The following is a 115,343-nucleotide window of genomic DNA, read 5'->3' on the forward strand; positions in this document are numbered from 1 at the left end:
AAGTTACTTGGTTGCCCAATTTCTGTTTTTGGTTTATTGATTCGGCTTGAAACCACGCGGCTCATGTTATCCAAACGTTGTGTTTCTTCCAAGTTTGCCTGGTTAGGACGACTTGCTTGAGATTCAAGTTCCACGATTTTTTTCTTCAAAAACTCGTTTTCTTCTTGCAAGCGCAATACCTCTGCTTGAAAAGCTTCGTAATCTTGAATGACGTCATCGAGGAGCTCGTCAACTTCTTCTTTATCATAACCACGCATTTTTGTTCCAAAGTCAGCTTCATAGATATCTTTAGGTGTAAATTTAAATGTTGCCATATCGTCCTCTTTTATCATTTCATATCAAAGTTTTATCATCTTTTATCATAGCAGAATTTTTTTAATTTTTCAAGTCAACTATTGACTGGAAAATATCGGGAGAAATGGCTTGTTATACGTCTTTCAAAGCTAACTTAATCAAGGCTAAATCAAACAAATAATTTGCATCTACTCCTGAGCTTTTTATTTTATAATCAAGCTCGATGAGGGACAATGTAGCTTGCCCCAGAAAGCTTTCCTGCATGTTACGTACTTGCTGGTTTGCTAGTTTGACACGATAAGGGTGGATTTTAAGATGAGAAGTCTGTTTCTGCTCGCTCCAGCCTTTGTTTTGCATCAATTTCACCTGATAATAAAGTCGGAAGGAATTCGTCAAAATAACCAATATTTTGATTAATTCCTCACCTTGTAATGTCAAATCATGGACCAAATCACGTGCTTGCTCCACCTCATTCTTTAAAATTAAGTCGGTCAGTAAAAAGATATTATCTTGGAGAGACTTGGGAACAACTTTTTCGACATCCTCAAGAGTAGTCTCTCTTTCTCCCACATATGTTTTTAACAAGGACAGATTTTGTTTGATTACTGGAAAAGAAAAATTTGATTTTTCAAATACTCTTTGAAGAATATTGCCAGAAAGATCTGTATCTGCAAAAACTCGACTTAACTCTTGAGGTTTCAATTCCTGTGCTTCCAGCAAAGTCGCTTGGCTCTTCAGTTTTTTAGTGAGTTTAAGTCGACTGTCTAACTTTCCGTGCAAAATAAGAATCAACTGCGTCGTTTCAACTGGCTCATTCAAAAAATTTTCAAAACGCACTGTCTGTTTTTCATCAAAAACAGCTTTTTTTACTGTTGTAAGATTTGTGAGATTTTCTAAAATGACCAGCTTTTGCTCAACAAAGAAAGGCAAACTCTCTAGCTCTTCTAAGGCTAGGTTAGCATTGGCATTATTCAGGTCAAAATAGGCCTGTCCTAAGTCTGCATTGTCAAAATGAACATACTCTAGAATTCGACTTTTTAGTTCCTGTACAATGTCTTCTTCTTCACCATAAAGTACCAATATTTGAGGAAGACCTGCTTTTTTTATTTTTTCTAATTCATCAAAAGCGCTCATGCTTCATCAAACTCCTGTCCTTCTAAAAACTCTCCATCTTGGGTAACGAGAACTTTTCGTGGTGTTGTCCCCTTGGCTGGGCCTACGATACCTGCCGCCTCAAGTTCATTCATCAGATCGGAAGCGCGGTTGAAACCGACTTTAAGCGCACGTTGCAACTGGGCAGTCGAGGCTTTTTGAGCAGAAATAACCATATTACGCGCTTCTTCAAACAAGGGATCAGCTGAATTTGCTGGCCCTGCAGTTCCGCGGCTGCTATCTTCTTCAGCTTCACCAGGATCAAAGCTTTCATCATAGTCAGCTTGAGATTGATTTTTAATAAAATTCACGACCGACTCAACATCAGCATCTGATAAGAAGGCACCTTGCAAACGTACAGGATGATTTTCATCAATGGGTTTAAAGAGCATATCCCCACGTCCTAAAAGTTTCTCTGCACCGTTTGTATCAATAATTGTTCGAGAATCTGTCCCACTGGATACGGCGAAAGCGACACGCGAAGGCACGTTAGCCTTAATCAAGCCAGAGATGACATCAACTGATGGACGTTGTGTTGCTAAAATCATATGGATACCAGCTGCACGTGCTTTTTGACCAAGACGGATAATCGCGTCTTCAACTTCCTTGCTGGCTACCATCATCAAGTCAGAGAGCTCATCGACAATAACGACAATCAATGGCAAGGTTTGATATTTTTCATTCGATTGTGCATTGTATTTTTCTATTTTTTCGTTATAGCCTGCAATATTACGCACACCTGCTTGACTAAAGAGCTCGTAGCGGTTTTCCATTTCATCTACCACCTTTTGTAAAGCACGTGATGCTTTACGTGGGTTGGTTACTACAGGAATAAGGAGATGAGGAATATCATTATAAACAGAAAGTTCAACCATTTTAGGGTCGACCATCAGGAATTTGACCTCACTCGGCAGAGCTTTCATCAGGATAGAGGTGATGATACCATTCACAGCAACCGACTTCCCTGAACCTGTAGAACCAGCTACAAGTAAGTGAGGCATACGTGTCATATCAAAAGTACGAATCGTACCATCTAAAGCTTTCCCTAAAGGCAACTCAAGCAAACTGTTTGTTTTTGGTTGGGCATTTTCCCAAAGTTCTCGGAAACCGACAGTCGCAACCTCACTGTTAGGAATTTCGATACCGATAAGGGATTTCCCAGGTATTGGTGCTTCAATACGAACATCCTTTGCTGCCAGAGCTAAGGCTAGATCATCTGATAAGTTGACAACACGAGATACTTTGACACCCGTAGCTAATTTAATTTCGTACTTGGTCACGGATGGACCTACAACAGCAGATTCAACTGTTGCCGCGATTTTGAAAGATTCCAATGTTCGCTCTAAAATTTGAATATTTTTTCGAACATTTTCTCGTTCACCCGCTTGGTTTTTTGTTGGAATTTCTTCCAATAAATCAATCGTCGGAAGTTGATAAAATTCATTGTCAACAGAACGCTCAAAGCTAATCGGCTCTTGGTCATCCTCTACTTCCTCTTGCGGTTGTATAGTCCCCATTTCTTTTGTAGGTGATACTGGCGTATCAGGAATAGCTATAGGGATTTCGGAAAAGTCGGAAGCTGTATTTTCTTCAAACAGGGGTTCGCTTGGTAGTGGAACTTCTTCTTCTTCCATCGCACGTAAGTTTCTTTCAGCTTCTTCTTGAGCTTTGGCTTTTTCTTCTAAGAGTGCTGCTGCTCGTTTTGCTTCAGCACGATCTGCCATACGCGTACGTGTTTCACTTATATTTCTTTTAAGAAAAATACGTAGGCGTGCAATCAAAGCGGGGGCCATAAAATACAGTGCGATAAGCCACAGAATTCCCACGATAATATAAACACCAATTACGGAAAAGAGGGCTTTGGCTGGTCCAAAAAATAAATCTCCTAAAAAACCACCACCCAGAAAATGCGTCACTTGTCCTTTTCTCAAATCAGACATGGCTAAAACTAAAGCATTTTTATTGGGAGAAAGGACATCATATCTCGCATGAAAAACAAGAAGAAGTCCAAAGAAAAAGAGAGCTAAGCCTGGTAAAAAGCGTTTATTTTCACGGAAGAAATCTTTTTTGAAAACCGTCATAAACATGACGAATAAAACGATTAATAAGAAAGTGATTGCTAATGATCCTACAGCCAGACGAGTGACATTATATAAAAAGACACCAAATAAGCCCAAACGTGCTAAAGCAAATAAAATGACAATAAAGCTCCCAAAAAAAGCCGCCATTTTTTTATTAGCCGTCCAAAATTTAGTATTTGATTTTTTTGCTGGTGTTTTCTTTGCTGTTGAACGTTTCGCTTTTGGTTTTGATTTACTTTTTGTTGTTCTTTTTGCGGGCATGTTATTTCTCTGTTCTAAAACTTAATATTACTCTTTATTGTAACATTTTACAGGCTTATCTTTCAATACAGGCTTTTAAGACATTAAAAAGCCGAAAGCTTCTGCTTTCGACTTTTCTCTTACTTCATCATTTTACAACCATAACATTACATGGTGCATGGTTAACAACATAACTTGCAGTTGATCCCACAAGTACACGGTCAATAGCGCCTTTACCTGTTGAACCCATAACAATTAAGTCAATATCGTTTTCCTCAGCGAAATCAACAATCTCTTTTTTAGGAGAACCACTCACTTGGAAAGCTTTGTACTCAACTTTGTCACCAATAAGCTTTCCTGCTTCATCAAGGATTTCTGCTGATTGTTTTTCTGCTTCTTCCAGGACAGCTGGCATGATATAAGCGGTGCCATAAAGTTGTGCAACATCTTTAGCATGAACTACAAATAAAGATGCTTGATTTCTTTTAGAAATCTCAATTGCTTCTTGAATAGCCTGATTTGCTTGGTCAGATCCATCTACTGCGACTAAAATGTTTTTATAATTTTCTCTCATTGTAAACGCCTCCTTTTCTTTATTATAAGATAAATTCATATCAAAGTCCAATAAAAAGTTTAAAATTTTCCTTTTTTATAACTTTTTTCTCATTGAATTGGGTTATATCCATATTATTTAACTTAATAAATCAACCATACCTGAATAACCGAGCTGTTTAGCATAGTCTAAGGCCGTTAAGTTATTGTTGTCACGTAATTCAGTATTCGCTTTATATCGCAAGAGGGTCTTCACGATTTCTTGATAGTGTGCTGATCCATCTCTCAATGCCACCGCCTCAATCAACGCTGTATATCCATAATTATTTTGATGATCAATATCCACTTGACCGTCTTCCAGTAACATTTTCACATTTTCCAAATGTCCTTTTTCAGCTGCTGGAATCAAAGCATTTCCTCCAAAGCGGTTGTAGATTTTTTGATTAGGTTTACTGTGCGCCAAAATATACCGTAGGATTTCAGTTTTGCCTTGGGCTGCTGCATAAAGGTAAGGCGAATCTTGAATATGGTCTTGTAAGTTAACATCCGCGCCGTTATCTATCAAGAGTTGAGCTAAAGCAACATTATTTTCGTGTGTTGCGATAAGCAGAGGTGATTCTCCTTTTGCATTTCTTTCATTAATGTCTGATTGTCCTGCTTTAATGCTTTTCTCAACTTCAGCTATACTCTTCTTTGCTGTTACAGCTTCTAGAATTTTCATCGTTTTAACCTCCTCTTTTTTCGAAATTACTTTCTCGTTTGTCGATGATTTCTTTTGTGGAGTCGACATCGTACTGCTTTGTTTAGTTTCACCCTCAATTGAACTTTTATTTTCTTGTGTAGAACATCCTGTTAATAAAAGCAAAGTTATTCCAGAGAGAATCAGAGATTTTATCAAAACAACCACATCCCTTCGTTTCATTCTATGCTTGTAAGCTCATCTTAACATTTATCGTATATTATTTAAAAAATTCTGACTTATAACTTTAAAAGGATTTTTTAAATATTCAAGTCTAGAAGAAAATTATTTAGAAAAAACATACTATTGTGATACAATGAACTTATGGAAAATATAAACGCTTACAAGGCTTTAGCCTTTTTTGATCTTGACGGCACCTTACTTAATGGACAGAGCCAGCTAGATACTGATGTCATCGATGCTATCCATGAAATCCGTCGAAATGGTGTACTTCCCTTCATTGCCACAGGGCGCGGGCATTTTGAGCTCGACAATATCATGGAAGCAACGGGTATCACCGGTGCTGTTGCTATGAATGGGCAATATATCGTTTTAGATGACCAAACGATATATAAGGACCCTATTTCAGTTGAAAATATCGAAAAATTACACAGTTTAGCTATTGAACAAGACGAAGCCCTTGCCTTTTATGGAAAGGACGGCTATTGGGTAGACCGCCACACAAATTTTGTACATGAAGCATATTCCTATACACACATGCCACTTCCCAAGATTAATCCTGAAGGCTACAAGACCGAAGAAGTCAACATGCTTTTACTCCTAACGGATAAGCTGTCACAAGTGGATTATTACAAAGCTCACATGCCCGAACTTAATTTCTTTATGAATGCTCCTACTTCTATCGATATTACAAACATCTCGACCAATAAAGGTACTGGGATTACGCATGTGAAGGACGTCCTCAACTTTAAAGGAGAAACTTATGCATTCGGAGATGGACGAAATGACCTTCATCTTTTAGCCGCTGCAGACCACGGTACAGCCATGGGAAATGCGGTACCTGAACTCAAAGAAATCGCTGATTTTATCAGCAGTAAAAATACAGAAAACGGCATTGTGAATGCCTTTAATTGTGAATGCCTTTAAACATTGGAACTTTATTTAGACACCAAAAAAGCAGAGCGTCCTCTAGACACACTGCTTTTTTTATTTTCTTATTTTATCGGGTCAAATCAATCCGCTTGCTTAACTTATCCATAATAATTGCACCAATAAGCAAACTTGCAAATTCTCCCACAGCTAATGTAAACCAGGTCCAGAAGAAAGGCATTCCGAAAAGAAAATGCATTTCCAAAGCGATAGTTACCATACTGATTGAGAAAAATATTGCAAAGTAGAAAAAGGCTTTATTGAGCTGACCATTGAAAAAATACTGTTTCATATAGCGTTCAAAAAGTAGCACTCCTAGAGTCAAGAAGATAAGCGTTGACAGACCACCCACGATAACGTCCACCCAAGTAAAGCTGAGGAAGTTTGAAATCATGCATCCAATAGTTACAGCAGCAATATATTTTTTATTAAAGAAAGCTGTAAAATTGAGCATTTCTGAAATCCTAAATTGCATAGGACCATATGAAATAGCATTGAGTGGTGGAGTCATCGTAAGGACAACATAAAGCGCAGCAACTATGGCAATCGTTACCATGTCGTAAACAGTAGATTTTTTCAATTTTTTCTCCTTTAGTGGCTGAATACCACGTGTAATATGCTCAGGCAAAGGTTAAAAGTCCTGAGGGTTGCTGATAATTTGCAACTTTTATATTATATCAATTTTCTGGAAGAATGAAAAGACTTCTATGAGGATATAAAAAAAGCTCAATCCTAAAGAATAAGCTTTTATTTTATCGTCCATCCACCATCGATAGGCACAACTGCACCCGCTAAATAAGAACTTTCTGGACTGGCTAAGAAAAGAGTCAAATCTGCAACTTCTTGTGGCTTCGCCCAACGTTTTGCTGGGGTTTCTTCTGCTACCCACTTTGCCATTTCCCCATTATTTTCGGTAAAATCTTTGGCGTTCATGGGTGTATCAATGGCTCCGGGAGCTATTCCTGCCACTTGGATGCCATGTTGTGCTTCATCTAAAGCCAACTGCTTAGTCAAACCGACAATAGCATGCTTGCTTGCAGTATAGGCAATGCCTCCGCCACCAGCAACTAAACCAGCAACTGAAGCCATATTGATAATCACACCGGATTTTTTTTGTTTCATTTGTGGCAAAAAAGTCGAAGTCATGAGAAACATACTGTCAAGATTGGTTGCTAGGATTTTTTTCCAAAGTGAAAAGTCCGTGTCTTCCATTGTTCGATAGTCATCGAGCTGACCTGCTGTATTGAGCAAGATATCAATTTCACCTACCTGTGCGGCTAATTGTGCTACCTTTTCAGCAGAGGAAACATCACAGACGATAGTCCTAAAATCTGCCGTGAATTCTTGTAAGTCCACGCCAATAACTTCTGCACCTGCTTGCATAAAAGCCTGAGCTTGTGCTTGACCAATACCGCTGGCAGCACCCGTCACTAAAACCTTTTTCCCTTTAAACTTCTGATTAGTCATTCACTAAAATCCAGTCTGTCGCTAAGACATCACAAGGTGTTGGCGCCCACATACTAAAGCCTTCCCCTTCTCCTCTTACATTGATAAGAAAATAAGGTGTAACTTGCAACTTTTCTCCATTATCAAGTGTAATACTGTCATACAAGGCAATATAGTTTTCTGCGCCTCCCCAGCCAGTGCGAACAATTTTTTTACCAGCTTTTAGCTGTGGAAGAATTTCTTCAAATGTCATCTTTAATTCCTTTCTGAAACTGCATATTTCTTCTTATATTTGTAGTGCTTTAATTTTAACATTTTGTTCTTAATTTTGTCATTTTTTGTCTCGGCTTGACAAGAGTCCTTGCTTCAACTAGAATGAAGCTATGAAAAATACAGAAAATCACCAAAAAATCGTCATCATCACCGGTGCATCAAATGGCATGGGTTATGAAGCTGCTAAAACCTTTGCCCAACGTGGCTGGCAGGTTTACGCTGGCGCACGTCGTATTGAAAAAATTCCAACTGATCAGGGAATTACCCCACTGAAACTTGATGTTACGGACACCAAAAGCAATCAAGACTTTATCCAACACGTCATTGAGCAGACTGGCCGAATCGATGTGCTAATCAATAATGCCGGCTATGGCGAGTATGGCCCAGCTGAAGAAATTCCCATGGAAAATGTCCGCAAGCAATTTGAGACAAATTTCTTTGGTGCTGTAGAATTGACACAGTTGGTCCTTCCCATCATGCGCCAACAACGCTTTGGACGAATCGTGAATATTTCAAGTATCGGTGGTGACGTCTATATGCCTCTAGGTGCTTTTTATCATGCAACAAAAGCAGCGCTGCAACAATGGTCGGATGTACTAGATACAGAAGTTAAAGCTTTTGGCATTCGGTCTATCGTTGTACAACCAGGCGGTACTGCTTCCAACTGGAGTACCATCGCTATGGAAAATGCTGAAAAAAATCTTCAGCCAGATAGCCCCTACCAACCTTTAGTTCAAACTGTACGTGCAGCACTCAGTGGAAACTTTGGGAGTTCCGCTACTTCGGCGGATTTGGCTCAGGTTTTTTATAAAGCAGCAACGGATAATAAAGCAAAGTCCCGTTATTACAACTCTTTGCTGGACCGTGTGATGGTACATACGGCACGTGCGCATCCTAAACTTTATATCAAATTTTTTAATCTAGGTTTGAAGCAAATGGGCAAACGTAAAAAATAAAAAGAGAGAGCAAGGAATGCTCTCTCTTTTTTTATTAGCCAATTAATGATCCGGCAGGTACATCCGCAGGTGCTTCAAGCACACGCAACTTACCATCAAATTCAGCAGAGAGAATCATCCCTTGACTGACATATTTCTTCATCATTTTACGTGGTTTTAAGTTGGCCACGATTTGCAGTTTTTTACCGACGAATTCTTGTTCGTTAGGATAAAATTCGGCAATTCCTGACAAGATTTGGCGTGGTTCTTCATCACCTGCATCTAACTTGAAGCGAAGCAAACGATCTGAACCTTCCACACGGCTAACTTCCAAAACTTCAGCAACCTTCAACTCAATCTTTTCAAAGTCATCAAACTTAATTTCTGGGAGAGTTAGGTTGAGTTTTACATCCTCAGGTACCCATTCTTTTTCAGGAAGCTTTCCACCAGCCATCTGTAACTTGATGTAGTCTACTTCTTCTTCCTTATCCAAACGTGGGAAGACAGGTTTACCTTTTTCTACCACTTTATTCGTAAATTCATAACCGAAAGCTAAATCTTCTAAGGAGAACTCTTCCTCAGTTAAGCCGAGTTGAGCAAAAATTTTCTTACTTGTCGCACGCATGAAAGGTTGCAAGAGTGCCGCAACAACACGAAGATTTTCTGCTAAATGATAAAGCACATTATTCAGCTTGTCTTTGTCATCTTCTGATTTGGCAAGGACCCACGGCGCTGTTTCATCGATGTATTTATTTGTACGTGAGATAAGAACCCAAACTTCATTTAAAGCAACGTTGAATTCAAACTTATCCATGGCTGTATGGAATTTTTCCAAAGTTTCAGCAAGAACTGTTTCCAAGGCAGCATCGAATTCTGTTGTTGCATCATTCTTAACCAGAACGCCACCATTGTATTTGTTGACCATAGCGACTGTACGATTGAGCAAGTTTCCGAGGTCATTTGCCAAATCATAGTTGATACGGTCAATAAAGTCTTCTGGTGAGAAGACACCGTCAGAACCAAAAGGCAATGCGCGCATGAGATAATAGCGTACAGGGTCTAAACCATAGCGATTTACCAACATGTCCGGATAAACCACATTTCCTTTAGATTTCGACATTTTACCGTCTTTCATCACCAACCAACCGTGACCAAAGACTTGCTTAGGTGGTTGCATCCCCAAAGCGTGGAGCATGATTGGCCAGTAGATAGTGTGGAAACGCACGATTTCTTTGCCGACCATATTCACACCCGGCCAGAATTTATCCAGTTTGCTGGTATCCTCTGAACCATAGCCTAAAGCAGTCACATAGTTAAGCAAGGCATCAAGCCAAACATAAACCACGTGTTTCGGATTAGACTTCACAGGAATACCCCAAGTGAAGGTTGTACGGCTTACCGCCAAGTCTTCCAGGCCTGGTTTGATAAAATTATTTACCATTTCATTTTTACGAATCTCAGGTTGGATGAAATCTGGATGTGACTCGTAATAACTTAAGAGCCAGTCCGCATACTTACTCATACGGAAGAAATACGACTCTTCTTCGACCCATTCTACTTCGTGACCAGATGGTGCTTTACCACCAATAACTTTGCCGTCCGCATCATGGTAAACTTCTTCCAACTGTGTCTCCGTAAAGAACTCTTCATCAGAAACAGAATACCAACCCGCATATTTATCCAAGTAGATATCGTCTTGTGCTAGAAGTTGTTCAAACGCCTTTTGAACGGCTTCTTCATGATATTTATCTGTAGTACGGATAAATTTGTCATAAGAAATATCCAGCATTTTCCACAGTTCTTTAACATCTTCCGCCATTGGGTCCAAATATTCTTTAGGTGTCATTCCCAACTCTTCAGCCTTACGTTGAATTTTCATGCCGTGTTCATCAAGGCCTGTTAAATAAAACGTATCAAAGCCCATCAAACGTTTGTAACGTGCGAGAACATCACAAGCAATCGTTGTGTAGCTTGAACCGAGATGTAATTTCCCTGAGGGATAATAAATCGGCGTTGTGATATAAAAGTTTTTGTTTTCAGTCATTTTTTTCTCCTAATTCATGGCCTAATGAAAGCCACTTGATTAGTATTTTTCCAATTGTAGATTGAAAAAAGCCTTGTTTCTATTATAGCATATCCTTTTCAAGTAAATCTTATTCTAAATAAGTTTTACTGATTTTTCGCTAAAATAAATTTACTCTCAGTTTCCCGTGTTATTTGCCAACCGATAAGGTATGTTATAATTAACCTAATAAAGACAAAAGGATTTTATTATGACTTACAAATTTATCTCATGGAATATTGATTCGTTGAACGCAGCATTGACCGGTACGAGTGATCGTGCAGCTCTATCAATGGCTGTGGTTGACCAACTTGCCACATCTGAAGCCGATGTTATCGCTATTCAAGAAACAAAGCTCAATGGTGACCTCAAAAAAACAAACAAAGTATTTGATGTTTTAGCCAGCCATTTCCCAGAATATGAAATTGTTCACCGTATCAGTACACCACCTGCACGTAAAGGTTACTCGGGAACGATGTTTCTTTATAAGAAAAGTTTGCCTGAACCAATCATCACCATGCCTGAGATTGGAGCGCCAGAGCCCATGGATAGCGAAGGTCGTATCATCACCTTAGAATTCCCCGAGTTTTTCATCACAACAGTTTACACACCAAATGCGGGTGATGGTCTTAACCGTCTGGACTTACGTGGACAATGGGATGATCAATATCGCGCTTACTTACAAATGCTTGACCTCCAAAAACCTGTCTTAGCATGTGGTGATTTTAATGCTGCTTACACAGAAATCGACCTTGCCAATCCTAAAGGAAACCGTAATTCTGCCGGATTTACTGATCAAGAACGTGAAAAGTTTGGACTTTTATTAGCTGCTGGATTTACAGACAGCTTCCGTAAAATTCATGGCAATGTCGAAAGTTACTATGCGCCAGAACGTAGTATCTACACATGGTTTGCTCAACGCTCTCGTACAGCTAAAATCAATAATTCTGGCTGGAGAATCGATTATTGGCTGGTTTCTGACCGCATTGCCGAGCAGATTACACGCGCAGAACCTTTAGATTCAGGTGCTCGTCAAGATCATGTTCCCATCGTTTTAGAAATCAATATCTAAAAAGCACGACTTTTGTCGTACTTTTCTTTCTTATTGTGCAAGCTCTTGATACGCTTCTTCTTTAAAACCTATCAAAATAATTTTATCATCTTTAACAATCAGTGGGCGCTTAACCAACATCCCATTGGAAGCTAAGAGTTTCGCTGCTTCGTGCTCGCTCAAGTCTGCTAACTTGTCTTTTAAGCCCATCTCACGATAAACCAAGCCACTGGTATTGAAAAACTTTTTAACAGGAACCTCTGCAAACCATTTTTCAAATTGCTCAGCTGTTGGTGGGGTTAGCTTAATATCGATAGCAATATAATCAATATCTAGATTATCCAAAGTTGCCTTTGCCTTACGGCAAGTTGAACATTTAGGATATTCATAAAAGTCGTACATTTGTCATCCTCCCTTGTTCTCTATTTTAACAAAAACTAGGGCAAAGCTGCTCGTTTTTATTACTTTTACAGGGGGATGCAATTTTAAAGAAAATAAAGATTATGTTAAAATAAGATAAGAATATAAATTAAGGAGATTATTTTATGATTTGGTCACTTATAGTTGGTGCTCTCATTGGTATGGCTGCTGGAGCAATCACGTCAAAAGGCTCAAGTATGGGCTGTATTGCAAACATTGTTGCGGGACTTTTAGGGTCATTTGTCGGACAAAAACTCCTAGGAAATTGGGGACCGCAATTGGCTGGTATGTCTTTGATTCCTTCCATCGTTGGAGCAATCATTGTCGTACTTGTAGCTTCCGCATTATTCGGTAAAAAGGATAATTAAAACGTTCATAGAGCGTTTTTTTTTACAAAAAAACAAGCAATTGTCCCATGCTTGTATAATATTAATATTTTCTAAAACGTTGGTAGCGGCTTTCTTGAAGTTCTTCTTCTGAAAGCTGGGCTAAACTATTGAGTTCTTTTTCAATTATCGTTTTCAAGTTTTCCATAAGGTTTTCTTCTTGAACAACACCCTCAACGATACCCATTGCCAGTTGATCTTCAGCTTTTATTTTCATCAAATCAGCTGCTTCATCACGACGTGAACCATCTTTCCACAAGATTGTCGCAAAGCCTTCTGGTGAAAGTACTGAGTACATTGCATTTTCCAACATATAAACCTTATTTGCGACTGCTAAAGCTAAAGCTCCGCCAGATCCACCCTCCCCAGTGATGAAAGTTAAAACGGGGACTTTCAAGTCGGACATCTCAAAAAGGTTTCGCGCAATTGCTTCACCCTGCCCTCGTTCTTCAGCTTCAATCCCGGGATAAGCTCCCGCTGTATTCACAAAGGTAATGATTGGGCGCTTAAACTTTTCTGCTTGTTTCATTAGGCGTAAAGCTTTTCGATAACCATTAGGACTTGGTTGACCAAAGTTTGTGGCTAAATTTTCTTCAAGATTTTTCCCTTTTTGGATTCCAATGACGGTCACAGCCTTATCTTGAAAAGTCGCGATTCCTCCAACAATAGCTTCGTCGTCTGTAAACTGCCGATCCCCGTGAAGTTCAAAAAAGTCCGTAAAAATTTCTGAAATAATTTCCCGTACTGAGACGCGGTCGTTAGCACGTGCTTTGTTAATAATTTCTGCTATATCAGACATTTTTTACACCTCCGTGAAATTTCAAAAGTAAGGCTAATTTCTCACGCATCTCTTGACGCTTAACTATAGCATCGACAAAGCCATGTTTCAACAGAAATTCTGCTTTTTGGAAGTCATCAGGTAGCGTTTGACGCACTGTCTGTTCAATCACACGTCGGCCTGCAAAACCAATCAAAGATTGTGGCTCAGCCAAGATAATATCGCCAAGCATGGCAAAAGAAGCTGTGACTCCGCCTGTTGTTGGATCTGTTAACACTGTAATGTAGAGCAAACCTGCATTAGAATGTTTCTTGACAGCTGCTGAGATTTTCGCCATCTGCATCAAAGACATAATTCCTTCTTGCATACGTGCGCCACCCGAAGCCGTAAAAATAACCACTGGAAGTTGTTCAGCAGTCGCGATTTCAAAAAGTCGAGTGATTTTCTTACCAACAACAGTCCCCATAGAAGCCATAATAAAGGTTGAATCCATGATTGCTAAAGCAACTTTTTGCCCTTTAATCATCGCTGTACCAGTCATCACAGCTTCATCAAGCCCTGTCTTTTCCTTGGTCACCGCAAGCTTTTCAACGTAGTTTGGGAAGTCCAAAGGATTTTTGCTTTCAATTCCAGTGAACATTTCTGTAAATGAGTCTGAATCAACTAAAAGCTTCAAACGTTCTGGCGCAGTAATTCTGAAGTTATAGCTACAATGTGGACAGATTTTACTTGCCCCAAGGTCTTGACTATAAATACTGTGTTTACAAGCCGGACATTTAGCAAAAAGTTCGTCAGGTACTTCAGGTTTCGTCATTTCCCCCTGAACAGTTGAGCGATTAGGGTTAATTTTAATATATTTTTTCTTTTGAAAGAGAGCCAATTATTTCTCCTTTTTATCAAAATTTTTTACATCTTGATAGTGAACGTCTCTCAGTAGATTTCTGTCTACTTACGTCCTTTTTATTTTAATTGTCTAATTATATAATTATACACGCAAAAATTAAATTCGTCAAGAACTAGATAAGTGTCTAAAAACGACTAAATCATATAAAATCATATTCTTGCTAGACGAGAAAGTGCGCCATATCCTACTGTGAGTAAAGCAAACTATGTTATAATATTAAGAGTTTAGTTCTATTAAAATATAAAATTCATATATATTTCTCATCAAGAAAGAAAGGAACTTTTCATGAAAAATAAAACCTTATCAATTATTGTTCCGGCTTATAATGAGGAAGAAACTATTGAACTTTTTTTTGATGAAGTTAATACTCAAACCTTGGACTTACCGCTTGATAAAACCTTTTATTTCATTAATGATGGTTCTTCTGATCGAACTCTCGAGGTCATTAAAGCGCTGAGTCAAAACTATCCCAACGTTAAATACATTAGCTTTTCAAGAAATTTTGGTAAAGAGGCAGCACTTCTGGCTGGTCTCCGAGCTGCTTCAGGTGATTTTGTGACCGTCATGGATGCCGATCTTCAAGATCCTCCAAGCATGCTCAACGAGATGTATCGTAAAATTCAGGAAGGTTACGATATCGTGGGTACTCGAAGAATTTCACGGAAAGATGAACCCTTTATTCGTTCGCTTTTTGCTCGAGCATTTTATAAGATTATGAACAGAATTTCTAGCACTCAAATGGTGGATGGCGCACGTGACTATCGCTTGATGACACGTCAAGTGGTTGATAGTATTCTCGAGCTACCTGAGCACAATCGTTTTTCTAAAGGTCTCTTCTCGTGGGTAGGTTATGATGTTTTTTATTTAGAATATAATAATGTCGAGCGGGTAGCTGGCAAAACCTCTTGGAGCTTTTGGGGCTTATTGCACTACTCAATCGATGGCATCGTTAATTTTTCAGATGCGCCACTTAGCCTGGCTACTTTTATCGGTTTTATTAGCTTCCTTATCTCGCTTTGTATGAGCCTTTTTTATGCTTTGAAAACCATCATCTGGGGTGAAATTGTACAAGGTTTTCCTACTCTAATTATTCTTATTCTTATGCTGGGTGGTTTACAGCTCTTATCTCTTGGTATCATCGGCAAGTACCTTTCCAAGGTCTTCCTCGAAACCAAACAACGTCCAAATTACTTTGTAAAAGAAGATAATATTGATAAATAAAAAAACAGAAAGTTTCAACTTTCTGTTTTTTGTATTTTCACGATGAAAAATGGATTTAAGGTTTCTGATGAATGATGAGGGCGGGACGGATACCGCCAAAGATACTCCTGCTATTCTGAGAATGATATCCGTATTAAGGTGCCCCACGAGTCCCCTACGGTTTACTAACTAAGCGGTAGCTGTTTGTAGGACGTTTTAATATATGAGAAAAAGAACGAAGAATTACCGACTGCTGTACTGTAGGATTATAAGACACTAATTTCACCTCGTCGTCTAATAATAATGCGCTTTTACTTTCACATTTCTACTAGATTTTTGTTCATACTATAAGCCATTTATGGCATATTTTAGTTGTTTTTCGTGTGATATAATAATGAAAGTAGAAGTTTGTGGACGGTAGCCCAACTGGGAGGTGATGCTTATGAAAAATTGTAGGCGATAACCTCACAATGCAGAAAGACGACAATTTTTCTTGTCAACTTATGAAACCTTGACACTCATGATTGCATTTTCATTATTAGTGCTCAAAGTTTACGATAAAGACAATAAAAAATAACGTCCAACTTTAGCGAGAAGACGTTATTTAACCAATATTTCGCTACCGTTCTTAATACGACTACTTGGGACTTGTTAGCGCAAGTCCTTTTTATTTACTCTTATTATAACATCGCACCCTAGTAATAGCAAGAGCTTTAAAACTGCGAGATACGTTTTCCCTACATCGGATGATGTAGTCAACATAACCTTACATGGATAGAAAAACTTGATGATTTACTCATCAAGTTACTTCATGCTTTTATTTTTCCAAATACTCCGGTAAAAATGTATTGGCTAAAAAACTGGTATCATAATCCCCGGCAATAACATTATCATCTGAAATTAATTCCAGTTGGAAATCAATATTGGTTGTTAAGCCTTCCACATCGAATTCCAACAAAGCACGCTGCATTTTCATCAAGGCTTCAAAACGATTTTCGCCATGAACGATGACTTTCGCAATCATTGAATCATAATAAGGTGGAATAGTATATCCCGTATACATAGCCGAATCCACACGTAAGCCTACACCGCCACTTGGTAGAAAAAGGTTAGTGATTTTACCTGGGCTTGGTGCAAAGTTAAATTTTGGATTTTCTGCATTGATACGGCACTCAATAGCATGTCCTTTGAACTCAATATCTTCTTGTTTCACAGACAGTTCTTGACCATCCGCAATTCGAATTTGTTCCTTAACGATGTCCACACCTGAAACAAACTCGGTTACAGGATGTTCGACTTGTACACGTGTATTCATTTCCATGAAGAAGAAATCGCCTGAAGCTTCGTCCAAGAGAAACTCAATTGTTCCTGCGTTTTCATAGTTCACATGTGCTGCTGCTTTGACAGCTGCTTGGCAGATACGTTCTCGTAAAGTATGTCCAATCGCGACAGATGGGCTTTCTTCAAGAACTTTCTGGTTATTACGTTGGAGGGAACAATCACGTTCTCCTAAGTGAATAACATTACCATGTTGGTCTGCTAAGATTTGGACCTCAATATGACGTGCGGGGAAAATCATACGTTCGATAAACATTGCACCGTTGCCAAAAGCTGCTTTGGCTTCAGCAGTAGCTGCCTCGAAAGCGGGGACGAGTTCTTCAGCATTGCTGACTTTACGGATACCTTTTCCACCACCACCGGCTGATGCTTTCAGCATGACAGGGTAGCCGATTCTATTCGCTAAAGTCAGAGCTTCTTCACTCGTATACACTTCACCTTCAGAACCCGGAGTTACAGGGACACCTGCTTTGACCATTTCTGCACGTGCGTTAATTTTATCTCCCATCATATCCATGACCTGGGCTGAGGGACCGATAAATTTGATATTCATTTCTTCACAAAGACGTGCAAACTTTGAGTTTTCACTCAAAAAACCAAACCCTGGATGAATGGCTTGAGCTCCGGTAGCAACAGCTGCTTCTAGGATATTATTCATATTCAGATAAGACTCTGTTGCGCGAGCTGGGCCGATACAAATGGCTTCATCTGCCAACGCTACATGTAAAGCATCACGGTCAGCTTCTGAATATACGGCGACAGTAGCAACACCGAGTTCACGTGCCGCACGAATAATACGTACAGCAATCTCACCACGATTGGCGATTAAAATTTTATTAAACATAGATTGATAACTCCTACCAATTTCTCTTTTATCCTCTAGTATGAGCAGAGGGCTCTGGAATAAAAAGAGTGTCACCAAGATTTAAAGTTGGTGCATTATTTGGGATTTTGGTGGCTAAGGCCACAATCAGTAAACTTGAAACTTTGAAACTTCAAAGTACACTTATTTTTAAAAGTTGCCACAGACTAACTGTGGCATTAATTGTAATTTCTTATTTTCCTAATGCAAAAGTTAAAGTACCTTTCGCAGCTAATTTACCGTCAACTTTAGCTTCAGCTTCAACAACAGCAATTGGTCCACGACGTTTGATAAATTTAGCATGCAAGATCAGCTGATCACCAGGCACAACTTGCTTTTTATACTTTACATTATCCATTCCTGCATAAAAAACAAGTTTTCCTTTGTTTTCAGGTTTTGAAAGTTCCAAAACACCTGCAGCCTGAGCCAATGCTTCCATAATCAGAACACCTGGCATCACTGGATACTGTGGAAAATGTCCTTGGAAAAACTCCTCGTTAATTGTCACATTCTTAATGGCTGTAATTTCATCATCTGCGATATCAATAACACGATCCACTAAAAGGAAAGGATAACGGTAAGGCAATGCCTCCATAATTTTTGTGACGTCAATATTTACTTCTGCCATTTTTACCGCTCCTTTATTTAATGCGTACTAATTCTTGACCGAATTCAACTACATCTTCAGCATTTACCATGATTTCAGTGATAATACCATCTTGAGGCGCTGGAATTTCGTTCATAACTTTCATTGCTTCGATGATGAGTAAGGTTTGACCTTTTTTAACTGAATCTCCCACACTAACGAACTCAGGTTTACCTGGTGCTGGTTGCAAGTAAGCTACACCAACCAAAGGGCTTGTTACTACTTCACCTTCTGCTGTAGCAACTTCTTCCATAACCTCTGTTTCTACCGCAAGTTCTGTAGAGTTTTCGCTTACAGGCAGTGGTGCACTTACTTTTGTTTCTGGAAGTGCTGTTCCTGTTGGCGCTGCAAGAATTTTATTTTCGTTTTTTGAGAAAGACAGTTCTCCTTCTGCTGTGCGCCAAGAAAATTCACGCAAGCTCGAACCGTCAAACTGTGTCATCAAATCTTTTACTTCATTAATATTCATTTTTATATCCCGCTCGCTTTCTTTTCCACAACCTAAGTTAAAGTGCACTTAGACTCTGAGAAAGAAAGCAGAGTGCTTTTCTTTCTTTTAAACTAATCCGTGAATTTTTTAAAGGCCAATACGGCATTGTGTCCACCAAAACCAAAGTCTTGTGACAACGCATAATTAATCTCAGCATCTTGACCTTGACCAAGAACGACATTGATTGTCATTCCTTCATCCAATTCTTTTGTTCCAGCATTCACTGGTGCAAACTGATTTAAAATGGCTTGTACAGTTGCTACCGCTTCGATAGCTCCTGTCGCTCCGAGAGCATGTCCGTGTAAAGCTTTTGTTGATGAAACCAATGCTTTATCCCCAATAACATTATGGATTGCTTTTGCTTCTGTTTCTTCATTAGCATGTGTTGAGGTACCATGTGCATTGATGTAATCAACATCTGCTCCAGTAATTCCTGCTTCTTCTAAAGCAAGTTTCATCGCATTTTCGGCTCCAACACCTGATGGAGTTGTCATATGATAAGCATCATTTGTGTTACCATAACCAACAATTTCAGCTAAGATATTTGCACCACGTGCTTGAGCATGTTCCAAGCTTTCCAAAATCAAGACACCTGCACCTTCACCCATAACAAAGCCTGAACGGTCTTTATCAAATGGACGACAAGCAATTGAAGGATCAGCCTCTTTTGTCAATGCAGTCAAGTTCGCAAACCCAGCAATACCGAGCTCACAAATCGCAGCTTCAGCACCACCAGCGATAATAGCATCCGCATAACCATGTTTAATCTCACGGAAAGCTGAACCAATAGAGTTTGCCCCTGCTGCACATGCTGTAACTTCAGCACGTGATACACCACGAGCACCAGTACGCAAGGCAACATTACCTGTCGCCATGTTGGCAATTGCCAATGGCACATAAAGTGGTGTTACTTTACGGGGACCTTTAAGTAGTGCTTGTGAGTTCTTTTGTGTTTGCTCCAAGCCACCAATACCTGAGGCCATGATACAACCTAAGCGATCGTAATTTGTGTTCTCTGGAGTTATGCCAGACATTTCCATAGCTTCAAGAGCAGCATAGACAGCATAAAGTGAAAAAGTATCCATACGACGTGCATCTTTTTTCTCAAAATGCTTTTCAAATGGGAAATCTTTAACTTCAGCAGCTACGCTGATTCCTGTTGCTTCAGCATCAAAGCGCGTAATTGGACCGATACCTGTTTTACCAGATTTAAGGCCATTCCAAAATTCTTCTGGTGTGTTACCGATAGCACTGGTTACACCGTAACCTGTAATGACTACACGATTCATATTTTTTCTCCTTTGGAGTTTGTTACAAACTTCTTTTTAGACTTATCTGGTGTATAATATGGGCTACATTGCCATACCACCATCAATAGACAATACTTGACCTGTCATATATTCTTGCTCTGCAAGGAATTTCACGACTGTAGCAACTTCTTCTGGTTGACCAAAACGTTTCATTGGGATTTGGCCCTTCATTGTATCCTTGACTTTATCTGAAAGAACTTCAGTCATATCTGAATCAATAAAGCCTGGGGCTACAGCATTGACACGTACATTGCGTCCAGCAACTTCTCGTGCAATAGATTTTGTCAAACCGATCAATCCAGCTTTTGAAGCAGCATAGTTAGCTTGACCAGCATTACCAATTAAGCCCACTACAGAAGTAATATTAATAATTGCACCTTCTCTCGCACGTGTCATCGGTTTTAGGACTGCTTGAGTCATATTGAAAGCACCTGTAAGGTTTATTTTCAAAACAGCTTCGAAATCTTCTTCGCTCATTTTCAATGATAAACCATCACGAGTTATACCCGCATTATTAACCAAAACATCAACCGATCCTAAAGCATCAACCGCTTCAGCAACCATGCGTTTAGCATCTTCCGACTGAGAAATATCACCAGATACGCCAACAGCTTTAACACCAAAAGAAGTGAACTCTGACAAAAGCTTATCAGAAATGGCTGAACGTCCATTGATAACTACGTTTGCACCAGCTTGAGCGAACTGCAAGGCAATCGCTTTACCAATACCACGTGTTGAGCCCGTCACAAAGACATTTTTATTTTTAATTTCCATTATTTTTTCCTGTTCTTATGATTTTGATTGCTCTCAAACCAAGTTCTACAGCGACAACTATCACTCATTGTATAAGTTTAAGCTTCTTCTGCCAGTAAAGCCTTGAATGAAGCAAGATCTTCAACATTTGTAAAGCTGGCTTCTTTGTCGATTTTTTTAATAAAACCAGAAAGAACTTTACCAGGGCCAACTTCAATAAAGCGTTGTACACCGAGCTCTTTCATTGTTTCAATAGACTCGTAGAAACGTACCGGCTCCATCACTTGACGTGTGAGAAGTTCTTTGATTTCTGTATCCTTCATCACTTTCGCTGTCGTATTTGAAATCAATTCCAACTTAAAGCTATTGAAGTTAACTTGTTCAAGTTCTTTGGCTAACTTTTCGCTCGCAGGTTTTAAGATTGCTGTATGGAAAGGGCCAGAAACTTGAAGCTCAATCAGACGTTTCACACCAGCTTCTTTCAGAAGTTCCACCGCGTAATCAACGGCTTCAGCTTGTCCCCCAATAACAATCTGTGCAGGGGTGTTATAGTTCGCCGGGCTCACAATCCCACGTTCTGATGCTTGTTCACAAATTTCTTCGATCAAAGCAGCTTCTGTATTCATCACAGCAACCATTTTACCTGATCCTGTTGGTGCAGCTTCTGTCATATATTGACCACGTTTTGCTACTAAAGCAACAGCTTCCGCAAAACCTAGCGCACCACTGGCTACCAATGCAGAGTACTCGCCTAAAGAAAGTCCCGCCACAAGATCTGGCTTAATGCCTTGTTCTGAAAGCAAACGAAGGATCGCTACAGATGTTGTTAAAATAGCTGGTTGTGTATATTGTGTCTCGTTGAGTTTTGCTTCATCATTATCGATTAACCCACGAAGATCATAACCCAAGACTTGACTTGCCTGATCAAAAGTTTCTCTGACAATGTCAAATTCATCATAAAGGTCTTTAGCCATACCCAATTTTTGAGCGCCTTGACCAGAAAAAAGAAATGCTGTTTTCATATTTTTAAGATTTCACAAAATTTAGATTTTTGTGACACTTTCCTAATTTTCAAAATTTATTATAAGTGAAAAACGGGGCTTTCACCCCATTAATTCTCTTATTGTTGAGCTTCAACATATTTAACGAGATCAGAAACAGTTTTCATGTCCGCTTCTGTATCTACTTCAACATCGAATTCATCTTCGATATCGTTAATGATTTGGAAAAGGTCAAGTGAGTCAGCATCGAGTTCTTCAAATGAAGTTTCGAGTGTTACTTCTTCTTTTTCTTTGCCGAGTTCGTCAGCGATGATGTCTTGTACTTTTTCAAATACTGCCATGTTATTTCTCCTTTAATGTGTAGAAAGTATATATATTATAGCGTGATAAATCACTCATATAACCAAATTTAGATGTTATCAAACTTATCAAAGATTGATAATGAGCGTTCCCCATGTGAGGCCGCCCCCGAAACCTGTCTGGACAATTTTATAATTTTCGTCCAAAGAAAGTTTACCATTTTTTATTGATTCTGACAAGAGAATAGGTATCGAAGCGGCACTTGTATTGCCATATTCTTGCATATTCTGCAGGAATTTACTGCGATCAGTCCCTAATTTTTTAGCCATTTTATCAAGTATTCGAGAATTCGCTTGATGCAATAAAAAATAGTCAATATCTTCAGGTTTCAGACTTGCTTTTTCCAAGGTCTCTTGGATATTTTTGGGAACGTCACGTGTCGCAAAGTCAAAGACTGCACGCCCGTCCATTTTTATGAACTCTGTAACATGGTTAACTTGACCATTAAGTTCAGGATTAAGTGCTAAATAATTTGCGGTGAGAGAATCGCCTCGAGAGCCGTCTGTTCTTAGGTTTTCAGCAATAATTAAAGGCTGTGTCCCTGTATCTTCCAAAAGGACACCTCCTGCACCATCACCAAAAAGAACAGCGGTAGAACGATCCGACCAATCCAGAGATTTAGACAAAACTTCTGCACCAATAACCATCCCACGTTTGTAGCCACCGGCAATCAGCTTCTCAGCCGTTGCCAAGGCGAAGACAAAGCCTGAACAAGCAGCTGTTAAATCATAAGCAAAGGCACGATGTGCGCCAATTTTTGCTTGCACTAAAGCTGCCGTACTCGGCATACTGCTGTCTGGCGAGATCGTTGCCACGATAATAAAATCAATCTGGTCCGCTGACAAATCAGCTTGAGCTAAAAGTTGCTCACCAACTTTTGCAGCCAGATCACTGGTATTTTCGTCAACTGTAATGTGTCGCTGCTTAATACCCGTCCGTGAATAAATCCACTCGTCACTCGTGTCCATGATTTTTGCCAAATCATCATTTGACACAATATTTTCGGGCACATAATGTGCCACTTGGGTAATTTTAGCGAAAGGCATTATTTCATATTCTCCAATGACTTATGTAATTCTTCAAGCTCGCCTGCAAGTTTGTTTTCGGTAGTTCCGTAAACACTTAACATAAGTTTTTCTGAAATGCTACGGAAAAATTCGCTGTGCGATGCACAGAGTGCCATACCTTTTTCAGTCAATACGATATAAGCCACACGACGGTCACGATCTGAGCGTTCACGCTTGATATATCCCTTAGTTTCCAGGCGGTTGAGTGTAATGGTGATTGTTGAAAGGGCTAATTTTTGATTCCTTGCAATGTCTGTAGCGCGGCAAGTTCCCAAAGTATGGATAAGTGTCATTTGTTGAAGTTCTTTCACAGTTACATCTGGGTAATCAGAATCCTTCAAGAACTGTTCTTCTAAGTTCATGCAGTCGTGGAAAAGTTGAATCAACCATTCATTAATTTTGTCAAAATCTGTTTTCATTTGTACTTCCTGATATTTTGATGATACAAACCATTTACAATACAAAATTGTACCATAATAAAAATAATTTGCAAGTGCTAAGTAGATTTAAAAAATACCTCTGATGGCTTGGATTACCTCTTTGTTCTGCTTTATAAAGAAAAAATTCAAAATGTAGTCGACAGCAAAAAGATGAAATCATGGTATTTCATCTCTCTTGTTTATGAAAAATTTCCTTTTTTAAAAAGGATCGTAAAATCCTTTTTTAGTTTTTAAGGTTTGAGGTTTTAACAGATCTACTATAAGCTTAATTTCATTATAGCAAAATAAAAGTTTAAAATTTTCTGTTTTTCTTGATTTCCTATAGTTTTTGGTCAAAAATGAAGCTTTAGATAACACTATCCTCTTTTTTGTCTAAAAAACTCTTGGAAAATCTTCCAAGAGTTAAGGTGCCCAGTTTTTTTATTTTGTTTGTTTTAATAAGGCTTCTGTATAATCAGTCAGTTGTGCCATCGAAGCTGTAGGCCCACCAAAGAAATAAACCTTGTCATAGTCCATTGTGATGACATGCCCTTCTTTAACTGCCTTGAGATTTTTCCATACTGGATTTTTTTGAAGTGCTTCATATTGTGCTTTATCTGCATTTTTAAAATCGATAAAAATATAGTCAGCATCGAAATCTTTGAGGCTTTCAGCATTGACTTCGGCATACCCTGTTCCTTTGGATAATTCAGACATTTTTGGTGATTCTTGGAATCCAAGACCACGCGTAAGCGCTTGTCCACCACGTGCAAAGTTATCACCATAAGCATAAATCTTGTCGCCTTGGAGCTCTAACAGGGAAATACTTGATTGCGCTGTATCTATACCTTGAGCTTTAAGGTTTGTTTTTTGTTCTTCAGCTTTTTTGTCAAAAGTTTTGAGAAACTCTTTCTTTTCATCTTCACGGTTCAACAATTTGGCAAAGAAATCCAAAGATTTATCCATATCATTCAAATCTTGATAGTTAACAAGTACAGTAGGTGCTACTTTTTCATAATCAGAAACTTGTGTTTTATCCACTGTCACAATCAAATCAGGCTTTTGACCAATAAGTTTTTCAATATTAAAGCTTGGCGAACCAAGATCAACCATATTTTCCTTTTGTTTATCTGACAAATAAGGATTAGGAAAAGCCCAAGAATCCGTCCCAATTACATTTCCACCTAAGGTTGCAACATCATCCGGATAATTCTGTACTGCAATACGTTCCGGATGCGCAGGAACTTCTACTTCACCATTCAAGGCAGTGAAGGTTACTTTTTCCTCTTTTTGGGATTGTGATACATCTGAGTTTGAACATGCAGAAAGACCCAAAAGTCCAACTGCTGCTAAAGCTATAGAATATAATTTAAGGTGTTTCATGAGATCCTCTTTCAAATTTTTTGTATTAAGTATATATAGTAAGGCGCACCTATGAGAGCAACAACAAAGCCAAGCGGTAAACTTGACGGTGCGATAATCATTTGCGATAAGCTATCTGCTAAAAGTAAAATAATCATTGAAATCAAAGCTGACGCCCAAGCCCGCTTTTTACTTTCAAATCCGACCAGCTCGCGAGCTATATGTGGTGCAATCAAGCCAATAAAGGCAAGACCGCCAACTAATAAAACGCCAATTGATGCAAAAAGTAGTGCCAATATATAAAATTGCATTTTACTCTTTTTCACATTTAAGCCAAGGCTTGTTGCCATTTCTTGACCCAAACTTAGTAAGTCTAGTTCTTTGCGAATCAAACTAAAAATTAATAAGCCAATAATTAACAGGACAAAAGTCAAACCTATAAACGCTTTATCTGTTTGCCAAATATCTCCTGATAACCAAACTGCCACTTGTTGAAAATCAAAACGGTTGATAGAAAGTTGCGCTAAGGTGATTAAGGCTTGAAAAAGAGCGGTAAGCCCTAAGCCAATCAGAAGGACTTGGATATTGCTTACATTTTTCCTTAGAGCAAGATGATAGAGTAAGGCAAAGGAAAAGACTGCACCCAATAGAGCAAATAAAGGATACATAAAGATCCAAGTGCCCGAAAGTTTTAACCATTGACTAATGAAAAGGAATAGCACCGCACCTGCACTTGCTCCACTTGTAATTCCAAGTGTACCCGCATCTGCTAAGGGGTTATCTACTACGGTCTGGATGATAAATCCAGCCATAGCCAAAGCCGTCCCCGCAATGAGCACAACCAATGTCCGCGGCATTCTAAACTGGGGAATCAGTATGGATAACAGATTCCAATCTGTAGAAAAGTGTGTCAAATCAATAATAATAAATGCAATCAGGAGTAAGACTAAAAATAAAAATTTCTTTTTCATTTTCCCTCCTGACTCATCATATAAATGAAGAAAATTGCACCGAATAAAAGGGTTAAACTACCTGCCGGAAATTCATAAGGCTTGAACAAATTACGGGCCAACAAATCTGCCACAAGTAAGAGCAGCACGCCCAATAAATTGCTCATAAAAAATCTTTTTAAAAAATGCCCACCGACAATTCGTCTTGCCAAATGTGGCGCCATGAGTCCAACAAAACTGATCACACCAACACTCGAAACTGTTACACCGCTTGCCAAAGCCACCATGACCATAATAAATAACCTTAGACGGTTTACGGAAATTCCTAGACTAGTGGCCATTTCTTCACCAAAGGCTAAAACTTTAATCTGATTTGCAAACAGGAGAACCATCGATACAAACAGAACAGTCACAACCATTAAAATTTCTAGTTTTAGTGGAGTAATTCCGGAAAACGACCCTACAATCCATAAAAAATAGGACTGCATATTTTTACTATAAAATGTCAAAATACTTGCAAGACTTGTCGCAAAAAGACCTACAGAGGTACCTACCAGCACAACCTTTATCGGTTGAAATTTACTTTTCACAGTGAGAACAGCTACCGTAACGAGAGCAACAAAAGCTCCTAAACTTGCTACAACGCTGCCTAACCATCCTCCTGTGGAAAGATTAAAAACTAAGAGAAGAGCAAGTGAAAAACTCGCACCTCCAGATATCCCCAATGTCGATATCTCGGCAATGGGATTCCCTGTCATACTTTGGACCAGAAGCCCACTACTGGAGAGGAGAATACCAACAAATACTAGAGCCAATAAACGCGGTAAACGTAAATGCAAGACGACACTCTCGTGCCAAATCTGGCTCAAACTATAGTTTTGATCACCGAGCATCAGATAAAGGAAAGACAGAAAGACAATCAACAACAGAGCAATTGTAACCTGATAAGAAAACTTCCTAATCTTCATTTTTAACCCCTGTAATCATAAGAGTTTGGCAGAAAAGATCACGTCCTAATCGAACATGTAATCCAAAGCTCTCATGAATAATTTTCTCTGTAAATAATTCTTCCACCGGGCCTGAAGCAAAGATTTCACCCTCTTTTACAATCACTAAATTATCCGCAAAACGCGCAGCGTGGTTTAAATCGTGGATGACATAAACTACTGTTTTGTTCATCTTTTTAGCAAAAGTTTTTAACAGTTTTAAAATATCAAGTTGGTGCAAAAGATCAAGATACGTTGTCGGCTCATCCAAAAGAATAATTTCACTGTCTTGCGCTAAAATCATCGTGATAAAAGCACGCTGACGCTGACCGCCAGAAAGCTGGGCAACTTGTTGGCTACGTAAATCCCAGATTTCGGTTTCCTTCATGACTTGTTCCACAAAGAGCTTGTCTGCTTCAGATAAGCTCTGCTGGGTAAGCTTTTGATGTGGAAAGCGGCCAAGACTGACCAGTTCATACACAGTTATATCACTCGGGGCTTGCATAGCTTGTGGAAGCAAGGTCAATATTTTAGCTATTTCTAGATTTTTACGATTAGAAAGGCATTCATCTTTATAAATAACTTCCCCTTCATACTTGATTAAACGTCCCAGGGCTTTGAGTAATGTCGACTTCCCTGAGCCATTTATTCCGATAATTGCTGTCGTTTTGCCTTGCTCAATTTCCAAAGATACATCTCTTAGAACCTGCTTTTTACCGTAATATACATTTAAATTTTTTGCCCCAAAATACATGAGTTCTTCCTTTTTAGCTCTAGTCACTCGAAGATGCCAATAATGTCAAATACTTTTTACATATTTAATTAAAGCATACTTTATAAAAGTTAACAAGTACTTTCTAAATTATTTTAAGCCAGATATTTTCTCTATCTTGACATTTTATTGTTTTACTTATCATGTGAGATTACAAGAGTAAAACCCCCAAGCCCAATGACTTGAAGGTTGTCCTGTTTACTTACTTTAAGTGTGGATTAGCTGAATCCCGCCTTGTAAATTTATCTACACCTATGATTATAACAAACTTTTTATGATTCTTTCTTATTTTCTTGTGGAATCTCGTGATTTCTCCTGAGTGAAAATTTATCAGGTACCAAATCATAACCTGGTTTACAGAATGGATGACACCTTAGAAGCCGGGAGGTTCCCATTGCAATTCCTTTTGTAGCTCCGTGCTTTTCAATAGCCTGAATCATATAATTTGAACACGTTGGATAATAGCGACAAGCTGGCGGTAAAAGAGGAGAGATAAACCTCTGATAACCATGCACAGTTTTAACTAAAACTTTTTTCATTTTTTCCTTTTATTTGAGAGCTTCTAGAATATCTGCAATCATCAATTCTGACGTCAAATGATAACGATCATAAAGCTCATCTACAGCAACAGAGTCATTAAACTCTTTATCTGCACCATAATTAAATATTTTCACACCAAATTGCCCAAGATAACCAGCAACTTTTTGACCAAAACCGCCATCAAGAATACCATCCTCGATGGTCACAAAGACTTTATGGTCCCCAGTCAATTCTTTCAAGGTTTTCTTATCAAGTTCTGCAACAAACATTGGATTAACTAGTGTAGCATTGATCTGTAATTTCTCCAGTTCTTCTGCTACTTTTTGACCGTGACTAAAAAGACCGCCCAAGGCCAGAATGGCAACTTCTTCACCTTTATGCGCAATTTCATACTGTGGCTTGCTGAAATCAGTCAAAACGGTTGACCGATTTTCTACACCATGCTCAGGGATTTGTAGCACTACTGGATTATCTTTTTGTGTCAGTGCCCAATCCAACATCGCTACAAGTTCTTCCTCGCTCGTAGGTGCCAAGTAGACTAAATCAGGAATGTTAGAGAGCATACCAATTGCAAAGCTTCCTTGATGGGTTTTATCTGAACCAGAGATGGAAGCTGATTTTACAATAACTACTGCCGGTTCTTTATTAATGGCTAAGTCGTGTAAAAATTGATCGTAAGCACGTTGCATAAAGGTTGAGTTATGAAAAATCATTGCACGCGCACCGCCTGCAGCAACAGCTCCACCAAAAGTAGTCACATATTGTTCCGCAATCCCAGCATCAACATAATTTTCAGGATACTTTTCAGCAAATTCCTTAAGATTATTCACCATCGGAATCCCACCATTGACTGCTACTAAAGGCATTCCCTCAGAAACTTTTTCTTCCATATAATCAAGAATAATGCGGGTATAATTTTTAGTCGAATTTACATTTTTCAAAGATCCGTCTGCTAAGTTGAAAGGAGAGCGCCAGTGGAAGGCTTCCTTCATGTCAACAGCAGGTTTATAACCATGTCCTTTTTCAGTATTGATATGTAAAACAATCGGATGCTTAATATCTTTTACTTCTTCAAAAAGAGAAATGAGTGCTTCAAGATTATTACCATCTGCTAGATACTTGTAATCTAATCCAAAAGCTTTAAACAGATTATTTGGTGATTGACCTTCTGTTGCACGTAATTCAGCTAATCCCTTATAAATTCCACCGTGATTTTCCGCAATAGACATTTGGTTATCATTGAGAATGAGGATGAAGTTTTTATTATACGCACCGGCATTACTGATGGCCTCTAAAGCTAAACCTCCGGAAAGTGAGCCATCACCTAAAATAGCAATGATATTCCCATCTTGTCCTGTTAAATCACGTGCTTTAGCCAACCCCATCGCATTTGCAACAGAAGTTGAGGTGTGTCCAACAGTGAAGAAATCATGTTCTGATTCATGTTGACTTGTATAACCCGTGATGTCATGAAAATGCCCATCTTGAAAACCGTGTTTACGTCCTGTTAGAATTTTGTGTGGATAAGTTTGGTGACTAACATCCCAAATAAATTTATCCACAGGCGACTGAAAGACTTTATGCAAAGCAATTGTTAATTCCACAACACCCAGATTTGGTCCTGTATGTCCCCCAATCTGGCTGACTTTATTCAGCACAGCTCCTCGAACATCTTGAGCAAGTTCTGTTAATTCAGCAGCGCTTAGCTTTTTTAAATCTGCTGGCGCATTTACTTTATCTAAAATAGTCATCTTTGCCTCTTTCTACTCGTTCTTTACTTTTATTTATAGTGCATAGGTTTACAACCTATTCTATTACTTTTTGGTCACTTTTGCTGATTTGGGAGATGGACTAGTCCTTAAACGGACGGTAAATTTTGTACCGCGTGGTTGATTATCTTCAACTGTAATTCGACCATTATGTGCCTCAGCTATTTGCTGTGCAAGAGATAATCCAAGACCTAAGCCCCCTTTTTGTCTTGTTCTCGCCTTATCCACACGGTAAAATCGGTCAAAGATTTTTTTCTTATCTGCTGCTGTAATGCCTTCTCCATTGTCAGATACACTAAGCAGAAGCGTTGCCCCATTTTTTTGGACATCAACTTGAATTTCACCATCTTCGCCTGTATATTTCATAGCATTATCAAACAAAATCGTTAAAAGTTGTTTTACTAAGCTTCGATCTAAGCTTAAAGATCCTTCAAATTTCAAAGAAGTTTTCAAGGCCTTCTCAGAGCTTTCTGCCAAGAGCTGATAATTGCTAAAGATAGCTTCAAAGAATTCCTTATCTGTTGGCTCAGGATTGGTTTTAATATTATTATCCTGTCGTGCCATGTTCAATAGATTTGTCGTCAAAAGCCGCATATTACGCACTTCTGAAAGACTTTCTGAGATATTTTCAGATTCTTCAATTATTGTAGCATTAGGATTTTGGAAAAGTAATTCTAAACGGTTTTGTAAAATAGCAAGTGGAGTTCGTAGCTCGTGGCTCGCATTTTCCACAAAAGCTTTCTGTTTTTCATAGGCAACCATAACGGGGCGTAGTGTCCAGTTAGCAAGATACAGACTAATAATCACGGAAATGAACCAAAACATGACCATTGTTGTAATAATAATAAAATTGCTCCGGCTCAAGCTATCTTGGAGCTGGTCCACGTTACTAAAGACTTGAATATAAGCAATATTACTTGCACCATAGGTTGTATCCAGATTTGATTGGGGCATTGCCAAAGTAACATAACGATAATGCCAGTCGGGTCCATAAGGATTTCTAATTGAGATGGACTTGATTTGTCCGAGCGCATCCTTATCTAACTTAGCTGTCTGCTCAAGTTGGTAGCGTACGAGGTCAACACGTATGATTTGTTGTTGGCTACTGCTTCCCGGCTTCGTTGCCTCAACACTGCCTGTCGGACCTAAGACATTGCCCTTTTCATCGTACATCACGATACTATTTGTTGGGCTATAATTTCCTTGATTAATTTCAAAAGTCCCCTGATTAACTCCTGCCTGATCAAGTGCTAAAGCCCTCAAAATATCTGGATTAGCTGCCAAATCTCGTAGATTTTGGTCAGTTGATTTATAGACTCCACTTGTAAGGACTTGTAAAATAATCACTGTAAGTGCAAAGAAAATGATTGTGAAATCTAGAAAAAAATGAAGGAAGTTTTTCCCATCATTTTTCACAATTGGCATCGATTTTATTTTTTCAATTATCTTTTTCATAAAGTTTACCGTAAAATATAGCCGACATTACGTAATGTAGCTAGATTTTGGGCAAAGTCTGTATCTTTAAGTTTTTTACGGATTTTACTCATATAAACTTCAACTACGGTTACTGTTGTGTCACTGTCAAAGCCCCAAATGCGGTCAAAGATTTGTTCTTTAGGCAAGATGACATTTTGGTTTTGCATCAAATAAACTACAAGATCAAATTCTTTACCGATTAATTCCACAGGTGTATCGTTCACAAAGGCTGACTTGTTTGTCAAGTTTAAACGTACATTGCCGTAAGAAAGTCCATTAGCATCTTCAAGCTTTCCTGTACGTTTTAAGAGTGCTTGAATACGCGCTTTTAACTCATCAAGATAGAAAGGCTTCGTCAAATAATCATCGGCTCCAACATCGAAGCCGTGCATTTTATCGTCTAAAGATTCCTTAGCAGTCATGATTAAGACTGGTGTGTCGATATTTTGGTCACGTAATTCTTTGAGTACTTCGAAGCCGTTTTTTTCAGGCAACATTAAATCTAGGAGGATTAAATCATAAATCCCCATTTCTGCTTCATAAAGTCCTTCTTCTCCATCAAAAACTTGTTTTACCTCAGCAAAAGATTTCAAGAAATCGTAAACTGATTTTGACAAAGAGAGGTCATCTTCAACTAATAATATTTTAATCATTGCATCCATCTTTCTTACACTAACGGGAAAATTTAAACGAGAAATTTACCCATCCTTCCCTTTATTTTACACTATTATGACCTTTTTTTCTTATTTAAAGCTAAAAGGAAGACAGAGTCAATTGTTTTTTGAGGAAGCTCCCAAATATAAAAACAGTGAAAAATCTTTTCACTGTTTTTCTTTAGGTGCTGTCGTTTCTCTTAAGATAAGCTCAAAAGGAATAATTGTTTTATCATGAAAGGCTTCCTTATTTTGTGTCAGCCCAAGAAATTTCTCCACGGTTGCTGCTCCAAGACGTACGATATTTATATCAAAGGTTGTCAGATAGGGGTGAACAAGTGTTGAAAATGCTGAGTTATTGTACGTAATCACACTGACATCTTCTGGCACTTTTATACCTTGTTCTGACAATCGAGAAATCACTTTCAAAGCTAAGACTTCATCCATAACAACAAGTCCCGTCTCATCTTTCAAAGTCATATTTTCTTCAAAAACAAGCAAGTTTGGCTTACTTTGTTTTTTCAGCATCTCATCTTGGTAACCTTGATAGCGCTCTTCAAAGACTTCACCATCTTTCGTATCGGTTACAAAAGAAATCTCCGAATGTCCTAAAGTCATCAAATATCTTGTTGCTTCATGCCCCATCAAGACATTGTCATTATCCACATGGGTAATTTCATTTTGCTTTTCTGTTGGTGTGCCTAAGAGGACGAAGGGGATCTTGTTATCGAAAAGATAATTGCGAACACTATCTGCTTTACCAGCATAAAGGACAATAAAACCATCCACACGTTTCTCGGAATACATCAGCTCAACCTGCTGCTTAAGCTCACTCTCTTGGTATCCAGTCACAACAGCAATTGAAACATCGTATTTACGTGCGGTTTCATTAATTGATGTCAAGACTTTCATATAGAAAGGTTGGTTTGATTTATCTTCAACAGGAGGAAAGACAACCCCAATTGTATTGGATTTGCCTGAAGCCAGAATCTGAGCCGCCACATTGCGCGTGTAGCCAAGTTCTTGCATTGCTTTTCTTACCTTAACTTTCGTCTTCTCGCTGATTTCCGAACTGTCTTTGAGAACACGGCTAACTGTTGAAGCATTCACACCCGCTTTTTTTGCTACATCTTTTATAGTAACGGCCATATATTATCTCCTGAATCTACTGTCTTCTACTTATTTTCCCAAACTTTTGTTAATAATTCAAGAGAGAGACTGTTTGTATTTGAAACTAAAGCAATATCCGTTCCTAAATCTTCAGCAGCACCCACACCTATAGGTAATGCACCTGCTGCTTTTATCGCTGTAATACCAGCCTGTGCATCTTCAATTCCTATACACGAAGTAATAGGAACGCCAACACCAGCGGCAGCAGCCAAAAAGATATCTGGCGCTGGTTTTGAAGCTGCAACTTTTGCTGGATCAGCAATGGCATCAAAATACGAACTCAATCCCATCGCCTCAAGAAGAAACGGACCATTTTTTGAAGCAGAAGCCAAGGCAATCTTGATGTTTTTCGCACGCAAATCTTTCAACAAATCTAGTATCCCGGGATAAATATCATCTGGTCCTACCTTCTGAATCATTTGGACATAGTTGTCATTTTTTCGTTGAGCAAGCTGGGCAAAAGTTTCATCATCATATGCTTCAAGCTTTCCACCAAGCTCCAATATCTTTCTCAAAGAATCCTCACGAGACACACCTTTTAATTGTTCATTAAAAGTTCGATCGACTCCATCTATTCCCAACTCTTCAGCCAAGGCTTTCCAAGCTTGAAAATGATACTCCGCGGTATCAGTTATTACACCGTCAAGGTCAAATAATACGGCTTTAAACATGTTTCACCTCTGCTTCATACTTGTCTTTCAATTGGACGGATTTACCATAAACTTCTAAGTCAATCGCTGCACCTTTGAGCAGTTCTATTTGAAGTTTGTCCCCCACACTGACTTTTATCAAACGATTACGATAGTTAATACGGAAACTGTAACCAGTCCAAGCTTTGGGAATGAAAGGCGCGAAACTTAACTGACCATCCCACGTTTTCATTTGAGCAAATCCCTGCACAATAGCCAACCATGAGCCGGTCATTGAGGTGATATGTAATCCATCCTCTGTATCGTTATTGTAGTTGTCCAAATCCAAACGCGCAGTCCGTTCATACATTTCAACCGCTTTATCTTCCATCCCAAGTTCAGCAGCTAAAATCGCGTGAATAGATGGAGAAAGTGAACTTTCATGAACAGTTAATGGCTCATAAAAGTTAAAGTTACGACGTTTTTCTTCCAAGCTATAGTGGTTGCCAAAGAAATAAATCCCTTGCAAAACATCTGCCTGTTTAATATATGGCGAGCGCAAAATACGATCCCATGACCAGTTTTGATTCAAAGGCAAGTGCTTAGAGTCTAAGTCTGCTACTGGTGTTAAATCTTTATCCAAAAAACCATCATGCTGTACAAAAATCCCCAACTCTTCGTCTGTTGGATAGTACATATGAGCAGTGATATCGTTCCATTTGGCCAGCTCTTCTGTTGAAACTTGTAGATCTGGTCGAGGGTATTTTGTCAAGCTCTCCATTGTATAATTTAAAACCCAAGCTGCCAATGTGTTGGTATACCAGTTATTATTGATATTATTTTCATATTCGTTCGGTCCTGTAACCCCATGAATCATGTAAGCTTTTTGTCGCTCCGAATAGTGAACACGGTCTGCCCAGAAGCGTGAAATTTCTACAAGTACTTCAAGACCTTCTTGAGCCAAATAGGTTTCATCACCGGTATAATTACTGTAATTATAAATAGCATAAGCTATAGCACCGTTACGGTGTATTTCCTCAAAAGTAATTTCCCACTCATTATGGCACTCAATACCTGTAAAAGTGACCATTGGATAAAGTGCTCCATCCAAACCTTGCTGTCTTGCATTGTGTTGTGCTTGGGGCAATTGTTTATGACGGTAGCGTAATAAGTTTTGCGTCACTTGCTGATCTGCTAAAGAAAGATAAAGCGGAACTGCATAGGCTTCAGTATCCCAATAAGTTGCTCCGCCATATTTCTCCCCAGTAAAGCCCTTAGGGCCAATATTAAGTCGTTCGTCTTCACCATAATATGTTGCAAAAAGTTGGAAGAGATTAAAACGAATTCCCTGTTGTGCTTGATCAGAACCTTTAATTTCAACATCCGCAAGTTCCCAACGCTTTGCCCATTCTTCTGCATGCTCTTGTAAAAGTTGTGCATAAGATTTCGCCTGAATTACTGCACTTAGTCCTGCTAAAGCTTCATGCATAGCAGCTAAATCACTATAATCACGGCTCGTCAGAACAAGTACACGTTTTTCAAAATGTAGTGTTTCCTGTTCCACAGTTGCTTCATGGTAATTAATAACTTTTTCTTCTTGAGTTTCTTGTCCTTGGGCTTGAAAGTCTCCTCTGAAGTTTTGTCCTGCTAATACAGTAAATTGTTCTACACCAAAAGGATTAGCAATCGTTTGATTGGCAATATATGCCCCTTCTTCATCGCCACCTTTGTCTAAAACGGTCCAGAATTTTTCTTCGTAATTTGAATCTTCATTGTGCACGTCAGCATCAATAAACGAAGCAGTACGTACTTTGTGCGATTGACCATCCACACTAGAGAATTTGAAAGAGAAGACAGCTAATTCTGGATGCACGATCGACATAAAACGCTCAACAGTAACAGCCACGCCAGCTTTTTCATAAGAATAAGAGAGAACTGCTTTTTGCATATCCAAGGAAAGATTGAAATTATTAATGCTATCGGTGTAGAGATCAACTTCTTCGTCATCAATAAAAATCGATACCCCTGAGAAGTTCAAGGCATTGATTGCTTTACCAAAATATTCTGGATAACCATTTTTCCACCAGCCTACACGTGTTTTATCTGGAAACCACACGCCTGCAATATATGTTCCCTGATGATGATCACCTGAGTACTTCTCTGAAAAATTACCGCGCATCCCCATATATCCGTTTCCGATTGAAGTTAAAGATTCCTGTAGACGACGTTCTTTCTTTTCTAATTTATTTGATTGAATATGCCAAGGATCAATTTCCATGATTCTGCTGATTTTTTTCATCTTTTTTCCTATCTTTTTCTTTTCTTACTTTTTCTTAAACACTTGATATTCCCAAGGAAGGAAAGTCATCTTTTTTTCCAACTTTCTTGGACGGCTTCCTAAAATATGCCGGTAACCTTCTGTCTCTAGTTTATTAAAGTCCAAATGTGCTTTTTTGGTACCTAAATTTGTAATAATTAAAAACGAATCGCGTTCATAAACAAAGGCTGTCAAATGTTGCTCAAACCAAAATTTTATCGCCCCACGCGCAATATCCTCTTCCTCATGACGAAGACGGATTAACACTTTATACAACTCGATAAGCTCGTGTGATTTTTCAGTGTTTACTTCCTTATAATCTGGATGAATTGGCATCCAAGGTTTGCCACTGGTAAATCCTGCATTTTGACTTGCATCCCATTGCATCGGTGTGCGAGAATGATCCCTACTGTTCGCCATCACTTTATCCAAGGCTTCACGTTCAATCATTCCCTCTGCTATCAGAGCTTCATACGCCTGTTTGATTTCAGTTGCATCTGTCTGAGTGATATCTGTGAAAGGAAAATTACTCATACCAATTTCCTGCCCCTGATAGATAAACGGTGTGCCTCTGAGAAGCATATAAGATACGGCCAAAGCTTTAGCGGACGCAAGGCTACCATCACCAAAACAACTGATTGCTCGTGGTTGATCATGATTTTCCAAATAAAGAGCATTCCACCCTCGCGTAAGCATATCCTTTTGCCAACGTATAATTGTCTTTTTGTAACCAAACATCCAGCCCTGACCAGCATGATCCTTCTGACGTACGTTATGTTCCAATTCAAAAATCATCTTAAGATATCCTGAGGTTGCATCCGTCCAATCAGGAGCATCAGTTGAAGTCACGCCTGAAGCTTCACCTACTGTTAAAGCCCCATATTCGTCAAATATTTCTTTTAAGTCAGCCATATAATCTTCGATGCCCGAGACATTCATAAAAGGCTTCCAAGGATCGTTTCCTCTTGGTGACTTGATTTTAAAGGACCAGTCTTCTTTTTGAATATGAGAAATCGCATCTAAACGAAAACCATCTATGCCTAACTCCAACCACCATCTAATCATCGTGTAGATTTCTTCACGCACTTGGGGATTTTTCCAGTTCAAGTCAGGTTGTTCTTTCGCAAAAACATGAAAATACGCTTGTTGAGTCTGTTCATCATAAGTCCAAGTTGACCCGCCAAAGAAAGATTGCCACTCATTTGGCATTTTTTCCGGTGTCGCATCTGCCCAGTGATAATAATCTCGATAGGGATTATCCTTTGATTTTTGACTTTCAATAAACCACGGATGTTGATCTGAAGTATGATTAACAACCAAATCCATAATGACTTTTATACCGTTCTCATGTGCTTTTCTCAGAAGTTCTTTTAAATCTTCCAAGCTACCAAAGCGCGCATCTATATTATAAAAGTCTGAAATATCGTAGCCACCGTCTACTTGTGGACTTGTGTAAATGGGGTTAAGCCAAATAAAATCTACCCCCAAATCTTTCAAGTAAGGTAACTTTTCGATAATTCCTTGCAAGTCACCCATCCCGTCACCATTACTGTCTTTAAAAGACTTGGGATAAATCTGATAACCTGTCCAATTCGCAAAAGCATCTTTTTTCATTTTTTTCCTTTTAATTATATTTCTTGAAATTAAAGCAAGTTCTTCGAAAACGATGAATAGAGTCAGAAATACATTGATTTAAAATAATATTTGTTACCCCACCAACACTTGTTATATAGCTGCTCTATCGAGTCTGAGGTTCCTTTTTCTCTATTATGTCAAAATTTTCCCATATAAGAAGCAATATCTGGGCCATAGTCATCTTTTAGAAGAATGAGCTATTAATTCGTTACTATATCTTGTTTAAATTTCTATTATTTATAGATTACAAAGCCATTTTTCTGAACTTGATTGTTTTCACTCAAGTGCGCCAGCAATATTTTACTCGCTTCGAAATTAACCGGCTGTGACCCCTTGTTGAAGACTGCCTTAAGCTTACCCCGTACCAGTTTCACCACTCCTTGAGCATCATCAACACACTGCCAGTCTAAATCTGATTGGCTTAGTGTCTCTGCGTATTCTCTACGGAAAGCTACCAAGTCTTTGAAGAAAGCAAACATTTCTAAATCTTGATGTTCTTCGGTCCAAGGCATGCATTTGCGACAATCTGGATCAGCGCCCCCATCCAAACCATATTCGTCACCATAATAGATACAAGGGACACCTGGTTGGAGATACATGAAGGCCTGAACTTGTTTAACTAAGTCTTTACTTCCTTTAGCTTGTGTTAAAAGACGAGGTGTGTCATGGGAATCTAAGATGTTAAACATAACTTGATTCGTCTGTTTACGATAAAGCATAAGTTGAGCATTAATCGCCGAAACCATTTGTTCTAAGCTTAACTCTTCTTTCACAAAAGTATCAATAATCGCATTTGTATAAGCATAGTTCATTACTGCCGAAAATTCATCACCAACAAGCCAAGGTTGTGCTGAATGCCAGACTTCTCCTAATATGTAGAAATCATCCTTCACTGCATCACATGTGGTACGAAATTTTTTCCAGAAAGCATGATCGACTTCGTCTGCCACATCTAAACGCCATGCATCAATATCGCACTCCTTGATCCAGTATTCTGCAATATTAAGCAAATACTCTTGAACTTCTGGATTGGCAGTATTTAATTTTGGCATATGCGGTGTAAAGGCAAATGTATCGTAAGTCGCCGCTTCAGAAACCTCAAAATCCTCGGTTGGCGTGTAAGTTGCGGGCCATTCATTAACATGGAACCAATCCGCATATTTTGAATTTTCTTGATGTTTAAGGACATCTTGCCACTGCGGACTTGTATCCCCAATATGGTTAAAGACCGCATCAAGCATTACTTTGATACCTCGTTGGTCAGCTTCTTTAACTAATGTCTTGAAGACATCTAAATCGCCAAAATACTGGTCAATTTTCAAATAATCTTCCGTATCATATTTATGATTCGAATATGCTTGGAAGACAGGGGTAAAGTAAATGCCATTCACACCTAAGTTTGTCAGATGATCCAAATGATTGATTACTCCTTGAAGGTCGCCACCGTATAAGTCTTGACGCTCAGGAGATTCAGTTGGATCCCATTCTTTAACTCCTACTGGGTTAATCGCTGGATTCCCATTGGCAAAACGTTCGGGGAATATTTGATACCAGACTGTATTTTTGACCCAATCCGGGGCCTTAAATCGATCAACTTCATGGAAGAAAGGCATACGAAATGCAGCATACTTCTTTGTGAGTAGTTTGTCTTCATAAGGGAGAATACCAGAGTCAGTATAAACAACCTTTTCTCCATCTCGGCCCGTAATCACGAACACGTAGTCCATACGCTTATGGGGAACACTAACCTCGGTCATATAGAAGTCACTCTCTGCTGTAGCCAAACCGTACTTCATTTCTGCCTCTTGATAATCCCAGACCATCTCTGGTTCATCATCACGTTTTACAAACATATAAGGGTCACCATAGATCAATGCAACACTTTGAACATCGTTACGAGCAACACGTAAACGGATATGAATTGTTTCCTCTGTATAGAGATAAGCAAATTCTGATTCTGGACGGTGATAAATGGCTGCTTTATTCATGAATAAATACCTCTTTTTTTCTTGTTTTTTTCATTTTAGCACAAGCTCATCATTTGCGCAACCGTTTGCAGTATATTTTTTTGTTGAAAATGAAATCCCAAGGAAAACTTTCTATTATATACAGCTATAACGTGTATATACCACCACACACAGTAATCAAATTGTAATAAGTTTATACTTGACAAAACGGAAGCGTTTGCATAAAATAGAATTACAAATTAGAATAATTATTTTCATTAGGAGGAAATATTTTATGAACACATGGAAAAAAATCGCTCTGGGTAGCGCTTCTCTGATTGCTCTTGCTAGCCTCGCTGCTTGTGGGAATAGTAAGGATAGTGGAAGCACAACTTCTGCATCTTCAGATGCTAAAGACCATAAAGGTGCAGTTACACTCTGGGTCGATCCAGCAAACGTTGCTTCTTATAAAGATTTAATTAAAAACTTCAACAAAGAATACCCAAACATTAAAGTGACTGTCACACAATCTCCAAACGGTTCTGCAAACGCAAAACAAGATGTGAGTAAAGACCCTGGACAAGCTGCGGATGTCTTTAAAGTACCAAATGACCAGTTGGGAGCCATGGCTGAAGCAGGATATATCAATCCTCTTTCACCATCAGCAACAGACTGGGTAAAATCGAATGATATCTCTATCGCTGTTGATGCTGTCTCTTGGAAAGGTAAACTCTATGCTTATCCCCAAGATGAACAATCAAACATTGTTTACTATAATAAAGCGAAATTTAGTGAAGCTCCAAAAGATTGGGCAGACTTTACAGCAGAAAAACCAATCGGAACAGATTTCACTAACTCATATAACTGGTATCCTGTATTCTTAGCCAATGGAACACAGCTTTTCGGTAAAGATGGTGAAACTGTTGACGGTACGGATGCAAATACTAAAGCTGGCATCCAAGCTATGACTTGGTTTGCTCAACAAAAAGCAAATCCTGGTGTCAAACAATCTGGTACAGCACTTCTCGCTGACCTCAAATCTGGTAAAACACAAGCTATCCTAAATGGCCCATGGGACGGTAGCACAGTAAAAGAAATCCTTGGCGATAACTTTGGTGCAACTACCTTACCAACTGCTGACTTCGGTTCAGGCTCTAAACAAATGCAAGCATTCTCTGGTGTGGGTACTCTTGCTGTGAACTCACAATCTGAAGATCCTGTAGCTGCCTCTGCTTTAGCACAATATCTATCAAACACTGAATCACAATTGGCACTCTATAAAGCCAATAATGCAATCCCAGTTTCAAAAGAAGCCCAAAAAGATTCTGAAGTTGCAAAAGACCCTGTAGCTCTTGCAGTTATCAAACAAGTAGAAAACGATACATTGATGCCTAAGATGCCACAAATGGCAACATTCTGGAACTTGGCTGCCCCACTTATCGAAAATGCGTATACAGGTAAGACTCCAGCAACACAATACCAAGCACAACTTGATAATTTCGTAAAATCAATCTCATCAGCTACTGAATAATTTTTGATTAACTTAAGGGGATTGGGCTCATCCTAATCCTCTTATTTTTTATATACAAAAGGGTAAAATATATGTTTAAAAAGAAAATTAAACCATCTCCTGAAGCAACATACAAAGAGGTATGGCGCGAGGGTGATATTTTCACAAAACTCAGCTTCTTTATCATGGGTTTAGCACAACTAAAAAATAAACAATGGCTTAAAGGACTTAGCTTCCTCATCATCGAAATTGTCTTCCTTTTCTGGCTCATCTTCAATGGTATCAGCTCAATCAGTCTTCTGAGCAGCCTTGGACATATCAAGAATAAACAAGTCGTTTTTGATGAAGCACGACAAATTTATGTCACTCAACAACCTGACAACTCCATGCTTATCCTCCTGTTTGGTGTCATGTCATTAGTACTCATTGCGATGGTTGCGGTTATCTACGTTACAAGTCTTCGTTCAACACGTTACCTCTATGCCTTAAATCGTGATGGAGAGCATATTCCTACAACGATGGAGGATTTGGCTACACTCTTAGACAGCCGTCTCCATTACACACTGATGGCGATTCCTTTGCTTGGAATTTTAGTTTTCACAATTGCCCCTTTGCTTTTCATGATTACCATTGCCTTTACTAATTTCAACCAAGACCATCCTATCGGATTTTCTTGGACTGGGTTTGCTTCATTTGGTGAAATTTTGACAGGGAATATCGCAGGAACATTCTTTCCTGTCTTAGGTTGGACCCTCGTTTGGGCTGTGGCAGCTACAGCGACAACCTTCTTCTTTGGTGTCTTACTTGCGCTCTTGATTGAATCATCTGGAATTAAATTTAAGGCTTTCTGGCGTACACTCTTTGTTATCGTTATGGCCGTTCCTTCTTTTGTTTCCCTCTTAATGATGAATATGTTCTTGGACAACAACGGTCCACTTAACAGTTGGCTTCAAAGTATCGGTTTGATTGATCACCCTATTCCATTTTTAATGGATCCTTTGTTAGCGAAGTTTTCAGTTATCGGCGTTAATATGTGGATTGGTATTCCTGTATCGATGTTAATTTCAACTGCGATTATCCAAAACTTGCCAACTGATCAAATTGAAGCAGCAAAAATTGATGGCGCCAACAGTTTTGATATTTTCCGCTCTATTACTTTCCCACAAATTTTGTTTGTTATGACACCTGCTTTAATTCAACAATTTATCGGAAATATCAATAACTTCAACGTTATTTTCCTCTTGACTGGTGGTGGGCCACTGAACGCAGAGTATTTCCAAGCGGGTTCTACTGACTTATTGATCACTTGGCTTTACAGCTTAACTATGAAGTCTATTCCAAGTTATAATATCGCTTCAGCTATTGGTATCGTGATCTTTATCATCTCAGCTACAGCTTCATTGTTTGCTTACCGTCGTACAAACGCTTTTAAGGAGGGCTAAAATGAAATCATATAAACGCCAACGTCAAGCTTCATTAGTACTCAGATACTTGCTCTTGACCTTACTCGCAATCATCTGGATTTTCCCAATTATTTGGATTATCCTGACCAGCTTTTCTAAAAATAATACTGGATTTGTTTCGACATTCATTCCCCAGCAGTGGACTCTGGATAATTTTACTGGTATTTTCAATAACCCAGTTTATCCTTATGGTCATTGGCTCCTCAACACATTTATCATCGCAGTTATCTGTGCAGTTGTTAATACCTTGATTACTACTGTTATGTCGTATGTCTTGTCACGCTTACGCTTCAAATTACGTAAACCTTTCCTACAGTTGGCACTTATTATCGGAATGTTCCCTGGTATCATGGCGATGATTGCTCTTTATTACATCCTAAAATCATTCAATATGACAAACTTAGTTGGTCTGACTTTGATCTATATAGGCGGATCTGGTTTAGGCTTCTATATCTTTAAAGGTTTCCTCGACACAATCCCTGCTTCAATTGATGAAGCGGCTGTGATTGACGGCGCAACTAAATGGCAAATTTTCACCAAAATTACTTTGCCTTTGTCAAAACCAATGATTGTTTACACATCACTCACTGCCTTTATTGCACCTTGGCTTGACTTCCTCTTTGCGAGTGTTATCTTGGGCGGTGGCGATCCTAAGTCACGTACCATTGCCTATGGTTTGCAGAACATGATGACCAACTCCAGAGGATCCTCTGCAACAAACTTTACCCAATTTGTTGCGGGATGTGTGATTATCGCAATCCCTATCACTATTCTCTTCATTGTGATGCAAAAATTCTATGTTAAAGGAATCACTGCCGGTGCAGATAAAGGATAATAAACTAAAAAAGCACTCAACTTTGCGTTGAATGCTTTTTTTTATTGTCCCAAAAGTTCCTGTGCTTTTGCACCATACTTGTTCATATCAATGAGGATACCTGAACCTCCGTACATATCATAGGCAGATTGCCAATCATTGTCGGATGGGATCGTTGTATTTTCTACACCACCAAACATTGCCGGTAAAGCTTTTGTGATCAGGAATGTGTTGGAAAGATTTGTCATTGTAACAGCCCGAGCTGTACCCAAGGCACTTGCACCAGTAAAGAGTGTCAACGGATTTTTAACTTTTGATGTGAGCGTTTGCATCACTTGCTGTTGACGTTGGACACGTCCAAAGTCGCCTTGATCATCGTGACGGAAACGTGCATAGTTCAAAAGCGTGCGTCCATCCATTCGTTGTGGACCTTGCTTGATCATCATAAAGATTCCACCGCCATCAGGATAGCCCAAGGCCGCAGCTTCTTCTGCACTCAATTCCTTATCGTTTTTGGCCATACCTTCTGTTTCCGCTAAATCATCTGGTACGGGGACTTCATCAAATTTTTGACCGTTAATTGTAGCGAATTTGGCATCAATCTGTACTCCTCCAGGGAACATCGAATCAATCACTGTTGCAAAACTTGAGAAGTCCACTACAGCATAGTACTTGGCATTTATACCAAAATTTTGCTGCAAGGTTTGACGCACAAGTTCGACTCCTTGATTTTCATTTTGCTCACCAATCGTAAAGGCCGCATTAAGCTTCATGTTAGGGCCTTGACTTGCATCACCAACACCTGGGATGTTAACCAGAGTATCACGCATAAAACTCACTAATTGCATTTTACCATTCCTGCCAACATTCAAAACCATAATACTGTCAGAGTGAGCCACTCCTGAACTTTGCCCTGGACGCTGATCAGCACCTAGCAAAAGGATATTGACTGAGCCATCAGCATTGGCAGCACCATTGAACTGTTCGGCTTTAATTCCACCACCTTCTCGGCTGATTCCACGCTGATAGCCATAAATAAAGAAACCAATCATAATCAATATCAGTGCGATTAAAATAAAGAAGATCCGTTTGAGCCAACTTTTCTTTTTCTTTGGTTTTTTACTTCCTGTTTCCTCAGATGTTCCATCATCCAAGTTCTCTTCTGCACGACGACTTTCTTTCTTTTTCCCACGTTTGGATAAAAATGCTTCCGGTGCTGAATCGAAAGATCGGCTGGATCTTCTCCTTCTCTCAGAAGAAGAACTTTCAGACTGTGCGCGTTCTTCTTCCAAGTCAGCTGCGTATTCTTCTTCAAGAGCTTGCCAGCCTTCTATCTCTTCTACTAATTCATAATATTCTTGCTTTTCGCGTTCACTTAAGTAAGCTTTATTTGCTCTTAAGTATTCAAAACGTTTTTGTTTATTATCTTTCATTATCTGTCTATTATATCATGATTTTTTATTTTTGATAAAAGCCTTTCATAATTCTCAGCAGAATACAGATCCTTTTCTTAAGTTTTTTTACCAAAAAATTTATTTCTGAATCGTTTAACTTTCAGAAACTGTTCACGTGCTTTGTGCATCTGTTTATATCTCTTAGGGTTCTTTTTATAAAAATCTTGGTGATAATCTTCAGCTGGCCAAAAAGTTTGCGCATTTTCTATAGGGACTATAATTGGTTTATCCCAGAGCCCCGACTCCGACAAGGCCTGCTTACTTTTCTCAGCAGCTTGACGTTGTTTCTTATTTTGAACATAGATTACTGGTCTATAATTACTACCTCGATCATAAAATTGACCTGCTTCATCCGTTGGATCAATAAGATTCCAGTAAATTTCCAATAAGGTATCGTAAGAAATAACGGTATTTTCAAAAATTATCTCCACAGCTTCAGTGTGCCCCGTATATTTTCCGGAAACTTCATCATATGTCGGGTCATCCACATGACCACCAGTATAACCGCTGATGACAGACACTATGCCAGGACGTGTTTCAAAAGGTTCAACCATACACCAAAAACATCCTCCAGCAAAAATTGCAGTTTCTTTACTCATAGTTCTTCCTCCAAGCACATTATAGCACATTGAAAAGGCTTGCATGATATAATTTAACTATGAATAAATCATTAAATCAGGTTGAAATTTTGAATGAAATGTACAACTTAATTTTAAGCAAACATATCCGAGAGTGGGAACGTACGTTGATATTAGAAGCTAAAAATCGCATTGAAAGTCAAGAAAATCTTGAAGATACCTTAGTTCAATTAGAGTCCCAATTACGCCCACTAGCTCTTCGCTATAATTTAACACCTATGACAAGCGAATTTTATAATAAAATATCCAATTCGAGCTTGTTTGGGCGTGGTGTCGGCCACCGTTTATAAGTACCCATCTTTTTAATAAAAAACGTTAGCCTTGCTAACGTTTTTTATCTCATACTTCTTTTGCACTTAATTCCGTTTGACTCAAGCGTTCATACCACAACTTTCGTGTGCGTGAAAGTGTTGCAAAGAGAATATCGAGTATTGGCAACATAAGAAGAATTAGAAAAAGTACTACCATCAATAAATTTTGACTCAACTCCCTTTGTGGGATGTAAGCTGAACGCTGCAAGAAATAAGACAAGAAGGCCACAATCCCAAAATTAATGCAAGACAAGAGTTGGCGACTTAGAATCTTCCAGCGACTTCCTTCTATTTTTATTTTAAGAAGTTTTTGACCAAAAGTAACATTAAAAATGACAGGAATAGCCACGAAAGCAATAAGCATTGCTATATAAAAATGCGGTACAAAGTTCGATAGAAGATTCGCAAAAACGAGATCTACACCAAAGGCAATACTCCGTCGTATCATTCCAATCTGAGCAGGAACAGCTTGTTTAGCATCCAAATCAGGTAAAACCTTCACAAGTAAACACGCAATACCAAACCCTAACATACTTCCTAATGTATTAATCATTAAATCATCCACATCAAATAAACGATAAGGACGAGGATAAAGACCAAAAAGAGCTGAGCGTTGTAAAAGTTCAAACGATAAGGTGAGCATAAAACTCCATACTAAAGTTTGAGAAAAATTGCGCTTAAAGAGATAACGTAAATATATCCCAAATGGCAGTGTCAACAGAAGGTTAAAAAAAGGCTGAATAAAACTTGGCGCTTTTATAGCCATTAGCCATGTGGAAGAATCGTCGAGTACCAGCGGATTATAAGTTATAAACTGACGTACAAACTCAAAAGGAACAAGGTTTTGTTTAGGCCCTGTCATCTGTGCAACTTGTGCCACATCAGGCAAGGGAAAGATAGTCATCGCATAAGCACAAACTATGTAAAGAACAAAAGAAAAATTGACGATAAAACGCCAAGGGTTAACACGTCCATATTTACGATATTGAACGATCATATAAGGAATAAGGCTCAGTAAGAAAAAAACAAAGAAGAGCAATACACCAATTTGAATAGCATGGAGATAAGTAAGCATATAGATCCTTAAAAAAATTTTTTATCTTTATTATAACAAAATTAATCAACTAAAAATGTTGGATAAGTTTATAAAAATATTTTGAATGAAAGGTAAGTGTATATCATTAATACTTCTCGTACAGTGACTATGCCTCAAATGCTTGAGCATATTTGATACAACCTGAAACATTTCTTAGTGCCTCTGGCTGTAAAGGTCGAATCATAAAAGCTTCTGCTGGAACGTCAAATGGTGCTTTAACTTTATATTTTTCAGCAGGTACATAGCCAAAACGAGAATAATACTGGGGATGCCCCAGAATACTTATGTAAGAAAATTCTTTTTGGATGGCACGTTTTTCTAACTCTTTCAGAAGATGTTGCCCCACTTTTTTACCTTGCCAAGAAGGTAAAACAGCTAATGGTGCAAGCACTAGCCCTTTATAACTTGCCTTATCGTTTATAATATTTACTTCGCTAAGTAAACCATAACCAACAATTCTCACTCCTTCAGTTGCAACCACTTCTAACCCTTCAACATAGCTGCAATCTGTTCGAAGCTTTTCTACAAGTTCTGCTTCATTACCATAGCCATGTTCTGACCTACTAAAAGCTTGCCAGATTAACTGCCTGACTTCTTCATAGTCTTTTTGCTCGATACTTCTTATTTCCATTTTTTTCTCCTTCTTTATAATAGAAAAAACGGAATATTTTACTCCGTTTCTTCCTTTAAAATGTGATTGATTACAAAAGCTCTCGGGCTTTTTCTTCGATAAAACCTGCCACTTGATCAATCGTTTTTCCTGTACTGTCTAACAGTATAGCATCCTCAGCTTGTTTTAAAGGTGAAACTGCTCGTGTACTGTCCTTACGATCACGTTCGGCAATTTCTACTTTGAGGTCTTCCAAATCAGTAGGGATATTTTTTTGTAAATTTTCTTTATAACGTCGCTCTGCGCGTTCATCCACAGAAGCCACAAGGAAAATCTTCAAATCCGCATGAGGGAGGACAACCGTACCGATGTCACGTCCATCCATGATAATGCCACCTTCGTCAGCAATACGTTGTTGCTCGGCAACTAAAAATTCGCGTACTTGAGCTAAAGCAGATATTTTTGAAACATTCTGTGTTATTTCGTTTGTACGAATAATCTTAGTAATATCCTCCGTTCCTAAAAACACAAGCTGACCATCAGCAGTATTTTTAAAGAAGATTGGTTTTTTCTTAATCACATCAATGATTTTTTGAGGATCTTCTGTTTTGTTTTGGAGGGCAACCAGTGTTGCCGCACGATACATTGCGCCCGTATCTAAATAGATGATTCCCAGATTTTGTGCAACGATTTTAGCGACAGTTGATTTCCCGCTTGAGGCAGGACCATCAACAGCAATTTGTAACTTTATCATGTTTCTTTCCTATTATAAATGCTTTTTATTATTTTAATTTTAATACTTGGCCAGGTGATATTGGTAAACCATCGGCATTGTATCCTGTTGCTGAGATATTATTAAGGCTTGCGATTACAGACCATGCAACACCTGTCTTCGCTGATATCTTACTTGGATCATCTCCAGCTACAATAACATAAGTTGCTCCCTCTTCTGTCGAGGATTCTTCAGTGGTTGGTGGTGGAGCTACTGTGCTTTCTTCTGGTTTTACTTCCTCAGTTGTCTGCTCTGTTTGTTCCTCCGTAGTTTGCTCTACAGTCTTTTCTGGATTTTCTTGAGCAAATCCACCACTATGTTGCGTTTGATTATTCCAAAGAATAAAGGCAATCATAAAACCAACCAGTAAAAACATCGTCACGACAGTAAAGGTCAAAGCACGTGAAGTTAATGACTTGTTATTTTGTTTTTTTCTAGGTGTGCTACCCGAACGCCTCTTTTCGGAATCTGCTTTCATGGCCTTGTAGATTTCTTTATCCCACGGTTCTTTTTCTGCCACATCTTTTTCCTTTCCTTTTTTATTTTTTTATATTATCATCATTGTATGAAAGTAAACATAATACCAGAAAATTGTATTGCATGCGGCCTTTGTTATTTACATGCTCCAGACGTCTTCGATTACCATGACAATGGTATCGTTAAATTTAATAATTCCGATAAACTGGAAAAAGAATATATTTCTGATGATAAAATAATAAGTGCAGCCAAGGCATGCCCAACAGCTGCGATAAAGATTACCAAATCTTAAAACCTTAAACTCTGATATTTATTTTACCATAAAATTACTTCTTTATCTAACTATTTCGTGATTTTAATTGAGTATTCTCATTATATATACAGCTTGTTTTTAACCGACAAGTTGTTTTTATTTTGGCTATTTAAATTAAAAAATCAGATTTATGAAACCAGTTTCACAAATTTTTGCAAATGTTTTCAATTTGTAGTATACTAAGACAGTAATAATTATATTATATAAAAATTTATAAGGAGGTTACTCAATTGAGTATCGGAATTGTTATTGCGAGCCACGGTGAATTCGCTGCAGGCATCAAGCAATCTGGTTCAATGATCTTCGGTGAGCAAGAGAAAGTACAAGCTGTCACTTTCATGCCTAACGAAGGACCAGACGACTTACGCGCCAAAATCGAAGCCGCTATCGCAACATTTGATGCTGAAGATGAAGTCCTTGTCCTTGCTGACTTGTGGAGCGGTTCTCCATTTAACCAAGCAAGTGCTGTTATGGGTGCCAATCCAGAACGTAAGGTAGCTATCATCACAGGCCTCAACTTGCCAATGCTTATTCAAGCCTACACAGAACGTATGATGGATGCTTCTGCTGGTGTTGAACAAGTTGCTGCAAACATTATTAAGGAAGCGAAAGCTGGTATTAAAGCATTACCAGAAGAGCTTAATCCTGCTGAAGAAAGCGCTGCACCAGCTGAATCTGGCGTAAACGCTGCTGCTATCCCAGAAGGTACTGTTGTTGGTGACGGTAAGATTAAAATTAATCTTGCACGTATCGACTCACGTCTTCTCCACGGTCAAGTTGCCACTGCTTGGACACCAGATTCAAAAGCAAACCGTATCATCGTTGTTTCTGATGCTGTTGCCAAAGATGAGATGCGTAAAACACTTATCACACAAGCTGCACCTCCAGGTGTTAAAGCCAACGTTGTCCCTATCAAGAAAATGATTGAAGTTGCTAAAGATCCACGTTTTGGTGAAACTAAAGCCCTTCTCTTGTTTGAAACTCCTCAAGATGCACTTGCTGCTATTGAAGGTGGTGTTCCTGTAGAAACACTTAACGTGGGTTCTATGGCACACAGTACAGGTAAAACAATGCTTAACTCAGTATTGTCTGTAAACAAAGATGATGTTGCCGCTTTTGAAAAGTTACGTGATCTCGGCGTTAAATTTGACGTTCGTAAAGTCCCTAACGATTCTAAATCTGACTTGTTTGCTTTGATTAACAAAGCAGACGTTAAGTAAAATTAAATATTATTAGGAGAAATTTATAAAATGAGTATTATTTCAATCATTTTAGTTCTTATCTTCGCGTTCTTAGCTGGACTTGAAGGTATCTTGGACCAATGGCAATTTCACCAACCAATTATCGCCTGCTCATTGATCGGTATCGCTACTGGTCACATGGCTGCAGGGATCATCTTGGGTGGTTCATTGCAAATGATCGCCCTTGGTTGGGCTAACGTTGGTGCCGCTGTCGCACCTGACGCTGCACTTGCTTCTGTCGCTTCTGCTATCTTGATGGTTCAAGGTGGTAACTTTGACTTGACACACATCACTGGTGTTATCGTACCTGCCGCTATCTTGTTGGCAACTGCTGGTCTCGTACTTACTACATTGGTTCGTTTCCTTTCAGTTGGTATCGTTCACTTAGCTGATGCTGCTGCTGAAAAAGGTTCTTACTCAGGTGTTGCTGGTTGGCACATGTTCGCACTCCTTCTTCAAGGTTTGCGTATTGCTATCCCTGCTGCAATCATCCTTGCTATCCCTGCTGAAACAGTAACTGCTGCCTTGAACTCAATTCCTGATTGGGTTTCTAAAGGACTTGCTGTTGGTGGTGGTATGGTTGTTGTTGTTGGTTACGCAATGGTTATCAACCTCATGGCAACTAAAGAGCTATGGCCATTCTTCTTCCTCGGATTTGTACTCGCACCACTTTCTTCAATCACTTTGATTGGTATGGGTATCCTTGGTGTTGTTATCGCTCTTATCTACCTCAATCTTTCTAATACTGCTGGTAACGGTGGCACTGCTTCTTCAAGTGGTGACCCAATCGGCGATATTCTCAACGATTATTAATTAGGAAGGAGATTTTATAAAAATGGAAAATACAAATAAAAAGTTTAGCCTTTCTAAAAACACACGCTTGAGCGTTATGTTCCGTTCAATGTTCCTTCAAGGTTCTTGGAACTACGAACGTATGCAAAACCTTGGTTTCCTCTATTCAATCATCCCTGCATTGAAACAGTTCTACAAACCAGGTTCTGAAGAAGCTAAAGAAGCTTTGAAACGCCACATGGAATTCTTCAATACTTACCCATACGTAGCCGCACCTATCGTCGGTGTTACATTGGCCCTTGAAGAAGAAATCGCTAACGGTGTCGAAATCGACGAAGCAGCTATCCAAGGTGTGAAAGTCGGTATGATGGGACCTCTCGCTGGTATCGGTGACCCTGTCTTCTGGTTCACAGTACGTCCTATCGTTGGTGCCATCGCTGCCTCACTTGCAACTGGTGGTTCTATTATCGCTCCAATCTTCTTCTTCGTTGTTTGGAATGCAATCCGTATCGCTTTCTTGTGGTATACACAAGAGTTTGGTTACAAACAAGGTACTGCAATCACAAGCGACCTCGGTGGAGGAATGCTTCAACAAATTACTAAAGGTGCATCTATCCTTGGTATGTTCATCCTTGGTGTATTGATCCAACGTTGGGTTAACATCAGCTTCACTGGTCCTAATGCTATGCTCCCATCTAAACCTTTGGCAGATGGCGCTTACGTTGGTGAATGGATCGACAAAGCAGGTAAAGTCGTTGTTCAAGGTGCCCAAACAGGTACTACTGGCGATGGTGTTGCTAAGTTTGATTGGTTAGACCAAGCAGGTAACGTTGTTGGTAACGGTGTTGCTGGTCAAGACGGTTTCGCACATTACGTAACTGTTGATCAACTTAACACAGTTGACGGTTCTACATTGCACAACATCTTAGGTCAAGTATCATCTGGTCTTGGCTTGAGCCCAGAACAAACACAATCACTTCAAGACGTGTTCAATTCATTAATTCCTGGATTTATCGCATTGCTCTTGACTTTCCTTGTTCTTTGGATCTTGCGCAAATGGAAAAACAAAAACGCACCATTGTTCATCATCATTGGTATGTTCGTTCTTGGTATCGTACTTCACGTTGCAGGTCTTGCTTAATAAGATTTTAAAACAAGAACAAAATCGTCGTGTACTCGCGGCGATTTTTTATTAAGATTATTTTTGATATAATAAAGATACTATAATATCGTTAGGAGCACTAAATTGGCACAATCACTGAATACTAAAGTCGACTTTACCACTGCTGGTATTGCTTATCTTGGCTTTGCTGAATATGGTAAAATTATGATTGGAGACCGAGCTTTCGAGTTTTTCAATGATACAAATGTTGAAAAGAATATGCAATTTCCGTGGGCCTCTATTAAACGTGTGGAAGGTGATGTTTCTGTTTCAAAAAATGGAAAAGTAAAAATTGGTCGTCAGTTTATCATTGTCTTTCGCAATGAGCAGAAAGTTCGTTTTGCTTCCAAGGAGTCTGGTACTGTCTTAAAATACATCCGACAATATATTGGAAATGAAAAAGTTGTGCGTCAGAAAGGCTTCTTTGATAAATTCTTTAGCCTCTTCCGTCGTAAAAAGAAATAAAAAGTCTCAAATGAGGCTTTTTATTTTTTAACAAAAAAAGCATACTGCACATGCACCATGATTTTCTTAATTAAGTATCTGTTTCGTTTCATTCACGTCCAAAGAGATTAAAATATAGGCGATCTAAGATATTTTCACGGTAATCCTTTCGACCAATGAAACGTGTGACTTTACTAAAAATGTAGCATGACAATAGAGTAACAGCAAAGTTTGGAAAGGCCAGATAGGTCGCTAAGGATAACCCCATAACCACAATATCAATTCCAAACAAGACACGGTCAATCGTAAATTGCCAACGGTCTTCCATAATTCGACTCAAGAGGATTGAACCACCGAAAGTCCCGTTAGAAACTACAACCAGCCCTGCTCCTATTCCTGATAAAATACCATCAGAAATACCAGCGAAAATAATTTGGTTAAATTGAAACCCATTAATCCCCATCGCCTCATAGGCCAGCATCCATAAGCTCATCGCAGCTGCACCAGGAACACTCAGCAAAAGCTCCCTTCGGCTCAAAAGCTTCCAGCCAAAGAGAAATAAGGGAATATTCACTACAAAGAAAGTCAGTGCTGGATTAATCCCGAAAACAAAATCAACAAATACTGAAAAACCTGCAATTCCGTTACTTGCCAAGTAATTAGGAATAACAAAAAGTCTTACCGATAAAATATAGAAACCCACTCCTACAATAAGAACAATTAAATCTTTTATAAACTGTTTATCTATCTTTACTCCAATGATTGACATAGGTCCCCCTTTATTCTATAATACCATTTAGAATTTCAAAGGACTAATGATTTATGAGGCGCTTGCAAAGTTTTAAATTTTCTGATAGAATGACATTAGAAGTCAGTTTTAAGACTATCTTTTTGGAGAGAGCTTGTGGGTGGTGAAAACAAGTAAAGATTCTTTAAACATTCTGCTTCTTGCTTGATTTTATCCTATGAAAATAGGAACGTGTTTCTCGCGATAAGGGAACTAAAGTCCTATCCCTATGATAGGAAATTTAGGTGGAACCGTGCTTATAGCGCCCTAATTCTTCTTTAAGGAGAGTTAGGGCTTTTTATTTTATATTAAAAGGAGATTTTATGCTTGATATCAAAAAAATCCGTGCAGACTTTGACGGAGTAGCCGCAAAATTGGAAACACGTGGTGTTAAAAAAGAAACACTGCAAGAACTCCACGAACTCGATGTACGCCGTCGTGAACTGATCGTACAATCTGAGAACTTGAAAAAAGAACGTAATGCCGTATCTGATGAAATCGCGTTGATTAAACGTGAAAAAGGTGATGCCTCTGAAAAAATCACTGCCATGAAACAAGTTTCTGCTGATATTAAAGTCATTGATGCTGAACTTGCTGATATCGAAGAAAAGTTAACAACATACACAACAACGCTCCCTAACTTGCCACATGATGATGTACCTATAGGTGCTGATGAAGATGATAATGTGGAAATTCGTCGTCATGGTCAAACGCCTGAATTCAGTTTTGAACCTAAACCTCATTGGGACTTAGGAGAGTCTCTTGGTATCCTTGATTGGGAACGTGGTGGTAAAGTGACTGGCTCACGTTTCCTCTTCTATAAAGGCGCTGGTGCGCGTTTAGAGCGCGCCCTGTATAACTTTATGTTGGACGAACATGCTAAAGAAGGCTATACCGAAATGATTACGCCTTATATGGTCAATCAAGACTCTATGTTCGGTACAGGTCAATATCCAAAATTCAAAGAAGATACTTTTGAAGTAAATGATGATCGTGGTTTTGTGCTCATTCCTACTGCTGAAGTACCTTTAACCAACTATTACCGTGGTAAAATCTTGGATGATGCTGAACTCCCAATCTACTTCACAGCAATGTCTCCTTCATTCCGTTCTGAAGCGGGTTCAGCTGGCCGTGATACACGTGGCTTGATTCGTTTGCATCAATTCCATAAAGTTGAAATGGTCAAATTTGCTCGCCCTGAGGAATCTTATGATGAGCTAGAAAAAATGGTTGTCAACGCAGAAAACATTTTGCAAAAACTAGGTTTAGCTTATCGTGTAATTGCTCTTTCTACAGGCGATATGGGCTTCTCTGCCGCTAAAACTTATGACTTGGAAGTTTGGATCCCTGCCCAAAATACTTACCGTGAAATTTCAAGCTGTTCAAACTGTGAAGATTTCCAAGCGCGCCGTGCCCAAATCCGCTATCGTGATGAAGAAGGCAAAGTTAACTTGCTTCATACTTTAAATGGTTCTGGACTTGCTGTTGGTCGTACAGTTGCTGCAATCCTTGAAAACTATCAAAACGAAGACGGCTCAGTAACTGTCCCTGAAATTCTTCGTCCATACATGGGTGGTTTAGAAGTTATTAAATAAAACAAAAAAACTTGCAAATGCAAGTTTTTTATTTTACAACTCAACGATATTCCCAGATTTCAAGTAAACGATCCATTCACAAAGATTGACCGCATAGCCAGTGATACGTTCTAAGAAAACAAGAGTCATCAAGTAATCTTTACCTGTCGTGATTGTTTCTGTATTTTCTTTCATTGCTTCCAAGATTTTTTCTTCGATTTCACCGCTCATATTTTTAACCGTTTGGTATTGATCTGCGATTTCACGCGCACGTTTATCATTGCCTTGAATATAAGCATTCAATGAAGCATCAACGACTGATTTCACTTTTTCACCTAACAGGGAAATGTCTTCTTCGACTTCATGGATACGCTCTTCACCTTTAAGGTTAATTGCTGCTTTGGCAATTGAAGTCACGTGATCGCCCATACGTTCCAAGTCACTTGAGGCTTTAAGCACTGTGATAATCGTACGTAAATCCCCTGAAACTGGTTGTTGCAAGGCAATCATTTCCAATGATTTTGTTTCTAATTTTGTTTCCAATTGGTTAATCATCTCATCGCTTGTAATGACATCTTCTGCCAACTCACGATCATGACTCACAAAGGCACGAACTGCTTTATTCAATTGTGCAGAGACTTGTGTTCCCATTGAATAAAATTGGTTGTGAAGTTTATTGAGTTCTTCTTCGAATTGTGTACGTAACATTTTTTCTCCTCTTAACTAAGCTCAGAGCAATAAGTGCTCCTTACATCATACCATATTATCCAAACTTACCAGCAATATAATCTTCTGTTTCCTGTTTTTCAGGATTAAGGAAGATTTTTTTCGTATTATCCATTTCAACTAGGTCACCATTGAGCATGAAAGCAGTACGATCAGAGATACGTGAAGCCTGTTGCATACTGTGTGTAACAATAGCTAAAGTATAATCTTCTTTGAGTTCTAAAAGTGTTTCTTCCACGTGCCCTGCCGAAATCGGATCTAGAGCTGACGTTGGTTCATCAAGCAAGATGATTTTAGGATTGACTGCAAGTACACGTGCAATACATACACGTTGTTGTTGTCCACCAGATAAACCAAGTGCTGAAGTATGAAGAATGTCTTTTACCTCATCCCAAATATTTGCGGCCTTAAGTGAATTTTCAACGACTTCATCAAGCAAAGCTTTGTCTTTTACACCTTTGAGGCGCAAACCATAGACAACATTTTCATAAATCGAAAATGGGAAAGGATTAGGTTGTTGAAAAACCATACCGATTTCTTTACGAAGATCTACGGTATCCACTTTTGGACTGTAGATGTTATGTCCTTTGTACATAATTGCGCCCGTAATTGTTACTGTTGGAATTAAATCGTTCATGCGGTTAATCGAACGCAAAAGCGTTGATTTTCCACATCCAGAAGGGCCAATAAGTGCTGTAATCTCATTAGGATAGAATTCCATGTTGATTTGATTGAGCGCTTTTTTCTTACTGTAATACAGCGAAAGGTCGCTGACTGTTAAAATTGCTTCTTTTGTCATATTGTCCTCTCGATTATCCAAAGTGTCCTGAAACATAATCTTCTGTCGCTTTAAGATTTGGCTGCGTGAAGATTTTGCTTGTCTCATCGTATTCAATCAAGTCGCCTGAATAGAAGAATGCCGTATAGTCAGAAACACGACTGGCTTGTTGCATGTTGTGCGTAACGATAATAATCGTATAGTCTTTCTTAAGTTCGGTCATTGTTTCTTCAATTTGCATTGTAGAAATAGGATCCAAAGCTGAGGCTGGTTCATCCATCAAGATGATTTCTGGTTTAACTGACAGTGCACGTGCGATACATAAACGCTGTGCTTGACCACCGGAAAGTGCCAAAGCTGACTTGTTCAAATTATCCTTAACTTGCTCCCATAAAGCTGCTTGCTTGAGCGATGTTTCCACAATTTCATCTAATTTTTTCTTGTCTTTTATTCCTTCACGACGGTGGATAAAAGCGATATTTTCATAGATTGATTTTGGGAAAGGATTTGGTCTTTGGAAAACCATACCGATTTGTTTACGAACTTCGTAAACATTAACTTTAGGATCGCTAATATTGACACCTTCGTACATGATTTCACCTGTTACTCGTGCGCCATCAATCGTATCATTCATACGGTTAAGCGCGCGGAGATAAGTTGATTTACCAGAACCTGAAGGGCCGATTAAAGCTGTTACTTGATTTTTAGGAAATTGCATAGAGACACCATGAATTGCTTCTTTTGTGCCGTTATAGAAAACCCGCAAATCGTTTGTTGAAAGAGCGATATTTTTGTCGAAAGTCAAAATGTGACGTTCGTTCCAATCATAAGTTGCCATATTTTTCTATATTCCTTACTAATTTCCAGATGTGAGTTTCTTGTGGAGGCGATTTCCGAGGAAACGTGCCCCAAGATTGAACAGCAATACAAAGATAATCAGTACTGCAGAAGCTCCTGCAGAAATCTGAGTTGCCGTTGCGATCGTTCCTTCAGTATTCAAAGCCCAAATATGTACGGCCAATGTTTCAGCAGGACGGAAGAGTGACAATGGGCTTGTCAATGACATAGGATTCCAGTTAGCCCAGTTGATTGGCAAGTTGGTTTGACCCGCAGTATAGATCAAGGCCGCAGCTTCACCGAACACACGTCCTGAAGATAAGATAACCCCTGTTAAAATCCCCGGTACTGCTGCTGGTAAAATGACTTTAGTGGCTGTTTCCCATTTTGATAAACCAAGAGCTAAGCCACCTTCACGTTGCATTGTTGGAATGGCACGGAGTGATTCTTCAACATTACGTGTCATTAAAGGAAGATTGAAGACTGTAAGAGCAAGGGCACCTGATAAGACAGAGAAACCAAGCCCAAACTGAATAACGAAGAGCAACATACCGAAGAGACCCACAACGATTGAAGGGAGAGATGATAAAACCTCAATCGCTGAGCGAACTGCACCAGTCAACCAATGTTTTTGATTGGCATATTCTGAAAGGTAAATTCCTGCCCCCAATGAGAGTGGAATCGAAATAATTAAAGTCACAACTAACAAGTAAACTGAGTTAAAAAGTTGAATAGCAATACCACCACCAGTCAATGGATTTGACGGTGTTGTTAAGAATTCCCAAGATACAAAAGGTAAACCTTTAATTAAAATATAAATCAAGAGAAAAGCGAGTATCGCCACAATGATGCCTGAGAGTGCATAGAGCACGCCAGTAGCAATTTTATCTGTGCGTTTAGCATTCATTATTTAAGGCTCCCTTTCTTAGCGATAGCACGCATCGCGATGTTAAATACTAATGACATAAGGAGAAGGAGGAGTCCAAGTGACCAAAGCGCATTCAATTGAATACCTGGTGTAGCATTTGGAATACCTGATGTCAAAATTGACGTTAAAGTTGAAGCTGGTAAAACCAGATCCTTTGGCATTGTCACAGCATTACCAACAACCATTTGGATAGCTAATGCTTCACCGAAGGCACGCGCCATACCAAAGATTACCGCTGTCAAGATACCAGGTGCTGCCGCACGGAGTAAGACACGCCAAATAGTTTGCCAGCGTGTGGCTCCTAAACCAAGTGAAGCTTCACGATAATGCGGTGGAATTGCTTTAAGCGCATCGACAGTCATTGAAGTAACAGTTGGTAAAATCATAACAAAGAGTACAAACACACCGGCAAGCAAGCCAAGACCTGTTCCACCAAATGTATTACGTATAATAGGTACAACAACAGTCAAACCGATAAATCCATAAACAACTGAAGGGATACCTACCAAAAGTTCAATAACTGGTTGTAAAATTTTCGAACCGTATTTTGGTGAAATTTCTGTCATATAAATTCCAGCACCGATGGCAAAAGGTGTCGCAACTAAAGCTGAAAGCACAGTAACGATTAAAGACCCAGCAAACATTGGTAAAGCACCAACTGCAGGTTTTCCATCAGGTCCAATCGCGCCTGGTTCCCAATGTGTTCCAAAGAGGAAGCGGAACGGATTCACACCATCAACGAAGAAAGTGGAAAGACCTTTTTGAGCGACAAAGACCAGAATAAGTCCAACGACAAAAACGATAATTGCGATACACAAGAACGTCAATGTTCTACCAAATTTTTCCAAGCGTGAATCTTTTGAACTTGAAAGTAATTTTTCTTTAATTTTTGAGTTTTCCATAACTACCTTACTAATTATTTAATTGGTGTAACTTTACCTTTATAATCACGATCAATTTTCATCTCCGTTACAGGGATGTAGCCGAGTTTTCTCAGTGTTACTTTGTCATTTTTAACATAGTTGATAAAGCGATTTTCTACAAAGTTCTTATTTTTATTATTGGTATACATATGTTCGTAAGACCAAATTTTCCACTTATTAGTTGTTACATTTGTATCTGTAGGTTCAACCCCATCTAAGTTCAGTGGTTTAATCCCTGGCTTGTGGATATAAGGGAACGAAACATAAGAAATTGCACCTGGTGTTTGACCAACCAATTGTACAACCGAACCAGAGGCATCTTGAGTAGGGCCGTCAATTTCCCGTGCTCCATTCAAGGCAAGGTTATCAAAATTGACACGTGTTCCTGAACCTGCCGTCCGTCCGATAACCGTAATTTCTTGATCTGGACCGCCAACTTCTTTCCAGTTTTTTACTTTTCCGGTGAAAATATCAATAAGTTGATCTTGAGTGACATTTGATAAATCCAAATTTCGATTCACGATTGGTGCAAAACCGACAACTGCAACCTTATTTCCTGTGATTTTAGAAGCATCAATTCCTGATTTTTCTTCCGCAAAGATATCTGAGTTACCAATTTGGAAAGAACCTGCGACCACTTGTGCAAGTCCAACACCTGAGCCTCCACCTTGAACCATAATAATATCTTCTGGATATTTCTTCATATAATCCAAGGAAACTTGTTCAACCAGTGGTTTCATTGCCGTTGAGCCACCTACTGTGACTTGATTTGAGTTGGGCGCACATGCCGCTAAAGTCACAAGACTCATTGCTGCAAATAAAGCCATTAAAATTTTCTTTTTCATATCCTTATTTTAGCATAAATCAACCATAAATAAGCAAAAGCTTACCGCTTACAATGTAAACAGTTTGTAAATGGAACGGCAAAGAGAGCACCTGAGACATGGCCCAAGTACTCTTGCTCTTTGCATCATCATTAAGAACAAGGATTCTCTAAAAGAATAAGTTTTTGTAAAGTAAAACTAAGGGTATGAAAAGAAAATTTTAACGTTTTACTCTGCTCACTCTCAATTCTTATTTATTTGTGATTTTTCCTTGAGCGTCACGTTCTACTTTCATATCAGAAACTGGAATATAGCCGAGTTCCTTGATTGTTTTTGTATCTTCAGTAACGTATTTGATGAAATCTGTTTCGGCTGCTGTTTCTTTTTCTTTATTGGTATACATGTGTTCGTATGACCAAACTTTGTAGCTATTGTCTGCAACATTTTCATCTGTAGGTTTTACATTATCAATGCTGACTGCTTTAATATCTTTACTCTTATCAAGGTAAGAAAAAGCAACGTAAGAGATTGCACCTGGTGTTTGAGAGACCATAGTTACCGCCGTACCTGAGGCATCTTGCGTTGGCCCCTCTACTTCTTTTTCGCCACCGAGAGCTAAATTATCAAAGTTCACACGTGTACCTGAACCTGCTGCACGCCCAATTACTGTGATTTTTTCATCCGGACCTCCTACTTCCTTCCAGTTCTTCACTTTCCCCGTGAAGACATCTTTAAGTTGTTGTGTTGAGAGATTATCAATGTTAATATCTTTATTTACAATTGGAGCAAAACCGACGACAGCTACTTTATGGTCGTTCAATTTAGAAGCATCAATTCCTGATTTTTCTTCTGCAAAGATGTCAGAATTACCGATTTGGAAGGTTCCTGTTGAGACCTGAGTCAAACCTACACCGGATCCACCACCTTGTACAGTAATTTGAACTTCTGGTTTTTTAGCTGTATACTCAGTTGAAGCTTGTTGTGCCATAGGTTGCAAGGCTGTTGAACCTCCAGCGATGATTTTACCTGAAGCTGGCGTTGAGCTCTCTGAGCTGCTATTAGACGATGAATTGCCATTTCCGCAAGCTGCAAGCGTCAACAGAGCTGCACCAGCGATAATTCCAGAAAGTAACTTTTTATTCATGAGATTTTCTCCAATATTTTTCTATGTTCTCCGTAAGCTCTTTTGCTTACATAACTATCTTAACACTGTTAGCAACCTATAATTGTAAATACTTAGTAAATACTAGGTAAACGCTTAGTAAACGGTTTTACTTTTTATTATTGCTATAAGAGAAAAAGCAAGAGACAGCTGTCTCTTGCTTTTTAGCGATTGTAGGCTTTGATTTGACGAGCAATATCACGATTTTGTTCTTTACGTTTGAGTGTTTCACGCTTGTCGTATTGTTTTTTCCCTCGTGCAAGTCCCATTAAAACCTTAACAAAACCATTCTTCAGATAAACTTTCAAAGGAATAAAAGTAATTCCTGTTCCTGTTAATTCTTTTTCAATCTTCATGATTTCTTTTTTCTTAAGTAAAAGTTTGCGCGTGCGAAGTTCATCCACATTAAAGATGTTTCCTTGCTCGAAAGGTGCAATATGAACATTGGAAAGCCAAACCTCACCATCCCGTACCCGAGCAAATCCATCCTTAAGCTGAATTTTTGCTTGACGGACCGATTTGATTTCTGTTCCTGTTAGAACAATCCCTGCCTCAAATGTTTCAAAAATTTCATAATCATGCCGGGCCTTTTTATTCTGGGCCAAGGGCTTATCTACTGTATTTTTTACCATACATACATTATATCACATAACTTTTTCTTACAAACTTCCTCAGTTCTTTTTGATAATATTTTATAAAAAAATCTTTAGACAGAAAATCACCAATCCATCCAAAGACTTTTTATTTAAGATAAATTCTTAAGAAAGTTTTGAGCCAACATTTTCGATAAGCTCTGGGATTCCAGCAGCTTTAGATCCACCAGCCATAGCCATATCTGGTTTACCACCACCTCGGCCATCAATATATGGTGCGAGCTCTTTAATCAAGTTTCCAGCTTTAACATCAGCTGTTTTACTTGCTACAAGAAGACTCACTTTTTCACCAATCTTAGCAACAAGGACAAGGACATCTGACAACTCTTTTTGTTTCCAGATATCTGCAAGATTACGTAGACCATTTACATCAGGTACTGCAACTTCACTGGCAATATAACTTGTACCTGCTGCTTTGAGAACATTTTTAAAGACTTCATCAGATTGACTTGCAGCTAATTTACCTGCTAGTGCGTCATTTTCTTTTTGAGCAGCTTTTAGTTCTTCTTGCATTGCTGTCACTTTCATCACAACTTGAGCAGCTTGAGGTGCTTTTACAACTGCAGCGACTTCATTGAGCGTATTTTCAGCATCTTTAAATGCTTCATAGGCTTTTTGACCTGTTACGGCAACAATACGGCGAACGCCTGATCCGATACCTTCTTCTTTGATAATCTTGAAGAGACCAATTTCACTTGTTGTCGCTGTGTGCGTTCCGCCACAAAGTTCGACAGAGTAATCACCAATTTTAACGACACGTACATTTTTACCATATTTTTCGCCAAAGAGAGCCATTGCACCCATTTCTTTAGCTGTATCAATATCAGTTTCTACCGTTTCAACAGCCAATGATTGCCAAATTACTTCGTTAACTTGACGTTCAATATCAGCCAGCTCTTCCTTGCTTACAGGAGCAAAGTGTGTAAAGTCAAAGCGAAGGAATTCTACCTCATTAAGTGATCCTGCTTGAAGTGCATGCTCACCTACAATGTTGTGCAATGCGGCATGGAGCAAGTGAGTCGCCGTGTGGTTTTTAACGATACCATGACGGCGTTCGGCATCAATTTCAAGTGTGTAAGTTTCACCAACTACAAGAGTAGAGAGAATGTCAACCATATGAAGGTTTTGACCATTTGGTGCATGTTGGACATCCTTAACTTCTGCAACAACTTTGCCTGCAGCATTTTTGATCACACCGTGGTCAGAAACTTGTCCACCCATTTCTGCGTAGAATGGTGTTTTATCGAAAATAAGTTGCGCTTCACCGCTTACGGTATCCACTTTTTTATCATCTTTAACGGCCACAAGAAGTTTGCCATCGTATTTTTCAACATCGTAGAGGAATTCAGATTCTTCTTTGATGGATTGGAGTGTCTCATTTTGTGCGCCCATTGAGCCACCTTTAACGACAGCAGCACGTGCACGATCTTGTTGTTCTTTCATCGCTGCTTTGAAACCTTCATGGTCAATCTTGAAGCCTGCATCTTCAGCTAATTCCTCAGTTAACTCTACTGGGAAACCATAAGTATCATAAAGACGGAAGATATCTTGACCTTCAAGCATTGTCTTGCCTTCTTCTTTGAGTTTACCAAGCAGTTCATCCAAGAGTTTGCTACCACCATCAATTGTACGGCCAAAAGCTTCTTCTTCACGATCGATAATTTGCATGATAAAGTCTTGCTTTTCAAGGACTTCTGGGTAGTATGACTCCATAATTTTACCTACAACGGGAACAAATTGAGCCAAGAATTTACCTTCAATACCTAATTTTTTACCGTGCATTACTGCGCGACGAAGAAGACGGCGGAGAACATAGCCGCGTCCTTCATTTCCTGGCAAAGCACCGTCACCGATAGCAAAGCTCAATGCACGAATGTGGTCCGCAATCACTTTAAAGCTCATGTTATTGCCATCTGGATCGTAAGTTTTACCAGAAATACGTTCAATTTCACGAATGATAGGGAGGAAAAGGTCGGTATCAAAGTTTGTTTTACCACCTTGGATAATACAAACCATACGTTCAAGTCCCATTCCCGTATCAATATTTTTCTGTGGCAACTCTTTGTATTCGCTACGTGGAACAGCTGGGTCAGCATTAAATTGCGACAGAACAATATTGTATATTTCGATGTAACGGTCGTTCTCGATATCTTCAGCCAAGAGTTTCAACCCAATATTTTCAGGATCGTAAGCTTCACCACGATCGAAGAAAATTTCTGTATCCGGTCCTGAAGGCCCTGCACCAATTTCCCAGAAGTTGTCTTCGATCGGTACTAAATGACTTGCATCAACACCGAGCTCCACCCAACGGTTAAATGTATCTTTATCATCAGGGTAGTAAGTAATGTAAAGTTTTTCTGCTGGAAAATCAAAATATTCACTACTTGTAAGCATCTCCCAAGCATAAGCGAGCGCTTCTTCACGGAAATAATCACCAATTGAGAAATTTCCAAGCATTTCAAACATTGTATGGTGACGCGCTGTTTTACCAACATTTTCGATATCGTTTGTACGGATTGATTTTTGGGCATTTGTAATACGTGGATTTTCAGGCACAACTGAACCGTCAAAATATTGTTTCAATGTCGCAACACCAGAGTTGATCCAGAGTAAAGTTGGGTCGTTCACTGGTACTAAAGATTGTGAAGGTTCAATAGAGTGTCCTTTTGATTTAAAGAAATCAAGGAACATTTGACGTACTTCTGTTGAAGTCATTTTTTTCATAGCTATTCTCCTAATAAAATAATTTTCATTTACTTTTTTTGTGAATAATCACACAATATAAAAACAAAAAAATCATCGTAAACGAGGGGCGTCACTCACGCGGTACCACCCTCATTCACGATGAATTCATCGTCTCTCTTTTGCTTGATAAAGCAGATTCCCTGCTGTTAGAAAACCTTAAGGTCTTCAGCACGTTGACTTATCGACTTTCACCCCACGTCGACTCTCTGTAAAGTCATTTTTTTCATTTATTTAGATGATGAACTTGATGTAAATTGCGAGAAGACTGAAGAAAATGCTTCTTCTTTTACAGTGACATTATGTGCTTTTAGGTATTTACCAATTACTCCAGCAACATAAGTCGTATCTGCCAATTTTTCGGCTTTGATTACATCTTTAAGTTTATCTTTGTATTTGTTCATATCTGAACCTTTATCTGAAGTTTTAATCATTTTCACAACATAGTAACTTGTTGCTCCTGTTGAGGCATCTGCAGATTCAATAACATCAGAAACTTCACCATTTTTTAACTTAAAGGCTGCAGTTTGTACTTCTTTTGGAATAGTAGTACTTGTTGAATCAAATTTTTGCTTGTTGCTTGCATTATCTTTCTCGAATTTAGCTGCATCAGCTTTAGCAGATTTTACCGCTTTTGTCGCGGCATCTTTAGTTGTTTCTGGAACAACAATTGCTTCAACTTCGGGATGGAAGTCTGCCCAAGCTGCTTTTAAGTTAGCATCTGTAAATTGTGTATCTGAGATTTTTTTCTCAATAGCATAATTTTGCAAGAGACCACCACGCAGATAAGTCTTATAGCTTGCTTCAGTAAAACCCTGTTGTTGCAATGCCGATGCAAATTGTTTACCCATTTGTTTTTTTGTTTCATCAAACTTTGCTTGAACATCTTTATCTGTAACCTTATCACCAAAGTCTTTTTCAAACATTTTTGACATTGTCAAATTTTGCAAAAGAGATGTAGCAGGCATATTTGGAAAAGATTTAGCTTCGTTATAGAAGTCGCTCACATTGATTGTGTCACCCTTCATAGTGATGATATTAGCCCCAGTTGAGTTATTATTTCCACAAGCGGAAAGTGTGACAAGCCCTAAAGCTGCAACTGCTGTTGCGACTAAGATGTTCAATTTTTTAAATTTCAAAGTTTTCTCCTTGTTGGGTGTAATCCCTTGATACATTTGTTTCTTGTAACAATATTATAACACAAAAGATTAAATAAACCTAAACTGATTTATAATATCAAACTTTCTTAATCATTAATATGCCATCTCCTAAAGGTACCATACTGGCACGATATTTAGGATTATCTAAAACTTCGTCGAATAGACGACGCAGACCACGTTCAAGTGCACGCTGCGTTCGTTTAATTTCCATAATCGGAATGAGAATTTCTCCGCCTTGGAAAATGTCATCCATGATAATCACACCATTTTCCGAAAGCAGCTCCATTGCCCGGGGAAGAAATTCTACATATTTTGATTTTGCCGAATCCATAAAGATAAAATCGAATTCCCCTTGAAGATCCGCCAAAAGATCTGCAGCATCTCCTTCTAAGAGAGTGATTTGTTTTCTTACATCATAGGTAGCCAGATTGTCTTTAGCCAAGGCAATCATCTCTGGGTTACGATCAATAGTAATAATCTCCGCACCTGGTGCTGCTTCTGCCATCATGAGAGCAGAAAAACCAATTGCAGTCCCTATTTCTAAAATTCTTTGCGGTTTCATCAGGTCCAAAAGCATTTGGAAATATACTACCGTCTCATGAGGAATAATTGGGATATTATTTTCATGAGCAAACGTCTCAACATTCTTTAGCGGACCAGTAATTTGTGTTTGACGTTCGCGCATAAAGTCAACAATTTCTTCTTTGACTACTGGACGATTCATCATTGGATTACTTGTTCTCTTATATGTTAAAACCATTATAAATGGACTCCTTTTTCGACTAAATTTTCCAGCTCAATTAAACGTTTTTCAAAAACAGCAAAAGCCGATTCTAAATACGTTATTTCTTCCATATCTACACCTGCTTGAGCAATCACAGCCAGCGGATAATCACTTGATCCAGCTTTGAGATAAGTGAGGTATTTTTCACGCGCTTCTGATCCACCATTTACGATAGCCTCTGCAAGATAAGTTGCTGCCGCAAAGCCTGTTGCATATTGGAAAACATAATAATTATAATAAAAATGCGGAATGCGTGCCCACTCGTACTGAATTTCAGGATTTTCTAGAGCAGGCAAACCATAATACTTCTCATTAAGACCTGCGTAGAGCTGGTTCATGAATTCACTGGTCAGGACCTTTCCTTCTTGATCAGCTTTATGAATTTCATGTTCAAATTCAGCAAATTGGCTTTGACGAAAAACGGTTCCCCGGAAGCCATCAAGCCAGTGATTTAAAATGGCAAAACGCTCTTTTTCATCTGTCGTCTCCGCAAGTAAACTTTCCGTCAAGATATTTTCATTGGTTGTTGAGGCAATTTCTGCAAGAAAGATTGGATAATCCCCATAAACATAAGGTTGATTTTCTCGTGTAAATGTAGAATGCATACTGTGTCCCATTTCATGAACTAAGGTAAACAAATCATCCAAAGTTTCTTGCCAGTTTAAGAGCATAAAGGCATTTGTATCATAGCATCCTCCCGAGTATGCGCCAGAACGTTTGCCAATATTTTCTGCTACATCAATCCAACGCTCATCAAAAGCTTTTTTAACATGTGCTGCATACTCAGGGCCGAAAACTTGAAGAACTTCTTCTGCTTTCTCTACTGCTTCTGGATAGTTAAACTTATAATCCAAGTCAGATAAGGGGGTGTAGACATCATACATCTTCAAATCATCATCTAAACCTAAAATTTGCTCGCGTAATTTGATATAGCGATGTAAAAGAGGCAAATATTTATTAACCGACTCCAAAAGCCTATCGTAAACTTCTTCCGGAATAAAATTACTTGATAAAGCTGCTTGACGGGCTGAATCATACCCACGTGTCTTCGCCTTAAAATTATGGACTTTTACATTTGTTTGTAGCGTTTTAGCATAAGTGTGCTGATACTGTTCATAGTTGCTATAAAGGGCTTGATAAGCTGCCTTTCGCACATGACGGTCCTTACTTTCCATGAGCGAGATATAATTACCATGTGTCAGCTGTACTTCCTGCCCTTTTTCATCTTTAATCATCGGAAGCTCAATATCAGCATTGTCAAAAATTTCGAAAGTTTCGGCAGCTGCACCAAAAATCTCACTGGCACTGGCTAACAGTTTTTCCTCTTTTGGACTTAAGATATGCTCTTTTTTAGCAAAAAGGCGTTCAAACATATGAGAATACTGTTCCAACTTAGGCTCTTCTCTTCTAAAACTCTCATAACGTTCTGGCGTTAAAGCTAAAAATTCCGGCTCATAAAAGGCAAACATTTCACCAAACTTAGCATATAAATTTGTAGCCCTAGCTTCATATTCTTGGTAACGACTCACTTGTGTATCTTGATCATGCTTCATTGAAGCATAAACATAAACTTTTTCCACAGCGCGCGAAATCTCTAGCTCAACTTCCGTGATTTCTAATAAGCTTTGAGCACTCTCTAAAAGATGTCCTTCGTAGCGGTTTACCGTCTCTAACTTTTCCGAGACACTTTTAAGTTCAAGTTCCCAGGCGACATCATTTTCAAATACGGTTGACAAATCCCAAGTTAAGTTTTCAGCTATTTCATCACGTTTTTTTGCCATGCCATTCTCCGTTTTTCACTTTATTTTTATCTTTAATTATAGCATAGTAGCTTGGTGTATGCAGTCTTTCATGTTCTTGTGACTGAAAACTTTCGTAGAAGCCTTGATAATATTTTTCTAAGGAAGTGTCCACTTGAAAAAAACTTTCTCGACTTTCATTTACAAAGCCAAAGGTCAATAAGTTTAGTCCTGGAGGTCCCCAGTAACATTTCTTCCAGTTGAGGTCTAACAAATTTTTACCCTGTTCATAATATTTTTCTTGCACTTTAATCCATTTTGGCACTTGATAATACAGTTGTTTTTGAATAAAAAACTGTAACTCTTCTTGCTCTGGCACATCTATACTAAGATTTTCTCCTTTGAGAAAAGGCTGACGTAAGAGTTCTAAGAGACTCTCTTGGAAAAAATCAAACTCTTCCGTAAGACATATCAGTCGACCTTTTAAATCCTGATGAATCAATGATTTCAAACGTAGCTTCTTTCTGTCCCAATCTAACTCCCAAAAGTAAAAACCTCGCTCAACTGAATAATAGAGCAAATTTTTCTGTAGCGATGATAAGGTCTTCTTGAGCCACAAATCCCTTCCTTGAAGCCAAAGTACATAATATCCCTTTTCTTTGTAGCTTACCGTTCTCTCTTCTAAACGTTGTAAAGAGAGTGGCGAACACTGTATTTCGATGGCAAGTTTATCATTCACTAACAAATCAGCCGTTTGCTTAATCTCTGGCACATATTTTTCTAGCTCTACTTTCTCTTTTTCCTTAAGCCATTGGTATAAGCTAAGTTTTAAACCCAGATGTTGTGCAGATTCGCTTTCACTCCAAGAATCACAATTTTGTAAAGATATGTGCGCAAAGTGAGGTATTTTTATCTTTCCTCTTTTTAAACGCAGGGACGACTTGCAAGCTGGGCAATAAAAAGGGGGATTAATGGGTTTATTATCAAAGAGATTAATTGTATTTCCGTCTTTATCCAATGCATTCAACATATAAAATAGTACGAAGAGCAACTCTAAAAATCACAAGGCAAACAAAAAACTCGGAAAATCCGAGTCTTTATACCTTAACGATTAAGTACAAAGTGATCCATAAAAAGGATGAAGAGAGCAAATGCTATGAAAATACCTGTAATCAAGCCTACCCAAAAAATATGTTTACGTCGTTGGCTATTCATCACAGCGATAAATTCACGGATGAATGCTGGAAGACGGAAATACAGCGGTGTTTTCCCACCAATACCCCCTTGTGCATTTAGTCCTTGTTGAGCAGCAAAGAGAGCCGCTCGGAAAACGTGATAGTCCGAAGAGAAAAAGAGAAATTCTTCATCGGCTTTCTGTTCAATTTTTTCAATCAACTGAGATGAAAATTTTAAATTTTCAAAAGTTGTTTTTGATTGATCTTCAACCAAAGTTCGTTCTTTGGGAAAGCCCAGTTCTTCGACAGCGTATTTTTGCATCGCTAGTGCTTCCGCAAGTTGTTCATCACTACCTTGTCCCCCAGAGAAAACCATTATAGTTTTATCATTTGCAGCCTTTATTCCTGCACGGATACGGTTAGCTAAAAGGGGGCTAACGAACTGGCCATTAATCAGTCCAGAGCCTAGAACCACGTGATATTTTGAAGACTTTTTACGGAAGCGACGTCCATATGTCCAGCTGGCAAAAAAGAAAACGATAAATTGCCAGACGAGATAAAAGGCCAACACAGGATAAACATAGCTTAAGAGCTGTAACCAAAGCCAGCCTTCGGACAAACTCGAAACTCGAATATAAAGCCAGTCAACCAGAAAAAAGACAAACATAATAGCCGGCAAAATTAAATTCGCTAAGCTGTGTGATTCACGGCGCCACATTTTAATCGTTAAAACAACAATCCCCACAGGAACGACAAAACTGATCATAAAAGCAGGGATCAAAAAGAGAGCAGCTTCAATAATAAGTATGGCCAGAATGATGTTTGAATGCGAATTATAATTAGCCGAAAAAAGAATCCCCATAATACCGTTAAACAGTACAAAAAGGCTGGCTAAAAAACCAATAGTAAGTCGCCCTAAGCGTAAAGTTCTCATATCCTTCAAACGATGCGACTTGGTGTAAAAAATGACGGTCGGGATTAAGGCTAAAAAGCTAATCACCGAAAATGCAATAATAAGTGGTGTCTCCATGTCTTTATTTTAACATAAAAATCCGCTGATAAAAGCGGATTTCTCTCATGATAGTGTACAAATTATAGTGGTGTTTTTTAGAGAATAGCAAGTACGGCAAAGTTTAATGCAAATGCGATTGCCACAACCCAAATAATTGGTTTTACTTCTTTAACCTTACCTGTAAAGAGTTTTGAGAAGATATAAGTGATAAAGCCAGCAGCGATACCATATGAGATAGAGTAACCAAGTCCCATAAATACTGAAGCAAAGAAGGCTGGAATAGCTTCACTTAATTCAGACCAGTTGATTTCCTTGAATGATGACAACATCATCATACCCACAATAATCAAAATTGGAGCCGTTGCTTGCGTTGGAACAATGGCAAGTAATGGTAAGAAAAGACTTGAGATCGCAAACATCACAGCAACGACAATCGAAGTCAATCCTGTACGTCCACCTGCTCCAATACCAGCTGCTGATTCTACATAAACAGTTGTATTTGAAGTCCCGAAGATGGCACCTATTGGTGTAGCAATCATGTCAGCAAAGAGTGCTTTATCCATTTTAGATGAAAAACCTTTACTGTTCGCCATATCCACATAATCTTGATCTGTAAAGATACCTGTGCTACGACCTGTACCAATGAACGTACCAATCGGATCAAAGATTGAGGTTAACGAGAAGGCTAAAATTGTCATCAAAACTTCAATAATTCGAGATGAATCAGAAAACAAGCTACCAAAACCTTTAGGACCAAAAGCAGCACCAAAAGTTGTTCCCATCTCGTTGATTGCTGTCCCGAGATTGTTGTCTGCAAAAAGTGTAGACATATCAACTTTTGTAACACCTGTTAAAAGTGCAAGTACAGTCGTTACTGCGATTGACAAGAGAATCCCTGCTTTCCATTTACGGAGAACAAAGAACATTGTTACTAAAATACCTACTAAAGCAACAAGAACACCAGGATCATCAAATTTAACTAAACCAGGAACAATTGTTGAGTCTGCAGTAATTGTGCCGTGATTATCTGTATAAGTACCTGGTGATGCAATAAATTCAAGAATACCAGCATTTTTAATACCAATATAAGCGATGAAAATACCAATACCACCACCAATAGCATGTTGTAAGCTCTCAGGGATTCCTAAAACGATTGCTTTACGAATTGAAGTGAATGTAATAATAATATTGACAATACCACAGATGAAAACCATTGCTAAAGCTTCTTGCCAAGTGTAGCCTAATGAAAGAACAACAGTATAAGCAAAGAAGGCGTTAATTCCCATACCTGGTGCAAGGGCATAAGGAACATTGGCGATTAAACCAATAGCTACTGAACCAACAATCGAAGCCAAGATAGTAGCTAAGAAAACTGCCTGAACGGGCATCCCTGTTGATCCTAAAACATCAGGATTGACAAACAAGATGTAGCTCATAGCAAAGAAGGTAGTAATACCTGCCATAATTTCACGGCCCACAGTAGTGCCGTTTTCTTCAAGTTTAAAGAACTTGTTCACGAATAAATTCTCCTTTTAATAAAAAGTTGCATGTCACATTCGTTTTTTCGTGACACACGTCATAAAATGATACATGTTCAGTATAAATAAATTTTAAGTTTGAAACAAGGAATTTCGAGTCATTTGAAAAAACAAGTCCCTATATGTTCGTAAATACCGAACTTAAACCTTGCAAATATTTATAAAAGTTCGTCCATTTTAATATTCATTATTTTATAGAGAACATTTATTTTCGATAACATCTGATGGATGACTTCACAACGAGCACACACTCGTCATTTCTTAAAAATAACCTAGACCAAAAGCAGCTTTACTGCTTTTCTGGTATAATAAAAAATAAGAAATATTTTAAAGGATTAAGTATGGAAAACCAAGATAGAAAATTGATCGCCATTGATCTTGACGGCACAACGCTTCATAGCGACGGGCGTACAATCAGTCGCTATACAAAATATATTTTTAAACGTATTGAAGAGCAGGGCCATATCATCTGCATCTCCACGGGCCGTCCTTTCCGTATGGCTGTGGATATTTATCGCGAACTCGAACTTAAAAGTCCGATGATCAACTTCAATGGTGCTTTGATTTCCAAGCCAGATAATCGTAATTGGGAGTATACAAAAGGTCACTACATTGATCGTTCATTTGTTTTTGACTTTTTACGTCATCAGCAAAATTTCGATTTAGAGTTTTTTGCGGTTGAATATCGTCGAAAATTTTTCCTCAATAACTTCCGAAACGTTGAGCCTAAACTCTTTGGTGTTGAACAGTTTCATCCCTACAATCGTTTGCGGGCGGATCGGCTAGATGACAATCCTCATGCAGTCCTTCTTTCCACACGAGTAAAAGACAAATTCCGACTCGCCAAGCAAATTCAGGATCATTATAACGGGAAAGTTAGCGTGAGTGGCTGGGGTGGCCCCAATGGTGTTTTAGAAATTGTCCCCAAAGGTGTCAGCAAAGCTTCTGGACTCAAGCATCTTCTCCGTGTTCTCGAAATTCCAAAAGAAAACCTCATAGCATTTGGTGATGAGCATAACGACATCGAAATGTTTAAATATGCTGAAGAAGCCTATGCTATGAAAAATGCCTCCACTCGTCTCACACCTCATGCGAGTAAAATCCTTCCTTGGACAAATGACGAAGACGGAGTTGCCCGTAAATTGGAAGAGCTCTTTTTAAAGTAGTCACTTAATCCAAAAACAAAAAACTTCATCAAATGATGAAGTTTTTTTATTAATCACGACTACTTCCCATAAATCCGAAGATTCTTAAGAGTGAGAGGAAAAGGTTGACAAAATCAAGATAGAGAGATAGCGCCATGCTAATCGCCCAGCCATTATTTACATTTCCGTTATTTTGACGGTAAACTTGTTCAATTTTTTGATTATCCCAAGCAATCAGCCCACTGAAAACTAAAACACTAATGATTGATGAAACGAAGACAACCATTGGACTTCTTAAGAAGATATTAATGATACCTGCAATGATTAAGCCAATCAGCATTCCCATCATGGCACGTCCCATACCTGTCAAATCACGTTTGGTTGTACGTCCGTAAACTGAAAGCCCAAAGAACATTCCAGCAGTTGAGACAAAAGCCAAAGTTACATCAGAAGCCGTATAGGCTGCAATTGTAAAACTCATAATGAAACCCATTAAAACTGAGAAACCAACAAACATTGGCAATGCTGTGGGTTTATTTTTCATAGCTGCGTTTTGCATAGGGAAGACGAGAAGCAGTGGCAAGAATAAGAGGATAATCATTGCAAAACCTGCACGATTAACAAAATTCTGAGTTGCTTCCCAGAAGAAATTTATTGTTAAAAAAGATGTGAGTGCTGAAACAGCAACCCCAATCCCGACAATCCCATAAATGCGAGCAAAAAATTGGTTCAGCGATACTTGAGTTCTATTATTATTTATAAATGGATTTTCCATAGTATCTCCTTTTCTAATATACCTTTAAGACTATTTTACCAAAAAATTACAAAGCTGTCATCAGACTTGAGTCCTAGTTTGAGGTTCTTTCTTCATAATTTTCTTATTTTGACCAATCTATCCCTTTTTGTCCTGTCTTTTCCAAAAAGCTATTAGCTTTCGAAAAGGGCTGTGAGCCAAAGAACCCCCGCGAAGCAGAAAGAGGTGAGGGGTGTGCGGACTCAAGTACCAAATGCTTAGAAGAATCAATCAGCTTAGCTTTCTTCCGTGCATCACCGCCCCACAAGAGAAAGACTTTTGGGCGGTCATCATCCGAAGCAATTTTTATTATCTCATCAGTCAAGGCTTCCCATATTTTCCCCTTATGGGCATTGGACTTCATTTCGGGGACAGTAAGCACAGCATTGAGCAATAAGACCCCTTGCTCAGCCCAATGTGTTAAATCTGAATCCTCCTTATCAAAACCCTCGCTTTTAAGTTCTTTCTGAATATTGACAATAGAGTCTGGTCGATTTACCACGAAGGAAGCTGGGTAGGAAAAACTAAGTCCCTGAGCTTTGCCCGGCTGTGGATAGGGGTCCTGCCCCACCAGTATAACTTTGACATCAGCTAAGGCGGTCAATTCAATCGCTCGAAATATTTTATCCTCAGGTGGATAAACATTGCCTTGAGAATAAACGTCATTGATAAAATCAACAAGTTCTGAAAAGTATTCCTGAGGTAATCTTTCCCTTAAAGGTGCACTCCAATCCGTTTTTTTCATTGTTCTTCCTTCTCTTTCGTTTTAATTTGCACATATTGGCGCAATACGGTTTTTAACTTTTCTGGGGAGGTTTTACGAAAGTCGCTAAGATAAATCTCGCGATGATGGAAATCTTTGTGGATAAGTTCATAACCCTCTTCTGCAGCAAATTTCGCCATCAAGGAAAAAGTTTCAGCTTCATCGTCAAAACTCCCCTTGTGCATGGTTTGAATACAAAGACCGTCTTTAATCTTTTCATGTTTCACTTGAGAAAAATCTTGTTTTTTCTTTAATGCTGTCTCTTTTTTCGCCCACTCAACTACCTCCTCGGTTACAAATTCTGGCATCCGAATCATTATTTTCCAAATCAGTTCTTCTTTACGCAGTGGTTCATTGGCTTCTGGAACTGTCTTACTTGTCCACAAACCCTCCAAGGGGGGCACAACAAAACGGTAAAAATGAGGAATGACTATGTCTTCTCTTTTGTAGGACATCGAAATAGCATATGCTATAGGGTAAAGTGATGCTATCGCCTCTTGGAAAACTGCATCTGCTGGTGCACCCTGCCCAGAGACAGTCAGATAAGTCATCTCAGGTACAGTAATTACTTCAATTTTTTTAGGAAAATAAAACTCTTTTTCAGTCTTTTTAAAATCTACTTTTATAGAATCTGTCATTATTTGGTATCGGAAATAAGCAGGAAAATCATTTTTAACTTTTCTACTTTCCTCTCCTTTCTTAGTCGCTGCCGAATCCCTGTCACGCTACGTATAAATACAAGGTTGTTAATAATATTATTATAACATTTATCTTACTTGTTTAAGTTCTAACATAGGCTTTATCCAAACTTCTTTTATGTTTTTAGAGTAAAAAAAAATCCTATCAGCAGACAGGAATATTTTTTTGCAATTAAGAATTAGCCCAATTTAGCTGCCAAACGTGATTTGTCACGTGAAGCTTTGTTAGCGTGGATAAGACCTTTTGATGCAGCTTTGTCGATTGCAGAGCTTGCAGCTTTGAATGTGTCTTCGCTTGGTGCAGTTTCAAATTTTTTGATTGCAGTACGCATTGCAGATTTTTGTTGTGAGTTGCGTTCGTTAGCAACAACGTTCAATTCAGCGCGTTTGATTGCAGATTTGATATTAGCCATTATTTCCTCCAAATTTTTGTAATACCTATAAATTATACAGGATTTTTAGCTTTTTAGCAACTGTTTGTCAAAAGAAAATTGAAATATTTTTCTTTTTTCTTGTGTCAATTTGCATATTGCTATTTACATTTTATAGAATGGTGCTATAATATGAATATGAAATTAGATGAAAATCCATGGTTGACAGATGCCGAGTTTATGAGTTATGTTGGTCACTTTCTTGAAATGCCGGAATTGAAACAACTTGATGAAATCACACATCACTATACTTCGACACGTTTGATTCATTCGATTAAAGTAAGTTATGTGAGCTATTTAGTTTGTAAAAAGATGGGCTGGAATGCAAAATCTGCAGCCCGTGCGGGTCTTTTACATGACCTTTTCTACTACGATTGGCGCGACACTAAATTCAACAAAAGTCATGCCTATGTTCATCCTCGCATTGCTGCACGTAATGCGGCAAAAATTACTACTCTTTCAGATCTTGAATATGATTGTATTGTCAAACATATGTGGGGTGCCACAATTGCGCCACCACGCTATAAAGAAAGTTGGGTTGTTACCTTAGCAGACGATTATGTCGCAATGACTGAGGGCGTAGAAACTGCACGTTTCAAATGGAAAACGCGCAAATACTTTAAACGTCACCTTCCAATTTGAACTATTAACATAACAATAGTTCATGAGAAGCATATAACCACTGGTTATATGCTTCTTTTTATTTTTCGTACTTTTTATAGGGTTTAGCACTTTTTACTTCCCACACAAAAAAGCTCTCTGGGAAGAGGAGCTCTTTGGCCATGCATTGGCAAATATGTGAAACTATAAACCGAACTGGATACGATTTATAGTTTTATTTTATCACTGTAAACTAAATGAAGGAACTAATTATACTTCAAGTTTAGAATTCCAAAAATTCTACGAACTGAATAGGAAGCGACAATAACACTGATATGCATTAATTTCCTGATTGGTTAAAGATAAAAACCACACTGGCAAGGTGTGGTCTAATTCAAAGTATTAAAAAATTTGTGCTATGTATTGTGTTATTTTGCCTTATTTATTATATCATCAAGTCATGCTGTTATTTCCTCATGAAATATAAAGTTTAAAATATTAAAAAAGACACCTGCTCTTGTCTAGCAAGTGTCTCATCTTTGAAGAACTTCATTATAGCAAAATAATTTGTAGTTTGCCTCTCATAATAGCGATGTTTAAAATATTAAAATATTCATCTACATAATAAAAAATTTATCTTTCAACCAAAATCTTACAATACATTAAAATTCAAAGCAACTTTATCTTTTCTTAACTGTTCCCATGTTATAATATTGGTAAGCTTATCGTTCGTAATTATTTACTCAAATTTATGGAAAGGGGGCCTAATACTATGAGTCTTTCAAAAGAACAACGCGTGCATGATTTGGCCTTATGCATATTAAATAATGTCAATATGACTGAAGGTTTATTCTCTGCATTAGAAAAGGCAAACGAATTATCTGTAAGTGATGCTTATCCTAAAAAATATGCTGTTGCTTACACGGTATTAACTCAAAAACTCCAAAATGAACTCACTGATTTTGATGATATAACTTTCTAAGGCTAAAAGTGAAAATAAAAAAGACGGGTTTAAATCCGTCTTTTTTTATTTAAAAATCGCAAAATCTTCTTCTGTTAACCCAATCAACGGGTCAAAAGATCCAGAATTAACTAAATCTGTTGTTAAAAAAGGATTGTTCTCATATGAGGTTAATGCGAGATTTTCTTCAGGAAAAAGCGAAATTTCCTTCGCTTGGGGCTGATTGACTCGTCCAGATACCTTGCTCTTGGACTCTTCCAAAGTATTCTTCACTTTTTCGATAGACTCTGATTTACCAGAGAATCGCTCCTTCAAGTAAGTTTTCCGGTTGGCACTTTCCTTTTGCACAGCTTGTGCGAAAGCCTTTTGCTCCCCAATAAGAATCAAACTTTGTCTAGCTCGCGTAATCGCTGTATACAAAAGGTTGCGCTCAAGCATTCTGGAGTAAGATGAAACCATCGGAACCACAACTGTTGAGAATTCACTCCCTTGTGATTTATGAATAGACATTGCGTAAGCCAAAGTTATTTTATACCACTCTGCTCGAGGATAGCAGACTTCCTGGCCATCAAAATCCATTACAATTTCATCTTGCTTACTTTCTGTGTGTTTTGCTGGGATAAGTTCAACAATTTTCCCTAAGTCACCATTAAAAACATTATTTTCTGCATCATTGACCAGATGGAGAACTTTATCCTCCTCTCGAAAATGGATATCCTGATAATTAAACTCCTGACGCTGCTCAAGAGGATTGAACAATTCTTGCAACAAACCATTTAAGGTGTTTATACCAGCTACACCTTTATACATAGGGGCTAGAATCTGTAATTCGAAAGGATTATTTCCTCTTTTTTTCCACGCAGTTGCCACTTGTGTCACGAGATTAGCAACTTGTCCTGTTCCAGCTTCAAAATAGGAACGATCAGGATGACGACTTGTAAAGTCTTGAGGCAAATGTCCTTCCTTAATCTCATGAGCAAGATCAATAATCGTTGATTCTGCGCCTTGGCGGAAAATTTTATCTAATCTGACTGAAGGTACATCGGGAAGCTTAAGTAAATCTGCAAAGACTTGCCCAGGCCCAACTGATGGCAATTGGTCAGCATCCCCTACAAAGAGGACCTTCATCGACGGTGGAATAGCTTGTAAAAGTTTATTTGCCAGCCATGTGTCTACCATTGAAAATTCATCTACAATCAGGAGAGAACCTGCCAAATCATTGCTTTCCATATCTATCGCTTCATCCGTATTTAAGCCTAAATGGCGATGAAGTGTTGCTGCTGGTAAACCAGTGAGTTCATTCATACGGCGACTTGCTCTGCCTGTGGGTGCAGCAAGAAGAATGGGAAAGACATCATCATGATAATGCCCAGGATCTAAATCAATATCGTGAAGCTGTGCATAAGTTTCGATAAAACCATTGATAATCGTAGTTTTACCTGTTCCTGGTCCACCAGTTAAAATAAAGAACTGACTGTTTAAGGCCTGAAAAATAGCTTCTTTCTGCAACTTATCGTATTGAATACCTAGCTTAGTTTCAACTTGTTCAATATTTTTCAATATCTTCTCATCTGAAAAAGATTGCGCACTGCGTCCAATAAGTTTTTGGAGATATTCACTAATGCCTTGTTCCGCAAAATAAAGAGAATTTTCAAATATTTTAGTTTCTTCTTGTTGCATTTTACCATCTTCAAGAAGATGGTTGATTTCTTCAGCCACAATTTCTGGATTAACTTCTATCTGACGTGCTTCTTCCAAAAGTTGAATCGTTTGCTGCAAAAGGTCACGCGCTTCAATATAGGTATCACCCGTAACTAAAGGTTGTGTTTTCACTATATGCATCAATCCTGCTCTAAAACGGTCGCTACTATCGGCCGCAATACCCAATTCTTGAGCGATTTGATCCGCTGTTTTAAAGCCAATACCTTTGATATCTTCAACCAATTGGTAAGGGTTTTTAGCAATAATCTCTAAAGTTTGATCTTTATAAAGCTCATGAATTTGAAATTGAAGCTTGCTGGGAATACCATATTCTGCAAGCTTCGATAAAATCTTTTCCACGCCATGGTTGTCACGCAGTCTTTTAATAAAGGAATTTTTCTTTGCTAAGGGAAGAATGTCATCCAATTCTTCTGGCTTACTTAAGATACTATCAACTGTTTCGTCAGGAAAAAGAGCCACTATTCTTTCTGCAGTCTTTTTACCAATCCCAGGAAATTTATCAGAAGAAAAGTATTTGATTAGTCCCGCAGCACTGGTCGGCACAGCTTTTTCATAAGTTTCAACTTGAAGTTGTTCCCCATATTTAGGGTGTGTGGTGAGCTTGCCATAGAAAGTATAGCTATCGCCTTCTATTAACTCTCCAATTGTTCCGGTCACAACAATTTCGTAATCTTCATAATCACTATTGGTATCATCTACTTCTAGTAAAAGTACTTTATAAAAATTACTGGGATTACTAAAAAAAATAGCTTCAATTGTTCCGGTAAAATATATTTTTTCCGTCATAACACTTTATTCCAGTGCGTCATCTCAAAACTTTGGCCATTCGTTTCTAAAACCGTCACACTATTATTAGATAAGCCCCCAGCTGTACGTAGCTCTTGTACCGGAAAGCCAGCTAAGTGTCGCATCCCAGCTGTACCTGAGGCACCATGACCGACCAATAAAATATTTTCAGCCTCCTGATTTTTGAGGTCACTTGCTAAACTATCAAAACGTGCTAAAACATTAGCAACTGTTTCGGCTCCAAAATGGCGCCCATCAAAATTTTGCAATTCATTACGAGAAGCAAACATTTCATCTGGGTACTTCAAGAGTGCATCTGCAACCAGTTGTCCTTCCAACTGACCAAAGTTCCATTCAGAAAGACGAATATCTGTATTTACAGGCAAAGCAGTTAACAATTTTGCGGTCGTCACTGCTCGCGGTTGTGGACTAGAAATGACTTTATCAAATTGCACCATTTGTCCCAGTCTTTCATTTACCCGAGCTATTGCCTCATAGGATTCCGGCAAAAGAGGCGAGTCGCCTTTTTGCCCTTGGAGTCTTTTTTCAAGGTTCCATTGTGTTTTACCATGTCTTACAAAATAGATTTTCATTTTAATTCCTGAATTTCTTTAATTATTTCTTCTGGTTTTTTACCCTTAGTTTCAATGATAATATCCGCTACTTCCTCGTAGAATTTTTCGCGCTGTATAAACAATTGCTCTACGGCTTGCATTGGTTTCAAAGCCAATGGGCGCTTATTCTTTTGGTCGGAAAGAATACGTTCGTAGAGCGTTTCAAAATCCGCCTTGAGATAGACAACATTTTTCAGCTTTTTCAAACAATCACGATTTTCTGCAAGTTGAACAATTCCTCCCCCAGTAGCAACGTTAAATCCTGAAAGTACGGCTGCTTCAAGTGTTTCTCTTTCAATTTGTCGAAATTTAGCTTCACCATAATCCTGAAAAAATTGCAAAATGGGCATTCTAATCTCTTGTTCAATGGCTTGATCAAGGTCAATAAAATTTTCCTGATCAAGAGCCCTTACGATCGTCGATTTTCCTGCGCCCATAAACCCAATCAACACTACTGCCATTGTCCTTCCTCCTTGTTTGTTCCAAGTAAATCTTTCAGATCATCAAAGAAAGTTGGATAACTTGTTTTAATGGCTTGACTTCCTTCTAAAACAACTTCTCCTTCGTGTACAAGAAGCGCTGCAATTGCTGTCATCATACCGATACGATGGTCTCCGTGCGTATCAATGACCTTATGAGGCGCGTGAAGGTTTGTCTTTCCTCTAATCCTCATCCCATCCGCTGTGGGGGTAACTTCAGCTCCCATCGCTTTTAAGATATCCGATACTACTGAGATGCGGTCCGTTTCCTTGACACGGAGTTCTTCCGCATCTGCAATAACCGTTTCGCCCTCAGCTTGTGTAGCCAAAAGAGCAATAATCGGCAGTTCATCAATCAATCTTGGAATCAAATCCCCCGATATTCGGGTTGATTTTAATGTACTATAACGAATCTTGAGCGTAGCAGCTATTGCAGTTTGATTATAAATTTCAACTTTTCCACCCATAGCTGTCACAACATCAAGTATTCCTGTTCGTGTGACATTGATACCGACATTTTGCAGCTCAACATTGCTTCCCGGAATGATTAAAGCAGCAACAATCCAAAAAGCTGCTGAGGAGATATCTCCAGGCACTGTAACTTCTCGACCTTCTAACTTTTGTCCCCCTCTTATTCGGATACGCTTTCCCGATACTGTAAGTTTTCCACCAAACTGCTGAAGCATTTCTTCGGTATGGTTTCGTGTCAACTCTTTTTCCACAATTTCTGATACTTGATTGCTCTTTGTTTGGAGTGCGGCAAAAATCAAAGCTGACTTCACTTGTGCAGAGGCTACAGGCAGCTGATAGTTAATAGCCTGAAGATGTCCTCCTTGTATCTTTAAAGGCGGTAAGCAAGCTTCTCCTTGACCAGATATTTTTGCACCCATTAATTTTAATGGGTCCGCAACCCGATCCATCGGACGACGAGAAAGTGAAGCGTCACCAATCAATTTTGTTTCAAATTCTAAACCAGCGAGAATCCCCGACATTAAACGCATTGATGTCCCTGAATTTCCCATGTCTAAGGGCTTATTCGCAGGCTTTAAGCCCTCAAAACCTTGGCCCTGAATATAGATTACCCCATCCTTATCGTCAATTTTGACACCCAAGGATTGGAAAGCCTGTATCGTAGCTGTAACATCCTCAGCACGTAAAATACGGTTTACCTTCGTTTGACCATGTGAAATCGCCCCAAACATTATGGAGCGGTGAGAAATTGATTTATCCCCAGGAACAGTAAGTTTACCTGTGAGTGATTTTGCCTTTGTTTCGAGTTTCATTGTGATTCAAACTTTCTTCTCTACGATTTATCTTCTATTATAGCACAAGTCAAGCAGTACAATATTGTATTGTTTTTCTTAATCCGCTAACAAAAAAACCACTGCGCACAGGTGGTTTTTCAGTTTTTAGCTTTTAAATATTCCTCTTTCGTCAATGTCCAATAGTCACACAGGACTGAATGTTCCACTTTTGCCATGTATGTATAAACTTGGCCCATTTTTCGCATCCCTATCTTTTCCATTACACGTCCTGATTTTGGATTCTCTGCATCATGTTCTGCAATAATCACCTTTACATCAAGCACGTTAAAAGCTAGATCCCTGAGCGAAGCTGCAGCCTCTGGCATTAGCCCTCTTCCCCAAAAGTTACGGTTAAGTACCCAGCCAAATATAGCTTGATCTCCGTCTAGCCTTAAATCAATGGTACCAATCATTTTTTGGCTCCGCTTGTCCACTATCGCCCAGCAAAATAAACGCTGTGGAATAAAGTAGTCTACAATGCTTTCCTCTGTCATAGCTAAATCTTTGTGCACAGGAAATGAAACATAGCGTGCAACTTCTGGATCGCTCGCGTATTCGAAAAGGTCTTCTTTATCCGCAAGTTCCACTTTTCTAAAAATTAAACGTTCGGTTTCAAATTTTTGATGTTGTGCAAGCAGCACCAGTTTATTATTCATTTTTTTCCACCTCAACGGATGTTCCTACGCCTAACTCCGAGCTTATCTTAATACTAAAGTCAAGACGATCTAAAATAAGTTTTGTTAAGTACAGTCCTAGACCAGACGCTTTATAATGTCCGCGACCATTATAGCCTGTAAAACCATGCTCAAATATTCGTGGCAAATCTTCGGGTAAAATCCCTATTCCTGTATCGCTTAACACAATTTTATCTTCTTCGATACTAATTGTTAAACTGCCTTCATCTGTATATTTTATAGCATTATTGAGTAATTGCTCTATTGCCAAACTAAACCATTTGCGATCTGTGGTAATTTCCCAATCCCCTGAAATAGTGACGGATAAATTCTTCTGAATGAAGAAGCTACTGTATTTTTTAAGTAGTTCTCGCAAAAGCTGGGCAACAGAAAATTTTTCAAAATGAAAATCTGTTGAAATATTAGATATTCGTTGGTATTCCAATAACATCTTCAAATAATTATCCAAAGCGAAAGTTTGATTTTTTAATTCAATCGGATTTATCTCTGTTTGTGCCATTAAATCAATCGCTGCCAAAGGTATTTTCATTTGGTGAGACCAAACCTTGATAATATCTTCTGTTTCCTTAATGTGCTTTTCTTTTGCTCGTAGATTCTCTTCCAAATCCCAAAGCTCATGTTTCAAATCGCATAAGATTGCTTCTCTATTCGCCCATCTAAAATATGAAGAAACCAAGTAAATCACAAAGACAATCAAAGCAAGGATAGTTGCATTGATGAGAGATTCAATCGGAAGGTGCCAGAGTAAAAAGTTACTCACAAAGATAAAAAGCATCACCAGAAACACACCGATTTGGGCAATTTTTGTCTGTAAAAAGCGTTTTATTTTACTCCAAGGCATAGCCTACACCTCGCTTCGTTACCAAATGTGCAAATCCAATTTCTGCCAGTTTTTTACGTAAACGTGTCATTTTTACATTTAATGTATTACTATCGATAAACTCATCTGTTTGCCATAGCTCTTGGAGAATGGCTTCCTTGCTTACAACAGCTCCATTGGCCCTAAAAAGAACACTCAGAATCTTGTTTTCGGAAGGTGTGAGATCAATCTGACTTTCTCCTGATTTTACCATGTTGTCAGATAAAATGAAGCCAGCAAATTCTAATTTCTCAGGACCAGAAAAGTTATAAGAACGACGCAGCAATGCCTTAATTTTAGCCTGTAAGATATCCAAGGAAAAAGGTTTTGTTACAAAATCATCAGCCCCTTGATTCATAGCTGTTACTTGGTTCATATCATCACTCATAGACGAGATAAAAATAATCGGAATTTGTGAAACTTTGCGTAACTCTGTTGTCCAATAAAAACCGTTATAAAATGGTAAACCGATATCCATCAGTACTAAGTCCGGATCTGCTTCCAATATTTCCTGCTTAACTGCCCGAAAATTTAAAACAGAATAGACCTGAAATTCACTTTTTAAGACATTAGTCAACATTTTAACAATTGTTTTATCATCTTCCACAATAAAAATTTTGGGCATTTTTTCCTCCCGAACTTTCGAATCAGCTATTTTTTGTTCGTTTTTTACTATCAAATTTTCTTTCTCCTATTATAACATATAAAAAAACCAGATGATTCCATCTGATTTTTAGTAAAATGTTGTAAAGCCATAATAGCCTAAACCAACAATGATAAGAAGCGAGAGGATATGTAAACCTATGGCTAAGGACTGTAAAAGTCTGATGTTCTTGCACGACTTAATCTTTCTTTGAACAAATTGAATGATTCCCCAGACATACCAGGCACAGAAAGTAAGAACAGTAAGTGAGCCACCAAGGACTAGTAAGTAATAGGGTATTTTTTCCATTTATTTTTTCTCCACGATATTGTAGTACACGCGGCTTGTTCCTTTGTAGATTAACCAATAAACAAAGGCTAAAGCAGCAATGGTTCCTAAGCTGACCCATAGAATTAATTGGCTATCCATGATTCCGAATATTTCAATAAGCTTACTGATCATGATGTAAGCAAAGCTGAAATGTACGATTGTCATAGCAATTGGCAATAAGAAAATCATGCTTACTTGTGACTTGATTGTCTTAGAGACTTGTTCTTTTGACAAACCTACTTCTTGTAGGATCTTGAACGAACGTTTATCTTGTACACCTTCTGATAACTGTTTGTAATAGATAATTAGAGCAGCACCTAAGATAAAGCTAATACCAAGAACTAAGCCAATAAAGACAAAGGCACCAATACCAGTTTTAACTTCTTTTAGCTCATCCGAGCGGAAACTAATCGTATGATCGCCATCATTATTTTGGAAGATCTTTGTTAATTTTTCTTGATCTTTTTCGGCAATATCAAAGTTAACTGTCACAGATGGTGTCGCTTGATAAGATTGGTCTCCATCATTGTTAGCTTTATTATAAGCATTAAGAGCTTGATGTAGGGCTTCATCATTTGGGAAGATAAGAAGGAGCGGTGTTGCTATATTCATCATAATAGGATAATTTTTCAAATCCTGACTAGCCATGATGTCATTCACTTCATACTTAGTTCCAAACCAGTTAAATTCTTTTAGTTTTGGATAAGCGCCTAAGTAATCAACTATATTAATTTGATTATCAGAAAGCTCCGCAACGTTTTCATTCAAGTTTTTCAATGTTTGTAGCGTTGTCATTGAAAACTGAACGGCTGTTTTTTGGTCACCTGTTGGAGAAATATTTAAAGTATTTTCTCCTGCTTTTTGACCATCACCCATTAAAAATTCAACACTTAAAGCTGTTGAAATGTTTGATACATCTACGCCAGCTTGGTCCGCTTTTTCTTGTAAGTTTTGAGCCAGCTGATTGCCTGTTTGTGCTTGCGAATAAACTGTATATTGGCCCTCTTTTGGAAACGAACGTTCTACAGTTTGCGTTGTTCCAAAGAAAATACCAATTGTAACCACCAATGTCACTAAAGTCATTGACAAAAGAATGGTGATATTCGCTAAACCAACGGCATTTGCTTTCATACGGTAAAGCATTGAACTAATCGTGATAAAGTTTTGAGGCTTATAATAAGAATTACGTTTTTTACGCCATTTTAAATACCAAACAGTAAAGCTAATATAGAAAAAGTATGTTCCCAAAATTACAGAAAGGACTGCAAGGAAGAAAGTTGACAAAGCTTTAACTGGATTGTCAACATTTAGAGCTAGACCATAACCAACAACAAGTAAAACAATACCAATCAAGGCCATGAAAATATTTGACTTAGGTTCTTTCTCACCTTTAGATGCTTCTCTTAATAAGTCAAGACTTGATGACTTCCAAATGATAAATGTACCAATAACAAGAAGAACGGCAAAGAAGAGTAAGAAAATTGCTGCCACCGTTAAAATAGAAGCTGGGGTAATTGCCAAGTTAAAATTACTTTCACCAATCATATTGATAAAAATGAGGAAAAGAAACTTAGAGAAAGCAATTCCAACGATTGTACCAATAATAACGGTCGCAATATAGCTCATCACAAGTTCAAAGAAAGAAACAAGAGCAATTTTCTTCTTACCCAGCCCTAAAATATCGTAAAGGCCGAATTCACGTGACCGTTGCAACTGTAGGAAACGATAACTATAAATGAGAATTATCCCGCCAAAGATAGCCAAAATCCACATCGCAAAAGACATCATCTGCCCTACTGCTGCACCACCCTTCATTTTTTCCAAGGAAGGAGATTGCGCAATTGATGCAGTAACAAAGAGTAAAACAAACATCGTCACACTCGCCACAAGGAAAGGCGCAAATGATTTCAACCCTTTTTTCAGATTTTGGACTGCCAGTTTAAAACTAAGCATTATTCGCTACCTCCGTTTCACTTGGATCTGATGAAGCACCCAAGAATGAAGTCATGGACAAAGTAATTTCTTTTGCAAACTCTGTTGATGATTTATCACCACGGTAAAGCTGATGATAGAGCATTCCGTCTTTAATGAAAAGAACACGTTTTGCGTGACTTGCAGCTAAGCTTGAGTGAGTAACCATGATAATTGTTTGACCAGCATCATTGATATTTTCGAAAAGTTCGAGCAGACTCTCTGAGTTTTTATAGTCCAAAGCAGCTGTTGGCTCATCTGCCAAAACGAGATCTGGCTGAGAAATCAAAGCACGCGCCACAGCCACACGTTGTTTTTGTCCCCCAGATAATTCAAAAGGTTGTTTTTCTAAAAGGGTCTCGATATTTAACTTAGGCGCTAAGTTTTCCAGACGTGCTTTCATTTTTTTTACCGGTGCCTTAGAAAGTACCATCGGAAGATAAATATTATCCCTTACAGATAATGTATCCAAGAGGTTGAAATCTTGGAAGACAAAGCCAAGATGCTCACGACGGAAAGCTGAGATATCTTTGTCTTTAATGGCTGTAATGTCACGGCCTGAAAGTAAAACTTGACCTGCTGTTGGTTTTTCCAAGGTTGATAAGATATTCAAGAGCGTTGTTTTACCTGAACCTGATTCACCCATAATAGCAATGTATTCACCTTCTTCAACAGAAAAATCAATATCAGCAAGAGCAGTTGTTTCTTCCTTTGAAAAGCGTGTTTTGAAAACTTTTTTGATATGTTTAACTTCTAATAGCATTTTTTCTCCCTTATAACATTTGAATGATTAATTTAATTTAATTTATCTTTTGCTTTACTTGGCAAGTCATTTTTTTGAACTTCTTCCCAATTTGTTATGCCTTTTGTTTTATTGTCTGTCACTTTAAGATAAGCCTCTTTACGTAAGTTATGGGTTGCTGTGAATGAAACATCTTTAGCTTCACCATTTTTGTCATAAGAAGGGAGTTTGTATTCATAGGACACTGTACGATCACCTGAATCACTTTTCCCAACTTTTTTCGAGCCGTCTTGTGTGATTTTCACGTAACGTTCTGTTCCTCCGTAGCTTGATTTGTACCATCCATACCCCAGACCACCAATAACTACTGCAAGAGCAAGTAAGCCAAATAATACTTTTTTCATATTTTTACCTCTTTCCTACTAGGTTTTTTCTTAACCCTACACTTTTATTCTAACAAATTATATTTTCTGCAAACTTACACTTTTGTAATAAAAAAAACTAGTCCTTATTTTTAGGACTAGTTTTTATTTCATCAGTAGTTTTTTATGCGTTCCTTATAATTTTGAAAAGCCTCATGTAACTCTCGAAAACTATCGCTTGAAAATTTATCACAGATTTCTTGTGCTAATATTGTAGCAACAACATTTTCCATTACTACTCCTGCCGCTGGCAGAGCGGTCGGATCAGAACGTTCGACACTCGCTTTATAAGGTTCATGCGTTTGAGTGTTGACAGACATGAGAGGCTTATATAGGGTCGGTATCGGTTTCATGACACCACGAATAATAAGATCCTCACCATTCGTCATGCCCCCTTCAAAGCCACCAAGATTATTACTTTTTCGGCTATAGCCTGTTTGCTCTGACCAAAGGATTTCGTCCATGACCTTACTCCCTTGACGTCGACCTGCTTCAAAACCAAGACCAAATTCTACACCCTTAAAGGCATTAATAGAAACAACAGCAGCTGCAATTTTCGCATCTAATTTACGATCAAAATGTACATAAGAACCTAGACCTGCTGGTACATTTGTGGCACGCACCTCTACAATTCCGCCTATCGTATCACCAGCTCTCTTTATTTCATCAATATAAGAACGGATTTCCTCAGCTCTCGAAGTATCGACAATGGATAAATCATTTGCACCAGCTTTTGCTTTGATTTCGCTCACAGAGAGCTCTGGAAGTTGTGCGACGACATCTTTGCCTCCAAAGTTAACCACATGATAAGCCAAATCGATATCAAGCTGTTTCAATAATATTTTAGCAACAGCGCCTACAGCTACCCGCATCGTAGTTTCACGTGCAGACGAGCGTTCTAGCGTATTCCGTAAATCCTCAAATTCGTACTTCATACCTCCTACTAAGTCGGCATGACCCGGTCGAGGTTTTGTCAATTTTCTTTGTCTCTTCACTGAATCATCGACTTCTTCTGAAGCCATAATTTCTGTCCAATGTGAAAAGTCACGATTGGTTACATTGAGTGTAAGCGGACTGCCCAAAGTTTTTCCATGACGTAGCCCACTGGTGATTTCTACTTGATCAGACTCTATTTTCATGCGACCACCGCGTCCATATCCCCCTTGACGACGCTTCAACTCAATATTAATATCAGAAGCTTGAAGCGGAAGCCCCGCTGGCAAGCCTTCAATAATGGCAGTCAAACGTGGACCGTGTGATTCACCTGCTGTAAAAAAGCGCATCTTAAGCCTCCATTATTTTTTCATAGATTGGTAGTAAGTCATCGATGGTTTCAAGCATTTCTTGTAATATTACATCGTCTTGCTGCCCATCAAAACGTTCAGCTTGCCAAACTCTACCAATCTCTAACTCTGATTTTTTTACATTTTTCAAACGGGTAACGAATTCTCCAAAATGATTATTTTCATAAAATTCAGGCTTGGTGTGATCTTTAGATAGAACAAAATCCTTGGGTAAAGCAATCTTCGAACTCATTTTTTGAGCATAGATTGCTTGTCCTTTGGGTTGATCGATGATCGAAAGGTAGATAAAGACATAATCTTTCCAGATACCTAATTGGAAATGGGGCTCCATTTTATAACCACGTTTTTGTGTTCCAATAGCTGACCATGTATTCTCAGGAGCATTGCTTGTCCGACGACGATGCTGTGCAATGTGCAAGTAAAACTCCTGTTCTGGGAAAGATTGGTTCACTCTTTCTTTTAGCTGTTCTCCTATATCCATAAAAATAGGTTGAATTTCAGCACGCACGCCCTGCATACGCATTTCTAATCCTTCTATATCGAAGATTTCAAACGATTCTTTTCTAAACATATTTCCTCACAAAAATTTTATACAAATAATCCCTAACAACATTATAGCAACGCCAACAACTTGGATAAGACGTATCGGATACCGATCTGAGCGCCACCATCCAAATTGTTGCACCAACATTGAACCAATGATTTGTCCAAGAAGTGCCATCATTATATTGAGACCAGCACCTATTTTTGGCACTGCTAAAACTGCGCCAAGTACAAAAAAGGCCCCCCATATGCCACCCAATATGTTCCATTTTTTTATCTTTCCTAATTCAACTGTCGTAATTAAGCGACGTTCAATCACTAAAGTCACGCAGACAATAGCAATCAGACCAATGAAGAAAGACATAAACGAGGCCTGAAATGGTCGATGAAGTAATGTCCCCAAATGTCCATTAATAGCTTGTTGAACCGCAGTAAATGCGCCAGATATTATCGCCCAAAGACGCCACAGTATCAAATTTGGCTCGGCGTCAACTTGTCTCGTTTTTTCACGTAGGCTGGGTAAGACAACAGCAACAAAGAGTCCAAGTATAGTGACAATAATTCCCAATACACGAATAGGACTCATCGGTATTTGGACCGCATAAAACCAACCACAACTGTCAATTACAACTCCGGTCAAAATTTGTCCCAGAATGGGTAAGATAACAGTCTGCACAGCACCCAACCTTGGAAATAGAAAGACATTAGATGTGACATAGACAGGGCCCAGTAAACCACCAATCCATATCCAGGCCGGATGAGACTGGACAAATTCAGCAGATGGGAATAAATCCCCGCTTAAAAGTAAAGAGATCGTACCTAAGAAAACAACCCCAATAATTTGAGAAATTGTTGACGCCCAAAAAGGGGAATTAACATTTTTGCGAAGATCGGCATTAATCGGGTTTTGGTTTGCTAGTAAAAAACCCGCAAAAAGTGCTATTCCAAGATAGACAAACATTATAATTTTTTAATTATTCTCTCCATTGTATTAATATTACGACTTGTAAAAAGATCCTTATAGGCTTTTTTTCCTAAAATTCTACCAAAAGCTGTTGTTAGAGTCGCTTCCTTTGGTACCTTCCAATAAAAGCTATCCGCTCTAACGAGCCCCTCTTCTCCACCTGTTTTCACTGAATTAAACTCGCTTTGAGCAATTTGCGCAAAAGCTTTTTCTGCAACAAAGACATAAAGATGATAATTTTCATCTGGTTGAAAAGGATTATTTTTAATAATTTCTCTTACTTGTTGCTCAGTTTTTATAAAACTTTGCACAGGCAAAAAAGATAAATCAGGCAAGGTTTCGCTACTAAAAATGACATTTCCTGTTGCTAAAACAGTGACAACGTCTGTAAAACCAGCTGTTTCAAACTCTTTTTTTAAGTCTGCCATTTTGATTTTAATTCCACTCACATTTATTCCGCGAAGAAAGGCACAGTATCTCATTTCAAATACTCCTTCATTTCTTGAAGGCTTATCTCATGAATTTTGGCCTGTCCAATTTCGGGAACAAGCACGGTCTTAATCCTCTTGCCACGCGCTTTTTTATCATGGGTTAGAATTTCAAACAAGGCTGTCTCGTCCCATGGCTCATAAGTTTGTGGAAGTTGAAACTTTTGGAGTACTGCTTTGATTTGAGTGACTAGTCCTTTAGGCATCAAGCCTTTACTTTCAGCCACTTTACTTATTTGGACCATTCCAATTGCTACAGCCTCTCCATGCATGACCTGCCCATAGCCAGCATAAGCTTCGACAGCATGTCCAATTGTATGACCAAAATTCAAATAAAGGCGAGTCCCCTGATCAAACTGATCTTCCACAACAAGTTTACGTTTGACATCACAAGCCGCCCGAATAAAATACTCCGCTTCTTGTAGAAGTTCATCGGCGTCCTTGATTTCATTCAAACGGATCCAGAGCTGTTTATCGGCAATCAAGGCACACTTGACGATTTCACCAATGCCCTCACGGAAATCTCGTTTCTCTAGGGTTTTCAGTACCTCCGGATCGATTAGAACGCCATCTGGCTGGGCAAAAGTCCCAATCATATTTTTAGCATAATGACTGTTCACTCCAGTTTTTCCACCGATAGAACTGTCGACTTGCGCCGTTAAACTTGTTGGTATTTGAAGGAAGTGAATACCTCTCATGTATGTGCTGGCAGCAAAAGCTGCTAAGTCGCCAACAACGCCTCCACCTAGAGCAATAATCCCATCGGAGCGCGTCAAACCCTCTTGAGCACAAAAATCCCATAGTCTCTCTACGGTAGATAAGTTTTTACTTGCCTCTCCTGCTGGAAAAGTAAAAGTAGAAACTTCAAATCCTACATTTCTTAACTGGGAAGCTACCTCTCGCCCATAAAGAGAGTCAACGTTGTCATCGGTAACGAGCACAACTTTTTGTTGGTGCCAGAGTTGTGAAATCCATTGTCCCACTTGCGACAAGCTCCCCTTCTTGATAATGATATCATAAGGGTGCTCTGGAAGATTAACATTTAACCTCATCTTTTCCCTCCAATTCCTGACTTATCTGTTCAATAGGCATCTTCTTTCCTGTCCACAACTCAAAAGAAGCTGCGGCTTGATGTATAAGCATACCAACACCATTCATCGTTGTTATCCCCTGTTTTTTTGCCCATTTCATCAGCGGTGTCTCTCGCACTTTGTAAATCGTGTCTACCACCAGAATTCCTGAAGGTAAAAGAATCGAAGAAGGGAGGGGCATTGCTTCGCCAGACATTCCTACAGGTGTCGCATTAACCAGTAAGTCTGAGGCCGTGATTTCTTTTTGCAATCGTGAAATATCAGCTAAATCGTAAAGTTTTATTCTAGCTTTTGTTTGATGTGATAACTTCTCCAAACGTTGCTCTAAACGTGCATAAGAGGGTGATTGTCTAGCAAAAATCGTGATTTCGCTCATTTCAAGCAAAGCAGCCTGAACAATTATCGAAATCGCAGCGCCTCCGCCACCGATGAGCGTTATTTTTTTATGGTGTGGTTTAAAATTTAAGGCGTTGAAGAAGCCTTGACCATCCGTATTGTAACCTAATAACTTTCCGTTTTTATTGACAATCGTATTGATTGCTCCAATTAACTGTGCCTCCTCGGATAATTCATCAATAAATGCCACCGCTTTTTGCTTATAGGGCATTGAGATGTTGAGCCCAAACATGTTCAAGGTTCTGACATTGTTAATCGTTTGTCCGAGTTTGTTTTCATCCCCCAAATCCCAAGCTAGATAAACAGCATTTTCATTGGTCAGCTCAAAAGCCCTATTATGAATAAAAGGAGAAAGACTATGCTTAATGGGAGTTGCTAACACAGCAGCCATCCGAGTGTATCCATTTATTTCCATCGTTTACCTGTCTTCGTTTTTTTATATAAAAAAATAGTATTAGTTTTCTAATACTATTATAACTTATTTTAAGCTGCTTTGCGCCCTGCGAAATACCGCTTAGCAACGCCGATTACTGCTGGAAGTAGAGATACGGCAACGATTGCAAGCATAACTAGCTCAAAGTTTTTCTTGATGAAAGGCACTTGTCCAAAAAGGAAACCTGCACCTAAAGCTACGATGACCCAAGCAAAACCACCTAAGAAATTATAAAGAACAAATTTTTTATGTGGCATACGACTTGTCCCTGCTGTAAAAGGAACAACCGTACGAATGATTGGCATAAAACGTCCAAGGAAGATTGCCCAAGAGCCCCATTTAGCAAAGAATTGCTCTGCTTCTTCAATGTACTCTGGCTTTAAAAATTTAGACAGCGTTTTATGTTTTGGAATAACATCTCCAAATTTACGACCAATTTCATAATTGAGAAGATTGGCCAGAAAAGCTAAACTTCCCATAATCAAAATAAGAAGAGGCATTGATAATTTATCTGGATACATGGCGGCCATTGATCCTACAAAAAAGAGAATTGAATCCCCTGGTAAGAACGGAAAAATAACCAGCCCTGTTTCAATGAAGATGATGGCTCCTAAGAGGACATAGACCCAAACATGTGCGCCTGGCGCATTCAAGAAACCAGAAATCCAGTCATTGAAGAAGCCAAACATCGAAAGTGTTGTAAACATATTTTTATATTTTCCTTTTGCTATGCTAATACTGCATTTTTCATTTTACACTAAAAACTTGTCTTTATCAAATTCTCATTAGCCTATTTTTTTAGACAAAACTATTATTTTTATTTATTGGAGTCGTTTTCCATGTCACATTTTATAACACAATTTATTTTTTTCATCCCCGTTTTATGGTATACTGACAAGTATATAATTGTTTATATAATTAATGAAACTTAGGAGAAATAATGAAATGAAGAAATTATTCCTTACATTATCTTTAATATTCGCCACGATTACTGGAATGTCCTTTGCGACTGCTCATAATGTTAGCGCTCAGGAAACCGTACGTATCGCGAGTGATAATGCTTATGCCCCTTTTGAATTCCAAGATTCAGATAAAAATTGGGTAGGTATCGATGTCGATATCATGAAGGAAGTCGCTAAAATCAATGACTGGAAACTTGAAATGACTTTCCCTGGATTTGATGCTGCTCTTCAAAACTTAAAAGCTGGAAAAGCTGATGCAGTCATCGCGGGGATGACAATCACAGACGAACGTAAACAAGTTTTTGATGTTTCAGATCCTTATTATACTTCAGCTATCACTTTAGCTACAACCAAGTCTTCTACACTTAAGAGCTATGATGAACTTAAAGGTAAAGCTGTTGGTGCTAAAAAAGGGACAGCTTCTTATGACTGGTTGCAAAAAAACCAAGATAAATACGGCTACACAATCAAAACTTACTCTGACGGTGTACATATGTTTGCATCATTGGCAGCTGGAAACATTGTAGGTGCAATGGATGAAGCTCCTGTCATTTCTTATGCCATCAATCAGGGGCAAGACTTGGCAATCAACCTTCCTTCATTCTCACTTCCTGGAGGTTATGGTTTTGCTGTAATGAAAGGTGAGAACTCTAAACTCATCGATGGCTTCAACAAAGCTTTGACTCAAATGAAAGCCAATGGCGAATACGACAAAATCGTACAAAAATACACTGGTGGTAAGAAAGCAACTCCTAAAAAAGATGTTTACACTATTGCCTCAGATAATAGCTTCGCCCCATTTGAATTCCAAAACACAGATAAAAAATTCACAGGTATTGATGTAGACTTGCTTAATGCTATCGCTAAGCAACAAGGCTTCAAAATCAAATGGAACCACGTTGGTTTCCAACCTGCGGTAGATGCAGTTCAAGCAGGACATGCTGACGCTATGATGGCGGGTATGTCAATCACTGACGCACGTAAAAAAGTCTTTGACTTTGGTGATGCTTATTACGATTCCAATCTAACACTTGCTGTTTCTAAGTCAAATGACGACATCAAGAAATGGGAAGATTTAAAAGGTAAGCAAGTAGGTGCCAAAAATGGGACAGCTTCTTATGATTACTTAACAAAAAACGAAAGCAAATACGGTTACACTTTAAAAACCTTTACCGACGCTACTTCAATGTATTCTTCATTGAACAATGGTTCAATTCAAGCCTTTATGGACGATGAGCCTGTAGTAAAATATGCCATTAAACAAGGGCAAGAATTTAAGACACCTTTTGAAGGTATCCCAACTGGTCAATACGGGTTCGCAGTGAAAAAAGGAACTAATCCTGAGCTTATCGAAATGTTCAACAACGGCCTTTCTTCACTACGTGCCAGCGGTCAATATCAAGAAATTATTGATAAATATTTAGCTTCAAAAACTGAATCCTCAACGGAATCAGAGACAGAAAGCACAATGCTTGGTATCTTGAAAAACAACTGGAAACAATTAGGTAAAGGACTTTGGATCACTATCCAACTCGCTTTAGTTTCCTTTGTTTTAGCAATGATTGTTGGTGTCATCTTCGGTCTCTTCTCAGCTAGCCCATCGCCAGCTCTACGTACAATTTCACGTATTTACGTCGACCTTAACCGTTCAATTCCACTTTTGGTATTAACAATTTTCATTTTTTATGGTATCCCAAATATGTTGCAACTCCTCACAGGTCATCAAAGTCCTTTGAATGAGTTTACAGCCGGTGTTATTGCCTTAACTCTTAACGAATCAGCCTATATCGCTGAAATCGTTCGCGGTGGTATTGCTGCTGTTCCAACTGGCCAAATGGAGGCCAGCCGCTCTCTTGGTATCCCTTATGTGAAAACAATGCGGAAAGTAATCTTGCCACAAGCTGTTAAGATCACCATTCCTAGCTTGATTAACCAATTTATCATTACTCTTAAAGATACAACCTTGGTATCTGTTATCGGATTGGTTGAACTCTTACAAGCAGGTCAAATCATCGTTGCACGTAACTTCCAAGCCTTCCGTGTCTACGGTTTGATTGGTCTGATTTACATGGTTGTTTTGCTTCTCTTGATGTGGGCAGGACGTCGCATCGAACAAAAAATGAAATAAGGAGATTAAAGATATGTCTGTACAAATCGAAGTTACTGATCTTCACAAAACATATGGTAAAAATGAGGTCCTCAAAGGTATCTCTGCAAAATTCAACAAAGGAGATGTTGTTTGTATTATCGGCCCCTCAGGTTCTGGTAAATCAACATTCCTTCGTACATTAAACGGTTTAGAAGACGCAACAAGTGGTGATGTCATTATCAACGGGTACAACCTTACAGATAAAAACACTGATATCAATTTAGTTCGCCAACATGTCGGCATGGTTTTCCAGCACTTCAACCTTTTCCCTAATATGACTGTTTTAGAAAACATCATGTATGCTCCTGTTGAGCTTAAAAAGCTTACAAAAACAGAAGCAAAAGAAAAAGCATTGCGTCTGCTTGAAGCTGTGGGGCTAGAAGAGAAAAAAGATACAATGCCTGAGATGCTTTCAGGTGGACAAAAACAACGTGTAGCTATTGCCCGTGCCTTAGCTATGGATCCTGATGTTATGCTCTTCGATGAGCCAACTTCAGCACTTGACCCTGAGATGGTTGGGGATGTCCTTGACCTTATGCGCCGTATCGCGGATGATGGTATGACCATGCTTATTGTCACACACGAGATGGGCTTTGCACGTAAAGTTGCCAACCGTGTCATGTTTACAGATGCAGGTGTTATCCTTGAGGATGGCAAACCAGAAGACATCTTTGAAAACCCTCAACATCCACGTCTGCAAGACTTCTTGTCTAAAGTATTGAATGCGTAAAAAGAAAACGTTTGTCTCTTTGAAAGAAACAAACGTTTTTTTAGTAAGATAATATAACAAAACTGAAAGGCTATCCTTTCAGTTTTGTTATTGGGTTGCTGTAATTTCAGTTGTATTTTCTGAGGATTTTTTATTTCCTTCAGGATTTTTTAGATCAGCCAGATAATCTTCTTTTGGCTTTGCATAAATTCCTGCTTCCATATCAATCACTTGTGGCGCTTGAAGTTGCTTCGCAATGCTTGGATAGTAAGGAACCTTTTCTGTAATTTGACTGAGAGAAACCCGTACCTGATTTCCATCTGACATATCCAAAGCAATGAAGTCTTTGGTTACTTTAGTCGGCGTCTTTGTAACTGTCGTAATCAATCGACGTATCTCAGGCTTCAGTTTCATATAGGCTGTAATAAACTTCTCTACCTCTTCATCGGAAAAGTTTTTGAGCACCGGAAGGCTAGAAATTTTATCCTTAGCTACTTCTTGGTCTTTGAGGATATAACCACTTTCTAGTACTTGATAAGTTTTACCTTTTTGTTCCACATAAGCAACTTTTTCGAACTCTGTGACCTTTGCTTCGATATTGTTGGGGAAGCTTACGTGTAAATTAACGGCTTTGACACGAGGAAATTGCTGAACAATACTATTTTCAATAGCTCGTCTATTTCTAAGTACTCCATAAATCCTATCTGTTGGCTTCAAACGTGAAGCCTGTACGATAGATTCAAAAGACTCATTTTTGTTACCTGATACCGAAAATGTTCCAATTTTACTTATCGGAGATACCGCATAGATCGAAGTTAAAAACAATACGATTGCCAAGAGTAAGACGGGCCACATCTTCTTAAAAACTTCGAAACTCCCTTCAAAAAAAGAAGGCTCCGGTTCTTGCTCTTCACCAAAATCCTCCACAAAATCATTTGAGTATCCTTGCTCAAATTCTTCTGCTTCTATAAAAGATTCTTGATGCTCAATTTTTTCCTGAGCTTCGGTAGAATCATCTTCATTATCTTCTTTTTTCTTTAAAAACTTCCGTTTTTTGGGTTCTTCAGACTTTTCTTGATTTTCAGCTGCTTTACGGCGCTGGTATTCAAGATTTTTCTTTTGCCAAGGCGTAAGGTTTTCTTCACTCATTATTTTTTTATTTCTTTCACAAGTTGATAGAGTCGGTCACTAGCATCAGGTACACCTGCTTTTTTGCTGGCTATAGACATAGCTTGATAAAGCTCTTCGTCAGAAAAGATTTCAGAAATACTCGCAAGCATTGTATCTGCTGTAAGTTCCGCATCTTTAATCATCTTAGCAGCACCAATGTCCACAAGGGCTTGGGCATTCTTTGTTTGATGGTCTGCTGTAACGTTTGGACTAGGTACAAAAATCGTCGGCAAGCCAAGTGCAGTAATTTCAGCAATTGTCGTCGCACCTGCACGACACAATATTAAATCTGATGATGCAAGAACTTCGAGCATATTCGAAATATAAGGACGAATCGCAATATTTGTAGCATCGGCATATTTTGTAAACTCTTCATGGTCTTCATCAAAATAGATTTGTCCTGAAGCATAGACAATTTGATAATCTGCTCCCGCAAACTTTGGTAGAGCAGCTTTTACTGCCTCATTAATTGTTTGGGCACCGCGTGACCCACCAAAAATAACTACCGTTTTCTTATCTTTTTGGAGCTGATATTCTGTTTCCAAAATATCGGTAGCTTTTAAAGTTGCAACTTCCTGAGCGCGTGGGTTACCAGCAAAAACTGTTTTGGCTTCTGGGAAGAAAGGCTTGGCTGCTTCAAAAGCAACCGCAACTTTATCCACATATTTACTCAAGAACTTATTTGTTATCCCTGGAATTGAGTTTTGTTCATGAACAATAGTTGGAACATTGAGCTTAGCTGCTGCGTAAAGTACCGGTCCAGCCACATAGCCTCCTGTTCCAATAACCACATCAGGTTTAAAATCCTTAACAATTTTCTTCGCATCTGATGTAGATTTCAGGAACTTGTAGATTGTCTTAAAGTTATTTAAAGAAAGGCTACGACGAAAACCTTGTACATCTACGGTTTTAAAAGGCACACCTGCTGCAGGTACAATCTTGCTCTCCAAGCCACGTTCGGTACCTACATAAAGGATCTCTGAATTCGGCTCTATAGTCTTCAGATGATTTATAAAGGCTAGTGCAGGATAGATATGACCTCCCGTTCCGCCTCCTGTTACAATAATTCTCATACTATTTCCATTCACCTTTCAATTCTTCGAAAGCTTTGATAAACATGTCTCCTCGTTCTTCAAAGGTCTTATACTGATCCCAGCTGGCACAAGCAGGACTAAGTAAAATCGTATCTCCATCCGCTGTTTTTTCAAAAATTTCTTTCAGTGCAGTTGCAACATTTTCACTGTGGAGCGTTGGAATTTGTAATTGGTCAGCAAGCTCTTGCAGCTTCGGTGCAGTTTCCCCAAAGAGAACCATACCTTTAATTCCTGTTACAGAATCCGCGAGTTCTTCAAAGCCATTTCCGCGGTCTAATCCGCCAGCTAAGAGCCATAAGCGACTGTTTTCAAAACCTGACAATGCTTTTTCTGTAGCCAGTATATTCGTGGCTTTACTGTCATTGTAAACTTTACGTCCTGCAAGTTTACCGAGATACTGCAAACGGTGCTTCACACCTGAAAAACTGGTTAATACTTCAATAATTGCCTCATTTTTAGCACCTGAAAGCTTAGCAACTGCTATTGCAGCCAATGCATTTTCAAGATTATGCTCTCCAGGTAAAGCCAAGTCTACTGCTTCCATGATGAATTCATCACGGAAATAAAGTTTACCTTCCAGCGAATAAGCGCCATTAACTTTATTTTCCGTCGCAAATGGCACAACTTGAGCTGCTGTATGCTCTGCTAGAGTACGACATTTATCCTGATTAAAGTTGAGAATAAGGTATTGCTCAGAAGTTAAGTTTTCTTGAATCCGCCATTTTGCAGCTTCATAAGCTTCCTGTGATCCATGGTAATCTAAATGCGATGAAAAGATATTAGTAATGAGAGCGATTTGAGGCTTGAAGTCTACAATTCCCATCAGTTGAAAACTTGAGAGTTCCATCACCAAAGTATCTTGAGCAGTCGCATGGGCAGCTACTTCAGAGGCAGGAAAACCAATATTTCCTGCTAATTTTGCAGATTGCCCGTCTGCATTTAAAATATCTGCTATCAGCGTTGTTGTTGTTGTTTTACCATTGGTTCCAGTAATCCCAATAATTGGGGCTTCCGAAACAAGATAAGCAAGTTCTACTTCCGTAATAACTGGAATCTTTTTATCCAATGCTTTCTTTATCATTGGGTTATCATAACGAATACCTGGATTTTTTACCATAAAATCAAAATCTTCGTCTAAAAGTTCAAGGGGATGGCTACCACAGATAACTTCAATGCCTTCTTCCAAAAGGGCTTGTGCGGCAGGGTTTTCTTCAAAAGCCTTTCCGTCATTTACAGTTACGTGTGCACCTAGAGTATGAAGCAAGCGGGCTGCAGCTTCTCCTGATTTTGCTAATCCAAGGATGAGTACTTTTTTTTCTTCAAAAGTTTTGATTTTTTTCATTGTTCCTATTCTTTCTACTTCCCTCTATTTTACCGCTATTTACCTATTTTTTCAATATAGAGTTTGTATTTGAAAGTTTTACTATGAAAATAAGATATCTTTTGCAAAGAAAAAAGAGCAAGTTTATGCTCTCTTTATTTAAGCTTTCAAGAAGCGTGAAAGAAATGCACGCGTCCGTTCTTCTTTCGGAGCTCCGAAGATTTCTGCTGGTCGTCCTTCTTCAGCGATAACCCCTTTATCCATGAAAATTACACGATCACTTACATCACGCGCGAATTCCATTTCATGAGTGACGATAACCATTGTTAAGCCTGTTTCAGCCAGTCCTTTCATTGTCTGTAAGACTTCGCCTACCATTTCAGGATCAAGTGCTGAAGTCGGCTCGTCAAATAAAATCACGTCTGGATTCATGGAAATCGCACGAGCAATTGCCACACGTTGTTTTTGTCCGCCGGAGAGTTGTGCAGGTTTGGCATTAGCAAAGCTTGCCATCCCCACTTTTTCTAGATTGTCGAGTGCAACAGATCGAGCTTCTTCCTGGCTTTTTTTCAATACTGTAACTTGCCCAGCCATAACATTTTCGATAACATTCATATTGTTAAACAAGTTGAAACTTTGGAACACCATACCAAGATGCGTGCGATACTTTGGAATATCAAAGCCTTTTTCTAAAACATTTTCACCTTTATAAATTATTTCTCCACCAGAAGGTTTCTCCAATAAATTAATCGAACGAAGTAATGTTGATTTACCACTTCCAGATGAGCCAATAATCGAAATAACTTCGCCCTGATTTACCGTCAAGTGAATATCTTTCAACACTTCATTACTACCAAATGATTTTTTTAAATGATTGATTTCTAAGATTGCTGTCATTTAAGCGTCCCCCGGTTCTTGTACTTGCATTTGATTTTGGATTGGGACATATGCATCTGGTCCATCCATTTTTCTTTCTACGAAGCGTAGAATACGTGTCACTGTAAATGTTAAGACAAAGTAAATTGCACAGATTACAGCAAAGGTTTGGAAATACATAAAGTTTTGTTGCGCCACTGTTGTCCCTTGGAAAAAGAGCTCTGTTACTGAAATTACAGACAAGACTGATGTATCTTTAATATTAATGACAAATTCATTTCCTGTTGCGGGAAGAATATTTCGTAAGACTTGTGGCAGAACAACTTTACGCATAGTTTGTCCATGAGTCATACCAATAGCTTGTGCAGCTTCGAATTGCCCTTGATCAACAGAGAAAATTCCGCCCCGTACAATCTCAGACATATAAGCACCCGTATTGATGGACACAATAATGAGTGCAGCTAAAGTCCGATCTAAGCTCAATCCGAAAGCTAGAGCGGTTCCGTAGTAAAGCACCATTGCTTGAACAATCATTGGTGTTCCACGGAAAATTTCAATATAAGCTGAAATGAACCAGCCAAATACTTTATGTAAAAAGGCTAAAAATTTATTACTGATTTCTGGAATAGTACGATAAACACCAATAAGAAGACCTAATATCGTACCAATAATCGTACCAATCAGAGAGATGAATAAAGTCATCCCTGTACCATTAAGAAACTGTTTACCGTTATCTCTTACAATACTGATAATTTGATCATACCAAGCGCCTTGTGTTTTGGCTTCTGGCTGGGCAGCAATCATTTCATCCATCAGATCTTTTTGATCTTGAGGCGTAAAACTTGTCAAAAAGCTGTTAATCACAGGCAAGTTGGGGTCATTTTTACGTAAACCTACTGCGACTGTTGTATCATCAGAGTTTGTAACAAAACCTTTTCCTTCGCTAAATTCAATCATTTTGAAGTCTGGGTTTGCTTTTTCTGCTGTCACTCCTTCTGGACGTTCAGCCACATAACCATCGATAGCTCCACTCTGTAAAGCCACTCGCATGCTTGAAAAATCTTTCATTGCTGTTTGCTTATTAACACTTTCAATCTGGTCAATCATGTTATAGTGGAAAGTCCCCAGCTGGGCAGTAATTTTTGCACCAGAGAAGTCTGCTAAGCTCGATGCTTGAGCAAAGGGGCCGCCACTTTTGACCATCATTACAAGGTTAGATGTATAATACGGCTCTGAAAAGGCAATTTGTTCTCTGCGTTCAGCAGTTGGTGACATCCCTGCGATAATGCCATCAATCTTCCCAGATTTCAGTGCAGGAAGCAAACCATCCCAGCTTGATTTTACAATCACCAATTCTTTATTTAACTTGTCTGCAAGTTTTTTTGCTACTTGTACATCGTAACCATTTGCCCATTGACCATCCACACCATCAATAGGGACAGCACCGTTGCTATCATCATATTGTGTCCAGTTAAAAGGGGCATACGCAGCCTCCATTCCGACACGGAACTGATCTGCACTCACTTTTGAACTCCCGATAAATAATGCCGTAAACAACGTCGCGACAAGTAAGAATAAGTTTTTTCTTCTCATAATACTCTCTCTTTCATTTTTCCAAATAAAAAGCAACCTTTACACAGAGAGGTTGCTAAACGTTGTACGTGATTCATATTATCAGTAAGTAACGAATAGCACTCCGCAAAACTGCGACAGTTCAGCAAGTATCCCTTGCTGCCCCAACGAACTCACCTGGACGAGTGAATTCATTTCGGCAATGTCTCCTCCGTTTTACTTCAACGCTTGTCCAGCTCAGTAAAACTTCCTATTCATTGCGACCTCTATCATTTTATTTGTATATTGTAATTTAAATCTTAACCTTTTTTTAAATGAATGTCAACAATTTTCTCTAATTATCAAAAAACTCGAAAAATAAGAGCAAGATTAAAAGCCTAACAAGTACTTTTAGATACTCACTAGACTTTTTAAGTTTATTTAATCTTAGGAATTTTTAAAGTAAATTTTGAACCCTCTCCTACAACGGAAGTCACGCTAACATCTCCCTCATAGTTCTCCACTATACGTTGAATAATAGATAGCCCAAGCCCAGTTCCTCCTATATCTCGATTTCGTGCTTTATCCGCACGGAAGAAACGTTCAAATACATGTTTTAAATCTTCTTGGCTAATACCATAACCACGGTCCTCCACAGTTGTAATGATATATTCATCATCTTCTTCAAGATGTATCTGGACTTCTTGACGATCTTCAGGCGAGTATTTTATCGCATTATCAATCAATATTTTCAAACCTTGCTCATAATGGTTGGGATATATATGTGCTAATCTTCCTGATGGCAAGTCATTTTCAACAGTTAACTTTAAATCAGGATGGATGAGTAGAAAATTTTTCTTAAGAAAATTCGAAACTTCTGTTGGATCACAGATTAGGTCTTCATCTTGAAAATCAATGCTTTCAAGACGCGCCAATGCGAGCATCTCTTCCAACATCGTTCTCATCGTACTAACTTCTTCTATACTGGCCTGTAAAGACTCCTCAAGCACTTCAGGATCATTTTTCCCCCAACGATTCAAGAGATTCAAATGCCCATCCAAAACTGCAAGTGGCGTCCGTAACTCATGACTGACATCGGAAACAAAACGTTTCTGCTGATCAACGTAATCATTAAGCTTGATCATCATATCATTATAAACTGTTGCAAGTTCCTCAATTTCATCCCCCGTCTGAATAACGACAGGTTTGAAATCTGCCTTCAAATTATTGGCACGTGTAGTGATTGCATCGTGCAAATGTTCCAAAGGCTTGATATAGCGACTCGCCATAAAGTAACCAACAAACTGAGCTATAAAGAGAGCTATAATTTCTAAGATAATCAAGGCAACAAGTAGCTTTGTACGCACACTATAATAATAGCTCATATCATAAAAAGCCTGTACATAGCCGATCAGTTCACCCGTTTTTTTGGAGTGCACAGGTCGCTCCACCAAATAACCAGAATATTCGCCAAATGTACGTACAGCTTGCGATGAATTACCCACATCTTTCCTTAGAGGAAAACCATACGAATTGGTCGAGTAAATCAGGTTCTCACCTACATCGAAGACATAAAAGGACTTTCTTGAACCAATCATACTTCCTAGTGTTTCAAGTTCATTTTCTCTTCCCTGACTGGAGGCTGTGTAGTCTTTGGCATAAGCCAAATAATTCGCAAGATTTTCTTCTGACAGTTTGTTTACCGATTGGGACAGACTTTGTTCAACATTATTTAAAGCCCTCATCATATCCTCTTTTTCAGAATTGATGAAAGTAGTTATCGTTAGTTGATAAACCAATACTGTAAAAATAGTGAAAGTAATAAAACAAAAAATCGTATTTGCAAATGCCCAACGTAGCATGATGCTCCGCTTACGCTCGGGAAGACTTTCTGTTTTTTTCTTCTTAGAATCAAAAAATTTTACCATGTCGCACTTTTCTATTTCTTTTCAGCGCCATAAAAGGAATAAATCTAGTGGCAAAACCACTAGAAATCTTCTTATGTATTCTCTATGTTATTTGCGGTCACGCATGACATATCCCATGCCACGAACAGTTTGGATATAACTTTCACGGCCTTCGACATCAATCTTGTTACGTAGGTAACGGATATAAACGTCAACAACGTTTGTTTCTGTACCTTCTTCGTAACCCCATACTTCAGAAACCAAGTATTCGCGTGTTACGACGTCCCCCACATTTTGCATCAAAGTCAAGAGTAAGTCGTACTCACGACGTGTAAGGTCAATGACTTTTTTACCACGGTGTACTGTGCGGTTTGTTTTATCAATTACCAAGTCACGGAATGAAGTGTTGTCTGACTTTTCAACAGTATGGATATGATCTTCACGACGGAAGAGTGAACGCACACGTGCTAACAACTCTTCAATTGCGAATGGTTTTGTAATATAATCATCCGCTCCAATATCAAGACCAGCAACACGGTCCATTGTTGAATCACGTGCAGTCATCATGATAATGTGTGTATCTTTTTCACGGCGTAAGCGTCGTGCAACTTCAAAGCCATCCAGCTCTGGGAGCATCAAGTCAAGCAAAATCAAATCATAATCTTTTGACATCGCTTCTTCAAGACCTTTACGACCATTGTCTTGAACCGCAGTTTGATACCCTTCGTGTTCAAGCTCAAGTGAAACAAATCTCGCAATGTTTTTATCGTCCTCGATAATTAAAATACGTTTAGATGAATTCATAGTTTAGCCTCATTAATATCTTTTCTTTTAATTTTATTTTCTCTATAATGAAATTATAATATAATTGTAATTTTGTTGCAAGTGTTTTATGAGATTTTTATTAATTCTTTTCTTCAGAAAAGAGATCTGCCAACCCTGCAAAAGGGGATTTATTTTCTTTGTCTGCTTCTTCTTCTTTTTGCTTCTGATAGTCTGCTTCAGACAAGACAGCCCAGTTCTTACCAGAAGGCAAACTTGCTGCACCAACTTTCTCATCTTCTGCTAAAATCTGTAGCGGAATTTCTAAAAGAATATTATCAGCAACTGATTCTGACAGACTAATCCAATCTGCTTCCAATGTAAATATCATGTCACTATCCAGTAAATCTTCATTCTTTTTAAGAAATTCTTCAGTTGTGAAAGCTTCATTAACGGCGATTGACATGAGGTACTCTACGGGCTTTAAACTGCGTGATGAGGGCAAAGTCAAATCCACTTCCAGTGTATAATCCAAGTAATAGATACCGTCATCATAGGCGATTTGCCCTTGAACCTTTACAGGCTTTGCATCAAGAATCTCTTCTGAGCGTTGCTTAAGCTCTTGTGTTAAATCAAGTTCTTCCTCAAATTTAATTGTTTTCTTTTTTGATACTTCTAAAATAGACCATTTCATATTTCATTTTTCCTTTATCTTTATAGTAAGTTTAAAATAAGGCATATTCAAGCATGCCTTTAATTTTATATGTGTGTACTATCTGTTTCTATTATATGATATTTTTTTTAATTTTTATAGCCCAATGAACTAAAAGACATTTAGAATTTACTCCTTATTCTCCTTGATTGAATTTAGAAAATTAAAACGATAATAAAAAAGCGCCGAAGCACTTTTTTTATTTTCCATATTTCTTGTTGAAACGAGCGATACGTCCGTCTGCTGCTTGGAATTTTTGACGGCCAGTGTAGAATGGGTGTGAGTCAGAAGAGATTTCCACACGAATCAATGGATAAGTGTTTCCGTCTTCCCATTCAACAGTTTCTTTCGAACCTTTAGTTGAACCGCTCAAGAATTTAAAACCAGTTGTTGTATCTAAGAATACAACAGGTTGGTAATTAGGATGGATGTCTTTTTTCATTTTGCAAAATTTCCTTTCTGCCTTGGACTGTTTGCCAGACCAAAGTTTGTTAGACCTTAATATTCTAACAGATTTGTTGCTGAAATTCAAGCTTTTTTGTTATTTAAAATATTATTTTTCTTTTTTCAAATAACCAAACATCAAACCAGAAACAAGAGCACCAATCAAAACAAAGAGAAGGTATAAAAGTGGTCCATTTGTTAGAGCTAAAACGAAGATACCTCCATGTGGCGCCATCAATTTAAGACCTGCTGCACCAACCAGTCCACCTGCTAAGGCTGAACCAACAACAAATGAAGGAATAGCACGCGCTGGGTCAGCAGCACCGAAAGGAATTGATCCTTCTGTAATAAATGAAAGTCCCATAACAATATTTGTTAAACCTGATTGACGTTCTTCTTTTGTAAATTTATTTTTGAAGAAGAGAACGGCAACTGTCGTTGCAAGAGGTGGAACCATACCACCAGCCATAACTGCTGCCATTACAACTGAACCACCAGTGGCAACACTTGCGGCCAATGTTCCTGTACCGAAGATATAAGCAGCTTTATTGATTGGACCACCAAGGTCAACCGCCATCATACCACCAACGATAATACCAAGCACTAAAGCTGATGCTCCATTAAGGCTGTTCAAGAAGTTTGAAAGGCCTGTATTGATTGCTGCCATCGGAATATTGATGAAAAGCATGAGCAATCCTGTGATAAATGTTCCTAAAAGTGGGAAAATCAAGATGGCTTTAATCCCGTCTAACGACTTAGGCAAGACAGTCAAGAGCTTACGCAAGAGGAGGATAACACCACCAGCAATGAAACCACCAACTAATGCGCCAAGGAAACCTGAAGGAATCATTGCAGCTGGATCAAGTTTGCCAAAAGCAAGACCAGAGGCAGCCATTGAACCAGCGACGAAACCTGCAACTAAACCAGGCTTATCTGCAATCGAGTTGGCGATAAAACCAGCTAGGACTGGAAGCATGAAGGCAAAGGCTGCGCCCCCGATATTTTTAAAGTAAGCTGCGATTGGATGATAAGAGCCAAGGTTGGCCAATTGATCTTTTGGAACACCCATCGATTGGTCAATCAAGAAGGCAAGAGCAATCAAGATACCGCCACCAACGACGAATGGTAACATTGCGGATACCCCACCCATAAGGTGCTTGTAGAAGGCTTTACCAATACCGCCAGAGCTTTCTTCTTTTGCCTCATCAGCAGCATCAGCTTCAAATTTAGGTGCATTACCAGAAACTGCCTTATTAATGAGTTCTTCGGGTTGGCGAATAGCGGCAGCAACAGGAACTTGCACCATCGGTTTTCCTGCAAAACGGTTCATTTCCACTTTCTTATCCGCTGCAACGATGATACCGTCAGCTTTTTGGATATCTTCAGCAGTCAGCTTGTGGTCAATCCCACGCGCCCCGTTTGTTTCAACTTTGATGGCAATGCCCATCTCAGCAGCTTGTTTTTTAAGTGCTTCTTCAGCCATATAAGTATGTGCAATACCTGTCGTACATGCTGTCACGGCTAAAACATAATGCTCGCTATCAGTGACTTGCTCAATTTCTTCTGTCTCTTCAGAGAAAAGCTCTAACACTTGACGTGGATATTTTGCTTCTTTTACTTTGTCTGTAAATCCAGCTTGCAAGAGGAACTTAGAAAGTTGTGCTAAAGCTTCCAAGTGTGTGTCATTTGCACCTTCTGGTGCTGCAATCATGAAGAAAAGATTGACAGGTTTTCCGTCTAGGGCTGCATAATCAACACCTGCGTTTGATTTTGCAAACAGAACAACAGCTTCATTAACTGCTTTGTTCTTGCTGTGTGGCATAGCAATACCATCGCCCAAACCAGTTGAAGTTTGCGCTTCACGGGCCATGATTCCAGCTTTAAAGGTATCAAAATCACTAACGTAACCTTCTGCGACTAACTTGTTTACCATCTCATCAACAGCAGCTTCTTTTGTCGTTGCTTGAAGGTCCAAAATCATGACTTCTGTTTTGAGTAAATCTTTGATTTCCATAATCTTCCTCTTTTCTAATCTTCGCTTATTTTTCTATAGTTTTTCTATAATAACTTTTTCAAAGCATTCTTTTAAGAAGCTTTCACTCGGCATGTCTTCTGAGAAAACCTTAGCTGTACCACAGGCAACACCTTGTTTAAAGGCAGCTAAAGCATCCTGACTTCGACTCCACTCGGCAAGAAAACCTGCAACTGTTGAATCTCCTGCACCGATAGAGTTTTTCAACTCCCCTTTGATTGGAGCTGCAAAGTAGGTATCATCTCCTGTGAAGAGTAAGGCACCATCACCTGCCATAGAAATCATGACATTTTGTGCACCCTCTGCTAAAAGTTTTTGACCATAAGGGATAATATCTTCTTTAGTTTCAAACTTAACAGAATAAATTTCTTCCAATTCTTCACGGTTAGGTTTGATGACGAGTGGTTCATGTTTCAATGTTTTCAGTAACTTTTGACCGTCCACATCAATAGCAAACTGTGCGCCTCTAGCTTTCACTTTCTGGATCAAGACCTCGTAAAAGTCCTCACCTAAAGTTTTAGGAATTGTCCCCGCAAATACGACGATATCATCACTTTGCAGGTCGTCAAATTTACTTAGGAAGGCTTCAATTTCATCATCAGATAAGTCAGGTCCAGCGGCATCAAAGGACGTTTCCTCTTGCGCATTGACTTTGATTTTTGTGTTGATACGTGTCGTTCCTGCAATTGAAGTGAAATCAGACTGACTCCCGATATTTTCAAGATAATCTTGGATAAATTTCCCGGGGAAACCACCAAGAAAACCAAGGGCAGTATTTTCAACTTTTAAAAGGGACATCATACGACTTTCGACAATCCCTTTTCCCCCAGGAAGCATACGCGTTTCTGACGCTCGGTTGACTTGCCCAAGTTCAGCCTGATCAAAATCCATGAAATAATCTAAGGCTGGATTTAGTGTTACTGTGTATATCATAATTTCTCCGTTATAAGTTTTATTTGGTCACTTTCTGCAAACTTAACAAAGCTTGTTTGACCGATTTTACTACTGTCCAGGAGGAGATAGCTTGTTCGGCTTTGACGGATAGCTTGTGTCTTAATCGCTGCTTCTTCACTGTCAGGTGTCATCGCTCCCAGCTCCTCATCAAAAGCATTGGCTCCGATAAAGGCAAGATTAAAACGATAAGTGCTAAGTTGAGCGATGGCTGAACTGCCAATGATGGCATCTGTTTGACGCTTTACTCGACCACCAAGTAAATAAACGATGAGGTTTTCACTGGTTAATTTTGGTAAGTGGCTGATCGAGTTGGTCACGATAGTGACACGCTTGCCCGACTGATTAAGCAAATGACAGAGCGGCGCAACGGTTGTTCCTGCGTCCAAGTAGATAATATCGCCTTCTTTTATCTTTTCAAAGGCTAAAGCAGCAATTTTTTCTTTTTCTTGAACGTTTTTGGAAGATTTCTCAAAGATAGATAACTCTTCTGAAAGGTCTTGTTGGAGTTCTGCGCCTCCATGAACACGGCGCAAGAGATTTTCTTCTTCCAGATCATTAAGATCTCTTCTTAAAGTCGAAACAGAGGCATCTGTTATTGTCGAAAGTTCTTCTAACGTCGCTGTTCTTTGCTCTTTGAGCAAGCTCATTATTTTTTCTTTACGTTCTGTCGCGAGCATGTGTCCCTCCTCCTGAATTCGTTTACATTTATATTATACACCATTTTCGTTCAAAGTCAATCAAAAACTTTCAAAAACTACAAAAAAGAAATTCTAAATATATTTTCTTCTCGTTCTATTTTTTAAATAAAAAAAGAGCCAGGAGTTATTTTTCCTTTGCTCTTTTGAGAACCTAGCCTGTTTGCATTTCTTGTTTTTCCAAGTCAGTAATTTTTTTACTAGGCTTTTCTAAAAATCTTTTCATCTTGTCTTCATCAAAACCTATCTGGAGTTGTTTTTCATCCAGCATAAGTGGAACTTTCAACAGGGTAGCATTTTCTTCTAACAGCTCCATAAAGTCTTCTAGCTTCAAATCATTGAAGTTAAGGTTCAAACGGGTGTAAGCCCGTGTCTCTGTCGCGATAATCTCTTCAACTCCATGTTCAGTTAGAGAAACAATCCGGAGAATCTCCTCAGTCGAAACTCGCTCTTTGAGAACATCGACCTCGACAAACTTGACTTTATGAGCATAGAGCCAGTGCTCCGCTTCTTTCGTCTCCTGATTAGAGGAGATGGTATAAATCTTAAGCATGCCAGCCTCCTTTCTATCACGTCCAGGTTCTCTTTCCTATTTTCATTATCCTATTTTATAATATTGAAAACAAATAAAATGGTTTTCACAAAAACAAAAAAAGCCGAGAAACAAAGTCTCGAACTTTTTAATTTTATGAACTCACTTTTTATTTAACTTCTTCAAAGTCACCATCAACAGTATTGTCATCTTTAGGACCTTCTTCTGATCCAGCTTCTTGACCTTCTGCTGCTGCTTGTTCAGCACTTGCTTGTTCGTAAAGTTTTACTGCAAGGTTTTGAGCGATTTCGCTAAGTGCTTCTGATTTAGCTTTGATATCTGCGATATCTTCACCTTCAAGAGCTTTCTTCAACTCTTCTTTAGCATCTTCGGCTTTTTTCACTTCTGCTTCGTCAACTTTACCTTCAAGCTCTTTGATTGTTTTTTCAGTTTGGAAAACAAGAGCATCCGCTTCGTTACGTGTATCAACTTCTTCTTTACGTTTTGCGTCAGCATCAGCGTTTGCTTCTGCATCTTTCATCATTTTATCGATTTCTTCGTCAGAAAGACCTGAGTTAGATTTGATAACGATTGTTTGTTCTTTTTGTGTACCCAAATCTTTTGCTTTAACAGACACGATACCGTTTTTGTCGATGTCGAATGTTACTTCGATTTGTGGCACACCACGTGGTGCTGCAGGAATATCTGTCAATTGGAAGCGACCCAATGATTTGTTATCTGCTGCCATTGGACGTTTACCTTGAAGGACATGGATATCTACTGCTGGTTGGTTATCTGCTGCAGTTGAGAAGACTTGTGATTTAGATGTTGGAATTGTTGTATTACGTTCGATAAGTTTTGTAAAGACAGAACCCATTGTTTCAATACCAAGTGAAAGTGGAGTTACGTCGAGAAGGACAACGTCTTTAACGTCACCAGTGATGACACCACCTTGGATTGCGGCACCCATAGCAACAACTTCGTCTGGGTTAACAGATTTATTTGGAGTTTTACCTGTTTCTTTTTGAACAAGATCAACAACTGCTGGGATACGAGTTGAACCACCAACAAGAAGAACTTCGTCAATATCAGAAGTTGAAAGGCCAGCATCAGAAAGTGCTTGACGTACAGGTTCGCGTGTTGCTTCAACTAATGAAGCAGTCAATTCGTCAAATTTTGCACGTGTAAGTGTCATTTCCAAGTGAAGTGGACCTGCAGCTCCTGCTGTGATGAAAGGCAATGAGATTTGTGTAGAAGTTACACCTGAAAGGTCTTTTTTCGCTTTTTCAGCTGCATCTTTCAAACGTTGAAGGGCCATTTTATCTTGGGCTAGATCAATACCGTTTTCTTTCTTGAATTCTGCAACCATGTAATCAATGATAGCTTGGTCAAAGTCATCACCACCAAGTTTGTTGTTACCAGCTGTTGATAATACATCAAAGACACCATCACCTAATTCAAGGATTGATACGTCAAATGTACCACCACCAAGGTCAAAGACAAGGATTTTTTCATCTTTATCTTGTTTGTCCATACCGTAAGCAAGAGCTGCTGCTGTTGGTTCGTTAACGATACGTTCTACTTCAAGACCAGCGATTTTACCAGCATCTTTTGTGGCTTGTCGTTGTGCGTCGTTGAAGTAAGCTGGAACAGTGATAACTGCTTTGTCAACTTTTTCACCCAAGTATGCTTCTGCTGTTGCTTTCAAGTTTTGAAGAATCATTGCTGAAATTTCTTGAGGTGTGTATTCTTTCCCACCGGCAGAAACTTTTTCACTTGTACCCATTTTAGATTTGATAGAGATGATTGTATCTGGGTTTGTTACTGCTTGACGTTTTGCGGCATCACCGACTTGAATTTCACCATTTTTAAAAGCGACAACAGATGGTGTTGTACGGTTTCCTTCTGGATTTGGAATAATTTTTGCTTCAGTTCCTTCAAGGACTGCTACTGCTGAGTTTGTTGTACCAAGGTCAATACCAATAATTTTAGACATATGCTTTACCTCTTTTTTTATTTTATTGTTTTTATCTATTCTTATAGTTTAAGGACATTTCGGTCACTTCTTGTTTCTTATTGTGCAACAACGACCATTGCTGGACGAAGGATACGATCATGGATCTGGTAGCCTTTTTGGAAGACTTGAACGACATGATCTGCGGGATGTTCATCATCAGCTGGAACTGTTTGTACAGCCATATGGAAGTTTGGATCAAAGGCACCGTCTGCTTTGACTTCTGTAACGCCTTCTTCTTTAAGTGCGTTAATCAAGCTCTCGCGTGTCATCTCCAAACCTTTTTTAACATCTTCTGTCAACCCTTCAACTGCAAGAGCACGCTCCAAGTTATCCAAGCTTGGCAAAATCTTTTTCGCCAAATCTTGTGAACGGTATTTCAGGATGCTTGTACGTTCTTCGTTGGCACGGCGTTGAATATTTTGGATTTCTGCACTAATGCGGAGAAATTTATTTTCCCATTCTTCAGCCTTTGCTACAGCTGCATCAAGCTCAGAAACTTCTTCTTCGACGATATCTTCAAGTGCTTCTTCAGTAAGCTCTTCGACAACTTCTTCTTCCTGATCTTTTTTCTTCAATTCTTCTTTATTTTCTTCAGCCATATTGTTTCCTTTTCTTTTAAATAATTTCATATATTAACTTATCTCGTAATGGTTACCATCAAGGTAACGGTAGTAGTCCATGAGTTTCATACTTAGGACTTTTGCAAGTAAGTCTAGTGTACTCAAGGTTTTTTGATAATCTTGTTCTACAGGACCAATGACTGTCAGCGTTCCTAAACCACGATATGGAATAACAAACTTTTGACTTATCAACGTCAGGTTGGCAAAATAAGACATATTATCAATGACAACCGAACGCATCTCATCTGTACTTGTTAATTCTCGTATTTCTTGAGCCATACGTGTGTCGTCGCTTAAAATTTTATAAAGCTCAGAAAGATTGTCTGTTGCAAAGTCAAAGACATACTCACGTCCGCTACTTGTCAAATGCTCTGTGAATAAGTCTGCAAAGACGGATTCAAAGAGTTCCAAGACATCGCCTGTTGTTTTAAAGTAACGCTGTACTATCTGCGGGATGTCCGTTCTCAATGCATAATGTACATCGAGAACTTTCTTACCTACTAGGCGTTCTTTAATCAACTTTGTAAAGACTTGCAGGTCATGTTCACTCATGCTTTTTGGAAGTACAAACTGATTTGTCCTAAGTTTACCTGTCGCTAAGGTCATCACTGTCAACATCGAATGATTATCTAAAGTGACAAGTTCAAAGGACTGCAAGACTTGCTCTTTCTGGGGAACATTAAGCACGAAGGAAGTTAAGCCCGTCAATCTTGAGAGAACCTCGCTTGCTCTTTCAAATAAATCAGATAAACGATAAAACTCACCGTCAAAAGATTTCATAATCTGAAAAAGATCATTTTGTGTAAATTCTTCCAGGCGTAATACATTTTCTACAAAGTATTTGTAACCTGAAATACTAGGAACACGTCCACTTGATGTATGTTCTTTTTGAATGAGTCCAAGATTTTCCAATGCTTTCATATCATTTCTGATTGTCGCACTCGAAGCTTTAATCTGTTCTAATAAAGCTTTAGAACCTACAGGTGTATGCTCTTTCGCGTAAAGTGAGACAATCAAATCCAAAATCTGCTGTTGCCGTTCTGTAATCATTTTGTCTCCTTTCTCCACCTTTAGCACTCAACACCCTCAAGTGCTAACAATATTATTATAACCCTTATCTCCTATCTTGTCAAGCAAAAAAACCAA

General features: G+C 38.7%; 114 protein-coding genes and 2 riboswitches (1 of these 116 cut by a window edge). Of the genes, 20 read left to right on the forward strand and 94 right to left on the reverse strand.

Translation table 11 applies throughout. The annotated features are described in order from the left end of the window. From VNN39_RS00855 to VNN39_RS00875, 5 genes are all read right to left on the reverse strand, one after another. A protein-coding gene (locus tag VNN39_RS00855) for a cell division regulator GpsB (RefSeq protein WP_019293775.1) crosses the window boundary here: on the reverse strand, positions 1 to 314 show its 5' portion. 76 nt of this gene lie to the left of the window's left edge; the window shows 314 of its 390 coding nt (coding positions 1-314); its start codon is at positions 312 to 314; its stop codon lies beyond the left edge, outside the window. Between the two features lie 112 nt (positions 315 to 426). Further along, positions 427 to 1,428 (reverse strand): DNA polymerase III subunit delta, encoded by a 1,002-nt coding sequence (gene holA, locus VNN39_RS00860; RefSeq protein ID WP_165711349.1) that lies wholly within the window; start codon positions 1,426 to 1,428, stop codon positions 427 to 429. Beyond that, entirely contained in the window at positions 1,425 to 3,788 is a 2,364-nt protein-coding gene (locus tag VNN39_RS00865; RefSeq protein ID WP_339007133.1) for a DNA translocase FtsK, read from the reverse strand. Before VNN39_RS00865 ends, holA begins: the two co-directional genes overlap by 4 nt. A gap of 127 nt (positions 3,789 to 3,915) precedes the next feature. Next, complete coding sequence (locus VNN39_RS00870) at positions 3,916 to 4,341, reverse strand: universal stress protein (protein ID WP_004258727.1); 426 nt, start codon at positions 4,339 to 4,341, stop codon at positions 3,916 to 3,918. A 117-nt stretch (positions 4,342 to 4,458) separates the two neighbouring features. Then, the gene (locus VNN39_RS00875; RefSeq protein ID WP_338997696.1) at positions 4,459 to 5,241 is read right to left on the reverse strand and encodes an ankyrin repeat domain-containing protein; all 783 of its coding nucleotides are present in this window, start codon (positions 5,239 to 5,241) and stop codon (positions 4,459 to 4,461) included. Positions 5,242 to 5,382: 141 nt separating this feature from the next. Here VNN39_RS00875 and VNN39_RS00880 point away from each other — a divergent pair, with 141 nt between their 5' ends. Continuing rightward, positions 5,383 to 6,165 (forward strand): Cof-type HAD-IIB family hydrolase, encoded by a 783-nt coding sequence (locus VNN39_RS00880; protein WP_338997697.1) that lies wholly within the window; start codon positions 5,383 to 5,385, stop codon positions 6,163 to 6,165. 73 nt (positions 6,166 to 6,238) lie between these two features. Here the strand turns inward: VNN39_RS00880 and VNN39_RS00885 are convergent, their stop codons facing one another. The 3 genes from VNN39_RS00885 to VNN39_RS00895 all read right to left on the reverse strand — a co-directional run bounded on the left by VNN39_RS00885 (position 6,239) and on the right by VNN39_RS00895 (position 7,867). Beyond that, the gene (locus VNN39_RS00885) at positions 6,239 to 6,748 is read right to left on the reverse strand and encodes a QueT transporter family protein (protein ID WP_096368547.1); all 510 of its coding nucleotides are present in this window, start codon (positions 6,746 to 6,748) and stop codon (positions 6,239 to 6,241) included. Then, a riboswitch (PreQ1 riboswitch) is annotated at positions 6,747 to 6,850 on the reverse strand. Its footprint overlaps the gene before it by 2 nt. 65 nt (positions 6,851 to 6,915) lie before the next feature. Further along, complete coding sequence (locus tag VNN39_RS00890; protein ID WP_017368960.1) at positions 6,916 to 7,635, reverse strand: 3-oxoacyl-ACP reductase; 720 nt, start codon at positions 7,633 to 7,635, stop codon at positions 6,916 to 6,918. Further along, positions 7,628 to 7,867 carry a DUF2829 domain-containing protein gene (locus tag VNN39_RS00895; RefSeq protein WP_338997698.1) on the reverse strand — a complete coding sequence of 80 codons (240 nt, stop codon included), beginning with the start codon at positions 7,865 to 7,867 and terminating at the stop codon, positions 7,628 to 7,630. The genes VNN39_RS00890 and VNN39_RS00895 overlap by 8 nt, the downstream gene beginning before the upstream one ends. 130 nt (positions 7,868 to 7,997) lie before the next feature. On the opposite strand from VNN39_RS00895, the gene VNN39_RS00900 reads away from it, so the two are divergent. Next, positions 7,998 to 8,843 carry an SDR family NAD(P)-dependent oxidoreductase gene (locus VNN39_RS00900; RefSeq protein ID WP_338997699.1) on the forward strand — a complete coding sequence of 282 codons (846 nt, stop codon included), beginning with the start codon at positions 7,998 to 8,000 and terminating at the stop codon, positions 8,841 to 8,843. A 34-nt stretch (positions 8,844 to 8,877) separates the two neighbouring features. On the opposite strand, the gene metG is transcribed toward VNN39_RS00900, so the two are convergent. Further along, positions 8,878 to 10,866: a methionine--tRNA ligase gene (gene metG, locus VNN39_RS00905; RefSeq protein ID WP_339007135.1), complete on the reverse strand. Its 1,989-nt coding sequence runs from the start codon at positions 10,864 to 10,866 to the stop codon at positions 8,878 to 8,880. Positions 10,867 to 11,095: 229 nt separating this feature from the next. Between metG and VNN39_RS00910 the strand changes: the two genes are divergently transcribed. Then, positions 11,096 to 11,956, forward strand: a complete 861-nt coding sequence (locus VNN39_RS00910; protein ID WP_019293785.1) for an exodeoxyribonuclease III — start codon at positions 11,096 to 11,098, stop codon at positions 11,954 to 11,956. 30 nt (positions 11,957 to 11,986) lie between these two features. On the opposite strand, the gene VNN39_RS00915 is transcribed toward VNN39_RS00910, so the two are convergent. Beyond that, the gene (locus tag VNN39_RS00915) at positions 11,987 to 12,337 is read right to left on the reverse strand and encodes an arsenate reductase family protein (protein WP_165713216.1); all 351 of its coding nucleotides are present in this window, start codon (positions 12,335 to 12,337) and stop codon (positions 11,987 to 11,989) included. Positions 12,338 to 12,480: 143 nt separating this feature from the next. Here VNN39_RS00915 and VNN39_RS00920 point away from each other — a divergent pair, with 143 nt between their 5' ends. Next, on the forward strand, positions 12,481 to 12,723 hold the full coding sequence (locus VNN39_RS00920) for a GlsB/YeaQ/YmgE family stress response membrane protein (RefSeq protein ID WP_017368954.1): 243 nt from the start codon (positions 12,481 to 12,483) through the stop codon (positions 12,721 to 12,723). Between the two features lie 61 nt (positions 12,724 to 12,784). Here VNN39_RS00920 and accA read toward each other — a convergent pair whose 3' ends face one another. Beyond that, positions 12,785 to 13,540, reverse strand: a complete 756-nt coding sequence (gene accA, locus VNN39_RS00925) for an acetyl-CoA carboxylase carboxyl transferase subunit alpha (protein ID WP_165713215.1) — start codon at positions 13,538 to 13,540, stop codon at positions 12,785 to 12,787. Beyond that, positions 13,533 to 14,399: an acetyl-CoA carboxylase, carboxyltransferase subunit beta gene (gene accD / locus VNN39_RS00930; protein ID WP_339007137.1), complete on the reverse strand. Its 867-nt coding sequence runs from the start codon at positions 14,397 to 14,399 to the stop codon at positions 13,533 to 13,535. The genes accA and accD overlap by 8 nt, the downstream gene beginning before the upstream one ends. Before the next feature lie 309 nt (positions 14,400 to 14,708). Between accD and VNN39_RS00935 the strand changes: the two genes are divergently transcribed. Next, positions 14,709 to 15,644 (forward strand): glycosyltransferase family 2 protein, encoded by a 936-nt coding sequence (locus VNN39_RS00935; protein WP_096368556.1) that lies wholly within the window; start codon positions 14,709 to 14,711, stop codon positions 15,642 to 15,644. Positions 15,645 to 16,440: 796 nt separating this feature from the next. Here VNN39_RS00935 and accC read toward each other — a convergent pair. The 22 genes from accC to VNN39_RS01050 form a co-directional block, all read right to left on the reverse strand. Further along, positions 16,441 to 17,805, reverse strand: coding sequence for an acetyl-CoA carboxylase biotin carboxylase subunit (accC, locus tag VNN39_RS00945; RefSeq protein WP_213495425.1), 1,365 nt, complete (start codon positions 17,803 to 17,805; stop codon positions 16,441 to 16,443). 211 nt (positions 17,806 to 18,016) lie between these two features. Continuing rightward, positions 18,017 to 18,451 carry a 3-hydroxyacyl-ACP dehydratase FabZ gene (gene fabZ, locus VNN39_RS00950; RefSeq protein WP_339007139.1) on the reverse strand — a complete coding sequence of 145 codons (435 nt, stop codon included), beginning with the start codon at positions 18,449 to 18,451 and terminating at the stop codon, positions 18,017 to 18,019. A 13-nt stretch (positions 18,452 to 18,464) separates the two neighbouring features. Next, a complete protein-coding gene (accB, locus tag VNN39_RS00955) occupies positions 18,465 to 18,938 on the reverse strand; it encodes an acetyl-CoA carboxylase biotin carboxyl carrier protein (protein ID WP_096368558.1) in 474 nt (157 codons plus the stop codon). A 92-nt stretch (positions 18,939 to 19,030) separates the two neighbouring features. Then, positions 19,031 to 20,248: a beta-ketoacyl-ACP synthase II gene (gene fabF / locus VNN39_RS00960; protein ID WP_004258785.1), complete on the reverse strand. Its 1,218-nt coding sequence runs from the start codon at positions 20,246 to 20,248 to the stop codon at positions 19,031 to 19,033. Positions 20,249 to 20,311: 63 nt separating this feature from the next. Continuing rightward, a complete protein-coding gene (gene fabG, locus VNN39_RS00965) occupies positions 20,312 to 21,043 on the reverse strand; it encodes a 3-oxoacyl-[acyl-carrier-protein] reductase (protein WP_338997702.1) in 732 nt (243 codons plus the stop codon). A 77-nt stretch (positions 21,044 to 21,120) separates the two neighbouring features. Then, a complete protein-coding gene (fabD, locus tag VNN39_RS00970; protein ID WP_165711358.1) occupies positions 21,121 to 22,044 on the reverse strand; it encodes an ACP S-malonyltransferase in 924 nt (307 codons plus the stop codon). Between the two features lie 98 nt (positions 22,045 to 22,142). Continuing rightward, entirely contained in the window at positions 22,143 to 22,364 is a 222-nt protein-coding gene (locus tag VNN39_RS00975; protein WP_003135454.1) for an acyl carrier protein, read from the reverse strand. Positions 22,365 to 22,451: 87 nt separating this feature from the next. After that, a complete protein-coding gene (locus VNN39_RS00980) occupies positions 22,452 to 23,429 on the reverse strand; it encodes a beta-ketoacyl-ACP synthase III (RefSeq protein WP_165714379.1) in 978 nt (325 codons plus the stop codon). Beyond that, the gene (locus VNN39_RS00985) at positions 23,429 to 23,869 is read right to left on the reverse strand and encodes a MarR family winged helix-turn-helix transcriptional regulator (RefSeq protein ID WP_004258807.1); all 441 of its coding nucleotides are present in this window, start codon (positions 23,867 to 23,869) and stop codon (positions 23,429 to 23,431) included. The genes VNN39_RS00980 and VNN39_RS00985 overlap by 1 nt, the downstream gene beginning before the upstream one ends. Positions 23,870 to 24,310: 441 nt before the next feature. Continuing rightward, positions 24,311 to 25,252, reverse strand: a complete 942-nt coding sequence (locus VNN39_RS00990) for an iron-hydroxamate ABC transporter substrate-binding protein (RefSeq protein ID WP_270264725.1) — start codon at positions 25,250 to 25,252, stop codon at positions 24,311 to 24,313. Positions 25,253 to 25,263: 11 nt separating this feature from the next. Continuing rightward, positions 25,264 to 26,202 (reverse strand): FecCD family ABC transporter permease, encoded by a 939-nt coding sequence (locus VNN39_RS00995; RefSeq protein WP_165711360.1) that lies wholly within the window; start codon positions 26,200 to 26,202, stop codon positions 25,264 to 25,266. After that, positions 26,199 to 27,149 (reverse strand): FecCD family ABC transporter permease, encoded by a 951-nt coding sequence (locus VNN39_RS01000; RefSeq protein WP_252175638.1) that lies wholly within the window; start codon positions 27,147 to 27,149, stop codon positions 26,199 to 26,201. The genes VNN39_RS00995 and VNN39_RS01000 overlap by 4 nt, the downstream gene beginning before the upstream one ends. Then, the gene (locus tag VNN39_RS01005; RefSeq protein WP_338998072.1) at positions 27,139 to 27,921 is read right to left on the reverse strand and encodes an ABC transporter ATP-binding protein; all 783 of its coding nucleotides are present in this window, start codon (positions 27,919 to 27,921) and stop codon (positions 27,139 to 27,141) included. Before VNN39_RS01005 ends, VNN39_RS01000 begins: the two co-directional genes overlap by 11 nt. A 290-nt stretch (positions 27,922 to 28,211) precedes the next feature. Then, positions 28,212 to 28,478, reverse strand: a complete 267-nt coding sequence (gene yidD / locus VNN39_RS01010; RefSeq protein ID WP_017368942.1) for a membrane protein insertion efficiency factor YidD — start codon at positions 28,476 to 28,478, stop codon at positions 28,212 to 28,214. A 9-nt stretch (positions 28,479 to 28,487) separates the two neighbouring features. Continuing rightward, on the reverse strand, positions 28,488 to 30,230 hold the full coding sequence (locus tag VNN39_RS01015; RefSeq protein ID WP_338997703.1) for a 1-deoxy-D-xylulose-5-phosphate synthase: 1,743 nt from the start codon (positions 30,228 to 30,230) through the stop codon (positions 28,488 to 28,490). A gap of 63 nt (positions 30,231 to 30,293) precedes the next feature. Continuing rightward, on the reverse strand, positions 30,294 to 31,703 hold the full coding sequence (locus VNN39_RS01020) for a sensor histidine kinase (RefSeq protein ID WP_017368940.1): 1,410 nt from the start codon (positions 31,701 to 31,703) through the stop codon (positions 30,294 to 30,296). A 5-nt stretch (positions 31,704 to 31,708) separates the two neighbouring features. After that, on the reverse strand, positions 31,709 to 32,377 hold the full coding sequence (locus VNN39_RS01025; RefSeq protein ID WP_213438991.1) for a response regulator transcription factor: 669 nt from the start codon (positions 32,375 to 32,377) through the stop codon (positions 31,709 to 31,711). Between the two features lie 168 nt (positions 32,378 to 32,545). Further along, a complete protein-coding gene (locus tag VNN39_RS01030) occupies positions 32,546 to 33,526 on the reverse strand; it encodes a LacI family DNA-binding transcriptional regulator (RefSeq protein ID WP_017368939.1) in 981 nt (326 codons plus the stop codon). 26 nt (positions 33,527 to 33,552) lie between these two features. Then, on the reverse strand, positions 33,553 to 34,218 hold the full coding sequence (gene pgmB / locus VNN39_RS01035) for a beta-phosphoglucomutase (protein WP_096368569.1): 666 nt from the start codon (positions 34,216 to 34,218) through the stop codon (positions 33,553 to 33,555). After that, positions 34,211 to 36,475 carry a glycoside hydrolase family 65 protein gene (locus VNN39_RS01040; RefSeq protein ID WP_338997704.1) on the reverse strand — a complete coding sequence of 755 codons (2,265 nt, stop codon included), beginning with the start codon at positions 36,473 to 36,475 and terminating at the stop codon, positions 34,211 to 34,213. Before VNN39_RS01040 ends, pgmB begins: the two co-directional genes overlap by 8 nt. A gap of 24 nt (positions 36,476 to 36,499) precedes the next feature. Then, positions 36,500 to 38,107, reverse strand: a complete 1,608-nt coding sequence (locus VNN39_RS01045) for an alpha-glucosidase (protein WP_213495436.1) — start codon at positions 38,105 to 38,107, stop codon at positions 36,500 to 36,502. Positions 38,108 to 38,361: 254 nt separating this feature from the next. Next, on the reverse strand, positions 38,362 to 40,116 hold the full coding sequence (locus tag VNN39_RS01050; RefSeq protein ID WP_339007142.1) for a glycoside hydrolase family 13 protein: 1,755 nt from the start codon (positions 40,114 to 40,116) through the stop codon (positions 38,362 to 38,364). Positions 40,117 to 40,369: 253 nt separating this feature from the next. On the opposite strand from VNN39_RS01050, the gene VNN39_RS01055 reads away from it, so the two are divergent. The 3 genes from VNN39_RS01055 (at position 40,370) to VNN39_RS01065 (ending at position 43,882) form a co-directional block, all read left to right on the forward strand. After that, positions 40,370 to 41,605 carry an extracellular solute-binding protein gene (locus VNN39_RS01055; protein WP_017368934.1) on the forward strand — a complete coding sequence of 412 codons (1,236 nt, stop codon included), beginning with the start codon at positions 40,370 to 40,372 and terminating at the stop codon, positions 41,603 to 41,605. A 71-nt stretch (positions 41,606 to 41,676) separates the two neighbouring features. Further along, on the forward strand, positions 41,677 to 43,026 hold the full coding sequence (locus VNN39_RS01060) for a sugar ABC transporter permease (protein WP_339007144.1): 1,350 nt from the start codon (positions 41,677 to 41,679) through the stop codon (positions 43,024 to 43,026). Position 43,027: 1 nt separating this feature from the next. Beyond that, the gene (locus VNN39_RS01065; RefSeq protein WP_017368932.1) at positions 43,028 to 43,882 is read left to right on the forward strand and encodes a sugar ABC transporter permease; all 855 of its coding nucleotides are present in this window, start codon (positions 43,028 to 43,030) and stop codon (positions 43,880 to 43,882) included. 41 nt (positions 43,883 to 43,923) lie between these two features. Here the strand turns inward: VNN39_RS01065 and VNN39_RS01070 are convergent, their stop codons facing one another. Both VNN39_RS01070 and msrA read right to left on the reverse strand, forming a co-directional pair. Next, complete coding sequence (locus tag VNN39_RS01070; RefSeq protein ID WP_165714373.1) at positions 43,924 to 45,294, reverse strand: LCP family protein; 1,371 nt, start codon at positions 45,292 to 45,294, stop codon at positions 43,924 to 43,926. A gap of 77 nt (positions 45,295 to 45,371) precedes the next feature. Then, positions 45,372 to 45,914 (reverse strand): peptide-methionine (S)-S-oxide reductase MsrA, encoded by a 543-nt coding sequence (gene msrA / locus VNN39_RS01075; protein WP_252175632.1) that lies wholly within the window; start codon positions 45,912 to 45,914, stop codon positions 45,372 to 45,374. Positions 45,915 to 45,973: 59 nt separating this feature from the next. Here msrA and VNN39_RS01080 point away from each other — a divergent pair, with 59 nt between their 5' ends. Beyond that, positions 45,974 to 46,243, forward strand: coding sequence for a bacteriocin immunity protein (locus VNN39_RS01080; RefSeq protein ID WP_165711373.1), 270 nt, complete (start codon positions 45,974 to 45,976; stop codon positions 46,241 to 46,243). Positions 46,244 to 46,292: 49 nt separating this feature from the next. On the opposite strand, the gene VNN39_RS01085 is transcribed toward VNN39_RS01080, so the two are convergent. From VNN39_RS01085 to VNN39_RS01100, 4 genes are all read right to left on the reverse strand, one after another. After that, positions 46,293 to 47,339 (reverse strand): VanZ family protein, encoded by a 1,047-nt coding sequence (locus VNN39_RS01085; protein ID WP_165713200.1) that lies wholly within the window; start codon positions 47,337 to 47,339, stop codon positions 46,293 to 46,295. A 127-nt stretch (positions 47,340 to 47,466) separates the two neighbouring features. Then, positions 47,467 to 47,991, reverse strand: coding sequence for a GNAT family N-acetyltransferase (locus tag VNN39_RS01090; RefSeq protein WP_165711375.1), 525 nt, complete (start codon positions 47,989 to 47,991; stop codon positions 47,467 to 47,469). Positions 47,992 to 48,061: 70 nt separating this feature from the next. After that, complete coding sequence (gene cmk, locus VNN39_RS01095; protein ID WP_017368926.1) at positions 48,062 to 48,724, reverse strand: (d)CMP kinase; 663 nt, start codon at positions 48,722 to 48,724, stop codon at positions 48,062 to 48,064. 28 nt (positions 48,725 to 48,752) lie between these two features. Further along, complete coding sequence (locus tag VNN39_RS01100) at positions 48,753 to 49,262, reverse strand: SAG1386/EF1546 family surface-associated protein (RefSeq protein ID WP_338997708.1); 510 nt, start codon at positions 49,260 to 49,262, stop codon at positions 48,753 to 48,755. A 45-nt stretch (positions 49,263 to 49,307) separates the two neighbouring features. Here VNN39_RS01100 and VNN39_RS01105 point away from each other — a divergent pair, with 45 nt between their 5' ends. The 5 genes from VNN39_RS01105 (at position 49,308) to VNN39_RS01125 (ending at position 53,192) form a co-directional block, all read left to right on the forward strand. Continuing rightward, on the forward strand, positions 49,308 to 49,511 hold the full coding sequence (locus VNN39_RS01105) for a ferredoxin (protein ID WP_017368924.1): 204 nt from the start codon (positions 49,308 to 49,310) through the stop codon (positions 49,509 to 49,511). Positions 49,512 to 49,762: 251 nt separating this feature from the next. Next, positions 49,763 to 50,752, forward strand: coding sequence for a mannose/fructose/sorbose PTS transporter subunit IIB (locus tag VNN39_RS01110; RefSeq protein WP_339007147.1), 990 nt, complete (start codon positions 49,763 to 49,765; stop codon positions 50,750 to 50,752). Positions 50,753 to 50,782: 30 nt separating this feature from the next. Further along, on the forward strand, positions 50,783 to 51,586 hold the full coding sequence (locus VNN39_RS01115; protein WP_003134975.1) for a mannose/fructose/sorbose family PTS transporter subunit IIC: 804 nt from the start codon (positions 50,783 to 50,785) through the stop codon (positions 51,584 to 51,586). A gap of 22 nt (positions 51,587 to 51,608) precedes the next feature. After that, positions 51,609 to 52,706, forward strand: a complete 1,098-nt coding sequence (locus tag VNN39_RS01120) for a PTS system mannose/fructose/sorbose family transporter subunit IID (RefSeq protein ID WP_339007149.1) — start codon at positions 51,609 to 51,611, stop codon at positions 52,704 to 52,706. A gap of 105 nt (positions 52,707 to 52,811) precedes the next feature. Beyond that, the gene (locus VNN39_RS01125) at positions 52,812 to 53,192 is read left to right on the forward strand and encodes a DUF956 family protein (protein ID WP_017368921.1); all 381 of its coding nucleotides are present in this window, start codon (positions 52,812 to 52,814) and stop codon (positions 53,190 to 53,192) included. A gap of 88 nt (positions 53,193 to 53,280) precedes the next feature. On the opposite strand, the gene VNN39_RS01130 is transcribed toward VNN39_RS01125, so the two are convergent. Continuing rightward, positions 53,281 to 53,940, reverse strand: coding sequence for a YitT family protein (locus tag VNN39_RS01130; protein ID WP_338997712.1), 660 nt, complete (start codon positions 53,938 to 53,940; stop codon positions 53,281 to 53,283). Positions 53,941 to 54,281: 341 nt separating this feature from the next. Between VNN39_RS01130 and serS the strand changes: the two genes are divergently transcribed. Continuing rightward, positions 54,282 to 55,553: a serine--tRNA ligase gene (gene serS, locus VNN39_RS01135; RefSeq protein WP_339007151.1), complete on the forward strand. Its 1,272-nt coding sequence runs from the start codon at positions 54,282 to 54,284 to the stop codon at positions 55,551 to 55,553. Positions 55,554 to 55,586: 33 nt separating this feature from the next. Here the strand turns inward: serS and phoU are convergent, their stop codons facing one another. From phoU to VNN39_RS01210, 15 genes are all read right to left on the reverse strand, one after another. After that, positions 55,587 to 56,240, reverse strand: coding sequence for a phosphate signaling complex protein PhoU (phoU, locus tag VNN39_RS01140; protein ID WP_338997714.1), 654 nt, complete (start codon positions 56,238 to 56,240; stop codon positions 55,587 to 55,589). A 55-nt stretch (positions 56,241 to 56,295) separates the two neighbouring features. Beyond that, the gene (gene pstB / locus VNN39_RS01145; protein WP_004258923.1) at positions 56,296 to 57,057 is read right to left on the reverse strand and encodes a phosphate ABC transporter ATP-binding protein PstB; all 762 of its coding nucleotides are present in this window, start codon (positions 57,055 to 57,057) and stop codon (positions 56,296 to 56,298) included. 13 nt (positions 57,058 to 57,070) lie between these two features. Next, complete coding sequence (gene pstB, locus VNN39_RS01150) at positions 57,071 to 57,874, reverse strand: phosphate ABC transporter ATP-binding protein PstB (protein ID WP_014024392.1); 804 nt, start codon at positions 57,872 to 57,874, stop codon at positions 57,071 to 57,073. A gap of 18 nt (positions 57,875 to 57,892) precedes the next feature. Further along, positions 57,893 to 58,780 (reverse strand): phosphate ABC transporter permease PstA, encoded by an 888-nt coding sequence (gene pstA / locus VNN39_RS01155; protein WP_017368917.1) that lies wholly within the window; start codon positions 58,778 to 58,780, stop codon positions 57,893 to 57,895. Next, positions 58,780 to 59,703, reverse strand: a complete 924-nt coding sequence (pstC, locus tag VNN39_RS01160; protein WP_339007153.1) for a phosphate ABC transporter permease subunit PstC — start codon at positions 59,701 to 59,703, stop codon at positions 58,780 to 58,782. The genes pstA and pstC overlap by 1 nt, the downstream gene beginning before the upstream one ends. Positions 59,704 to 59,717: 14 nt before the next feature. Next, complete coding sequence (locus VNN39_RS01165) at positions 59,718 to 60,569, reverse strand: phosphate ABC transporter substrate-binding protein (RefSeq protein ID WP_017368915.1); 852 nt, start codon at positions 60,567 to 60,569, stop codon at positions 59,718 to 59,720. Between the two features lie 229 nt (positions 60,570 to 60,798). Further along, complete coding sequence (locus tag VNN39_RS01170; RefSeq protein WP_017368914.1) at positions 60,799 to 61,692, reverse strand: PstS family phosphate ABC transporter substrate-binding protein; 894 nt, start codon at positions 61,690 to 61,692, stop codon at positions 60,799 to 60,801. A 182-nt stretch (positions 61,693 to 61,874) separates the two neighbouring features. Next, complete coding sequence (gene smpB / locus VNN39_RS01175; RefSeq protein ID WP_338997715.1) at positions 61,875 to 62,342, reverse strand: SsrA-binding protein SmpB; 468 nt, start codon at positions 62,340 to 62,342, stop codon at positions 61,875 to 61,877. A gap of 126 nt (positions 62,343 to 62,468) precedes the next feature. Beyond that, on the reverse strand, positions 62,469 to 65,087 hold the full coding sequence (alaS, locus tag VNN39_RS01180; protein ID WP_338997716.1) for an alanine--tRNA ligase: 2,619 nt from the start codon (positions 65,085 to 65,087) through the stop codon (positions 62,469 to 62,471). Between the two features lie 248 nt (positions 65,088 to 65,335). Further along, on the reverse strand, positions 65,336 to 66,244 hold the full coding sequence (locus VNN39_RS01185) for a peptidyl-prolyl cis-trans isomerase (RefSeq protein WP_339007155.1): 909 nt from the start codon (positions 66,242 to 66,244) through the stop codon (positions 65,336 to 65,338). Positions 66,245 to 66,341: 97 nt separating this feature from the next. Continuing rightward, entirely contained in the window at positions 66,342 to 67,025 is a 684-nt protein-coding gene (locus tag VNN39_RS01190; protein WP_165713194.1) for an O-methyltransferase, read from the reverse strand. Continuing rightward, positions 67,025 to 68,830, reverse strand: coding sequence for an oligoendopeptidase F (pepF, locus tag VNN39_RS01195; protein WP_213495450.1), 1,806 nt, complete (start codon positions 68,828 to 68,830; stop codon positions 67,025 to 67,027). The genes VNN39_RS01190 and pepF overlap by 1 nt, the downstream gene beginning before the upstream one ends. Then, positions 68,814 to 69,818, reverse strand: a complete 1,005-nt coding sequence (locus VNN39_RS01200) for a competence protein CoiA (protein ID WP_338997718.1) — start codon at positions 69,816 to 69,818, stop codon at positions 68,814 to 68,816. Before VNN39_RS01200 ends, pepF begins: the two co-directional genes overlap by 17 nt. A 74-nt stretch (positions 69,819 to 69,892) precedes the next feature. After that, entirely contained in the window at positions 69,893 to 70,993 is a 1,101-nt protein-coding gene (locus VNN39_RS01205) for a YdcF family protein (protein ID WP_165713191.1), read from the reverse strand. A gap of 77 nt (positions 70,994 to 71,070) precedes the next feature. Beyond that, complete coding sequence (locus VNN39_RS01210) at positions 71,071 to 72,492, reverse strand: NCS2 family permease (RefSeq protein ID WP_017368901.1); 1,422 nt, start codon at positions 72,490 to 72,492, stop codon at positions 71,071 to 71,073. A gap of 362 nt (positions 72,493 to 72,854) precedes the next feature. Between VNN39_RS01210 and VNN39_RS01215 the strand changes: the two genes are divergently transcribed. Then, positions 72,855 to 73,679 carry an HAD family hydrolase gene (locus VNN39_RS01215; protein ID WP_213495453.1) on the forward strand — a complete coding sequence of 275 codons (825 nt, stop codon included), beginning with the start codon at positions 72,855 to 72,857 and terminating at the stop codon, positions 73,677 to 73,679. A 49-nt stretch (positions 73,680 to 73,728) separates the two neighbouring features. Here VNN39_RS01215 and VNN39_RS01220 read toward each other — a convergent pair whose 3' ends face one another. The 4 genes from VNN39_RS01220 to rpsT all read right to left on the reverse strand — a co-directional run bounded on the left by VNN39_RS01220 (position 73,729) and on the right by rpsT (position 76,325). Next, a complete protein-coding gene (locus VNN39_RS01220; protein WP_165711385.1) occupies positions 73,729 to 74,433 on the reverse strand; it encodes a Bax inhibitor-1 family protein in 705 nt (234 codons plus the stop codon). Positions 74,434 to 74,536: 103 nt separating this feature from the next. Then, a complete protein-coding gene (locus VNN39_RS01225) occupies positions 74,537 to 75,196 on the reverse strand; it encodes a uracil-DNA glycosylase (RefSeq protein WP_338997719.1) in 660 nt (219 codons plus the stop codon). Continuing rightward, positions 75,193 to 75,852, reverse strand: a complete 660-nt coding sequence (locus VNN39_RS01230) for a GyrI-like domain-containing protein (protein WP_252175626.1) — start codon at positions 75,850 to 75,852, stop codon at positions 75,193 to 75,195. Before VNN39_RS01230 ends, VNN39_RS01225 begins: the two co-directional genes overlap by 4 nt. A 239-nt stretch (positions 75,853 to 76,091) precedes the next feature. After that, positions 76,092 to 76,325 (reverse strand): 30S ribosomal protein S20, encoded by a 234-nt coding sequence (gene rpsT, locus VNN39_RS01235; RefSeq protein WP_004259004.1) that lies wholly within the window; start codon positions 76,323 to 76,325, stop codon positions 76,092 to 76,094. A 150-nt stretch (positions 76,326 to 76,475) separates the two neighbouring features. On the opposite strand from rpsT, the gene VNN39_RS01240 reads away from it, so the two are divergent. Together VNN39_RS01240 and VNN39_RS01245 are read left to right on the forward strand one after the other, a co-directional pair. Then, positions 76,476 to 76,985 carry an HD domain-containing protein gene (locus tag VNN39_RS01240; RefSeq protein ID WP_017368896.1) on the forward strand — a complete coding sequence of 170 codons (510 nt, stop codon included), beginning with the start codon at positions 76,476 to 76,478 and terminating at the stop codon, positions 76,983 to 76,985. Positions 76,986 to 77,715: 730 nt separating this feature from the next. Beyond that, positions 77,716 to 77,925: a hypothetical protein gene (locus VNN39_RS01245; RefSeq protein ID WP_017368895.1), complete on the forward strand. Its 210-nt coding sequence runs from the start codon at positions 77,716 to 77,718 to the stop codon at positions 77,923 to 77,925. A 45-nt stretch (positions 77,926 to 77,970) separates the two neighbouring features. On the opposite strand, the gene VNN39_RS01250 is transcribed toward VNN39_RS01245, so the two are convergent. The 18 genes from VNN39_RS01250 to VNN39_RS01335 form a co-directional block, all read right to left on the reverse strand. After that, positions 77,971 to 80,412, reverse strand: coding sequence for an ATP-dependent RecD-like DNA helicase (locus tag VNN39_RS01250; RefSeq protein WP_339007157.1), 2,442 nt, complete (start codon positions 80,410 to 80,412; stop codon positions 77,971 to 77,973). Beyond that, entirely contained in the window at positions 80,409 to 81,005 is a 597-nt protein-coding gene (locus VNN39_RS01255; protein WP_165711388.1) for a histidine phosphatase family protein, read from the reverse strand. Before VNN39_RS01255 ends, VNN39_RS01250 begins: the two co-directional genes overlap by 4 nt. Further along, complete coding sequence (locus VNN39_RS01260) at positions 81,002 to 81,487, reverse strand: shikimate kinase (RefSeq protein ID WP_096368593.1); 486 nt, start codon at positions 81,485 to 81,487, stop codon at positions 81,002 to 81,004. The genes VNN39_RS01255 and VNN39_RS01260 overlap by 4 nt, the downstream gene beginning before the upstream one ends. Continuing rightward, a complete protein-coding gene (gene aroA / locus VNN39_RS01265) occupies positions 81,478 to 82,788 on the reverse strand; it encodes a 3-phosphoshikimate 1-carboxyvinyltransferase (protein ID WP_339007159.1) in 1,311 nt (436 codons plus the stop codon). Before aroA ends, VNN39_RS01260 begins: the two co-directional genes overlap by 10 nt. 119 nt (positions 82,789 to 82,907) lie before the next feature. Then, entirely contained in the window at positions 82,908 to 83,465 is a 558-nt protein-coding gene (locus VNN39_RS01270) for a GNAT family N-acetyltransferase (RefSeq protein WP_165711391.1), read from the reverse strand. Then, positions 83,458 to 84,345, reverse strand: a complete 888-nt coding sequence (locus VNN39_RS01275; protein ID WP_096368596.1) for a sensor histidine kinase — start codon at positions 84,343 to 84,345, stop codon at positions 83,458 to 83,460. The genes VNN39_RS01270 and VNN39_RS01275 overlap by 8 nt, the downstream gene beginning before the upstream one ends. After that, a complete protein-coding gene (locus VNN39_RS01280; protein ID WP_026063776.1) occupies positions 84,332 to 84,988 on the reverse strand; it encodes a response regulator transcription factor in 657 nt (218 codons plus the stop codon). The genes VNN39_RS01275 and VNN39_RS01280 overlap by 14 nt, the downstream gene beginning before the upstream one ends. Positions 84,989 to 85,096: 108 nt before the next feature. Then, positions 85,097 to 85,315 carry a hypothetical protein gene (locus tag VNN39_RS01285; RefSeq protein WP_096368597.1) on the reverse strand — a complete coding sequence of 73 codons (219 nt, stop codon included), beginning with the start codon at positions 85,313 to 85,315 and terminating at the stop codon, positions 85,097 to 85,099. Next, positions 85,316 to 87,289, reverse strand: coding sequence for an FtsX-like permease family protein (locus VNN39_RS01290; RefSeq protein ID WP_213495464.1), 1,974 nt, complete (start codon positions 87,287 to 87,289; stop codon positions 85,316 to 85,318). Further along, on the reverse strand, positions 87,282 to 88,070 hold the full coding sequence (locus tag VNN39_RS01295) for an ABC transporter ATP-binding protein (RefSeq protein WP_096368599.1): 789 nt from the start codon (positions 88,068 to 88,070) through the stop codon (positions 87,282 to 87,284). The genes VNN39_RS01290 and VNN39_RS01295 overlap by 8 nt, the downstream gene beginning before the upstream one ends. A gap of 32 nt (positions 88,071 to 88,102) precedes the next feature. Next, positions 88,103 to 88,453 (reverse strand): YxeA family protein, encoded by a 351-nt coding sequence (locus VNN39_RS01300; RefSeq protein ID WP_096368600.1) that lies wholly within the window; start codon positions 88,451 to 88,453, stop codon positions 88,103 to 88,105. Positions 88,454 to 88,584: 131 nt separating this feature from the next. Further along, positions 88,585 to 89,754 carry a chorismate synthase gene (gene aroC / locus VNN39_RS01305; RefSeq protein WP_096368601.1) on the reverse strand — a complete coding sequence of 390 codons (1,170 nt, stop codon included), beginning with the start codon at positions 89,752 to 89,754 and terminating at the stop codon, positions 88,585 to 88,587. 1 nt (position 89,755) lies between these two features. Further along, positions 89,756 to 90,346 carry a DUF1054 domain-containing protein gene (locus tag VNN39_RS01310; RefSeq protein ID WP_165713180.1) on the reverse strand — a complete coding sequence of 197 codons (591 nt, stop codon included), beginning with the start codon at positions 90,344 to 90,346 and terminating at the stop codon, positions 89,756 to 89,758. Positions 90,347 to 90,352: 6 nt separating this feature from the next. Continuing rightward, positions 90,353 to 91,279: a DMT family transporter gene (locus VNN39_RS01315; protein ID WP_338997724.1), complete on the reverse strand. Its 927-nt coding sequence runs from the start codon at positions 91,277 to 91,279 to the stop codon at positions 90,353 to 90,355. Next, positions 91,279 to 91,731, reverse strand: coding sequence for a DUF1697 domain-containing protein (locus VNN39_RS01320; protein WP_270231222.1), 453 nt, complete (start codon positions 91,729 to 91,731; stop codon positions 91,279 to 91,281). Before VNN39_RS01320 ends, VNN39_RS01315 begins: the two co-directional genes overlap by 1 nt. Positions 91,732 to 91,760: 29 nt before the next feature. Continuing rightward, positions 91,761 to 92,822, reverse strand: coding sequence for a 3-dehydroquinate synthase (gene aroB / locus VNN39_RS01325; protein WP_252175617.1), 1,062 nt, complete (start codon positions 92,820 to 92,822; stop codon positions 91,761 to 91,763). Continuing rightward, on the reverse strand, positions 92,806 to 93,672 hold the full coding sequence (locus tag VNN39_RS01330; RefSeq protein WP_165713177.1) for a shikimate dehydrogenase: 867 nt from the start codon (positions 93,670 to 93,672) through the stop codon (positions 92,806 to 92,808). Before VNN39_RS01330 ends, aroB begins: the two co-directional genes overlap by 17 nt. Positions 93,673 to 93,740: 68 nt before the next feature. After that, positions 93,741 to 94,397 (reverse strand): VTT domain-containing protein, encoded by a 657-nt coding sequence (locus VNN39_RS01335; RefSeq protein WP_014024359.1) that lies wholly within the window; start codon positions 94,395 to 94,397, stop codon positions 93,741 to 93,743. 238 nt (positions 94,398 to 94,635) lie between these two features. Here VNN39_RS01335 and VNN39_RS01340 point away from each other — a divergent pair, with 238 nt between their 5' ends. After that, positions 94,636 to 96,780: an amino acid ABC transporter substrate-binding protein/permease gene (locus tag VNN39_RS01340; RefSeq protein WP_017368877.1), complete on the forward strand. Its 2,145-nt coding sequence runs from the start codon at positions 94,636 to 94,638 to the stop codon at positions 96,778 to 96,780. Positions 96,781 to 96,793: 13 nt separating this feature from the next. Beyond that, a complete protein-coding gene (locus VNN39_RS01345) occupies positions 96,794 to 97,531 on the forward strand; it encodes an amino acid ABC transporter ATP-binding protein (RefSeq protein WP_004259074.1) in 738 nt (245 codons plus the stop codon). 87 nt (positions 97,532 to 97,618) lie between these two features. Here the strand turns inward: VNN39_RS01345 and VNN39_RS01350 are convergent, their stop codons facing one another. From VNN39_RS01350 to hrcA, 16 genes are all read right to left on the reverse strand, one after another. Beyond that, positions 97,619 to 98,659 (reverse strand): cell division protein FtsQ/DivIB, encoded by a 1,041-nt coding sequence (locus VNN39_RS01350; protein WP_165711399.1) that lies wholly within the window; start codon positions 98,657 to 98,659, stop codon positions 97,619 to 97,621. After that, the gene (murG, locus tag VNN39_RS01355; protein WP_338997725.1) at positions 98,659 to 99,753 is read right to left on the reverse strand and encodes an undecaprenyldiphospho-muramoylpentapeptide beta-N-acetylglucosaminyltransferase; all 1,095 of its coding nucleotides are present in this window, start codon (positions 99,751 to 99,753) and stop codon (positions 98,659 to 98,661) included. The genes VNN39_RS01350 and murG overlap by 1 nt, the downstream gene beginning before the upstream one ends. Position 99,754: 1 nt before the next feature. After that, the gene (murD, locus tag VNN39_RS01360; protein ID WP_338997726.1) at positions 99,755 to 101,116 is read right to left on the reverse strand and encodes a UDP-N-acetylmuramoyl-L-alanine--D-glutamate ligase; all 1,362 of its coding nucleotides are present in this window, start codon (positions 101,114 to 101,116) and stop codon (positions 99,755 to 99,757) included. A 138-nt stretch (positions 101,117 to 101,254) separates the two neighbouring features. After that, positions 101,255 to 101,992 carry an amino acid ABC transporter ATP-binding protein gene (locus VNN39_RS01365; protein ID WP_338997727.1) on the reverse strand — a complete coding sequence of 246 codons (738 nt, stop codon included), beginning with the start codon at positions 101,990 to 101,992 and terminating at the stop codon, positions 101,255 to 101,257. Further along, positions 101,993 to 103,564, reverse strand: coding sequence for an ABC transporter permease subunit (locus tag VNN39_RS01370; RefSeq protein WP_338997728.1), 1,572 nt, complete (start codon positions 103,562 to 103,564; stop codon positions 101,993 to 101,995). Between the two features lie 88 nt (positions 103,565 to 103,652). Further along, positions 103,653 to 103,820: riboswitch (Lysine riboswitch) on the reverse strand. Between the two features lie 139 nt (positions 103,821 to 103,959). Then, entirely contained in the window at positions 103,960 to 105,450 is a 1,491-nt protein-coding gene (locus VNN39_RS01375; protein ID WP_338997729.1) for a HAMP domain-containing histidine kinase, read from the reverse strand. A gap of 87 nt (positions 105,451 to 105,537) precedes the next feature. Further along, a complete protein-coding gene (locus tag VNN39_RS01380; protein WP_017368870.1) occupies positions 105,538 to 106,233 on the reverse strand; it encodes a response regulator transcription factor in 696 nt (231 codons plus the stop codon). A gap of 100 nt (positions 106,234 to 106,333) precedes the next feature. Then, positions 106,334 to 106,885, reverse strand: coding sequence for a YceD family protein (locus tag VNN39_RS01385; protein ID WP_165711405.1), 552 nt, complete (start codon positions 106,883 to 106,885; stop codon positions 106,334 to 106,336). 217 nt (positions 106,886 to 107,102) lie between these two features. After that, positions 107,103 to 107,345 (reverse strand): type B 50S ribosomal protein L31, encoded by a 243-nt coding sequence (locus VNN39_RS01390; RefSeq protein ID WP_003135050.1) that lies wholly within the window; start codon positions 107,343 to 107,345, stop codon positions 107,103 to 107,105. A gap of 111 nt (positions 107,346 to 107,456) precedes the next feature. Beyond that, positions 107,457 to 109,361 carry a fructose-specific PTS transporter subunit EIIC gene (locus VNN39_RS01395; RefSeq protein ID WP_338997730.1) on the reverse strand — a complete coding sequence of 635 codons (1,905 nt, stop codon included), beginning with the start codon at positions 109,359 to 109,361 and terminating at the stop codon, positions 107,457 to 107,459. Between the two features lie 33 nt (positions 109,362 to 109,394). Then, positions 109,395 to 110,312 carry a 1-phosphofructokinase gene (gene pfkB / locus VNN39_RS01400; RefSeq protein ID WP_338997731.1) on the reverse strand — a complete coding sequence of 306 codons (918 nt, stop codon included), beginning with the start codon at positions 110,310 to 110,312 and terminating at the stop codon, positions 109,395 to 109,397. Then, on the reverse strand, positions 110,309 to 111,010 hold the full coding sequence (locus VNN39_RS01405) for a DeoR/GlpR family DNA-binding transcription regulator (RefSeq protein ID WP_338997732.1): 702 nt from the start codon (positions 111,008 to 111,010) through the stop codon (positions 110,309 to 110,311). The genes pfkB and VNN39_RS01405 overlap by 4 nt, the downstream gene beginning before the upstream one ends. 172 nt (positions 111,011 to 111,182) lie before the next feature. Next, positions 111,183 to 111,581 (reverse strand): Spx/MgsR family RNA polymerase-binding regulatory protein, encoded by a 399-nt coding sequence (locus VNN39_RS01410; protein WP_165711408.1) that lies wholly within the window; start codon positions 111,579 to 111,581, stop codon positions 111,183 to 111,185. A gap of 148 nt (positions 111,582 to 111,729) precedes the next feature. Then, complete coding sequence (gene dnaK, locus VNN39_RS01415) at positions 111,730 to 113,556, reverse strand: molecular chaperone DnaK (RefSeq protein ID WP_338997733.1); 1,827 nt, start codon at positions 113,554 to 113,556, stop codon at positions 111,730 to 111,732. 77 nt (positions 113,557 to 113,633) lie between these two features. After that, complete coding sequence (gene grpE / locus VNN39_RS01420) at positions 113,634 to 114,206, reverse strand: nucleotide exchange factor GrpE (protein WP_269457347.1); 573 nt, start codon at positions 114,204 to 114,206, stop codon at positions 113,634 to 113,636. Positions 114,207 to 114,209: 3 nt separating this feature from the next. Next, the gene (gene hrcA, locus VNN39_RS01425) at positions 114,210 to 115,247 is read right to left on the reverse strand and encodes a heat-inducible transcriptional repressor HrcA (RefSeq protein WP_339007162.1); all 1,038 of its coding nucleotides are present in this window, start codon (positions 115,245 to 115,247) and stop codon (positions 114,210 to 114,212) included. Between the last annotated feature and the right edge of the window lie 96 nt (positions 115,248 to 115,343).

This window comes from Lactococcus formosensis, from assembly GCF_037892375.1.
Classification (GTDB): Bacteria; Bacillota; Bacilli; order Lactobacillales; family Streptococcaceae; genus Lactococcus; species Lactococcus formosensis.

Bases quoted from the DNA above. Each gene is read 5' to 3' on its own strand.
- metG (WP_339007135.1), bottom strand. From the start codon at position 10,866: ATGACTGAAAACAAAAACTTTTATATCACAACGCCGATTTATTATCCC.
- smpB (WP_338997715.1), bottom strand. From the start codon at position 62,342: ATGGTAAAAAATACAGTAGATAAGCCCTTGGCCCAGAATAAAAAGGCC.
- VNN39_RS00985 (WP_004258807.1), bottom strand. From the start codon at position 23,869: ATGAAAACAGATTTTGACAAAATTAATGAATGGTTGATTCAACTTTTC.
- VNN39_RS01055 (WP_017368934.1), top strand. From the start codon at position 40,370: ATGAACACATGGAAAAAAATCGCTCTGGGTAGCGCTTCTCTGATTGCT.
- VNN39_RS01120 (WP_339007149.1), top strand. From the start codon at position 51,609: ATGGAAAATACAAATAAAAAGTTTAGCCTTTCTAAAAACACACGCTTG.
- VNN39_RS01290 (WP_213495464.1), bottom strand. From the start codon at position 87,289: ATGCTTAGTTTTAAACTGGCAGTCCAAAATCTGAAAAAAGGGTTGAAA.
- VNN39_RS00910 (WP_019293785.1), top strand. From the start codon at position 11,096: ATGACTTACAAATTTATCTCATGGAATATTGATTCGTTGAACGCAGCA.
- holA (WP_165711349.1), bottom strand. From the start codon at position 1,428: ATGAGCGCTTTTGATGAATTAGAAAAAATAAAAAAAGCAGGTCTTCCT.
- pstA (WP_017368917.1), bottom strand. From the start codon at position 58,780: ATGAATGCTAAACGCACAGATAAAATTGCTACTGGCGTGCTCTATGCA.
- fabZ (WP_339007139.1), bottom strand. From the start codon at position 18,451: ATGGCAGAAGTAAATATTGACGTCACAAAAATTATGGAGGCATTGCCT.
- VNN39_RS01205 (WP_165713191.1), bottom strand. From the start codon at position 70,993: ATGGAGACACCACTTATTATTGCATTTTCGGTGATTAGCTTTTTAGCC.
- rpsT (WP_004259004.1), bottom strand. From the start codon at position 76,325: ATGGCTAATATCAAATCTGCAATCAAACGCGCTGAATTGAACGTTGTT.
- hrcA (WP_339007162.1), bottom strand. From the start codon at position 115,247: ATGATTACAGAACGGCAACAGCAGATTTTGGATTTGATTGTCTCACTT.
- VNN39_RS01030 (WP_017368939.1), bottom strand. From the start codon at position 33,526: ATGGCCGTTACTATAAAAGATGTAGCAAAAAAAGCGGGTGTGAATGCT.
- VNN39_RS01000 (WP_252175638.1), bottom strand. From the start codon at position 27,149: ATGAAGATTAGGAAGTTTTCTTATCAGGTTACAATTGCTCTGTTGTTG.
- VNN39_RS01065 (WP_017368932.1), top strand. From the start codon at position 43,028: ATGAAATCATATAAACGCCAACGTCAAGCTTCATTAGTACTCAGATAC.
- VNN39_RS01410 (WP_165711408.1), bottom strand. From the start codon at position 111,581: ATGCTTAAGATTTATACCATCTCCTCTAATCAGGAGACGAAAGAAGCG.
- grpE (WP_269457347.1), bottom strand. From the start codon at position 114,206: ATGAAATTATTTAAAAGAAAAGGAAACAATATGGCTGAAGAAAATAAA.
- VNN39_RS01250 (WP_339007157.1), bottom strand. From the start codon at position 80,412: ATGACGGAAAAAATATATTTTACCGGAACAATTGAAGCTATTTTTTTT.
- VNN39_RS01385 (WP_165711405.1), bottom strand. From the start codon at position 106,885: ATGAAATGGTCTATTTTAGAAGTATCAAAAAAGAAAACAATTAAATTT.
- VNN39_RS01315 (WP_338997724.1), bottom strand. From the start codon at position 91,279: ATGTTTGTCTATCTTGGAATAGCACTTTTTGCGGGTTTTTTACTAGCA.
- accA (WP_165713215.1), bottom strand. From the start codon at position 13,540: ATGTCTGATATAGCAGAAATTATTAACAAAGCACGTGCTAACGACCGC.
- VNN39_RS01085 (WP_165713200.1), bottom strand. From the start codon at position 47,339: ATGCTTACTTATCTCCATGCTATTCAAATTGGTGTATTGCTCTTCTTT.
- VNN39_RS01365 (WP_338997727.1), bottom strand. From the start codon at position 101,992: ATGACAGCAATCTTAGAAATCAATCATTTAAAAAAATCATTTGGTAGT.
- VNN39_RS01280 (WP_026063776.1), bottom strand. From the start codon at position 84,988: ATGCCCAAAATTTTTATTGTGGAAGATGATAAAACAATTGTTAAAATG.
- murG (WP_338997725.1), bottom strand. From the start codon at position 99,753: ATGAGAATTATTGTAACAGGAGGCGGAACGGGAGGTCATATCTATCCT.
- VNN39_RS01405 (WP_338997732.1), bottom strand. From the start codon at position 111,010: ATGCTCGCGACAGAACGTAAAGAAAAAATAATGAGCTTGCTCAAAGAG.
- VNN39_RS01270 (WP_165711391.1), bottom strand. From the start codon at position 83,465: ATGAATAATAAACTGGTGCTGCTTGCACAACATCAAAAATTTGAAACC.
- serS (WP_339007151.1), top strand. From the start codon at position 54,282: ATGCTTGATATCAAAAAAATCCGTGCAGACTTTGACGGAGTAGCCGCA.
- VNN39_RS01295 (WP_096368599.1), bottom strand. From the start codon at position 88,070: ATGCTATTAGAAGTTAAACATATCAAAAAAGTTTTCAAAACACGCTTT.
- VNN39_RS01105 (WP_017368924.1), top strand. From the start codon at position 49,308: ATGAAAGTAAACATAATACCAGAAAATTGTATTGCATGCGGCCTTTGT.
- VNN39_RS01335 (WP_014024359.1), bottom strand. From the start codon at position 94,397: ATGTTTACAACACTTTCGATGTTTGGCTTCTTCAATGACTGGATTTCT.
- VNN39_RS01060 (WP_339007144.1), top strand. From the start codon at position 41,677: ATGTTTAAAAAGAAAATTAAACCATCTCCTGAAGCAACATACAAAGAG.
- fabD (WP_165711358.1), bottom strand. From the start codon at position 22,044: ATGAAAACAGCATTTCTTTTTTCTGGTCAAGGCGCTCAAAAATTGGGT.
- yidD (WP_017368942.1), bottom strand. From the start codon at position 28,478: ATGAAAAAAGTTTTAGTTAAAACTGTGCATGGTTATCAGAGGTTTATC.
- VNN39_RS00895 (WP_338997698.1), bottom strand. From the start codon at position 7,867: ATGACATTTGAAGAAATTCTTCCACAGCTAAAAGCTGGTAAAAAAATT.
- VNN39_RS01240 (WP_017368896.1), top strand. From the start codon at position 76,476: ATGAATATGAAATTAGATGAAAATCCATGGTTGACAGATGCCGAGTTT.
- VNN39_RS00920 (WP_017368954.1), top strand. From the start codon at position 12,481: ATGATTTGGTCACTTATAGTTGGTGCTCTCATTGGTATGGCTGCTGGA.
- VNN39_RS00995 (WP_165711360.1), bottom strand. From the start codon at position 26,202: ATGAAAAAGAAATTTTTATTTTTAGTCTTACTCCTGATTGCATTTATT.
- pgmB (WP_096368569.1), bottom strand. From the start codon at position 34,218: ATGTTTAAAGCCGTATTATTTGACCTTGACGGTGTAATAACTGATACC.
- VNN39_RS01130 (WP_338997712.1), bottom strand. From the start codon at position 53,940: ATGTCAATCATTGGAGTAAAGATAGATAAACAGTTTATAAAAGATTTA.
- pstC (WP_339007153.1), bottom strand. From the start codon at position 59,703: ATGGAAAACTCAAAAATTAAAGAAAAATTACTTTCAAGTTCAAAAGAT.
- VNN39_RS01165 (WP_017368915.1), bottom strand. From the start codon at position 60,569: ATGAAAAAGAAAATTTTAATGGCTTTATTTGCAGCAATGAGTCTTGTG.
- alaS (WP_338997716.1), bottom strand. From the start codon at position 65,087: ATGAAAAAAATGACTTCAACAGAAGTACGTCAAATGTTCCTTGATTTC.
- VNN39_RS01025 (WP_213438991.1), bottom strand. From the start codon at position 32,377: ATGATTAAAATATTATTAGTTGAAGATGACCTCTCTTTGTCAAAATCA.
- VNN39_RS00935 (WP_096368556.1), top strand. From the start codon at position 14,709: ATGAAAAATAAAACCTTATCAATTATTGTTCCGGCTTATAATGAGGAA.
- VNN39_RS01245 (WP_017368895.1), top strand. From the start codon at position 77,716: ATGAGTCTTTCAAAAGAACAACGCGTGCATGATTTGGCCTTATGCATA.
- VNN39_RS01370 (WP_338997728.1), bottom strand. From the start codon at position 103,564: ATGAGAAGAAAAAACTTATTCTTACTTGTCGCGACGTTGTTTACGGCA.
- VNN39_RS00875 (WP_338997696.1), bottom strand. From the start codon at position 5,241: ATGAAACGAAGGGATGTGGTTGTTTTGATAAAATCTCTGATTCTCTCT.
- VNN39_RS01215 (WP_213495453.1), top strand. From the start codon at position 72,855: ATGGAAAACCAAGATAGAAAATTGATCGCCATTGATCTTGACGGCACA.
- VNN39_RS00980 (WP_165714379.1), bottom strand. From the start codon at position 23,429: ATGCCTTTCGCTAAAATTACCCAAGTGGCACATTATGTGCCCGAAAAT.
- VNN39_RS01115 (WP_003134975.1), top strand. From the start codon at position 50,783: ATGAGTATTATTTCAATCATTTTAGTTCTTATCTTCGCGTTCTTAGCT.
- VNN39_RS01070 (WP_165714373.1), bottom strand. From the start codon at position 45,294: ATGAAAGATAATAAACAAAAACGTTTTGAATACTTAAGAGCAAATAAA.
- VNN39_RS01285 (WP_096368597.1), bottom strand. From the start codon at position 85,315: ATGGAAAAAATACCCTATTACTTACTAGTCCTTGGTGGCTCACTTACT.
- VNN39_RS01200 (WP_338997718.1), bottom strand. From the start codon at position 69,818: ATGTTGAATGCATTGGATAAAGACGGAAATACAATTAATCTCTTTGAT.
- VNN39_RS01395 (WP_338997730.1), bottom strand. From the start codon at position 109,361: ATGGAAATCAAAGATTTACTCAAAACAGAAGTCATGATTTTGGACCTT.
- VNN39_RS01380 (WP_017368870.1), bottom strand. From the start codon at position 106,233: ATGAATTCATCTAAACGTATTTTAATTATCGAGGACGATAAAAACATT.
- VNN39_RS01005 (WP_338998072.1), bottom strand. From the start codon at position 27,921: ATGTATTTTGGGGCAAAAAATTTAAATGTATATTACGGTAAAAAGCAG.
- VNN39_RS00915 (WP_165713216.1), bottom strand. From the start codon at position 12,337: ATGTACGACTTTTATGAATATCCTAAATGTTCAACTTGCCGTAAGGCA.
- VNN39_RS01330 (WP_165713177.1), bottom strand. From the start codon at position 93,672: ATGGAAATAAATGGATACACTCGGATGGCTGCTGTGTTAGCAACTCCC.
- VNN39_RS01220 (WP_165711385.1), bottom strand. From the start codon at position 74,433: ATGGAAAATCCATTTATAAATAATAATAGAACTCAAGTATCGCTGAAC.
- VNN39_RS00990 (WP_270264725.1), bottom strand. From the start codon at position 25,252: ATGAAACACCTTAAATTATATTCTATAGCTTTAGCAGCAGTTGGACTT.
- VNN39_RS01340 (WP_017368877.1), top strand. From the start codon at position 94,636: ATGAAGAAATTATTCCTTACATTATCTTTAATATTCGCCACGATTACT.
- VNN39_RS00880 (WP_338997697.1), top strand. From the start codon at position 5,383: ATGGAAAATATAAACGCTTACAAGGCTTTAGCCTTTTTTGATCTTGAC.
- aroB (WP_252175617.1), bottom strand. From the start codon at position 92,822: ATGAGGTTAAATGTTAATCTTCCAGAGCACCCTTATGATATCATTATC.
- VNN39_RS01170 (WP_017368914.1), bottom strand. From the start codon at position 61,692: ATGAATAAAAAGTTACTTTCTGGAATTATCGCTGGTGCAGCTCTGTTG.
- VNN39_RS00890 (WP_017368960.1), bottom strand. From the start codon at position 7,635: ATGACTAATCAGAAGTTTAAAGGGAAAAAGGTTTTAGTGACGGGTGCT.
- VNN39_RS01190 (WP_165713194.1), bottom strand. From the start codon at position 67,025: ATGGTTTTAACATATAAGAGAACAAGTAATCCAATGATGAATCGTCCA.
- VNN39_RS01260 (WP_096368593.1), bottom strand. From the start codon at position 81,487: ATGGCAGTAGTGTTGATTGGGTTTATGGGCGCAGGAAAATCGACGATC.
- fabG (WP_338997702.1), bottom strand. From the start codon at position 21,043: ATGGAAATTAAAAATAAAAATGTCTTTGTGACGGGCTCAACACGTGGT.
- VNN39_RS00865 (WP_339007133.1), bottom strand. From the start codon at position 3,788: ATGCCCGCAAAAAGAACAACAAAAAGTAAATCAAAACCAAAAGCGAAA.
- aroC (WP_096368601.1), bottom strand. From the start codon at position 89,754: ATGCGCTTTTTTACAGCAGGTGAATCACACGGTCCACGTTTGACTGCC.
- VNN39_RS01080 (WP_165711373.1), top strand. From the start codon at position 45,974: ATGAATAAATCATTAAATCAGGTTGAAATTTTGAATGAAATGTACAAC.
- VNN39_RS01350 (WP_165711399.1), bottom strand. From the start codon at position 98,659: ATGAGTGAAGAAAACCTTACGCCTTGGCAAAAGAAAAATCTTGAATAC.
- phoU (WP_338997714.1), bottom strand. From the start codon at position 56,240: ATGTTACGTACACAATTCGAAGAAGAACTCAATAAACTTCACAACCAA.
- VNN39_RS01230 (WP_252175626.1), bottom strand. From the start codon at position 75,852: ATGACAGATTCTATAAAAGTAGATTTTAAAAAGACTGAAAAAGAGTTT.
- VNN39_RS01090 (WP_165711375.1), bottom strand. From the start codon at position 47,991: ATGGAAATAAGAAGTATCGAGCAAAAAGACTATGAAGAAGTCAGGCAG.
- VNN39_RS01015 (WP_338997703.1), bottom strand. From the start codon at position 30,230: ATGACTATTTTAGATAAAGTAAATGCGCCAGCAGATTTAAAAAAGCTA.
- VNN39_RS01390 (WP_003135050.1), bottom strand. From the start codon at position 107,345: ATGAAAAAAGACATCCATCCTAATTACCAACCTGTTGTATTCTTAGAT.
- VNN39_RS01375 (WP_338997729.1), bottom strand. From the start codon at position 105,450: ATGGTAAAATTTTTTGATTCTAAGAAGAAAAAAACAGAAAGTCTTCCC.
- VNN39_RS01310 (WP_165713180.1), bottom strand. From the start codon at position 90,346: ATGTTTAGAAAAGAATCGTTTGAAATCTTCGATATAGAAGGATTAGAA.
- pfkB (WP_338997731.1), bottom strand. From the start codon at position 110,312: ATGATATACACAGTAACACTAAATCCAGCCTTAGATTATTTCATGGAT.
- VNN39_RS00975 (WP_003135454.1), bottom strand. From the start codon at position 22,364: ATGGCAGTATTTGAAAAAGTACAAGACATCATCGCTGACGAACTCGGC.
- fabF (WP_004258785.1), bottom strand. From the start codon at position 20,248: ATGAATCGTGTAGTCATTACAGGTTACGGTGTAACCAGTGCTATCGGT.
- VNN39_RS01300 (WP_096368600.1), bottom strand. From the start codon at position 88,453: ATGAAAAAAGTATTATTTGGCTTACTTGCTCTTGCAGTAGTTATTGGT.
- VNN39_RS01020 (WP_017368940.1), bottom strand. From the start codon at position 31,703: ATGAAAAAGATAATTGAAAAAATAAAATCGATGCCAATTGTGAAAAAT.
- aroA (WP_339007159.1), bottom strand. From the start codon at position 82,788: ATGAAACTCGAAACAAAGGCAAAATCACTCACAGGTAAACTTACTGTT.
- accC (WP_213495425.1), bottom strand. From the start codon at position 17,805: ATGTTTAATAAAATTTTAATCGCCAATCGTGGTGAGATTGCTGTACGT.
- pstB (WP_004258923.1), bottom strand. From the start codon at position 57,057: ATGACAAAAGAAGCAATTTTAACAGTCAGCGACCTTTCGCTGTATTAC.
- VNN39_RS01050 (WP_339007142.1), bottom strand. From the start codon at position 40,116: ATGAATAAAGCAGCCATTTATCACCGTCCAGAATCAGAATTTGCTTAT.
- pepF (WP_213495450.1), bottom strand. From the start codon at position 68,830: ATGGCAAAAAAACGTGATGAAATAGCTGAAAACTTAACTTGGGATTTG.
- VNN39_RS01345 (WP_004259074.1), top strand. From the start codon at position 96,794: ATGTCTGTACAAATCGAAGTTACTGATCTTCACAAAACATATGGTAAA.
- VNN39_RS01045 (WP_213495436.1), bottom strand. From the start codon at position 38,107: ATGAAAAAAGATGCTTTTGCGAATTGGACAGGTTATCAGATTTATCCC.
- dnaK (WP_338997733.1), bottom strand. From the start codon at position 113,556: ATGTCTAAAATTATTGGTATTGACCTTGGTACAACAAACTCAGCAGTA.
- cmk (WP_017368926.1), bottom strand. From the start codon at position 48,724: ATGATAAAGTTACAAATTGCTGTTGATGGTCCTGCCTCAAGCGGGAAA.
- VNN39_RS00870 (WP_004258727.1), bottom strand. From the start codon at position 4,341: ATGAGAGAAAATTATAAAAACATTTTAGTCGCAGTAGATGGATCTGAC.
- accB (WP_096368558.1), bottom strand. From the start codon at position 18,938: ATGAATATTAATGAAGTAAAAGATTTGATGACACAGTTTGACGGTTCG.
- msrA (WP_252175632.1), bottom strand. From the start codon at position 45,914: ATGAGTAAAGAAACTGCAATTTTTGCTGGAGGATGTTTTTGGTGTATG.
- VNN39_RS01225 (WP_338997719.1), bottom strand. From the start codon at position 75,196: ATGAAAAAAACGGATTGGAGTGCACCTTTAAGGGAAAGATTACCTCAG.
- VNN39_RS00900 (WP_338997699.1), top strand. From the start codon at position 7,998: ATGAAAAATACAGAAAATCACCAAAAAATCGTCATCATCACCGGTGCA.
- VNN39_RS01275 (WP_096368596.1), bottom strand. From the start codon at position 84,345: ATGCCTTGGAGTAAAATAAAACGCTTTTTACAGACAAAAATTGCCCAA.
- VNN39_RS01255 (WP_165711388.1), bottom strand. From the start codon at position 81,005: ATGAAAATCTATTTTGTAAGACATGGTAAAACACAATGGAACCTTGAA.
- VNN39_RS01040 (WP_338997704.1), bottom strand. From the start codon at position 36,475: ATGAAAAAAATCAGCAGAATCATGGAAATTGATCCTTGGCATATTCAA.
- pstB (WP_014024392.1), bottom strand. From the start codon at position 57,874: ATGGCAACTTATGATTGGAACGAACGTCACATTTTGACTTTCGACAAA.
- murD (WP_338997726.1), bottom strand. From the start codon at position 101,116: ATGAAAAAAATCAAAACTTTTGAAGAAAAAAAAGTACTCATCCTTGGA.